The sequence below is a fragment of the Comamonas sp. A23 genome, assembly GCF_004522605.1.
GTDB lineage: Bacteria > Pseudomonadota > Gammaproteobacteria > Burkholderiales > Burkholderiaceae_C > Comamonas > Comamonas thiooxydans.
Map to the genome: position 1 here is coordinate 1 of NZ_RSDT01000004.1, position 114,807 is coordinate 114,807.

Consider the following 114,807-nt stretch of genomic DNA (forward strand, 5'->3'; position numbering starts at 1 on the left):
CGGCAGCGGCAGCAGCCACGGCGGTCTGCACATCGGATGCTCCGCCCTGGGCGTACGCGCCGATCAGATCGGACAGATCGCTGGGATTGGTGTTGGGGGAATAACTGTCAGCAGCCGTCCACTGGCCATTGATGAGATTGTCGTAGCGGGACATGGAGTTCTCCGTAAGAAAAAGAGGAACGCGAAGCAAGCGTCGTGCAAATCAGGGCGCGGCCCAGGCCAGAGACGCCGAGCAAGGGCCTGGCCGGCCGCGCCGCCCCGTAGCGATGGCGTCGTCCCCCTGGGGGGAAGGCGCGCAGCGCCGCAGGGGGGAGGCATTACCTCACCATGCAGGGGCGCTTGTTGTCGAACTTCCAGCCGGGGATCAGGTGCTGCATGGCAATGGCGTCGTCACGCGCGCCCAGGCCGTGCTCCAGATACAGGGCATTGGCGCGCTTGAGCGCCTCGCGGTCCACGGTCACACCCAGGCCGGGGGTCTTGGGCACCTCCACAAAACCGCCCTTGATCTGCAGGGGTTGCTGCGTGAGGTACTGGCCGTCCTGCCAGATCCAGTGTGTATCGATGGCCGTGACCTTACCGGGCACCGCGGCGGCCACATGGGTGAACATGGCCAGCGAGATGTCGAAATGGTTGTTGGAGTGCGAGCCCCAGGTCAGGTCCCAGTCGCGGCAGGTCTGGCCCACGCGCACCGAGCCGGCCATGGTCCAGAAATGGGGGTCGGCCAGCGGGATGTCCACGGACTGCAGCGACAGGGCATGCACCATCTGGCGCCAGTCGGTGGCGACCATGTTGGTGGCCGTTGGCAGGCCGGTGGCGCGGCGAAATTCAGCCATGACCTCGCGGCCCGAGAAACCGCCTTCGGCGCCGCAGGGGTCTTCGGCATAGGCCAGCACGCCGCGCATATCGCGCATCAGGCGGATGGCGTCCTTGAGCAGCCAGCCGCCGTTGGGGTCCAGGGTGACGCGTGCCTCGGGGAAACGCTTGGCCAGCGCGGTCACGGCTTCGACTTCCTGCTCGCCGGCCAGCACGCCGCCCTTGAGCTTGAAGTCGTTGAAGCCGTAGCGTGCGTAGGCCGCTTCGGCCTGGCGCACGATGGCCTCGGGCGTCATGGCCGTCATGTGGCGCACCTGGGTCCAGTCGTCCGTGCCCAGCTTGTCTTCGCCGGGCTTGACGTAGTCCAGGCCGGTCTTGTCGCTGGGGCCCACGAAGAACAGGTAGCCCAGCATTTCCACGCGATCGCGCTGCTGGCCTTCGCCCAGCAGTGCGGCCACGGGCACGCCCAGGTGCTGGCCCAGCAGGTCCAGCAGGGCGGATTCGATGGCCGTGACCGCGTGCACGCCGATGCGCAGGTCAAAGGTCTGCAAGCCGCGGCCGCCGGTGTCGCGGCCTTCCAGGGATTTCTGCAGCTCTTGCAGCAGCTGCAGGTGCTGGCCGATGGAGCGGCCGATCAACGCCTGCTTGCTGTCCTCCAGCGCCTGGCGAATGCCTTCGCCGCCCGGCACCTCGCCCACCCCGGTACGGCCCGCGCTGTCGTGCACCAGCACGATGTTGCGCGTGAAGTAGGGCGCATGCGCGCCGCTGAGGTTCATGAGCATGCCGTCGCGGCCGGCGACGGGAATGACTTCGATGGCGGTGATGGTCGGGGTAGTGGACATGGGAAGACTCTTCAACAGACTCGGAGGGAAAGGGACATCACTGCGCGGCGGACCAAGGCACCTCGGCCGCTGGGCGGCCCGTGGCGATGAACTGCTGCAGATTCAGCAGCACCAGGTCGGCCATGGCACGGCGGGTTTCGTGGGTGCCGCTGGCGATATGGGGTGCCAGCACCACGTTGTCCAGGGCCAGCAGGGCCGGCAGGGGGCGGGGCTCGTCCTCGAATACGTCGAGGCCCGCACCGGCGATGCGCTTGTTCTCCAGGGCATCGGCCAGGGCGACCTCGTCGACCACGCTGCCGCGGGCCACGTTGACCAGGAAGCCCTGCGGGCCCAGCGCGGCCAGCACTTCGGCATTCACCAGGTGGCGCGTGCCTTCACCGCCGGCGGCGGTGATGACCAGGATGTCGGCCCAGCGCGCCAGCTCCAGCAGCGAGGGCAGGTACTGGTAGGACGAGCCTTCGACGGGGCGGCGGTTGTGGTAGGCCACTTCCATGTCGAAGCCCGAGGCGCGGCGCGCCACGGTGCTGCCGATGCGGCCCATGCCGAAGATGCCCAGACGCTTGCCGCTGGCGCGGGTGCGGATGCCAAAGCGGCCCCGGCTCCAGTCGCCGCGGCGCACGAAACGGTCGGATTCGCTGAGGCCGCGTGTAGCGTCCAGCAGCAGGGCAAAGGCCAGGTCGGCCACACAGTCGTCGAGCACGCCGGGCGTGTAGCCCACACGCGCGCCGCGGCGCAGCAGGGCATCCTTGTCCAGGGCATCGAAGCCCACGCCGAAGCTGCTCACGAACTTGAGCTTTGGCAGAGCGTCGACCACATGGGCGGGCAGGCCCATGGCGGCCGAGGTGACCAGGTATTCGAACTGCGCTCCATGCTCGGCCAGGAAACGGTCGGGATCGGCTTCCTGAGAAAGGATATGTACGTCATAGGCCTGAGCCAGTTCGGCGTCGAGTTGGGCCAGTGGCATCTGGCCGTATTGAAGAACGCGTGGTCGGATGGTCGCCATGCCTTGAAATCCTTGGAACTTGCGGGGACTGAAAGCCCCGGTGAAAAGGGCCTGCGTGGTGGCTGGCCTGCGGGAAACGGCCTGGGGGCCGTCCCGTTGTTTCTAGCTCAATCTGCGGTGATCTTGCGGGTATGGATCAGTTGCTTCCAGCGCTCGTTCTCCTGTGCCTGAAAGCGCGTGAATTCTTCGGGCGTGTTGCCCACGATTTCCAGCCCTTGTTCCACAAAGCGCTTGCGGATGTCGGGCTGCTGAACGGCGGCAATCGCGGCCTTGGACAATCTGGCCTTCACATCGACCGGCAGGCCCTTGGGAGCGGCCATGCCTTGCCACGAATAGACCTCGGCCCCCTTGACGCCGGACTCGGCCAGTGTGGGCACATCGGGCAGCACGGGCGAACGCTGGGTTCCGGTCACGGCAATGGCGCGCAGCTTGCCGCTACGCAGATGGGACAGCACGGCGTTGACGTTCTGGAACGAGAAATCCACCTGACCACCCAGCAGATCGGTGATGGCCGGTGCTCCGCCCTTGTAAGGCACATGCACGGCTTCGGTACCCGTTTGCTGCCAGAACAGCTCGGCCGACAAGTGGTCCGAGGAACCATTGCCGGAGCTGGCAAAACTGATCTTGCCGGGATTGGCCTTGAGCGCGGCGATCACCTCGCTCACGCTGCGGGCCTTTTGCGTCGGGCTGGCGACAAGCACATTGGGCGCCTGCACGGGAATGGTGATGTAGTCGAAATCCTTGCCGGCGTCATAGGGCACGTTCTTCACCATATGAGGGGTCACCACGAAAGGGCCCAGCGAAGCCACCAGCAGGGTGTAGCCATCGGCCGCGGCGCGCTTGACGGCTCCCGCACCGATGGTGCCCGTGGCTCCAGGACGGTTTTCCACGACAAAGGGCTTGCCCAGTTGCTCGCCCATGCTCAGGGCTAGGGCACGCGCCACGGTGTCGGTGGAGCCACCGGCCGGGAAGGGCACGATGATGTTGACGGGCTTGTCGGGAAAGCTGCTGGCCGCCTGGGCGGCCAGGGCCAGGGTGGCACCCAGCGTGATCAGTATTTTTTTCATGCCTTGTCTCCTGAAGACGCAGGGCCCGGTTCTTGGCCTGGCCCCTGCATCGGGTCTTATTGCGGGCCGAGCTTGTCGATCAGGACCTTGAGTTCTTCCATCTCGGCAGGCTTGAGGTCGGTCAGGGGAGCGCGCACGGGACCGGCATCGTGGCCGACCAGCTTGGCGCCGGCCTTGATGATGCTCACGCCATAGCCTTCGACACGGTTGCGGATCTTCAGGTAGGGCATGAAGAATTCCTTGAGCAGCTTGTGCTGTGTGGCCTGGTCATCGCTGCGCACGGCCTCGTAGAACTGCATCGCCGTCCTGGGGATGAAATTGAAGACGGCAGAGGAGTAGACGGGCGTACCCAGAGCCTTGTAGGCGGCCGCATAGACCTCGGCCGTGGGCAGTCCGCCCAGATAGGCGAAGCGATCACCCATCTTCATGAAGATGGAGGACATGGTCTCGATATTGCCCAGGCCGTCCTTGAAGCCCACCAGGTTGGGGCAGCGCTCGGCCAGGATGGCCAGGGATTCGGGCGTGAAACGCGAACGGTCGCGGTTGTAGACGATGACGCCGAACTTCACGCTCTTGCAGACCTGCTCCACATGGGCGATCAGGCCTTCCTGGCCGGCTTCGGTCAGGTAATGAGGCATCAGCAGAATACCGTGGGCGCCCAATCGTTCGGCCTCCTGGGCATGGGCGATGGCGTTGCGGGTGGGGCCGCCGGCGCCGGCGATGATGGGCACCTTGCCGCGGCAGGTATCCACGGCGGTCTTGATGATCTGGCCGTATTCCTCGCCATACAGCGAGAAGTATTCGCCCGTGCCACCGGCAGCGAACAGGGCACTGGCGCCGTAGGGAGCCAGCCATTCAAGGCGCGCGGCATAGCCCCTGGCATTGAAGTTGCCCTGGGCATCGAAGTCCGTCACGGGGAAGGACAGCAGGCCGGAACTCATCACGTCTTTGAGGTCTTGGGGTGTCATGGTAATCCTTGAAAAGAGGAGAGCAAAAAAAGATCTGGCAGCTCAGTCCAGCTGCAGTTGGGCGGCTTGCACCACGGCGCGCCAGCGCGCGCGCTCGGCGTTGAAGAATTTGTCGGTTTCGGCGGGCGTCATCGTGACGACCTCGGCACCCTGGCCGGTCAGTCGGGAGCGGACCTCGGTGGAGCGGATGGCAGCGAGCAGCACCTGGTTCACACGCTGCACCACGGCTTCAGGCGTCTTGGCGGGCAGCACCACGCCCTGCCAGGTGCCCGAGGCAAAACCCTGTGCGCCCTGCTCCGCCAGCGTCGGCACATCGGCGATCAGCGGCATGCGGGTGTTCTTGGAAATGCCCAGCAGCTTGAGCTTGCCGCTTTGCACATGCGGATAGGTGGCCAGCATGCCGTTCATCAGCACCTGGGTCTGGCCTGCCACCGTGTCCTGGACCGACTGCACACCGCCCTTGTAGGGCACGTACACCCATTTGGCGCCAGTGATGCGGGCCAGCTCCACGCCAGCGAGATGGGGGGCACTGCCCGATGCGGTGACGGCAAAGTTCAGGTCCTGCTTCTTGGACAGCTCCACCAGCTCCTTGAGATTGCTGGCCTGGACGGAGGGATGCACCACCAGCATATGGGGCGAATAGGCCAGCATGGCTGCACCGCGCAGCGCCTTGGAAGGATCGAAGCTGAGCTTGGTATAGATGGAGGGAGAGATGGCCAGCGCGCCGAGATCGCAGAGCAGCCAGGTATAGCCGTCGGCCGGTGCCCGGGCGACGAACTCAGCGCCCAGATTGCCATTGGCGCCGGGCTTGTTGTCGATCACCACGGTCTGCTTGAGCTCCTGGGAGATCAGCTGCCCGATGGAGCGCGCAATGATGTCGGAGCTGCCGCCGGGCGGATAGGGAACGACCAGACGGATGGGCTTGCTGGGCCAGGCATCGGCAGCCAGCAATGTGGACGACAGCAAACCGCCGGCCGCCAGGGCCAGTAGAGAGCGCAGAAAGTGCGTGCGTCGGACCATGGTGAAATGTCTCCCTGTTGTGGTCAGTCATCATACAACTAGGTTTTTTTGAACACCAAGAGATTTTTTCTAAGGGTAAGCACGGGTCGCTGCCGTCTACCAGGCTTTGGTCTTCGTCATTTTCATCCAAGAAATATGCGTCAAACTCAATCCCTAAGATCGTTTTAAGCTATAAATTTGGAAGCGTTTCCAAGTACTCGGCTCAGCGGCGCACTGCGGTCGCTACATGCCGCGGGCGGTCCGCCGCGCTTTGCTGCGGAGTGCCTCTTCCATCTGGCGCCCGCCCAGGCCAGGGTTTCGGAATCAGGACTCTGCGCTCAGACTCAGGCGCTGGGCCAGGCGCAAACGCTCCCGCGAATTGGTCAGATGGATGCGCATGGCGGCGCGTGCCGAATCGGCATCCTGGCGCACGATGGCGGCATAGATCTCCTCGTGCTCGCGGTTCACCCGGCGCAGATAGTCGGGATCGCGTGCCGGCGTATGCATGGAGGCGATGCGATTGCGCGGAATCAGCAGCGTTCCGAAATGCTGCAGGATGTCCTGGAAATACCGGTTGCCTGTGGCCTGCGCGATGCTCAGGTGAAAGGCCAGATCATGCTCGACGGTGTCGTGCCCCAGGGCGAAATGATGCTCGAACTCCTGCAGAGCCTCGCTCATGACCTTCAGATGGACTTCGCTTCGGCGCTGGGCAGCCAGACCCGCAGCCTCGGTCTCCAGACTGATGCGCAGCTCCAGCACGGCCAGCACATCGACGGACTCGCTGAGCTCGCGCGCGCTGAGCATGGGGCTTGCGCTCTGACGCGCGGGCAGCACAAACGTGCCTATGCCATGGCGGGTTTCGACCAGCCCCGCAGCCTGTAATTTGGACAAGGCTTCGCGCACCACGGTGCGGCTGACGTCATAGCTGCGCACGAGTTCGGACTCGGTGGGCAGCTTGTCCCCCTCATGCAGCAGGCCCTGGCGGATCTTGTGCTCGAACTCCTCGGACAACAGATTCGCCAGACTGCGGCTGCCCTTGCTGGTTTTGCTGCGCAGCGTGTACCCCTCCGTCAGCGGCAAAGACGGGCTTGATTGGGGTAATTCCGATGTCTGAGTACTCATGAGCCTGATGATAATGGCTTTCAGTTGTACGACAACATACCACAAAGACTCTCTATTTCAACTTCGGCCCGCAGCTCCTGCGCCGCATCAGTCATCTCAAGATGAGCACTTCTCACCAGATCCGCCACATCCGCATCACGCCGATTGCCTTCCGTGATCCGCCGCTGCTCAACGCCGCCGGCATTCACGAGCCCTGGGCACTGCGCTCCATCATCGAGATCGAGACCGCCTCCGGTCTGGTCGGCATCAACGAGAGCTATGGCGACCAACCCATGCTGGATGCCCTGGCCAAGGCCGCACCGGCCCTGGTCGGGCTCTCGCCCTGGGCCCTCAATGAAATGGAGGCCCGTGTCGCCGCCCTGGTCACTCCGCCCAAGCTCACGGCCTCGGAATTTCTGGGTCAGCAGGTCTCGCTGGCTCCTGGCACCCATGTCTCCAAGACCGTGGCCAAGGTGGTCAGCGCCTTCGAGGTCGCCATGCTGGACCTGCAGGGCCAGATGGCCCAGGCCCCCATCGTCGACCTGCTGGGCGGAGCCGCACGCGACCGCGTGCCCTACTCGGCCTATCTGTTCTACAAATACGCCGAGCATGTGGGCCAGCCCTATGCACCCGACGCCTGGGGCGAAGCCCTAACGCCGGCCCAGCTCGTGGCCCAGGCCCGGCGCATGATCGACCAATACGGTTTCCAGAGCATCAAGCTCAAGGCCGGCACGCTGCCGCCCGAGCAGGAAGCTGCCGGCATCCTGGCGCTGGCCGAGGCTTTCCCCGGAACACCGCTGCGCATCGACCCGAATGGCAACTGGACCGTGGAAACCAGCCTGAAGATCGTTCAGCAGTTGCGCGGCGTGCTCGAGTACTACGAGGACCCGGCCCCGGGCTTGGACGGCATGGCCGCCGTGGCACGCGAGTGCGATGTGCCCCTGGCCACGAATATGGTAGTGACGGACTTTGCCGAGTTCCGCCGCAACGCCGACATGGGCTGCCCCGTGAAGATCGTACTCAGCGATCACCATTACTGGGGCGGCCTGCGCGCCACACAGCGCCTGTCCACGCTGTGCCGCACCTTCGACCTGGGCCTGTCCATGCACAGCAACTCCCATCTGGGCGTGAGTCTGGTGGCCATGACGCATCTGTGCGCCAGCGTGCCCCTGCTGACCTATGCCTGCGACACCCACTATCCGTGGCAGGACGAGGAAGTCGTCGAAGGCGGCCGCCTGCAGTTCGAGCAGGGCAGCCTGCGCGTGCCCACCACGCCCGGCCTGGGCGTGAGCCTGGACCGCGAGGCCCTGGCCCGGCTACACGACAACTATCTGCATTGCGGCATCCGCAACCGCGACGACCTGGGGCAGATGCGCAAGTACGACCCCGCGTTCACCGGCCACCAGCCGCGCTTCTGAACCCGCTTCCACGCCATTCCAACGACAAACCCTTCCCGGAGACAAGCACCATGCAACGCCGCACACTCATCCAACAATCCCTCGCCAGCGCCCTGCTGCTGGGCACGGCCCTGGCCGCCATGCCCGCCGCCGCGCAGGGCAACTGGCCCACGGGCAAGCCCATCACCTATCTGGTGCCGTTCCCCCCCGGCGGCAATACCGACACCCTGGCGCGCGTGATTGCGCAGCCGCTGAGCAAGGCCCTGGGCACGCCCGTGGTCATAGAGAACAAGGGCGGCGCCGGCGGCAGCGTGGGCTCGGCCCTGGCGGCACGCGCCCCGGCCGACGGCTACACCATCCTGGGCGGCACCATCAGCTCGCACGCCATCAATGTCAGCCTGTACTCCAAGCTGGACTATGACCCCGTCAAGTCCTTCACGCCCGTCGCCATGCTCGGCTCCGGCCCTCTGGTGCTGGTAGTGCCTGCCTCCAGCCCCTACAAGACTCTGGCTGACGTGCTGGCCGGCAGCAAGGCCAAGGCCTCGTCGGGCGGCCTGACCTCGGCCTCTCCAGGCAACGGGACCTCCAACCACATGGCGCTGGAACTGCTGGCCTACCAGACCGGCGTGAAGTTCACCCATGTGCCCTACAAGGGCAGCGGTCCCGCCGTGCAGGATGTCATGGGCGGACAGGTGGACATGATGTTCGACACTGCCCTGGTCGTCGGCCCGCACATCCAGTCCGGCAAGCTGCGCCCCATCGCCGTGAGCAGCTCCAAGCGCCTGGAATCGCTGCCCGATGTACCGACGATCGCCGAAGCCGGCGAGAAGGGTTTCGACATGGGCTCCTGGCAGGCCGTTTTCGCCCCTGCGGGCACGCCCAAGCCCATCGTGGACCGCCTGCATGCCGAAATCCTGAAGATCGTCGCCACCCCCGAAGTCCAGGCCCGCCTCAAGAACTTCGGCATGCTGCCGTCGAACATGAGCACCGTCGAGCTGGCCGACTACCAGAAGGCCGAGGTGAGCAAGTGGGCCAAGGTGATCAAGTCTGCAGGAATAAAGGCTGAATGACCCCCTGAGGCGCTTCGCGCCTTCCCCCTTCTCGCTTCGCGGAGGGGGACAACGCCTTCGCCGCGAGGCGGCTCTTGCTCGGCGTTCCTGAGTTGGGACGTGAAGTTTGCGAGGGCTGCCCTCCGATTGCGACAGGCACCTAGGAAATTGAGACATTGCCATGAGTACCCCACTACCGCTTTCCATCACCATGCACGCGGCCGACAACGTGGCCATCGTGGCCAATGACGGCGGCCTGCCTGCGGGCACCGTGCTGCCGTCCGGCCTCACGCTGCTCGACAAGGTGCCGCAGGCGCACAAGGTGGCGCTGGTGGACATTCCCGAGGGCGGCGAGGTGCGCCGCTACAACGTGATCATCGGCTATGCGCTCAAGCCCATTGCCGCCGGCAGCTGGGTGCACGAGCGCTTGCTACAGATGCCCGAGGCACGCTCGCTTGAGGGCCTGCCCATCGCCACCGTCAAGCCGCCCGTGCTGGAGCCGCTGACAGGCTATAGCTTCGAGGGCTACCGCAATGCGGACGGCACGGTAGGCACGCGCAACATCCTGGCCATCACCACCACGGTGCAATGCGTGGCCGGGGTGCTCGACTTTGCCGTGCGCCGCATCAAGTCCGAGCTGCTGCCCCAATACCCCCATGTCGACGACGTGGTGGGCCTGGAGCACAGCTATGGCTGCGGCGTGGCCATCGACGCCGTGGGCGCCGAGATCCCGCAGCGCACGCTGCGCAATATCAGCCGCAACCCGAACTTCGGCGGTGAGGTCATGGTGGTCAGCCTGGGCTGCGAAAAGCTGCAGCCCGAGCGCCTGCTGCCGCCGGGCAGCTTTCCCATCGTCGACGAGCGCGAACCAGCACTCGATGTGGTCTGTCTGCAGGACGAGGCCCATGTGGGCTTTATGTCCATGATCGACTCCATCATGCGCCAGGCCGAGCAGCATCTGCGCCGCCTCGACGCCCGCCGCCGCGAAACTGTACCCGCCAGCGCCCTGGTGGTAGGCGTGCAATGCGGGGGCAGCGACGCCTTCAGCGGCGTCACGGCCAACCCGGCCGTGGGCTTTTGCACCGACCTGCTGGTGCGCGCGGGCGCCACCGTGATGTTCAGCGAGGTGACCGAGGTACGCGACGGCATCGACCAGCTCACCTCGCGCGCCGCAAGCCCCGAGGTGGCCGAAGCCATGATCGAGGAAATGGCCTGGTACGACGCCTATCTCGACAAGGGCCGCGTGGACCGCAGCGCCAACACCACGCCGGGCAATAAAAAAGGCGGATTGTCGAACATCGTCGAGAAGGCCATGGGCTCCATCGTCAAGAGCGGCACGGCCCCCATCACCGGCGTGCTGTCGCCGGGCCAGCGGCTGGCCGATCGCGACATCAGCCAGGGTCTGGTCTATGCTGCCACGCCGGCCAGCGACTTCATCTGCGGCACGCTGCAACTGGCGGCGGGAATGAACCTGCATGTCTTCACCACGGGCCGCGGCACGCCTTACGGTCTGGCACAGGTGCCGGTGATCAAGGTGGCCACGCGCAGCGATCTGGCGCGACGCTGGCACGATCTGATGGATATCAACGCCGGACGCATTGCCGACGGCGAGGCCACGATCGAAGACATAGGCTGGGAAATGTTCAGGCTGATGCTCGATGTCGCCAGCGGTCGCAAAAAGACCTGGGCCGAACATTGGCAGTTGCATAACGCGCTGGTGCTGTTCAACCCGGCCCCGGTGACCTGAAGCCGTACAGCGCCCTCACCTCTGAAACGCCTACAAATCCAGAGCGCTTTGCGAAGCCGCCATCCGGGTTGCAGACAGCATCACCAGAAACGCTGCCATGGCAGCGTTTCTGGTTTGGGCATGCGCCCTCAGGCCTGCATGGAGCCCGTCTTCAAATAGCGCTGATGCCAGGCATAAGCCTGGTCGAGCAAATGTGGCGTGTGCTTGCCCGGTGCATCGCGCAGCGCGCGCTCCAGGTACTCGCTCATCGCCGCCTTGTAATCGGGATGCACGCATTTCTCGATGATCAGACGCGCGCGCTGCACCGGAGCCAGGCCGCGCAGATCGGCCAGGCCCTGCTCGGTCACGATGACCTGCACGTCGTGCTCGGTGTGATCGACATGGGAGACCATGGGCACGATGCAGCTGATCTTGCCGTCCTTGGCCGTGGATGGCGTCATGAAGATGGACAGATAGGCGTTGCGTGCAAAGTCGCCGCTGCCGCCAATGCCGTTCATGATGGACGAGCCCATGACATGCGTGCTGTTGACGTTGCCGTACATATCGGCCTCGATCAGCGCGTTCATCGAAATCAAACCCATGCGGCGGATCAACTCCGGGTGGTTCGATATCTCCTGCGGGCGCAGCATAATGCGCTGGCGGTAATAGTCGATGTTGACCAGAAAGCGCTCCATGGCCGCCGGACTCAGCGCCAGCGAGGTGGTCGATGCGGTATCTAGCTTGCCCGACTCCAGCATGTCCAGCATGCCGTCCTGCAGAACCTCGGTATAAGCATTCAGGTGGTCGAACGGGCCCTTGTTCAACCCCGCCAGCACGGCGTTGGCGATATTGCCAACGCCCGACTGCAGAGGCAGCAACTCTGGCGGCAAGCGGCCCGCCTTCACCTCGTGCTGCAAAAAGTCGATGATGTTCTCGGCAATGCGCATGGAGCCTTCATCGGGTGCCGTGAATGCCGCCAGCCTGTCGCGCTGGGCAGTGGGCACCACGGCAATCACCTTGCTCGGATCGCAATGCAGATAGGGCTCGCCGATGCGGTCGAACGGATGCTCCATGGGTATGGGCTTGCGCTTTGGCGGCACGGCCGCGCCGTAGTAGATATCGTGCATGCCTTCGAGTTCGGCGGGCTGTGCGCTGTTGACCTCGAGAATGATCTTGTCGGCCTGCTCCAGCCAGGTCTTGTTGTTGCCCACCGAGGTCGACGGAATCAGGCGACCGTCTGGCAAGACTCCCGCAACCTCGATCACCGCCACGTCAAGATGACCAAGGAAGCCGAACCACACATGCTGCGCCACATGGGACAGATGGATGTCCACATACTGCATGCGGCCCTCGTTGATCTCCTTGCGCACTGTTGGGTCCGACTGATAGGGCAGACGGCGTTCAATGCCATGTACCTTGGCCAGTGCGCCATCGAGTTCGGGCGAGGTCGAAGCCCCCGTCCACAGACTGATGCGGAAGTTTCCGCCGTTGGCGTTGCGCTCTTCAATGCGGCGTGCCAGTGCCTGGGGCACAGCCTTGGGTGCACCTGCGGGTGTGAAGCCGCTCATGCCCAGCGTCATGCCGGATTGAATCAGGCCGGCGGCCTGGTCCGCCGTCATGATGCGCTCGCGCAAGACAGGGCAAAGCACGCGATCTGCAGGAGAAGCGGTGGAAAAGGAAGTCTGCATGTAATGTGTCTCGTCTTGCCAGCCTTCTTGAAGAGGGATGGTATTTTTTTGTAGTTCAATGGTTGCACTTTGACTGGTGCAAACCCGGATTGAACTACGACACACAGAGAGTCGCCAAGCGTAGTTGACTAGAGAAAACCCCGATGCGCTTTCTTTAAAGAAGCCGCCGAAGTTGGATTCATAACTCAAAAAAGTGAGCATTCATCGCTCAACGGATAAAGGATGAAAACTTGAAACCGCTGAAATCGACCACCATGGCAGAGTTGCCAGAATGCAGGCGGAAATTACAAAATATTTGCCTGTACTCACTGCCAGCAGACATAGGCTGACAAAACCACCATGGTTCAGCAACCAGAATTCGACACATGGCTTTTGATACCTCCGGCTGGCAGCACAAGCTGCGACGCCTCGCCCACCCCCTGCAACCGCTGATCGACTCCGTACAGCTCTGGCTGCAGGCCGACGGTCTGCGCATGAGTGCCGCCATGTCGTTTTACGGCATGCTGAGCCTAGCGCCGCTGTTGCTGGCCGTCGTGGGGCTGCTGGGCTGGTGGCTGGATCGCAGCTATGTGGAAAGCACCTTGATCAGCCAGATACAAAGCGTGGTCGGGGAGCGCGCGGCACAGCTCGTCAAGAGCGCTCTGGCCAGCGCCCAGAATGCCAATCAGGGCTCGCTAGCGTCCGTACTCGGTCTGGTGATGATGCTCTCGGGCGCCACCGGTGTATTTGTGGAGCTGCAGGCTTCGCTGGACAAGCTCTGGTCCATGGGCGAAGAGTCTCGCCCGCAGGAAAACAAGCCCTGGTGGAGCATGGCCATCTCACGTCTGTGGGGATTGAGCTATGTCGTGGGCCTGGGCTTTTTGCTGCTGGTGTCCATGGTGCTTTCGACCGCCATCCAGATGATCACCAAATGGGCCAATGACGAGTTGCAGCTTGTGCCGCTGGGCCCGCTGATGGGACTGATCAACGAGGGCCTGTCCTTCTGCATTGCGGTGCTGCTGTTCTGGGGTCTGATGCGCATGGGTACCGGCATCAAACCCGTCACCAGATACCTGCTGCTGGGCTCGCTGACGGGAGCAGCCCTGTTCACCATCGGCAAACAGGCCCTGGCCTGGTATCTGTCCACCGCCGCCGTGGTATCGGCCTATGGCGCAGCCGGCTCGCTGGTGGTCGTGCTGATGTGGTTTTATTTCACCTCGGCCATCCTGCTGTTCTCGGCCGCCACGGCCAAGGCCTGCAGCAAATCCAAGGTCCAGTTGGGCATCCCGTTTGTCTCGCGCAAGCCGTCCAGCACCACACCCATGGATGTGCAGCGTCTTCCCGAAAATGCAGGGGAGAACATATGAAGCCGCCGAGATCGACTGCCATACCTGGGCTCGCAACCATCTGCGTCATGTCGACAATGTAAAAAGGCCTGCTGATGCAGGCCTTTTGCTCGGGGCGAGGTGGAATCACTTTTCCACAAATGCACGCTCAATGACGAAGTCGCCGGGCGTGGTGGTGTTGCCTTCCTTGAAGCCTCGCTTTTCCAGCAGTTCCTTGAGCTCGGACAGCATGGCGGGGCTGCCGCAGAGCATGACGCGATCGGTCTCGGGATTCAGATCGGGCAGACCCAGGTTTTGCGGGAAGGTGCCGTTGTTGATCTGGGCCGAGATACGGCCCTGGTTGCGGAAGGGCTCGCGTGTCACCGTGGGGTAGTAGTGCAGCTTGCCCTTGACGATATCGCCGAGGAATTCATGCTCGGGCAATTCCTTCTCGAACAGCTCCTGATAGGCCAGCTCCTGCACCTGACGCACGCCATGCACCACGACCACGTTGTCGAAACGCTCATAGGTCTCGGGGTCTCGCGCCACAGCCAGCCAGGGAGCCAGGCCGGTGCCCGTGCCGATCAGATACAGATTCTTGCCGGGCAGCAGATAGTCGATCAGCAGCGTGCCTGTGGGCTTCTTGCCCACGATGATGGTGTCACCCACCTGGATGTTCTGCAGCTTGGAAGTCAGAGGGCCTTCGGGAACCTTGATGGACAGGAACTCCAGATGCTCTTCGTAATTGGGGCTGGCGATGGAGTAGGCGCGCAGCAGGTTCTTGCCATCCACCTTCAGGCCGATCATGGTGAAGTGGCCGTTGGAAAAGCGCAGCGATGTGTCGCGGGTGGTGGTGAAGGAGAAAAGACGGTCGGTCCAGTGGTGGACGGACAGCACGCGTTCTTCAAGAAAAGCACTCATGATTCGTCTGAAATAAAAACTCTAAGCAGAAAACCTGCGCGGCAAATGCTGGGCGGTGGCGGGGCACTGCAGGTCAGAGCTGCTAGCGCGTTGGCTGCCGGTTGCCAAGCGGGACAAGACCTATATTGTCCGGCAATTGCACAGAAACGGGTGAATCACACATGAATGTCTTGAGATCGAATAGTGATAAGCAGAATGAAGCTGTCCGATACCGCGGTATCGACGAAAAACTGCCCCGCCGTTCTTGACTCAGGGAAAACGCTGCTCTAGGATCATTCCCCACGCGCTTTGAACAAGCGCTTTATTTGTCTATATAAATGCTCAAATTGAGCATTAGTGATTGCGGCGACCCTGTGTCTCAGGCCATGGTCGCCCATCTAGCACCAAGGAGAATGACAATGCAGCTGCGCTGGTCCCTGCCCCTGCTGACACTGGCCGCCCTGCCCGCCTGGGCACAGGGCGTGATCAAGATTGGCGAAATCAACAGCTACAAGGCTCAACCCGCGTTTCTGGAGCCCTACAAAAAGGGAATGGAACTGGCGGTTGAACAGGTCAATGCCGCAGGCGGCATTGCCGGCAAGAAGCTGCAGCTCATCGTGCGCGACGACAACGCCACGCCGGGCGATGCCGTGCGTGCCGCCGAAGAGCTCTACACGCGCGAAAAGATCGATGTGCTCACGGGCAGTTTTCTCTCGCATGTGGGCCTGGCACTGACCGATTACGCCAAGCAGAAAAAGCGCTTCTTCCTCGCCTCCGAGCCGCTGACCGACAAGATCGTCTGGGCCGACGGCAATCACTACACCTACCGTCTGCGCGGCTCCACCTATATGCAGACCGCCATGCTGGTGGAGGAAGCGCTCAAGCTCAAGAAGAAGCGCTGGGCCATCGTCTACCCCAACTACGAATACGGCCAGTCCGCGGTTGCCACCTTCAAGACGCTGATGAAGGCCAAGCAGCCCGATATCGAGTTTGTGGCCGAGCAGGCACCTGCGCTGGGCAAGATCGACGCCGGCTCCGTCGTGCAGGCGCTTGCTGACGCCAAGCCCGATGCCATCTTCAACGTGCTGTTCGCCACCGACCTGGGCAAATTCGTGCGCGAAGGCAATACACGCGGCCTGTTCAAGGGCCGTGAAGTCGTGGGTCTGCTGACGGCAGAACCCGAATACCTGGATCCGCTCAAGAAGGAAGCGCCTGTCGGCTGGACCGTGACCGGCTACCCCTGGTATTCCATCAACACCCCCGAGCACGCTGCCTTCCTCAAGGCCTATCAGGCCAAGTTCAAGGACTACCCGCGTCTGGGCACCATCGTGGGCTACAACGCCATCCAGTCGATTGCTGCGGGCCTGCGCAAGACCAAGGGCGACCCCGACACCGAGAAACTGATTGCGGCCTTCAAGGGCCTGGAAGTCGCCACACCTTTCGGCCCCATCACCTACCGGGCACAGGACAACCAGTCCACCATGGGCGCCTATATCGGCAAAACCGCCTATGACGAAAAGCTGGGGCGCGGCGTGCTGGTCAACTACCACTATGCCGACGGCAAGAACTACCAGCCCACGGACGAGGAAGTGAAGAAGCTGCGCCCCGTGACAGCGAACTGATTTCGCTTCGGCGAAAATACCAGGCCACCTGCACTGCAGCAGGTGGCTTTTTCATCTCTGAACACACTATGTCGAGCTTCAGGAGCTACGCAGCATGAGTGCATCCGGCCTGCTGGCCCAGTTGCTCAACGGACTGGCCAGCGCATCGTCGCTGTTTCTGGTTTCGGTCGGGCTGTCGCTGATCTTCGGTGTCACCCGCACCATCAACTTCGCCCATGGCTCGTTCTATATGCTGGGTGCCTTCATCGCCTACAGCAGCGTGGACCTGCTCTCGCCCCATATCGGCTTCTGGCCCGCGCTGCTGCTGGCTCCGCTGGCCTGCGGCGCACTCGGGGCGCTGACCGAGACACTGCTTCTGCGTCGCATCTACAAGGCGCCAGAGCTGTTTCAGCTGCTGGCCACGTTTGCGCTGGTACTGGTCATCAAGGATGCTGCGCTGTGGCTGTGGGGCCCCGAGGAACTGTTCGGCCCGCGTGCCACAGGGCTTGAAGGCTCGGTGGAGATTCTGGGCCGCCAGTTCCCCACTTACGATCTTTTCTTGATAGCGGTCGGTCCCTGCGTCCTCCTGGGCCTGACGCTTTTGTTGACCAGGACCCGCTTTGGCACCCTGGTGCGTGCCGCCACGCAGGACCGCGAAATGGTGGGCGCCCTGGGCGTCAACCAGGCCTGGCTGTTCACCGCCGTCTTCGCACTGGGTACGCTGCTGGCAGGCCTGGGCGGAGCGCTGCAGCTGCCGCGCGAGCCCGCGAGCCTCGAGATGGACATGCTCACCATTGGCGCCGCGTTTGTGGTGGTCGTGGTCGGCGGTATGGGCAGCATACCGGGCGCCTTCATTGCCGCGTTGCTGGTGGCAGAGCTCAAAGCCGTCTGCATCTGGCTGGGCGTGCAGGAGATTGCGGGCTTCGAGCTATCGTTCTCCAAGCTCACGCTGGTGGTGGAGTTCCTGGTCATGGCCGTGGTGCTGATCTGGCGGCCCTGGGGCCTGCTGGGCAAGCCACAGGCGCTGGCTCGCAACGCGGGCGAGCCTGAACAACCTCTGCGCCGCTCGGGGCGCGGCGCAACGGCCGCCTGGCTGGGTTTGCTGAGCGCGCTGGTGCTGCTGCCGCTGACGACGGGTGTCGCCGAAGGCGGCAGCTATGCCACCGTGCTGCTGGCCGATATCTTTGTCGCCGCGCTGTTTGCGAGCAGTCTGCACTTCATACTCGGGCCTGGCGGCATGCACTCCTTCGGTCACGCGGCCTACTTTGGCCTGGGTGCCTACGGTGCGGCACTGCTGGTGCGTACGCTGGATCTGCCCATGGAAGCGGCGCTGCTGCTCGGCCCCCTGGCCGCCGCTGCGGGCGCCCTGCTCTATGGCTGGTTCTGCGTGCGGCTGTCGGGCGTCTATCTGACCATGCTGACGCTGGCGTTTGCGCAGATCAGCTGGGCCATCGTCTTTCAGTGGGATGACTTCACGGGCGGCAGCAACGGCCTGACCGGCGTCTGGCCCCCCGACTGGGCATCGCAGGGCCCGGCGTTCTACTGGCTGGCTCTGGGCATCTGCGCGCTTGGCATCTATCTGCTGCGCCGCCTGCTGTTTTCTCCTCTGGGCTATGCGCTGCGCGCATCGCGCGACTCGGCTCTGCGGGCCGATGCCATCGGCATCGACGTGCGCCGCATTCAGTGGACGGCATTCGTGATCGCCGGGCTGTTTGCCGGTCTGGCCGGAGCGCTGTTTGCCTTCAGCAAGGGCGGCGTTGCGCCCGACACCATGTCTGTCACCAAGTCGGTGGATGCACTGGTCATGGTGCTGCTGGGCGGCGTGCAGACACTGGCCGGCCCCGTGGTGGGCGCGGCCGCCTTTACCTGGCTGCACGACACCGTGGCACGCAACACCGAATACTGGCGCGCGCTGATGGGGGCGACCATGCTGATTCTGGTGCTGCTGGCACCGCAGGGCATTGCAGGCTATGCACAACTGCTGTGGTCGCGCACATGTGGCAAGGTATGCGGCAAGGACAAAGCAGGAGCCAGGACATGAACCTGCTGCAAGTACAGAACCTCAGCAAGGCCTTTGGCGGCGTGAAGGCCGTGCAGCAGGTCTCATTCAGCCTGCAGGCAGGCGAGCTGCTGGCCCTGATCGGCCCCAACGGCGCCGGCAAGAGCACCACCTTCAATATGGTCGGCGGCCAGCTGCCGCCCGACAGCGGCCAGGTGCTGCTTAACGGCCGTTCCATCACCGGCCTGCCGCCGCGCGCCATCTGGCGCAAGGGCGTGGGACGCACCTTCCAGATTGCACAGACTTTTGCCTCGCTCAGCGTGGTGGAAAACGTGCAGATGGCCTTGCTGTCGGCCGATCGCAGGATCTTCAGTTGGTGGCCGCGTGCCGCCAGCCACCGGCGTGCGGACGCCCTGGCCCTGCTGGAACAGGTGGGCATGGCGGCTCAGGCCGATCGCCCCTGCAGCGCTCTGGCCTATGGCGATGTGAAGCGAGTGGAGCTGGCCATGGCGCTGGCCCATGATCCGCTGCTGCTGCTCATGGACGAACCCACGGCCGGCATGGCCCCGGGCGAGCGTGTGGCCCTGATGCAGCTGACGCGCCAGCTGGCGCAGCAGCGCCGCATGGGCGTGCTGTTTACCGAACACAGCATGGACGTGGTTTTCGGTCAGGCCGACCGTGTGGCCGTGCTGGTGCGCGGCCAGCTGCTGGCCGAAGGTAGGCCGCAAGCCATTCGCGACGACGCGCGCGTACAGCAGGCCTACCTCGGTACCGGCCTCGTTCTTGAAAAACAGCAATGAATCAAATGCATAGCAACCAGCGCTTGATGGATAAGGGCAAGAGCCCCAAATTGCTTGAAGTTCAGAACCTCGATGCCTGGTATGGCGCGGCCCATATCCTGCATCAGGTATCACTGGCCGTGGGACGCGGCGAGGTCGTGGCGCTGATGGGTCGCAATGGCGCTGGCAAGTCCACCACGCTCAAAAGCATTGCCGCCCTGGTTCCGCGCCGCGAGGGCAGCATTCGCTTCATGGGAGAGGCGATAGAGAAAAAAGCCTCGCACCAGATCGCGCAGCGCGGCCTGGGCTATGTGCCCGAGGATCGCCGCATCTTCACCGAGCTGACGGTGCTGGAGAACCTCGAGGTCGGCAAGCAAAAGCCTCGCCTCTGGCCCGACGGCCAGGCCGTGCCGCACTGGACGCCCGAAAAGCTTTTTGCGCTGTTCCCCAACCTGGGCGAGATGCCCGAGCGCCTTGGCGGGCGCATGAGCGGTGGCGAGCAGCAGATGCTGAGCGTGGCCCGCACGCTGATGGGCCAGCCCTGTCTGGTGCTGCTGGACGAGCCCTCCGAGGGGGTTGCTCCGCTGATCGTCGAGCAGATGGCGCGCACGATTCTGGAGCTGAAGGCACAGGGCATAGGCATCTTGCTCAGCGAGCAGAACCTGCCGTTTGCCGAAGTCGTGGCCGACCGGGCCTATGTGCTGGAAAAAGGCCAGATCGTGCACGCGGCCAGCATGGCCGAGCTGGCGAGCGACAAGGCGGCACGCCAGCAATATCTGGGCGTCTGAAACCCTGGTCTAGCGTAACGACAGCAAGGGCGTCAGCGGGCGCAAACGGGATGAGCGCAGCAGCTTGCCGGGCAGCAGGTAGCTCCCCCCGAAAATCGGCAGTTCCACTTCGGTGAAAACCACCTCTAGATCCACGCCGCTTTGCAGCCAGGCCTGCCAGACCAGCGTGGTGCAATAGACGCCCTGGCCCGAACCCTGCAGCTGAAACGGCTTACCCTGCTGCGCCATGGCCCAGGCCACGGCCCGCTCACGCGTGCCGGGGTCTGCCGTGACCTGATACAGGCGAAAGGCCTGAGCGCGCTGAACGCCCAGGAAAAAGTCCAGCGAATCCAGCACCACGGCATCGGGCTGGCCCTCGCGTTCGGACGGCGTGGCATGCAGCACCTGCCAGTGACCGGGCCGGCCCACCAGCATGCCCACATGGCTGAAGTCACCACCGTCCACGGCCTGCACCAGTTGGCTGACGTTCTCCGTACCCTGGCGAAAGATCAGATCACCCGGCGCAGCCTGCGGCGGCAGCTGCGGCGTTGCAAAAGCCAGGCCAGCACAGCAGGCCGACAGCGCCATCACAGCGGCCATTGCCAGCCGCCGAGAAATCACAGCTGCACTTTCCAGACGCCCTGTTCCTGGAACAGATTGATGCGCTCGCGGCGGGTGCTGCCATCACGATAGCTGACCAGCACCCTGAGCTTGATGACCTGCTCCTCCTCGGAAACTATTCTTTCCACCACTTCCACCTTGGCCAGACCGCCCTTGGCGTCGATCATTCCCTTGGCGCCAGCCAGCATGCGGCGCAGCTTGTGCTCAAAACTCGCCAGCTGATTCCTGGAAATATTGCGTGCCGAGATCAGGGCAATGCAGGTGTCGAAATCGCCAGCCGCCATCAGCGCGTAAAAGCGCTGGATCAGCGCATCCTGGCTTTGTTCGGGGGTAGTCGTGGCACAGGCCGACAGCCCCAGAGCCAGGGGCAGCGAAAAGGAGAAATGCAGACAGCAGCGGCGGGAAAGGGAGACAGAAGCAGACACGGACCGGGTACAGCAAAAGCAAAGAAGGCCGCAGTGTAGTCGCCACAACGGCCCTGCTCTTGCGTGCAGTCAGTGCACCGGCCTATTCGACCACCACTGGGCTGAACTCCGGTGGCGCGCCGAAGTAGGCACGCGGCGACGCAGGCTGCGCGCCATCGATGTCCTGCACGCCATACTCGCTGGCCAGCTCGGCCGTATAGAACACGCCGCCGGAGCGCTGCTCCAGACAGTCGGCATCGCCATGCAAGGCCAGTACCACCCGACCTATGAATTGCGGCGTTTCGGCGCTGTCGAAGCTGTCGCCGTACTTGTCGGGCTCGGCCGCGCAGACGCGTTCGGAGCGCTCGGTCCTGACCAGTCCGGGCCAGAGCGAAACCACACTCACGCCGGCAGGCCTGAAATCGTTGGCCATGTCGAAGCTCATCTTGTCCGTGCCGGCCTTGCCCGCGCCATAAGCCGGCCCATGCATATAGCAGCGGCTGCCTGCCGACGAGATATTGACCACCAGGCCGCGCGCCGCGATCAGCAGGCCGGCCGCGCAATGACTGGCCACGTAGGTGGAACGCAGACCCACATCGAGCAGCCCTGTCATCTCCAGCGGCTTTTGCCAGAAGGGGCCGGGAACGGTCAGCGCATCGGGAATCGCAATCGCACAATTGACCAGAATGTCGAGCCGGCCATGCTCGCGGCGCACACGCTCGAACAGCGCCGCCACCTGGACATCATCGCCATGGTCACAGGCCACGGCAATGCCGTGGCCGCCGGCTGCCGTCACATCGGCAGCTGTTCTGCCTACCGTGCCGGGCAGCGGCGAGTCGCCCTCCTTCACGCTGCGCCCCGTCACATAGACGGTTGCACCCGACGCACCCAGCGCCAGCGCCACACCCCGGCCCACGCCACGGCTGGCCCCCGTCACCACACATATCAAAGCCTGGTTCATGCTCTTTCCTTTGTGTCTTGAAGCAGCATGAATCTGGAGCAAACTGCGGCGCCCGGCAACGTCTGATAAGACTATGCCTTGCGATGCATGCGCTGCTGTGCCCGGGCGTGACGAGCCAACGTCTGCTGTGCCATGTGGAGCACCGGCGCATCGACCATGCGGCCGTCCAGCACGCAGACACCGCCGCCAGCCTCGGACAGCGCTTGGCACAGGCGCTGCGCATGGGCCACGGCTGCGGGGTCGGGGTCGAAGACGGCGTGCAGGGGCTGCACCTGGGCCGGGTGAATGCACAGCTTGCCGCCAAAGCCCATGCGCCTGGCGCGCGCCGCGTCCAATGCCAGTCGTTCGGGGTTGCTCGTTTCCACGGTCACGCCGTCCACGACCGCGCCAATGCCGGCGCGGCGCGAGGCCAGGACCAGGGCCATGCGCATGGGCAGCAGCTCTTCCTCCTCCAGCCCGCAGGCCATGCCTGCATCGACCTGGAAGTCCAGATGGCCGAAGGCCAGCCGCACCACCTGAGGACCCGCGGCCAGGGTAGCCGCAGCGTCCAGTCCGGCCACGCTCTCGATCAGGGGCAGCAAGGCCGCCTGTGCCCCCGCAGCCCGGGCCACCGCATGCAGGGTCTGGGCACGCTCGGCCTTGGAGACCACGACGCCGGCCACGCCCATCTCCACCAGCTGCGTCAGCGCGCGCAGGTCCTCGGCATGCCAGGGTGTGCCTTCGGCGTTGATGCGCACCAGCAGGCGTGCGCGCTGCGTGCCTTCCAGCGCTTCCACGGCCTGGGCCAGCGCCTGGCGCGCGCCCTCCTTGTCGGCCGGTGCCACGGCATCCTCCCAGTCGGCGATCACCATGTCGGCACCGCTGTCCATGGCCTTTCCAAGGCGTTCGGGTCGCGTGGCAGGAACGAAAAGAAAGGAGGTGGCCTGTCGCGCCAGATCGTGCATGCGTATGTCCTTGAAGAATGGCTTATTCGGCTGAAACGCCGGCGGCCTTGATGACCTTGTTCCAACGCACCACTTCGGCCTGCAGATGGGTGCGCAGGCCTTCGGGCGTGGCCTTCTCAGGCGAGACCAGGTCGGAGCTGAGTTCGGCGATGCGCTTTCTGACGTTCTCGTCCTTGATGGCCACGTTCAGTGCCTTGTTGATGGCCATGACCACCTCCTTGGGCGTGCCCTTGGGCGCATACATGCCATGCCAGACCTTGACATCAAAGCCCTTGAGGCCTTGCTCGTCCAGCGTCGGAATGCTGGGCAGGGACGACAGACGTTGAGGCGTGGTCACGCCGAAGACCTTGGCGCGCTGACCGTCCTTGATCACGGGCACGGTCTGGGTGGTCTGGTCGCACAGCAGGTCCACCTGGCCGCCCATGAGGTCGTTCATGGCAGGGCCCGCGCCCTTGTAGGGAACGGTGGTGAGCTTGACGCCCGCCTGGTGCATGAACAGCATGCCGCACAACTGGGACACGGCACCGATACCGGCATTGGCCAGCGAGACCTTGTCCTGGTTCTTCCTCACGTAGTCCAGCAGCTCGGCGAAGTTGCTGGCCGGGAAGTCCTTGCGCGACAACAGGGTCATGGGCACATCCAGCACCTGGCCGATGTACTCGAAGTCCTTGAGCGGGTCATAGGGCAGCTTCTTGTACAGCGCGGGTGCCGTGGCCATGCCCATGTGGTGGATGAGGATGGTGTAGCCGTCCGCCTTGGCCTTGGCCACGCGGGCCGGTGCAATGGTGCCGCCCGCGCCCACGGTGTTTTCCACCAGCACGCTCTGGCCCAGCACCTGCCCCATGGGGATGGCCAGCAGGCGCGCCACCACGTCGGTAGGTCCGCCCGCACTGTAGGGAACGACAAGGACAACCGGCTTCTCCGGCCAGGAACTGGCTTGGGCGCCGGCGCATGCCGCCAGCGCGCAGGCGGCGGCCGCTGCGTGAACAAGGCGGCGGCGGAAAGGGTTTGTGCTTTGCATGGTTTGTCTCCTGTGCACTTTGGTGGAAGCGGGAGGCGCTCTGTGACGGCGCCTTTCCCGTGGATCCGCCGGCCTGGACCGGCGGGAAAACTCAGTCCAGCAGGCGCCGCACGCGCGGCCATTGCGCGACCTGCCACTGCCTTGCCACCGCTGCCTGGGCATGCTCGGCGGGCACATGGCCGCCGTAGGCGATCAGCCGCAGCGCCTTGGCCGTGATTTCCTCGCGCGACAGCGTGTTGCCGGGGTCGCCCTTGGGTTCGTCGACACGGCCCTTGAGCAAACGGCCATCGGTGGTCTGCACGCTGACCTTGCCTATCCAGCGTCGGGGATAGGCAGCGTCGACCTCGGCATCAAGCTCCATGCTCACCTTGTCGCGCAGCGCCACGGTTTCCTGTGCCAGATAGTCGCGGTCGAACTCCGTCAGACCCGCATGGCCGTGACGCGCCGCCAGCGCCAGCACGGTACCCATGGAAAACTTGCTCTGGTGCACGGTGCTCGGCCTGACCACGGGGCCGAGCACATCGATGGCGCCCTGATGCACATGACAGGTGACCTGGGCCAGGTCGGCGGGGGTCAGGTCATGGTCCTGCATGACCTGCAGCAGCGCATCGGCGGCCGGGTGGGTGTGGCGGCATGAGGCATGCCATTTGAACGAGGTCTCGGCCGTGGCCCAGCGTGTGCCCAGCCCGTCGCTGAGCCGTGCCGGGTCGGCATCCGTGGACATGCCTGCCGCCAGTCCCTGCGGCCCCGTGAAGATGTCCTGTGCGCCCGTGAAACCGTCCTGCGCCAGATAGGCCGACATCAGGCCCGCGGCGGCAGCATGCGCCGTGTGCAGCTGCTTGCTGTCGGCGCCTGTGCGCAGAAACTCCCACAGCCCCGCCGACTGCGTGCCGGCCGAGCCGAAGGCATGCTGCATCTGCTCGGGCGTCAGCTTGAGCAGACGGCCCACGGCGGCAGCCGCCGCCAGCGTGCCTGCCGTGGCCGTAGTGTGGAAGATGCGGTAGTGGCTGCGGCCCAGAAACTCGCCCACCCGGATGCCGACCTCATAGCCGGCCACACAGGCCTGCATAAGCTCGACGCCGCTGGCACCAAGGCTCTGCGCCACCGCCAGCGCGGGTGGGAAGACCACGGCCGCAGGGTGGAACACCGAGCCGTTGTGCACATCGTCCTGCTCGGCCACATGCGAGGCAGCGGCGTTGGCCTGGGCCGCCATCAGAGGTGAACTGGTGGCGGCACTGCCCAGTATCTCGCAGGGGCCCGCGGCCGGGCCCTGGGACAGCGCGAAGCGCGTGATGCTCTGCACGGGGCGCGCGTTCTGGCCTGCGAGAGCGGAGCCGAACCAGTCCACCCACAGATCCTCGGCGCGGCGCTGCACCTGCAGCGGGACATCCTCCCAGCACAGCATGGCCGCGAACCGGGCCAGCGGATGAATGCTCACTTGGGTCCCGTTCTTCATGGAATCACTCCCGCGCATACGCTGCGCACAGCTTTCACAGAGTTGCTTCTTCGGCGTACAGGGCACGGATGCGCTCGGCCGACCAGCCCAGCTCGGCCAGGATGGCCTCGCTGTGCTCGCCTACGGACGGCACAGCCTCCATGCGGTAGTCAAAGGCGCTGTTGGCACCGGGCGGCAGCAGTGCCTGCACCGGCCCGGCCGGCGTTCCCACGCTGCACCAGCGCTGACGCGCGGCCAGCTGCGGATGGGCCCACAAGCCGGCCATGTCGTTGACTCGCGCATTGGCAATGCCGGCCGCGTCCAGCCGCTGCACGACCTGGGCCGCATTCAGCGCGTTGAACACATCCAGAATCAGCGCTCGCAGCTCTTCGCGGTTGGCGTTGCGCTGCGCATTGCTGTCAAAGCGCGCATCGCTGGCCAGTGCCGGCTGCAGCAGCACCTGCTCGCAAAAAAGCTTCCATTCGCGCTCGTTCTGCAGGCCCAGCATCACCGTGCCGCCGTCGCCAGCCTCGAAGGGGCCATAGGGGTAGATGCTGGCATGCGATGCGCCCGTGCGCGGCGGCGGCGGCGCGCCCTCCCAGGCGTAGTACATGGGGTAACCCATCCACTCGCCCAGCGCCTCCAGCATGGAGACATCGATATGGCTCCCCTCACCCGTGCGGCCGCGCAGCAGCAGGGCCGACAGGATGTTGGTGTAGGCGTACATGCCGGCCGCGATGTCGGCCACCGAGATACCGGCCTTGGACGGCACCTCGGGCGTACCCGTGACCGATAGAAACCCCGCCTCGCTCTGGATCAGCAGGTCGTAGGCCTTCTTGTCGCGGTAGGGACCGTCGGCGCCATAGCCGCTGATGTCGCAGACGATGAGCTTGGGGTTATGGACTTTCAGCACCTCCCAGGACAGACCCATGCGCGCGGCAGCGCCGGGTGCCAGGTTCTGCACCAGCACGTCAGCGCCTTCGAGCAGTTGCATCAGCGCCTCGAGTGCGTCGGGTCGCTTGAGATCGAGCGCCAGGCTTTGCTTGCTGCGGTTGATCCAGGTGAAGTGCGAGGACTGGCCGTTGACGCGCTGGTCGTAGCCGCGCGCGAAATCGCCGCTTCCCGGACGTTCCACCTTGAACACGCGCGCCCCCAGATCGGCGAGCTGGCGGGTGCAGAAAGGCGCAGCCACCGCATGTTCCAGCGAGACCACGGTAATGCCGTCGAGGGGTCGAAGACTATGCTTTTTCATCTTGGAAATCCATTGCACTTTGGCGAAACTCACGACCCGAACAACTGACGCGCTTAAAGCCAGGGACAGCAAGCAAGGGCCTGGGCCGGCCGCGCCGCCCCGCAGCGAGGCTGTCGTCCCCCTTTCAGGGGGAAGGCGCGCAGCGCCTCAGGGGGTGTCGCACATCAAAACGAACGTGGCAGACCCAGCAGGTGCTCGGCCACATAGGAATAGATCAGGTTGGTGGAGATCGGCGCCACCTGATAGAGGCGGGTTTCGCGGAACTTGCGCTCCACGTCGTACTCGCAGGCAAAGCCGAAGCCACCGTGGAACTGGATGCAGGCATTGGCGGCCTCCCAGCTGGCCTTGGCCGCAAGATACTTGGCCATATTGGCCTGAGCGCCCATGGACTCTCGCGCGTCGAACAGTTCGCAGGCCTTCCAGCGCATGAGATTGGCGGCCTCGACCTCGATGAAGGCATCGGCGATCGGGAACTGCACGCCCTGGTTCTGGCCTATGGGACGGCCGAACACCTGGCGGTCCTTCACGTAGTTCGTCACACGGTCCAGGAACCAGTAGCCGTCGCCTATGCACTCGGCCGCAATCAGCGTGCGCTCGGCGTTCAGGCCGTCGAGGATGTACTTGAAACCCTTGCCTTCCTCGCCAATCAGGTTCTCCTCGGGAATTTCCAGATCCTCGAAGAACAGCTCGTTGGTCTCGTGGTTGACCATATTGAGGATGGGGCGCACGGTCATGCCCTTCTTCTCGGCCTCGCGCAGATCGACCATGAAGATGGACATGCCCTCGCTTTTCTTCTTCACTTCTGCCAGCGGTGTGGTGCGCGCCAGCAGGATCATGAAGTCGCTGTGCTGGATGCGGCTGATCCAGACCTTCTGGCCGTTGATCACATAGCGCCCGTCCTTCTTCACAGCGCTGGTCTTGATCTTGGTGGTGTCCGTGCCCGTGGTGGGCTCTGTGACACCCATGGACTGCAGCCGCCATTCGCCCGAGGCGATGCGCGGCAGGTATTTCTCCTTCTGCGCCTGCGAGCCATGGCGCAGCAGCGTGCCCATGTTGTACATCTGGCCGTGGCAGGCGCCCGAGTTGCCTCCGCAGCGGTTGATCTCCTCCATGATGACGCTGGCCTCGGTCAGGCCCAGGCCGCTGCCGCCGTACTCCTGCGGAATCAGCGCGGCCAGCCAGCCTGCGTTCGTGAGCGCGTTGACAAAGGCTTCGGGGTAGACGCGCTGCTCGTCGATCTTGCGGAAATACTCGTCGGGAAACTCCGCACACAGCGCACGGATGGCATCGCGGATCTCATGGTGGTTGTTGGAGCTGGTGTGTTCGATCATTTCAAGCCTTCTGGCGACAAACGCTTGTCCAGCAAGCGCTATCAGCTATGGGTTTCACTCTTCAAGCCACGGTGGCCGTGGCCTGCATGGTCAGAAGCCCTTCGTGGTCCTGTGCCCACAGTTCGATGGTCCTGCCGTCCTCGCGCGGCTTGCCGTGCACGCTGAAAGGGTGCAGGTCGAAGGTCGGTCGCAAGGCCTTGAAGTCGAACGCAACCACCCTGGCGCCGGGCAGCTGGCGGCGCAGCAGATCGAGCAGCAGCGTGGCAATCAGCGGACCATGCACGATCAGGCCCGGGTAGCCCTCGACCTGGGTCACGTACTGACGGTCGTAGTGGATGCGGTGGCCGTTGAAGGTCAGCGCCGAGTAGCGAAACAGCAAGATGTCGTCGGGCACGATGGTGCGCGACCAGGCAGCCTGGCCCGCGAGCGGCGGCTGCTGCGGTGGCGGCACCGGATCGCCGGGCCTTGCAGCGGCCCGGTAGACGATGTCGTGCTCTTCGACCAGCGCCAGGCCGTCGTGATTCAAGAACTGGTGCTCCACCAGCACGAACAGCAGCTCGCCCGAGCGTCCGGTCTTGTGCTGCACGCTGCGGATGGTGGAGATGCGCTGCACCTCCTGCCCCAGGCGCAGCGGATTGTCTGCTTCCCAGCGCAGCCGCCCGCCCGCCCACATGCGGCGCGGCAGCGGCACGGGCGGCAGGAAGCCGCCGCGCCGGGGATGCCCGTCGGGGCCGATCTCGCTCTGGCGCGCATGCGGCAGGAAATACAGCCAGTGCCATAGCGGCGCCACCGGCGTGCCGGGTGCGGGAGCCGGGTCGTCCCGGTCCAACGTGGCCGACAGCGCCCGCAGGGGAGCCGCGGTGATGAGGTCGAGCGCGGTTTCGCTTTTGCTCTGCCAGGTTTGAAGATGCGCCAGCTTGGCGTCATCGATGGTTGCAGGTTGCGGTTCTGTCATGGCTGCCATGGTCGAGGCAGCGCCGCCGGCAGGCAAGCCGTGTTTTTGAAAGCATGTCTTCAGCGCTGCCTAAGGGCGTGACAACCCGTGGTGCGCGACAGCGGCTTTCACGCTGACGAAGTCCGCCCTCGGGATTGGCAAATGGCGTGCGCGCCGATTTACCGGCATGCTGGGCTCATCTCTCACGACAACAGCAAAGGACGACAAGCCATGGCCCAGAAGATGATGCAAGACAAGGTCGTAGTGGTGACCGGCGCCGGAGGCGGCATCGGTCGAGACATTGCCTTGGCCATGGCGGCGTCGGGAGCCAGAGTGGTGGTCAACGACATCGGCACGTCCACCACCGGCGAAGGCACCGACGCCGGTCCGGCGCAGAAAGTGGTCGACGAAATCAAGGCCGCAGGCGGCCAGGCAGTTGCCAGTACCGACAGCGTCTCTGAAGCGGCCAGTGCCAGCCGCATTGTGCAATGCGCGGTGGACAGCTTTGGCAGCATCGATGGCGTCGTCAACAACGCCGGCATTCTGCGCGACCGTTTCTTCCACAAGATGAGCCTGGAGGAGTGGGACGCCGTCATCAAGGTTCATCTCTACGGCAGCTACTTCATGAGCCGCGCCGCCGCCAACCACTTCAAGGAACAGGAAAGCGGCGCACTGGTCCACATGACTTCCACCTCCGGCCTGATCGGCAACCTGGGCCAGGCCAACTACAGCGCTGCCAAGCTGGGCCTGACCGCCCTGTCCAAATCCATTGCGTTGGACATGGCCAAGTTCAATGTGCGCTCCAACTGCATCGCGCCCTTTGCCTGGAGCCGCATGATCGGCTCCATTCCCACCGATACCCCAGAACAGCAGGCACGTGTGGCCAAGATTCAGCAGATGACGCCCAACAAGATCGCACCGCTGGCGGTCTATCTGCTGTCCGATCAGGCCAGGGACGTAAATGCCCAGGTCTTTGCCGTGCGCAACAACGAGCTGTTTCTGATGAGCCAGCCACGTCCGCTGCGCTCGGTGCATCGCAGCGAAGGCTGGACACCCGAGTTCATTGCCGAGCACGGCATGCCCGCGCTCAAGGCCTCGTTTGTACCCATGGATCGCTCGGCCGACGTGTTCAGCTGGGATCCTGTCTAGAAAAGCACCCCCTGAGCGGCTGCGCCGCCTCCCCCTCTCTCGCTTCGCGGGAGGGGGACGGCGCCCTCGCCGCGAGGCGGCTCTTGCTCGGCGCCCCTGGGTTGGGGTGCGCCGGTTTTGAAGGCTGTTGGTATTGCGCCAGCGCAATCAATTACCGAGATGACCCGTTCCATGACCATTCGCTACGACCACCTGAAACAGCGCCCCTTCGAGCCCGTGCGCCAGCACTATGGCGAGCGCGACACCATGCTCTATGCATTGAGCCTGGGCCTGGGCAGCGATCCGCTGTGCGCCGATGCCCTGCCCTTTTTCTACGAAGGGGCGCCGGGCGGGCTGCGCGCCCTGCCCTCGCAGGCCGTGGTGCTGGGCTACCCGGGTTTCTGGGCACGCGAGGCCGATACCGGCATCGACTGGGTGAAGCTGCTGCATGGCGAGCAGCGCATGCGGCTGCACCGCCCCCTGCCGGCCAGCGCCGACGTGGTAGGCCACAACCGCATCACGCACCTGACGGACAAGGGCGAAGGCAAGGGTGCCATCATGGTCACCGAGCGACGCCTGGAGACCACCGGCGGCGAGCTTCTGGCCACCGTGCAGCAGGTCAGCTTTCTGCGCGGCGATGGCGGCTACAGCCTGCTGGACGGCGGCCAGCCCAGCGACGCGCCCCTGGCGCCGCTGCGCCCCACGCCGGAGGACCGCGCCCCCGACTTCACCGACAACCAGGCCATACGCCCCGAGGCCGCGCTGCTGTACCGCCTGATGGGCGACTACAACCCCCTGCATGCCGACCCGACCTTGGCACGCAAGGCCGGCTTCGAGCGGCCCATCCTGCATGGCCTGGCCAGCTACGGCCTGGTGGCCCATGCCGTGCTGCGCCAATGCGGCGACCGCAACCCCGCGCGCCTGAAGGCGCTGGATGTGCGCTTCACCTCGCCCGTCTATCCCGGCGAAACCCTGGTCACCGAAATCTGGCGTGTGTCTGGTAGCCAGACGCATTATCAGTTGCGTGCCAAGGTGCAGGAACGCGACAAGCTGGTGCTCAGCCATGGTTTTGCGGAGCTGACGTGATACCCCTTAGGCGCGTTGAGCCTTCCCCGCATCGCGGCGCTCGCAGGCAGGGGATGCGGGGCGCCCCTTGTACGCAGCTCTGACCTAGGCCACGCCGGCTCTGGGCTTTGCACCACCGGTTTGCCTCCCTCTGCCAAGAAGATGTGTGAGGAACTGCCCAGCCTGCACATTCCGTTCTTTCCTCTCTTTGACTGGTACCAACCATGAACACTCCTGCCGTATTGACCGCCGTAGAAAACGGTGTGGGAACCATTAGCCTCAACCGCCCCGAAGCGCGCAACGCCCTGAGCCTGGAAATGCGCGACGGTCTGGCCCGGGCCGTGGTCCAGATGCGCGACGACGCCAATGTGCACACCGTGATTCTCACCGGCGCCGGCGGTGCCTTCTGCTCTGGCGGCGACATCGGTCTGATGATGAACAGCCGGCAAGACGGCGTGGCTCACCGCGAGCGCATGCGAGCCTTGCACCAATGGTTTGCCGAGCTGGTGAACATGGAAAAGCCGGTGATTGCCGCCGTTGATGGCGCGGCCTTTGGTGCCGGACTGAGCCTGGCCCTGGCTGCCGACTTTGTGCTTGCCACACGCCGCTCCAAGTTCTGCGCTGTCTTCGGTCGCATCGGCCTGGTGCCTGACCTGGGCGCCATGCAGCTGCTGCCACGCATCGTGGGTCTGCAAAAGGCCAAGGAGCTGGTGTTCACCGCACGCACCGTGACTGCGGACGAGGCCAAGGCTCTGGGCATGGTCTACGACATCGTCGAAGACGCCGCAGCATTGCAGCTGGCCGCCCGGCAACTGGCCGCCCGTTTTGCCGACGCATCGACGACGGCCATCGGCATGGCCAAGAACATCATGAACCAGGCCTTCGAGCTGAACGCCCATACCATGGCAGAGCTGGAAGCCAGTGCACAAGCCATTTGCCGCGGCTCCGACTACCACCTGGACGCAGTGCGCCGCTTCAAGGACAAGCAAGCACTGCGCTTTGACTGGGATCGCAAGGAATGAGCACGATTGCTGCGCGACTGCAGGCCTTGCTGCGTCCCGGCGACACCTTGTGGTGGGGTCAGGCCACGGCCGAACCGCTGACCTTGACCCGCACCTTGGTGCAGCACCGTCATGCGCTGGCGCAAGGTGGTCGGTTGCAGGTGTTTGTGGGCCTGGGCCTGTCGGACACCCTGCAGCCCGCACATGCAGATGTGCTGGATTTTCTGGGCTATGCCGCCAGCGGCCCCCACCGCGCGCTGGCCCAGGCCGGCGTGCTGGACATCATTCCCTCGCACTACTCGCAGCTGCCGCCATTGATTGCACAAGGCCATATTCCGGCCGATGTGGTGTTGCTTCAGGTCTCGCCGCCCGATGCACAGGGCCGCCACAGCCTGGGGCAGGTGCGCGAATACCTGCCCGCAGCCATGGAGCGCGCCCGTGTCATCGTGGGTGAAGTCCACCGCGATGTACCGTGGACCGCAGGTGGCCCCTATCTGCAAGCTGGCGACTTCGATCTGCTCATCGATTCCGACGCCGACTTGCTCGACATGGCCCGCACGGAGCCGGGCACCGTAGAACAGGCGATTGCAGCCCATATTGCGGGTCTGGTTGAGGATGGAAGCTGCCTGCAGCTCGGCGTGGGCAATCTGCCCGAAGCCGTGCTGACCGCACTGCACCGGCACAAGGACCTGGGCCTGCACAGCGGCGCCATCGGCGACGGGGTGGTCGCCCTGGCCGAAGCCGGCGTACTGACCCACGCGCGCAAGAGCGTAGATCCCGGCATCGGCACCGCAGGCGTTCTGATGGGCGGGGCAGGTCTGCGCCGATGGGCCCATTGCAACCCACAGCTGCAGATGCGCGACACCGCTTACACCCACCACCCTGAAGTCCTGGCAGCCATGGACAAGCTGGTGACCATCAATTCCGCCATTGAAGTGGATCTGACCGGTCAGATCAATGCCGAGGTGGCTGGCGGCATCTATATGGGCGCCGTCGGCGGCGCCGTGGACTTTCTGCGCGGTGCTGCCCGTAGCAAAGGCGGTCTGCCGATTCTGGCCCTGCCCTCCACCGCCAAGATACACAGCCGCATCGTGCCCCGGCTTGGCGGACCGGTAAGCACGCCGCGCGCCGATGCCGGACTGATCGTCACCGAGCACGGCGTGGCCGACCTGCGCGGTCAACCGCTGTCCCGGCGCGTGCGCCGCCTGATCGACATTGCCGCACCGCAACACCGAGAACATCTGGAACAGCAGGCCCATGGTCTGCTGCGCCAGTGCGGAGCAGCTTTCCCTTGCTGAGCCGCTTTCCCATCACCATCACAAGGAGCCTCCACCATGCGCCGCGCCGCCATTGTTTCCCCGCTTCGCACCCCCGTCGGTACTTTCGGAGGCAGCCTGCGCCCCGTTCCCGTGGAGGAGCTGGCTGCCACCACGGTGCGCGCCGTGGTAGAGCGCAGCGGCATAGACCCCGCCCGCATCGATGATGTGGTGTTCGCCCAGTCGTATGCCAGCAGCGAGACCCCTTGCGTGGGCCGCTGGGCCGCCTTGCAGGCCGGCCTGCCGGTGGAGGTGCCGGGCATGCAGCTGGACCGCCGCTGCGGCGGTGGCCTGCAGGCCGTTGCAACGGCAGCCATGATGGTGCAAAGCGGCGCGGCTGACGTGGTGATTGCCGGTGGCGTGGAGAGCATGAGCAACATCGAGTACTACAGCCCCGACATGCGCTGGGGCGCGCGCTCGGGCAATGTGCGCATGTACGACCGCCTGGATCGCGGCCGTGAGCGCTCGCAGCCCGTGGAGCGCTTTGGCAAGATCTCGGGAATGATTGAGACGGCCGAGAACCTGGCCCGCGACTACGGCATCAGCCGCGATGCGGCCGACGCCTTTGCCATGCGCAGCCACCAGCGTGCCGCCGATGCCTGGGCCGCTGGTCGCTTTCACCACGAAGTCGTTCCCGTGAGCGTGCCCCAGCGCAAGGGCGAGCCTCTGCTCTTCAGCCAGGACGAGGGCTTTCGCGCCGCCACCACCATGGACAGCCTGGCCAGGCTACGCGTGCTGATGCCGGGCGGCACGGTGACAGCGGGCAACGCCAGCCAGCAAAACGATGCCTCGGCTGCCTGCCTTATCGTGGCCGAGGACAAGCTGGCCGAACTGGGCCTGACGCCCATGGCCGCCCTGGTGGGATGGGCGGCAGCGGGCTGCGAGCCTTCGCACATGGGCATAGGCCCGGTTGCGGCCGTTAAGAAGCTGCTGGCACGCCTGCACCTCACGCTGGACGATATGGATCTGGTGGAACTCAATGAGGCCTTTGCCTGCCAGGTGCTGGCCGTGCTCAAAGGCTGGGAGTGGCATGACCAGGCGGCCATCGAGCACAAGCTGAACGTGAATGGCTCCGGCATCTCGCTGGGCCACCCCATTGGCGCCACCGGCGTGCGCATTCTGGCCACGCTGCTGCACGAACTTGAACGACGCAAAGGCCGCTATGGCCTGGAGACCATGTGCATCGGTGGTGGCCAGGGCATTGCCGCCGTTTTCGAGCGTTACTGAACACCGTCTCCTCGGTTGTGCTTGCCACCGGCAGTCTTGGCCGGTGGCTTTTTTGCGTGGCTGTGCAGGGATGGCTCAGGGTTACTACCCCATAAAAACGCGCAAAGCCCGGGTTTGCAAAATGCAGATTCCCGTAGGCAACAGGCTCGCCCACCATGGCGTCTTGTCGGTAAACCAGGCCCGATATGCATGGCCTTCATGCATACCCACAACGGCCCCATCACCAGGAGACAAGACATGCACACCTGCACACGTCGCAACGTTCTACTGTCCGCGTTGGCGCTGAGCGCTGCCACCACGGCCATGGCCCAGATTGGTGCCAGCAGCGCCCCTGTTCGCCTGCTGGTCGGCTACTCGGCCGGCGGCCCTGTGGACCAGGGCGCCCGCCTGTTTGCACAAGCACTTTCCAAGGAACTGGGCAGCCCGGTCACCGTGGAGAACAAGACCGGCGCCAATGCCACGCTGGCGGGCAGCGAAGTGATGCGCGCCAAGCCCGACGGCAAGACCCTCTGGTTTGCCGCCAGTCCCACCATCACCATCAGCCCCAATGTGATGAAGCAGATGCAGTTCGATCCGGCCAAGGACCTGAGCGCACTGGCCCCCGTGCTGAGCTACTACAACGTGCTGGTGATCAACAACAACGAGCCCTACAGAAACGCAGCCGAGCTGGTCAGCTACGCCAAGGCGCATCCCCAGAAACTCAGCTATGGCTCGGCAGGCATCGGCGGCTCCAACCATCTCGGCGCCCTGCTGTTCGCCACGCGCAGCGGCATCGAGATGAATCATGTGCCCTACAAAGGCAATGCCCCGGCCATGAACGATGTGATCGGCGGCCAGATCAGCATGATGATGGACATCATCAGCACCGCCAGCACCTTTATACACAGCCATAAGGTGCGGGCCGTGGCGGTGACCTCGCCCAGGCGCAACCCCTCTCTGCCCGATGTACCGACCTTTGCCGAATCCGGCATCGAGGGCCTCAAGGGCTTTGACGTGGGCGGCTGGTATGGAGTCTACGGACCCAAGGGCATGTCGCCGGAGCTGGTGCAGCAGATGAACAAAGCCATCAATGCCGCACTGGGCCAGCCCGAGCTGAAAAAGCGCTACGCAGAACTGGGCTATGACGAATGGACCGGCTCTGCCCAGACGCTGGCCGACCGCGCCGCCAAGGAGCGCGCCATGTGGGCCACCGTGACCCATGGCATCGAGATCAACTGACCATGACTGCACGCATCCACCATTTGCTGGAACGCAGCCTGGAGCAGGGAGCCGATGCCCCTTTCATCCTGCTGCCCGATCGCAGCCTCAGTTTTGGAGACATCTCCCGCCTGGCCGATCAAGCCGAGAAGGAGTTGCGCAGCCTGCAGGTACGCCCCGGCGACCGCGTGATGGTCGTGGCCGAGAACTGCCCCGAACACGCAGCGCTGATCTTTGCATGCAGCCGCATAGGTGCCTGGTCTTGCGGCGTCAACGCGCGCATGGCGCCGACCGAAATCGATGCCTTCGCCGAACGTGCCGATGCGCGCACCGTGTACTTCACGGCCAGCGCTTCCGCCAGCGCACAAGCACATGCCCGGCGCTACCAGGCCCTGCCCAGCTGTCTGCCAGGCATGGCCTACAGCCCGATCAGGGCGGACAGCCTCAGCGAAACCGGGCCGCTGCAATCCGAGGTGGCAGGCCTGATCTTCACTTCTGGTACCACGGGCCAGCCCAAGGGAGTGATGCTGGGCCATGATGCGCTGTGCCATTTTGCGCAGCAGTCTGCGGCCTCGCGTGCGCTGTCGCCGGCTGACCGCTGCTATGCCTTCGTACCCATGACGCACATCTTTGGCCTGGCCACCGTCATGCTCACGGCCTTGCATGCGCGGGCCCAGCTGGTAATGCGCCCCCAGTTCGACCCGGCCGATCTGCTGGATGCACTCGAATACCATGGAGTCTCGCAACTGCAAGGTCCGCCCGCACTGTTCTCTCGTCTGTTGGCCTACCTGCAGGAGCAAGGCATAGATCAGGTCAAGGCTCCGGCGCTGCGCTTTGTCTATACCGGTGCCGGCCCTCTCGACATGGCGCTCAAGGAACGTGTGGAAAACCTCTTCGGTCAGGCCCTGCACCACGGCTACGGCCTGTCGGAATACGCGGGCTCGGTCCACATCACCCGCATGCGCGAGTGGCGCAAGGACACCAGCGCTGGCTATGCCGTGGCCGAGGCCGAAGTACAGGTGACCGACCCAGCCACCGGCCAGGCCCTGCCCTGCGGAGAGCGCGGAGAGCTGTGGGTGCGCGGCCGCGGTCTGATGCCCGGCTATTTCCGCGACCCGCAAGCCACTGCGGCAGCCATGCGCCCCGGAGGCTGGTATGCCAGCGGCGACCTGGGCGAGCTGAGTTCAGACGGCGCTCTGTGGGTAGTGGGCCGCCTGAAGGAAATGATCATTCGCTCCGGCTTCAACGTCTATCCCGCAGAGGTCGAGACCGCACTCAATGCACATCCCAGCATCGAGCGCTCGGCCGTGGTGGGACGCAGGGAGGCCGATGGCAACGAACAGGTGATTGCCTTCGTGGAACTGCGCCCCGGTTCCCAGCTGGATATCCCGGCCCTGCAAGCCCATTTGCGCGAACGCCTTGCGCCCTACAAGCGCCCATCCCGCATCGAGACGGTGGCAGCGCTGCCTACCAACCCCAACGGAAAAATCGTCAAGCGCCTGCTGCATGCCCAGGCCGAGTCCCTTCCCATGTGAGGCCCGGGCCTCCGCCAAGATCCAGTGAGACATCCTCCATGCCATCACACGTCGTTTCCCTGAACCGCCGCCATCTGCTCGCAGCGGCCTTGCTCAGTTCCCTGGGCAATGCCTCCTGGTCCCAGGCCAGCCACTGGCCAGTCAAGGCCGTGAAATTCACCGTGCCTTTTCCTCCCGGCGGCCCAGTAGACACCACGGCGCGCATCTTCACGCAAAAGCTGGCCACGATGTGGAACCAGGCCGCCATCATCGACAACCGCGCCGGCGCGGGCGGCGTGGTCGGTGCCGCGGCTGCAGCCAAGGATCCCGCCGATGGCTACAACTTCTTTGTCGGCTCCATCCACCATGCAGTGAATCCCTGGCTGATGGGCAAGCTGTCCTATGACATCGAAAAGGACTTTGTCCCCGTCAGCTTTGCCGCGCTGTTCCCGGTCTTTCTGGTAGCCCATCCCTCCGTGCCGGCAAACAATGTCAAAGAGCTGATAGCCCTGTCCCAAAAAGGCACGGTGCTCAGCTATGGCTCCTCCGGCAATGGCGGCGGCACCCACCTGGCCGGCGAACTCTTCAACATGGAAGCCGGCACCCAGCTGCAGCACATTCCCTACAAGGGCAGTGCACCGGCCATGACCGACTTGCTGGGCGGGCAGATCCAGCTGATGTTTGCCGATGCCCCCTCGGCCCTGCAACACATCAGGACAGGCCGTATCAAGGTACTGGGCGTGGCCAGCAAGAAGCGCTCGGACATGCTGCCCCAGGTTCCGACGATTGCCGAATCCGGCGGTCTGCCGAACTATGAAGCCTATTCATGGGCAGCGCTGTTTGCACCAGCCAAGACGCCGGAGGCAGTGCTGGCCAAGCTGAACGCCGACTTCAACCTTGCCTTGAGCGATCCTGCCGTCAGGACCCGTCTGCTGGAGGCCGGCGCCGAAGGCGATCCTGGCACGCCCGAAGAGATGCGCCTGCGTCTGAAAGGCGAGCTTCGGAAGTGGCAGAAGGTGATACAGACCGCAGGCATCAAGGCCGGCTGATCTTCTGTCTCACCGCGCAGCCATGGTTCCGGGGAAAAACAGCATGCCTGAGGCGCTTCTGTCGCTTGCGCGCCATGCCCGGTCGCAGTTCCGCGGCACTCCCGGATGCGGTGCCATATTCCGTGAAGACGGTGTTTCAGATTCACGAATTGAGACCGGGGCGCGATGCAGGCATGCTGACCTCAAAACAAGGAAACCCGGAGCTTCACCCATGCACTTAAGCGCGCAGACCCATTACCAGGCCGAACTGGATGCCGGCCGATTCGCCATCCAGCAATGCACGGCCTGCCAGCAGCATGTGTTCACCCCTCGTGAGCTGTGCCCGCACTGCGGCGCCAGCCCGCTGCGCTGGGTACGCCCCAGCGGCCAGGGCACGGTCTACTCCACCACCACCATCGCCCGCAAAGCCGAAGCTGGCGGTGACTACAACGTGGCGCTGATCGATCTGGATGAAGACGTGCGCATGATGAGCCGCATCGAAGGCATTGCACCCGAGCGCGTGCAGATCGGCATGCGGGTCACTGCCCAGACTATCCAGCACAACGGCAAGGGACTGGTCATATTCCACCCCTCCGTCAATGCACCAGGAGAGGTCGCATGAGCGTTTCTCTGCCTTCATCCAGCCTGGATGCCGCAGCCGTGAATCGTGCCCTGCGCGGCAAGGTTGCCATTGCGGGCGCTGCCACCTATGGCTGCGGCGAAGCCCCCGGCATGGACGATATGACGCTGCTGGTACGTGCTGCCCACGCGGCCGTGGCCGATGCCGGCCTGACCATGCAGGACATCGACGGCCTTGCCACCTGCAGCGTCACCGCCAGCATGTGGGCCATGCCGGTGATCGAACATCTGGGCATCAATCCCAGCTACATCGACGGCACCATGCTGGGCGGCAGCAGCTTCGTGGCCCATTTGCTGCCCGCCATGCGCGCGCTGGAAGCCGGCCAGTGCAAAGCCGTGCTGATCTGCTACGGCAGCGCCCAGCGCTCCGGTTCCGCGGGCCGCAAGGACATCGTGGCCGCGCGCCGCACCATGGACCCTCAGCCTTATGAACACCCTTACGAGCCGCTGCTGCCGGCCTCGGCCTATGCGCTGGCTGCCCAGCGCCATATGCACCAGTACGGCACCACGCGCGAGCAGCTGGCCGAGGTGGCGGTAGCAGCCCGTGCCTGGGCCCAGCTCAACCCCGAAGCCTTTATGCGCGACCCGCTCACCATCGACGATGTGCTGAAGGCGCGCATGGTCTCCAGTCCCCTGGGCGTGCGCGACTGCTGTCTGGTCACCGACGGTGCCGGTGCCATCGTGCTCACCCGCGCAGACCGTGCCAGGGATCTGCCACAGCCCCCCGTCTACATCCTGGGCAATGCCACGGCCTGCTGGAACCGCCAGATCTCCTGCATGCCCGATCTGACCGTGACCTCGGCCACCCAATCCGGCCGGCAGGCCTTTGCCATGGCGGGGCTGACGCCAGCCGACATGGACATGGCCCAGCTGTATGACGCTTTCACCATCAACACCATCCTGTTCCTCGAAGACCTGGGCTTTTGCCGCAAGGGCGAGGGCGGTTCCTTTGTGCAAGGCGGCGCCATCGCCCCCGGCGGCCGTCTCGCGGTGAACACCAATGGCGGCGGCCTGTCCTGCGTCCACCCGGGCATGTATGGCGTGTTCCTGCTGATCGAGGCCGTGCGCCAGCTGCGCGGTCAGGCCGGCCTGCGGCAGCTGGCACGCCACCGCACGGCCGTGGTCCATGGCAATGGCGGCACGCTGTCCAGCCAGGCCACGGCGGTTCTGGGAACCTCGCAGGCACTCTAAGCCCAGGCCGCTACGCGTCATCCCTGGCAAGGCACCCACTTTTCGGTGCAGGCCAGCCTCCGCGCGAAGCTGCACCGGCTTTTTCCTCACGGACAGCAGCTGCTGAGTGGTTCTTGAAGAAGCTATCCAACAGGCAAGACATAGCCATACGAGACAAGGAATAAATTACATGATTCGCGATCCCGAAACCCTTGAAGCCCTGCTCGACAGCGTGCGCCGCTTTGTGCGCGAGCGTCTGGTGCCTGCCGAGAACGAAGTGGCGGACACCGACGAGATCCCCGCCACCATCGTGCAGGAGATGCGTGATCTGGGCCTCTTCGGTCTGACCATTCCAGAGCGCTTCGGGGGGCTGGAGCTGACCATGGAAGAAGAGGTCCGCGTGCTGCTGGAGCTGTGCCAGACTGCACCGGCATTTCGTTCCGTCATCGGCACCACCGTCGGCATTGGCTCACAAGGCATTTTGATGGATGGCACGCCCGAGCAGCAGGCACAGTGGCTGCCCAGGCTTGCCACCGGCGAGGTAATTGCTTCGTTCGCGCTGACCGAGCCCGAGGCCGGCTCTGACGCGGCATCGCTGCGCACCACGGCGGTCAAGAACGGCGACCACTACATCGTCAACGGCACCAAGCGCTTCATCACCAATGCGCCGCACGCGGGCATGTTCACGCTGATGGCCCGCACCAACCCCGAGGACAAGGGCGCGGGTGGTGTGTCCTCCTTCATCGTCGACGCCAGGTCTGCGGGGATCAGCTTCGGCAAATACGACAGGAAAATGGGCCAACGCGGCGCCCACACCTGCGACGTGATCTTTGACAACGTCAAGGTGCCGGCCGCCAATCTGATCGGCCTGCAGGAAGGCAAGGGTTTCAAGACTGCCATGAAGGTGCTTGAAAAAGGCCGCATCCACATTGCCGCCGTGGCCGTGGGCTGCGCAAAGCGCATTCTGCACGATGCCTTGCAGTACGCGCTGGAGCGCAAGCAGTTCGGCCAGGCGATCTGTGACTTTCAGCTGGTGCAGGCCATGCTGGCCGACAGCCAGGCCGAGCTGTACGCGGCTGAATGCATGACGATCGATGCAGCCCGCCGCCGTGACGACGGCAGCAATGTGTCGACCGAGGCCTCCTGCGCCAAGATGTTCGCCACCGAGATGTGCGGCCGCGTGGCCGACCGCGCGGTGCAGATCCTAGGCGGATCGGGCTATATGTCGGAATACGGCATCGAACGCTTCTACCGCGATGTGCGCCTGTTCCGGCTGTACGAAGGCACGACGCAGATCCAGCAGATCATCATTGCCCGCAACATGGTGCGCGAAGCGCGGGCCAACGCATGAGCGTCATCACCCCGCCGACAACAAGGCCTGTGGCATCCGGCCATGAGCGCAGCGCTTTCATGCGCCTGCTGGGTGCCTGCCAGGTGGCCGATGCGCCCCCCGGCATGGTGCAGATACGACTGCCCGAGTTGCGAGAGGAGCTGCTCAACCAGCTGCCTGCCGCTCATGGCGGCGTGCTGATGAGCCTACTGGATTCTGTGATGTCGCGCGCCGCCAGCGCGCTGCCCCAGGCGCCGTCGCAGACCGCCGTGACGGTGGAGATGAGCAGCCGCTTTCACCGTCCCGGTCGCGGCGGTTTGCTGGCCGAGGGCTGGGTAGTGCAAGCCAGCCGCAGCCTGTGCAGCTGCGCCGCCAGGATCACCGACGCACAAGGAACGCTGGTGGCTACCGCCCAGGGCACGTTCAAGTACTGGAAGGCCCCCACCAGACTGGAAAATTGAGCAGCTTCCGCTCATGGAGTCACGTTTTTAGGATTGAATCACCTTGAAATCGATACTTTACGTACGCAATGCGCTCTCGTTTTAGAAAGTGCTTGCGCTCCTAAAGCAGCTTGCCGGTATCGGACGTTCCCGCGGCATCGATCACCAGCAGCTGCACCAGCTCCTTGGCAAAACTGGGCAACGCATCCAGGCTGCGCATGCAGATCTGCATATCGCGTAGCGACCAGGCATCCGACAGCGGCACGATGGCGATGTTCATGACCGCCGCATGGCGGCTGGCCGCCGACTCCGGCAGCACGCCTACGCCCACGCCGGACTCGATCATGCGGCAAGCCGTCTCGAAGTTGCCGACCTGGATGCGCTGCTTGATGGGCTTGTGCAGATGGTCCGAGGCCTGACGCAGAAAAGCATGGATGGCGCTGGACTCGTGCAGGCCCACATAGTCCAGATCCAGCGTGTCGGAAAACGCCAGCTGCATCTCCCCATCCAGCGCATGCCCCTTGGGCACCACCAACACCAGCCTGTCCTTGCGATAGGGCAGGGTTTCCAGGTTCTCTGTACGCACCAGACCGGCCACGATGCCGATGTCGGTCTGCCCTTCGGTCACGGCGCGCACGATGTCGTGGGACAGGCGCTCGCGCAGATCCACATTCACATCCGGATTGCGGCCCAGAAACTCGCGCAATACCGGCGGCAGGAATTCGCTCAGCGAGGTGGTGTTGGCATACACGCGCAGATGGCCCTTGATGCCACGCACATACTCCTGCATGTCACCACGCAGATGCTCGATCTGGCTGAGCACCATGCGCGCATGGGTCACAAACGCCTGGCCGGGCGGCGTCAGGGTCACGCCCTGGCTGGTGCGATAGAGCAGCTTGGTGCCGATGCTGTCTTCCAGATTCTTGATGCGCGTGCTGGCAGCCGGCAGCGAAATGCACGAGAGCTCGGCGCCACGAGTCATGCTGTTGGCCTCCGCGATATGGGTCATCAAGCGCAGGTCTACGAGGTCAAAGTGCATGGACATGGCCCATTGTAAGAACGCCGCCAGCTGGCTGACTGTCGCGTATTGGCGCGACCGGCCCGGATAAACCCGGCTTTCAGAAATGCGAAGCACGCAACAGACCAGCCTGCCTACGATGGCTGCCAGCCCTCTATCCGAACCCGATCTCTTCATGACCGCTGCAGCTGCTTCTTCCACCACTGCCCGCACAGGTGCCCTGAGCCATCTGCGCGTGCTCGATCTCTCACGCGTGCTCGCAGGCCCCTGGTGCACACAGAATCTGGCCGATATGGGCGCCGACGTGATCAAGATCGAAAAGCCCGGCGAGGGCGATGACACCCGCCACTGGGGCCCGCCCTTTTTTGCAGATGCACAGGGCGACGCCTCTGCACACGCCTGCTACTTCGCGGCCTGCAACCGCAACAAGCGCTCGGTCACGGTCGACATGGCAACCCCGGAAGGCCAGGCCATCATCCGCGAGCTGGCCAAGGACAGCGACATCGTTGTCGAGAACTTCAAGACCGGCGGCCTGCAGCGCTACGGCCTGGACTACGCCAGCCTCGCGGCCCTCAATCCTCGTTTGATCTACTGCTCCGTCACCGGCTTCGGCCATACCGGGCCCTATGCGCCGCGCGCAGGCTATGACCTGCTGATCCAGGCCATGAGCGGCCTGATGAGCATCACCGGCCGTGCGGACAGCGAACCCGGCAGCGGCCCCTTGCGCGTGGGTGTGGCCGTGATCGATCTGTTCACCGGCATGTATGCCACCAGCGCCATTCTGAGCGCGCTGGAAGCACGGCACCACACGGGCCGAGGCCAGCATATCGATATGGCGCTGCTGGACGTGGCCATGGCAGTGCTGGCCAACCAAGGCACAGGTTTCCTGAACACCGGCAGCATTCCGGGCCGCCAGGGCAACACCCACCCCAGCGTGGTTCCTTATCAGGACTTCCCCACGGCTGACGGCAATATGCTGCTGGCGATAGGCAACGACGGCCAGTTCGCACGCTTTTGTGAAGCGGCCGGCGTAGCCTGGCACCAGGACGCACGCTTCACCACGAACGCGGGCCGGGTCATTCACCGGGTGCAGGTGGTGGACATGATGTCCGAGCTGACCCGCAGCCGCAGCACGGCCGACTGGATCGCGTTGCTGGAAGCCCGAGCCGTGCCCTGCGGCCCCATCAACAACATCCGTCAGGCCTTTGAAGACCCCCATGTGCAGGCACGTGGCTTGCGCATCACGCAGCAGCGCTACCCGGATGGACAGCTACCAGAGGGCGAGTGCATCAACCAGGTGACCACCACGGCCAGCCCTCTACGCCTGTCCGACACGCCGGCCACGCTGCGTTATGCGCCTCCAGCCCTGGGCCAGCACACCGAGGAGGTGTTGCGTGAAAGACTGCAGCTCGACGCTGCACAACTGCAGGCGCTTCGCGACAAACAAGTGCTCTAGCTTCGGAAGGCCGCTTCATGCCTTGTTGGGCGGCTCTCTCCAGATTCGGACTAGGCCGAATTCGCCGCATCCAGCTCCTGCGCCAGCGTGCGCACGAGTTCGGCCGCTGGCATGGCGCGAGCCAGCGGTGCGCCCTGGCCGGCCCAGTGTGCGGCATAGTCGCTGCTGCCCTGCGCGCTGGCGGCCTGGTGCAGCGCCTTGCCTGCGTCATACACCATGGGATAGGCGGGCAGTGCTCCCGCATAGTCTCGTCCCAGCTGGTGCAGACGGTTGAACATGCCGCGCGCAGGACGGCCGGAAATGGCGGCGGTGATGGCCGTGTGCTGCGCGCTGTCGCCTTGCAGCTCGGCGCGGTAGGCCTGGCTGGCTGCGGATTCGGGGCAGAGGATGAAGGCCGTTCCCATCTGCACGGCACAGGCTCCCAACTGCAAAGCGGCAGCGATGCCGGCACCGTCCATGATGCCGCCTGCGGCGACCACGGGCAGACGGGACTCGCGCGCCAGCAGCCGCACCAGCGCCAAAGTCCCCATCAGTCTGTCCTGCTCGGGCACGAAAGCGCCGCGATGGCCGCCCGCCTCCATGCCCTGGGCCACGATCACATCCACCCCGGCCTGCTCGATCTGGCGCGCCTCGTCGAGGCTGGTGGCGCAGGCCAGCGTGGTGATGCCGGCGGCGCACAAGGCATCGACAAAGCCCTGCTCCGGCAGGCCGAAATGAAAGCTCACCACGGCAGGGCGCAGCTCCAGCAGCATGGCCTGCAACCGCTCATTGCCCAGCGCTGACTCGTAGATGCAGCGCAGGCTGGGCGGCGCGGACGCGCCGTAGCGCTCGAACTCCGGCGCCAGGTAGCGCAGCCACTGTGCTTCGCGCTCCGCATCTGCTACCGGCGCACGGTGACAAAAGAGGTTGACGTTGAAGGGGCGATCGGTCAGCGCACGCGTCTGTTCGATGTGCTGGCGCGCCTGCTCAAGGCCGTAGGCGCCTATGCCGATCGAGCCCAGGGCGTATGCATTGCTCACGGCAGCCGCCAGCTGCGGGGTCGAGGTCCCGGCCATCGGGGCCTGAATGATGGGATGCTGCAGACCCAGGCCTGTCATCCACAAAGGTAGTTTGCTCATCGCACGTCTCCTGGTTGTCACTTCTCGATCCTGATCATTGCGCTGTGCGGGCCAGGCGGCTAGAGGCCACCAGCAGCGCCCCCAGGCCCAGCGCCGCGCAGCCCAGCACGAACAGCTGGCGATAGCTGCCGCTGCTGGCGTAAACAAATGCCATCAGATAGCCGGAGCTGGCCTGCAGCAGCGCAAATGCCGCCGTGGCGTAGCCCCACATTTTCTTGTGCTGGCCGGGGCCGATCAGCTGCATCAGATAGCCCGAGGTGATGGCAGCCATGCCCGGTGACAGCGCCCCCACCACAAAGCCCGACAGCGCATGGCCACCGAAACCGGCCCAGGCCAGCGGCAGGCCGATGGCCACGGCCTTGAGGGCATAGGCGCCCGTGGTCGTACCCCACCAGCCCCAGCGCGTGGCACAGTAGGCCGCACACAGCGGCCCGACCATCGCGCCAAGCCCGAAGAATGCCCATTGCGTCGAGGCATAGGCGCCGCCCAGCTGCAGCTCGCGATCCAGGTAGTCCACCCAGAACACGGTGTGCGGCACAAAGCCGAAGGCGTCGCAGGCATAGGCGACCAGCACCAGAATCACCGCCAGGCTCCACGGCGTTGTGCTTGAGGCTGCGACCGCCGTGGGCTGGATCGCCACCGGTGCATGCAGCGGGATCTGGCGCGCAGCATGCCGGCCGCTGTAAAGCGCCAGCGCAGACAGCGCCGTCAACGCCCACCATACGGCACTCAGGCTGCTGCGCGCAAACATGGGCACCAGCGTGGCGGCCAGCAAGGCGCCCACGCCAATGCCGCAGAACATCAGCGGGCCCAGCGTGGCACGGCGCTGCGGCGCTGCTGCAGCCATGGCCACCGACGGGCCCAGCACCATCAGCGCGGCACCGGCAATACCCGAGACCAGCCGCCAGACAAAGAACAGAGCCATGGGCTGGGGCAGGCTGCAGCCTGCAAAGCTCAGCATCACGGCCACCCAGCAGATCACCAGCACGCGCAGCGCGCCCATGCGCTCGGCCAGCGGCGCGGCGACCAGGGCGCCGATCAGATAGCCGAGCAGATTGGCGGCGCCCAGATAAGCCACCTGCTCGCCGCTGAACCAGCCCGCATGCACCATCTGCGGCATCAGCGCGGTATAGGCGAAACGGGCCAGGCCGACGCCGCTCAGGGTGGCCATGAAGCCGGTCAACAGCAGGGGAAGTTCTTTGCGTTCGATCACAGCTCGGGTTATGGAGGGGAAATTGGCATCAAGCCTAAACGCTGCGACTCGATCATGTCCAATGATTCAAAATGATGACTTGCATCTCAATTCGAGATATTGGAGCCGCATATGCAACTCAAATCCCTGCGCATGTTCGAAGCCGTCTGCGAAAGCGGCAGCTTTGGTGCCGCAGCCCAGCTTCTGCACACCGTGCAATCCAATGTCACGGCCCATATCAAAAAGCTCGAGGACGAAGCAGGCGTGCAGCTGCTGATGCGGGCCAACCCGGTCTTTCCCACTCCGGCCGGACGTACGCTGCTGGAATCTGCGCGGCAGATGCTGCAGTCGCATGACCAGGTGCTGGCCATGCTGCAAGCCCGGCAGTTTGCCGCCGGCCAGGTCAAGGGCGCCTTGCGCATAGGCTCGATGGAAACCACGGCCGCACTGCGTCTGCCGCCACTGCTGGCCGAGTTGCGCAGGCAGCATCCGGGTATCGACCTGGAGCTGGACGCCCAGCCCAGCGCCGCATTGCTGATGGAGCTGGCGGCTGGTCGCATCGACTGTGCCTTCATCAACGGTGCCGCACCACAAAACGAGCTGCAATCCTGGCCGGTATTTCGTGAAGAGCTGGTGCTGGTCAGCGGACAGCCGCTGACGCGCTTCCCCACCGCCGCAGAGTTCAGCAGCTCCGTGTTTCTGGCCTTTCGCCAGGGCTGCAGCTACCGCCAGCGGATCGAGCTGCTGATGGCCTCCATGGGGGTGACGGCGGTACGCATCATGGAGCTGGGCATGCTGGACACCATCCTCGGCTGCGTGGCTGCCGGCATGGGCTATGCGCTGCTGTCGCGCTCTCTGGTCGAAGCCCAGCAGCAGCGCTTTGGCGTGCACTGGATGACTCTGCCCGGCAGGAGCGGACAGGAGCTGGCCTTTGTCGACACCTGTTTTGTGACCGCTGCCATACAAGGCTGGTCGCCGGCACTGCATGCATTTGCGCAGGTACTGGGTGTCAATCCGCAGGCCACACGGGCACAGCCCGTGGCGCTGGCTCTTGCCGCCTGAGAGCGGCAGGACATCACGGCTGCATCAGCGCTCGGCGGTATTGCAATGCCTCGGCCAGATGGGTTTGCGTGATGGAATCCGAGTCCGCCAGATCGGCAATGGTTCGCGCCACCTTCAACGCCCGGTGCGTGCCGCGCGCCGACCAGCCAAGGCGAGCTGCAGCCTTGTGCGCAAAGGTCAGCGCCTCGGGCGCCAGCTGCAGATGCGTGTCGAGCTGTGCCCCCTGCAACTGATGATTGGGCAGGCCCTGACGCTGCAAGGCCTTGTCCCTGGCCGCGCTCACGCGTTGCTGCACGGCAGCGCTGCTCTCGCCTTCGGGCGCTGCAAGCAACTCCTCGGGCGACAGCGCCGCCACCTCCACATGCAGATCGATACGGTCCAGCAAGGGCCCGCTGATGCGCGCCTGATAACGTGCCACCTGATCGGGGGAGCAGCGGCAGGCTCTCAGGCGCGAGCCCCAGTAGCCGCAGGGGCAGGGGTTCATGGCTGCCACCAGCTGGAAACGGGCCGGAAACTCCGCCCTCTGCACAGCCCGCACGATGGTGATGCGCCCGGACTCCAGCGGCTCGCGCAGGGCCTCCAGGGCGCTGCGCGCGAACTCGGGCAGCTCATCCAGGAAAAGCGCCCCGCAATGGGCATATGAAATCTCGCCGGGCCGGGGCGGAGAGCCGCCGCCGACCAACGCGATGGAACTGGCCGTGTGATGAGGAGCGGCAAATGGCCGCTGGCGCCACAGCTGCGGCGTGAAACGACCGCTGAGGCTGGCAATGGCGGCGGCTTCGAGCGCTTCCTCATCGGTCATGCCCGGCAGCAAACCCGCAAAGCGCTGGGCCAGCATGGATTTCCCCGAGCCCGGAGGGCCGACCATCAGCACACCATGTGCGCCGGCAGCTGCAATTTCAAGCGCGCGCTTGGCCTGCATCTGGCCGCGCACCTCGCGCAGATCCAGCGACGGCAAAGAAGCTTCAGCAGGTCTGGAGTGCACCCGCTGCCAGCCCTCCACGCCATCGCCATGCTCCGACAGGGTGCAGTCATGCGCGATGAACTGCCTGACCACATCCAGCAGATGCGCGGCGCCGAAGACTTCGATGGCCGGCACAAAGGCGGCCTCCAGCGCACTGTCTGGCGGCAGCACCAGCCGCACACGCTGTTGCTGACGCTGCAGGGCCAGCGCAGTAGCCAGGGCGCCGCGTACCGGGCGCAGGGCACCGGTCAGCGACAGCTCTCCTGCAAACTCATAATCGGCGAGCCGCCGTGCATCGATCTGCCCGCTGGCCGCCAGAATGCCCAGCGCTATCGGCAGATCAAAGCGGCCTGAGTCCTTGGGCAGATCCGCCGGAGCCAGATTGACCGTGATGCGCTGGTTGTTCGGGAACTCCAGCCCCGCATTGACGATGGCCGCGCGCACGCGCTCGCGAGCCTCCTTGACCTCCACATCCGCCAGACCCACCAGGGTGAACGAAGGCAGTCCGTTGGCCAGATGGACCTCCACCGTGACAGCCGGTGCCTGCAAGCCCAGCAGTGCACGACTTTGAACCAGTGCCAGACCCATCACGCTCCTCCCCTTCAAGCCCGACTGTAGGGCCTAGCGTATGCGCCAGCGGCTCAAACAGGCAATAGGGGTGTGCACAGGCCGTCAGCCGGCGTCGTCGTCACGGGCCGGCTGTTTGCCCGCGGCCCGGCCACGGCGGCGCTCGGCCTTGGGAAAGCTGCCCTGCTCCTGCATGAGCGCCGCCCGATTGCGCACGCGCTCGAACACCTGGGACAGCACCTCAAGCTCGGCATCGCTGACGTCGCCGAGCAGCTCCTGGTTGATCGCCTGTATCTGCGGAAACAGCTTGGTGTGCAGCGCCAGCCCGGCGTCGGTCAGCTGCACCATGGCCTGGCGCCCGTCGCCGGCCATGCCCTGCTTGTGCAGCAGCCCCTTGGCAATCAGCGTGGAGATGGTGCGCGAGGTGCGCGTGCGATCGAGCTGCGCCAGCTCCGCGAGCCGGGACGGCTGCATGGCACCCTTGGTGGCCAGCAGGCCGATCATGCGCCACTCGCGCCGGGTGATGCCGAAGCCGCCCTCGCACAGGCGCACCACCATGGTTCCGGCCGAACTCATCAGGCGGGCCAGATGGTAGAGGAACAGATCGTCCAGCTCGGACGGCTGCCGCCAGGGGTGGCGCTGCGCCTTGGTCATGGGTCTTTGTGGGTTTTCTCTAGGAATGATGGATTAGATCCATTATCGAGTCACTGCTTACAGTGGCTCCAAAGAAAACGACAGGAGACACCATGCCTTGCACCCGTATCGCCCGCCGCACTCTGGCCGGGCTGGCGGCCGCCGCGCTTCTGACGGCATCCCATGCTGCCGACAACTGGCCCGCCAAGCCCATACGCATCATCGTTCCCACGCCGCCAGCCGGCCCTTCCGACATCGCCGTGCGCCCGCTCGCGGCGGCCGTGCAAAAGGTGCTAGGTCAAGCCGTGATCGTGGAAAACCGGGCCGGTGCCAACGGCAATATCGGTGCTGCCGAGGTCGCCCGAGCCCCGGCCGACGGCTACACCTGGCTGTGGGCCATGGACCCGGTGCTCACCGTCAACAAGCATATCTACAAGAACATCGGCTACTCCAGCGATGCCATCGTGGTGCTCAACGCCGCCGCCAGGTTCTCGCAGACCCTGATCTGCAACCCCGGCCTCGGCTTCAAGTCCGTCAAGGACATGCTGGAGGCCGCCAAGTCGCGCGAGCTGACCTATGCCACCGGCGGCGCGGGCTCGCCCGGCCATCTGGTCATGGAGTCGCTGCTGTCCAGCACCGGCGTGAAAATGGTGCATGTGCCCTACAAGGGGCCGGCACCGGCCATGCAGGACCTCATGGGCGGCCAGGTGAATTGCGGCTTCCTGGCAGCACCCACGGTGCTGCCCCAGATCCAGAGCGGCCGGGTCACCGCCCTGGCCACCTCGGGCCGCACGCGCTCGCCGCTGCTGCCGACATTGCCCACGATTGCCGAGTCGGGCTACCCCGATTTCGACGGCACTTACTGGCTCCTGCTGGCGGCTCCCAAGGGCGTTCCTGCCGAGATCCAGAAGCGCTTTCTCGCAGCCATGGATGCCGCCATCCGCTCGCCGCAGCAGCAGGAGCGGGTCAAGGCCGTGGATATCGAGATGGTGGGCAGCAGCCCCGAGCAGGCCCAGGCCAGGGTGCGCGAGATCTCCGACAAATGGGAGGCGCTGACCCGCAAGATCAATCTGAAACCCGATTGATGCCCCAAGCCCGGGCGCCGGCCATCTGAGCATTTCAGGCCGGTGCCGGAGCCCACCTACACTGCCCGGTTTCCAATCATTAATGGTGTGAATTCGCGAGCCGGTACCAGCGCGGACCACAGACCAGGAGAGACATGACGATGCAAAGAAGAATCTTCGGCAAGCTCGCCGCGGGGCTCAGCCTGAGCGCAGGCTTGCTGGGCGGCGGCGCGCTGCAGGCCCAGGAGAGCCATGCCCTGTTTCCCAACAAGACACCGCTGCGCATGGTGGTCGGCTATCCGCCTGGCGGTGCCACCGACCGCGTGGCACGCATCGTGGCCGACCGGCTGCAGGCCCGCCTTGGCAGCCCGGTGATCGTGGAAAACAAGCCCGGCGCGGGCGGCCGCCTGTCGGCCCAGTACGTGAAGAACGCGCCCGCATCTCAGCCCGCCGTGCTGCTGGCCAATCCCGCCGTGATGGTGGTGGCGCCGCTGGTGTTCCCGGACTCCGGCTACGAGCCGGAAAAGGACTTCCGCCCCATCAGCGAGGTGAACCGCTACGAGTTCGGCCTGGCCGTGGCCAGCGCCGTGCCCGTGAAGGAGCTGCCGCACCTGCTGGCCTGGCTCAAGGCCAATCCGCAGCAGGCCAATTTCGGCGTGCCGGCCACGGGCAGCCTGCCGCACTTTTTTGCGCTGATGCTGGGCGAGACCGCCAAGGTGCCCGTCGAGGTCGTGGGCTACAAGGGCTCGGGCCCGCTGCTCACCGACCTGATGGGCGGGCAGGTCCCCATCGCCGTGGACACTCTAGACACCCAGATCGCCCAGCACGAAGCGGGCAAGCTGCGCGTGCTGGCCACCTCGGGCGAGCGCCGCAGCACCATGGCACCCGGCATTCCCACGCTCAAGGAGCTGGGCGTGAACCTGGTCGGCACGGGCTGGAACACCTTGTTCGCGCCGCAAAGCATGGCGCCGGCCACGGTGCAGCGCCTGTCGCAGCTGGTGCAGGAGGTGATGAAGGAAGCCGACACGCAGCACAAGTTCGCCGCCTCCAACCTGGTGCCCGTGGTCAGCAGCGCGCAGGACACGGAAAAAATGCTCAAGGCCTACCGCGCGCAATGGGCGCCGGTGGTTCAGCGCTCGGGCTTCAAGCCCTGATATTTGAGGAGCATCTATCGCTTGCTACCAAATATTTCCAGCATCAAATCCATCCAGAATTCTTGCATAACAAGCGATAGAAGCTCCTGTTTTTGAATGTTCCACGCCCTCTCATGACCGACTCCCGCCCCAATCTGATCTTCATCCTGGCCGATGACCTCGGCTATGCCGACCTGGGCTGCACCGGTGCGCGCGATGCGCACAACAACGCCACCGACGTCTCGCCACGCCTGGACGCCATGGCCGCCCAGGGCCTGCGCTTCACGCGCGGCTACTCCAACTCCTCGGTGTGCTCGCCCACGCGCTTTGCGCTGGCCACGGGCCGCTGGCAGTACCGCCTGCGCGGTGCGGCCGAGGAACCCATCGCCAGCGTGCATGGCGACAAGGTGCTGGGCCTGCCGCCCGATCACCCCACGGTGGCCTCGCTGCTGCGCGATGCCGGCTACGCCACGGCCCTGGTCGGCAAATGGCACCTGGGCTACCCCCCGCATTTCGGCCCGCGCCTGTCGGGCTACGAGGAGTTCTACGGCTTTCATGCCGGCGGCGCCGACTACTTCGCCCACTGCGACCCGCGCGGGCGCCCCGACTTCTGGATCAACGAGGAGCCGCACACCGAAGACGGCTACCTCACCGATCTGCTGAGCCGCCGCGCGGTGGACTTCGTCAAGCGCCAGAGCGCCGAGCAGCCCTTCTACCTCTCGCTGCACTACAGCGCCCCGCACTGGCCCTGGCTGACGCGCGAGGACCGCGCCGAATCCGAGCGCCTGCAAGGCATGGGCAAGCATATCGACGGCGGCTCCATCGATACCTACCAGCGCATGATCCATCACATGGACGAAGGCATAGGCTGGCTGCTGGATGCGCTGGAGGAAAAAGGCATGAGCGAGAACACGCTCATCGTCTTCACCAGCGACAACGGCGGCGAACGCTTCTCCAATACCTGGCCCTTCGTGGGCCAGAAGATGGACCTGCTCGAAGGCGGCATCCGCGTGCCTTTGCTGGCACGCTGGCCGGCGCGCATGACGGCCGGTGCCGTCTGCGACACGCCCAGCCTGACCATGGACTGGTCGGCCACCTTCCTGGCCGCCGCCGGCGTAGCCGCACATGCCGACTATCCACTGGACGGCATCAGCCTGCTGCCCCTGATGCAGGATCAAAGCTGGATGCCCGAGCGCGACCTGGCCTGGCGCATGAAGCACCGCGAGCAAAAGGCCTTGATACGCGGCGACTGGAAATATCTGCAGATCGAGGGCATCGAATACCTGTTCCACATCGGCAACGACCCGCGCGAGCGCGCCAATCTGCGTGATCGTGAGCCCCAGAAACTGGCCGAGCTGCGCAGCGCCTGGGAGCGCTGGAATCAGGAGCTGCCGCCGATTCCGCAGGAAGCCAAGGTCTCGCTGGTGTTCACCAAGGCAGACCTGCCCCAAGCCAGCTTCTGAATTGCGGCCGCCCCCCAAGCCCATCGCCCAGCCGATGGGCTTTTTCTTTGCCTGCGCCCAGATAAAGAGCATGTGCTCACTTTCAAATCCCCTGATTGGTGCAAAAAGCCGGGGAAAAGCAGAGCCATGGCGGTGCACAGCAAAAACGCACCATCTTGGTGCAATGGATTCCAGCTAGCGCCCAGGTGGCGAAAGTTGCGCTCAGCGATTGTGAAAATTCGTAGCTTTTTGTACTGGCAGCTATGGCCCGCTGCCTGTTCTGGGGCTTTGGACAGCGAACCGTGCCGCAGCCGCCGCAGAGACTGGCACGGTCTGTGCTTTGAGAGTTCATCCGAGATTTTTGCCACGAAATTTTCAAACCGGAGGAACCCTGAATGCCTAGTCCCGCTGCAAGCCGTTTCAAGACTTTCGCCAAGACTGCCGCCCTGGCCTGCGCCGTTGTCGCCCCCATGTGGGCCCATGCCCAGCTCTCCGCCAACGTTGCCCTGACCACCAACTACAAGTTCCGTGGCCAGGATCAGGACGCCAGCCGCACCAGGGCCGTCAAGCCTGCGCTGCAAGGCGGTTTTGACTACACGTTCGGCGACAGCGGCTTCTACGTCGGCAACTGGAACTCCTCCGTGGACTGGCTGCCCGGCAACTCGCTGGAAACCGACTTCTACGGCGGCTACAAGTTCAAGGCCGCCGATGTGGACTGGGACGTGGGCATGCTGACCTATGTGTACTCGGGCAATGCCAACGGCAACACCACCGAGATCTACGGCTCCGGCACCTACGGCCCGTTCACGGCCAAGTATTCGCACACGGTGTCCAAGGACTACTTCGGCTGGGCCGGCGCCAAGGCGGGCTCGGGTCTCAAGGGCCGCAACACCGGTTATCTGCAGTTCTCCTACAGCCAGGAAGTGATGCCCAAGGTGACACTGAAAGCATCAGTTGGTTACACCCATTTCTCCAGCGACATCAAGGACCTGGGCGTTCCCAACTATGTGGACTACAGCGTCGGTGGTGCCTATGACCTGGGCGACGGCTTCTCTGCAGGTGCAGCGGTGACCGGCGCCAACAAGAAGGCCTACTTCGGCGATGTGAACAAGGCGCGTCTGATTCTGACGCTCTCCAAGACTTTCTAATTTTTCAGGAGCCCGTCATGAAAATGGTGATCGCCATCATCAAACCCTTCAAGCTCGACGAAGTGCGTGAAGCTCTTTCCCAAATCGGTGTTCAAGGCATCACCGTGACCGAAGTCAAGGGCTTTGGCCGTCAGAAGGGCCACACCGAGCTGTACCGCGGTGCCGAGTATGTGGTGGACTTTCTGCCCAAGCTGAAGATCGAGGCCGCGATTGCCGACGATCTGGTCGATGCCGCCATCGACGCCATCGAGGGCGCAGCCCGTACCGGCAAGATCGGCGACGGCAAGATTTTTGTGCAGGCGCTGGAGCAGTCGATCCGTATCCGTACAGGAGAAACCGGCGACGCGGCCCTGTAAAGGCCCAGTCTCTCTGGAACCGTTTTGAGAAAGATTGCCATGATCAAGAAACTATTGAGCGCAGGCCTGGGACTGGGCCTGCTGGCTGCCGGCGCCACCGGCTTTGCCCAGGAAGCTGCAACGGCTGCCGCCGCCGCAGCGCCTATGGCCGAAGCAGCGGCCGAGGCCGTGCCCACCCTGAGCGCCGGCGACACCGCCTGGATGCTGACCTCGACCATGCTGGTGATCCTGATGGTCATCCCCGGCCTGGCGCTGTTCTACGGCGGCTTGGTGCGCAGCAAGAACATGCTGTCCGTGCTGGCCCAGGTCTTCGTGATCTTTTCGCTGATCACCGTGCTGTGGGCCATCTACGGCTACTCGCTGGCCTTTGGTGGCGAGGGCAAGTTCTTCGCAGGCTTCGACAAGCTGTTCCTCATGGGCATCACGCCTGACACGCTGTCGTCCATGCTCAAGACCATCCCCGAATATGTGTTCGTGGCCTTCCAGTCCACCTTCGCCGCCATTACTGTGGCGCTGATCGTGGGAGCGTTTGCCGAGCGCATCAAGTTCGCGGCCGTGATCGTGTTCTCCGTGCTGTGGTTCACCTTCAGCTACATCCCCATGGCCCACATGGTGTGGGGCGGCGGTCTGCTGGGTGCAGACGGCGCGCTGGACTTCGCGGGCGGCACCGTGGTGCACATCAACGCCGCCGTGGCCGGTCTGGTGGGTGCCTACATGCTGGGCAAGCGCATCGGCTTCGGCAAGGAAGCCCTGCCCCCTCACAGCCTGACGCTGACCATGGTGGGCGCTTCGCTGCTGTGGGTGGGCTGGTTCGGCTTCAACGCCGGCTCTGCCGGTGCCGCCAATGGCGCTGCCGGCCTGGCCTTCATCAACACCATCCTCGCGACCGGCGCTGCCGCCATCTCCTGGATCGTGGCCGAAGCGCTGCTGCGCGGCAAGGCCTCCATGCTGGGCGCTGCCTCAGGTGCCGTGGCCGGTCTGGTGACCATCACCCCCGCCGCCGGTTTTGTCGGCCCCATGGGCTCCATCGTCATGGGCATCATCGCCGGCCCTCTGTGCTTCTGGGGCGTGTCTGGCCTCAAGCACCTGCTCAAGGTTGACGATGTCTGCGACGTGTTCGGCGTCCACGGTGTCGGCGGTATCCTGGGTGCCATCCTGACCGGCGTGTTCTGCGCCAAGGGCCTGGGCGGTATCGAACCCGAGGGCTACAACATGGCCCATCAGCTGTGGGTGCAGGTCGAGAGCGTGCTGGTGACCATCGTCTGGTCCGGCGTGGTCTCCTACGTGGCCTACAAGATTGCCGATCTGACCGTGGGTCTGCGTGTCTCGGAAGAGTCCGAACGCCAGGGCCTGGACATCACATCCCATGGTGAGGTGGCCTACACCCGTTAAGCGGCAGGCTCTTCGCAAGTTCAGTTTCATTACGTTGCCCCGCAGTGCGAACTGCGGGGCTTTTTTATTCACGCCTGCTTTTCAAAAAAATCAAAGACCAGGCCTTCCTGCCCAAGGGGCGCCCCGGCTACCATGCAGGCCATGGATTCAGCCACCAGCCAAATCAATCAGCTCGGCGAGCGCATTCGCGCCGCTGCCAGTGACAAGACCCCGCTGCGCATCTGCGGCGGCGGCAGCAAGGACTTCTACGGCCTGCGTCTGCAGGGCGAGCCGCTGTCCACGCGCGCGCTCAGCGGTATCGTCAGCTACGAGCCCAGCGAGCTGGTGGTGACCGTTCGCGCCGGCACGCCGCTGGCCGAGCTGGAGGCAACATTGGCCAGCCAGGGCCAGTGCCTGGCCTTCGAGCCGCCGCACTTCGGCACCGCCAGCACCGTGGGCGGCATGGTCGCCGCTGGCCTGTCGGGCCCGTCGCGTGCCAGCGTTGGCGCAGTACGCGACTTCGTGCTGGGCCTGGAGATGATCAACGGCCAGGGCGAGCTGCTGCGCTACGGCGGCCAGGTCATGAAGAATGTGGCCGGCTATGACGTCTCGCGCCTGATGACGGGCAGCTGGGGCACGCTGGGCCTGATCACCGAGATCAGCCTCAAGGTCCTGCCCGTGGCTCCGGCCGAGGCCACTCTGCGCTTTGATAGCTGCAGCCAGGCGCAGGCGCTGGACTGGCTCAATCACTGGGGCGGCCAGCCTCTGCCGCTCAATGCCAGCAACTGGCTGGAAGAAGACGGCAAGGGCACGCTGTATCTGCGCCTGCGCGGCGCCCGCGCCGCCGTTCAGGCCGCCACGCTGCGCCTGGGTGGCGAGCGGCTGGACAGCGACGCCGTCGCCGCCGACTGGAGCGCAAGCCGCGATCTGAACCTGCCCTGGTTCCAACAGCGCGCTGCCGATCATTGCCTGTGGCGTCTGTCCACTCCTGCGACCGCAGCGCCGCTGCCATTGCCGCAAGGCGCGGCAGGCCCGTTCATCGACTGGCATGGCGCTCAGCGCTGGGTGCAGGCCCCGCGTTCGGCCGCCGCAGCCTTGCAGCAACTCGCGCAGGCAGCCGGCGGATCCGCTTCTCTTTTCAGAGCCGAGGACGCCAGCCAGACAAGCGCCAACAGCGATCTCGATGTGCATGCACAGGCCAGCCCGGCAGGCCGCACATCGGCACAGCTGCATGCCCGGCTCAAGCAGGCCTTCGACCCCGCCGGCATTCTCAATGTGGGCCGTCTCTCGGCGCATTGGTAAGAACAAGGACAGCACCCCATGCAAACCAATCTCGCGCCCGAATACCGTGCCACGCCAGAAGGCCAGGAAGCCGAAGCCATCTTGCGCAAATGCGTGCATTGCGGCTTTTGCACCGCCACCTGCCCCACCTATCAGACCCTGGGCGACGAGCTGGACGGCCCGCGCGGCCGCATCTATCTGATCAAGCAGGTGCTGGAAGGGCAAACACCCACGCGGGCCACACAGCTGCACCTGGACCGCTGCCTGACCTGCCGCAACTGCGAATCCACCTGCCCCAGCGGCGTGCAGTACGGCCACCTGGTCGATATCGGCCGCAAGATCGTCGATGAACAGGTCGAACGCCCGACGGGCGAGAAGCTGCAGCGCTGGCTGCTCAAGGAGGGCATGAATTCCCCGCTGTTCGCACCTGCGCTGAAGCTGGGCCGCGCCGTGAAAGGCCTGCTGCCCGAGTCCCTGGGCGAAAAAATTCCGGCCACCCAGGAGGCCGGAGCCTGGCCCTCACGGGAACATGCGCGCAAGGTGCTGCTGCTGGCAGGCTGCGTGCAGCCGGCCATGATGCCGCGCATCAACTACGCCACGGCCCGCGTGCTGGATGCCGTAGGAGTGCAGACCGTGATTGCCGACAAGGCCGGCTGCTGCGGCGCGGTGAAATTCCACCTCAACGACCAGGACGGCGGCAAGGCCCAGATGCGCGCCAATATCGATGCCTGGTGGCCGCTGGTGGAGCGCGGCGAGGTCGAGGCGATTGTGATGAACGCCTCGGGCTGTGGCGTCACCGTCAAGGAGTACGGCCATCTGCTGCGGCTGGAGCCGCAATACGCAGACAGGGCCGCGCGCATCAGCGCCCTGACCCGCGACCTCAGCGAACTGCTGCCCGACATGCTGCCCGAGCTGGTGGACAAGCTCAAGGACCGCATCACGGTGCCCCGGGCTCCCGTGGCCTACCACCCGCCCTGCACGCTGCAGCATGGACAGAAACTGCGCGGCGGCGTGGAAGCGGGCCTGCGCGAGCTGGGGTTCGATCTGCGCGTGGCGCGCACCGAATCCCATCTGTGCTGCGGCTCTGCAGGTACCTACTCGGTGCTGCAGCCTGAAATCTCGCACCAGCTGCGCGACCGCAAGATCGCCGCACTGGACGAGCCGTTCGCCCCAGAAAAGCCCGCGGCGATTCTCTCGGCCAATATGGGCTGCATCGTCCATCTGCAAAACGGCACCGAGGTCCCGGTCATGCATTGGGTGGAGCTGCTGGATCAGGCCCTGGCCGCCGGCTGACACCCCCGCATGCCACTGCAGTTTGCAATGCTGGCATGATTGGGGGTTTTGTTTTCCCAGGCCCACGGGCTTTGCCATGACTGAAATCGTGTCTGAATCACAAGAGCAGAAAGCCTCGCAAGCGGCGTCGCAGCACAGCGTGCAGGACTCGCAGCCCGGCTCACGCTCGCGCCGAGGCGGCCGTGGCCGCCAGAACCCGGCTCCCGCAGCCAAAGCCGCCCCGCAGGCCGCACGTCCGCAACACCCCTTGCTGGAGCAGCTGGCACAGTGGCACCCGGCCCTGTTCGGCGAACAGCTACTGCCCTTCAAGCGCGGCATTTTTGAAGACCTGCTGGCCGCCCACCCGGAGCTGGACAAGGATGCACTCAAGAGCGCGCTGCAGCAGCACACCCGCTCCGGTCGCTATCTGGCGGCCATGGCCAGCGGTCAGCAGCGCCATGACCTGAGCGGTCAGCCCGTGGAAGCCACTCTGCCCGAGCATGTTCACCACGCGCTGATCGAAGTCTTCCGCCGCCGCCAGCAGCGCACGCAGGAAGACCTGACGCCCAAGCTGCGCAACCGCATCGTCATCGCCTACGAAGCCTCCGGTCTCACGCGCGAGGAATACGCCGAGCGCGTGCAGGGCCGTGACGAAAAGACCAACGCCCTGGTGGTAGATGCCCTGGCCGAGGCCGATGCCCGCGCCGCCAAGGACGAGGCGCTGCTGCGCTCCTTCCAGCTCAGCGGCCAGACTTCGGAGCAGGAGTTCGCCGAGATGTACGGCATGAATCCGCGTCAGGTCGTACAGCAGCTGGAACGCGCGCGTCGCCGTCAGCAGAATATTCAGTAAAAATAGCTGCTGGCGCCCATCAGACTGGCACCAGCAGCTATTGATTTTGAATAGATCAGGCCGCGCCGTAGCCCATGACTGCCTTGGTTTCGAGGAAATCGCGGAAACCGTGCTCGCCCCATTCACGGCCATTGCCTGACTGCTTGTAGCCGCCGAACGGCGCATTGAAGTCAGGCCCCGCGCCGTTGAGGTGGACCATGCCTGTGCGCAGGCGTGCGGCCACGCGGCGCGCACGCTCCAGGCTGCCCGATTGCACATAGCCCGAAAGGCCGTACACCGTGTCGTTGGCCATGCGGATGGCGTCTTCCTCGTCATCGTAGGGAATCATCACCAGCACGGGACCGAAGATTTCCTCGCGCGCAATGCTCATGTCATTGCTCACGTCGGCAAACACCGTGGGTTTGACAAAGTAGCCCTGGACCAGCCCTTCGGGGCGGCCTGTGCCGCCCGCCACCAGGGTCGCCCCCTCTTCAATGCCCTTGCGGATCAGGGCCTGGATCTTGCCCCATTGCGCCTCGCTGACCACGGGGCCCATGTGCATGCCCTCGGCCAGCGCATCGGCCACGGTCGCTGCGCCGGCGACGCTACGGGCGATCTCCACGGCCTGCCCATGCAGGGCGCGCGGCACAAACATGCGCGTGGGTGCGTTGCAGCTCTGGCCCGAATTCATCAGCACCGCCTGCACGCCCTGGGTCACGGCCTTCTGCAGGTTGGCGTCATCCAGCACAATGTTGGCAGACTTGCCGCCCAGTTCCTGGGCCACACGCTTGACGCTGTCGGCTGCGGCCTTGGCCACGGCAATGCCCGCGCGCGTGGAGCCCGTGAAGGTCATCATGTCTATGCCGGGGTGGGAGGACATGGCCTCGCCCACACCGGGGCCGTCGCCGTTGACGAGGTTGAAGACGCCGGCCGGCACGCCCGCCTCGTGCAGCACCTCGGCCACGAGCAGGGCGTTGAGCGGGGCGACCTCCGAGGGCTTGAGCACCATGGTGCAGCCGGCGGCCAGGGCCGGGGCGACCTTGCACATGATCTGGTTGATGGGCCAGTTCCAGGGCGTGATCATGCCGACCACGCCCACGGGCTCATGCACGACGGCCGTGCTGCCCTGCACATGTTCGAAGGCGAAGTTCTTGAGGACCTCGATGGTGGAGCTCAGATGGGCCACGCCCATGGCGGCCTGTGCCGCCTTGGACAGCCACAGCGGCGCCCCCATCTCCTGCGAGATGGTCTGCACAAAGTCGCCGTAGCGGCTCTGGTAGACCTCCAGCACCTTGGCCAGCAGGGCCAGGCGCTCTTCGCGGCTGGTGCGCGAGTAGCTCTCGAACGCGCGACGCGCGGCGGCCACAGCCTTGTCCACATCGGCGGCCGATCCCATGCTGATGCGGGCAATGGCTTGCTCGTTGGAGGGATTGATGACCTCCAGGCTGCGCGGGCTGACCGGATTCACCCATTGGCCGTCGATATAGAACTGCAGATGGTCTTGCATGAGGCTATTTCCTTGGTGTCGAGTCAAAAGAAGAGGTTTGCGATCCGGGGCCGCCGGTGCGTGGCTCGGGCGCACCGGTGGTCCAGCGTGGTGAAGTGCAGGCTTCAGGGCTTGGGCCGGATGGCGTCCGCCGTGCCCTGGATGAAGGCCTTTATGGACTCCACGTCATCGCCCGACAGCTTGCCCGTGAAGTCCGGCATACCGCGCGCCATGGCCGGGCCCTTGAAGACGAAGCTGGGCAGGTTCTCGATATAGCTCGCGTCCATATAGCCCAGGTTGGGAATGTTGCCGCCGCGGTCCACGCCAGGCACGCCATGACAGAACACGCAGTTGGCCACGTACAGCATGGTGCCGGCCTCGACCTTGGCGGGGTCGTATTTCACGCCCTGCAGCAACTGGCCTGTGCGCTGGGCCACGAATTCCGGCATCCTGGCCTTGCCGCCCACGACGAAGGTATAGACCGTGCCCGGGCCCTGGCGCTCGGTGGCGCGCGCAGCCAGGCCGTAGACACCGCCCCAGCCCACGGCCACCGAGACATACTGCTTGCCGTCCACCATATAGGTGCTGGGCGCGGCCACCACACCGGTACCCGTGGGCGTTTCCCACAGCTTTTCGCCACTGGTCGCGTTGTAGGCCACAAGGCGGCCATCGGCCGTGCCTTGGAACACCACATTGCCCGCCGTGGTCAGCGTGCCGCCGTTCCAGGGCGAGACATGTTCCACACTCCAGGCAGCCTTTTGCGCAACCGGGTCCCAGGCCAGCAGGCGGCCAAAAGGCTTGCTCTTGGGCGGCTCGGCATTGAAGAACTTGGCCGTGTTCCAGCCCGTGCCCGACTGGGGCTTGCCCGGTCCGGCCTGGTTGAACTCCCACTTCTTGTCGTCCATCAGATTGACGGGCACGTTCTGCGCAGGCAGATACACCAGGCCAGTCTGGGGGTTGAAGGACATGGGGTGCCAGTTGTGCGCGCCATAAGGGCCGGGAACCGCGTCATGGGGCTTGCTGCCGTCGCGTGCCGCGGCAATGTTCATGGGCTTGCCGTTCTTGTCGTAGCCGCTGGCCCAGTTCACAGGCACGAAGTTCTTGGCCGAAATGAACTTGCCGTTGGTGCGGTCGAGCACGAAGAAGAAACCGTTCTTGGGCGCATGCAATATGACCTTGCGCGGCTTGCCGGCGATCTTGATGTCGGCCAGGATCATGGGCTGGGTGGAGGTGTAGTCCCAGTTGTCGCCCGGCGTTTCCTGGTAGTGCCACTTGTATTTGCCGGTGTCGGGATCCAGAGCCACGATGGAAGCCAGATACAGGTTGTCGCCGCCCTTGGGGCTGCGCACCTTGTGCGACCAGGGCGAGCCGTTGCCCGTGCCCACGTACATGGTGTTGAGCTCGGCATCGAAGGTCATGCTGTCCCACATGGTGCCGCCGCCGCCGGCCTCCCACCATTTGCCGCTGGGATCCCAGGTCCTGGCGGCGCGTTTCATGGATTCGTCCTCAAAGGGTTTGGACGGATCGCCGGGCACGCTGAACCAGCGCCATTTCTGCTCGCCGGTCTCGGCGTCATAGGCCGTGATGTAGCCGCGCACGCCATATTCGGCGCCGCCGTTGCCGATGATGACCTTGCCCTTGAACACGCGCGGCGCACCCGTGATGGTCAGCGACCCCTTTTGCCCCTCGAAGGTATTTTTCTGCCAGACCTCCTTGCCGGTGGCGGCATCGAGCGCGATCAGGCGGCCGTCCCAGGCACCCACAAAGACCTTGCCCTTCCACAGCGCCACGCCACGGTTGACGACGTCGCAGCACCCCTTGAAGCCGGTGCTGCGGTCGACCTGCGGGTCATAGGTCCAGATCCTGTTGCCGGTACGGGTGTCGATGGCGTGCACAACGCTCCACGAGGCACTGACGTACATGATGCCGTCCACGACCACAGGCGTGGCCTCCACGCCGCGCGTGGATTCGAGGTTGTACGACCAGGCCAGGCCCAGGTCCTTGACGTTGGTGGCATTGATCTGATCGAGGCGGCTGTAGCGGGTCTCGGCATAGTCCACGCCGATGGTGGGCCAGTCGGGCGTCTTGGCGGCATTGGCGCTGATGAAAGCGCCATCGACTCGCTGCACGGCGGCCGCGGCCTGCGCCGCAGGGTCGGCTTGCGCGAGGGCCGCTGCGCTGCCCAGGCAGGCGGCCAGCATCCAGGCCATGCGGCCGGGCCGTCCATGAGAGTTGTCGATCAGCCGTTTCATCGAGGTCTCCTGTTGTGATTGCTATGCCGCAAAGCATGGTGTATCGCCTGTTTTTCTTCATGATCGGGATTTCCCCAGGCTAGAACTGTTCCATTGCGGAACACATTGACCGCTCCTGCGGACAGCCTGGACATGACATGAACGTTGATGAGCCACGCGCGATGGACGCGCTACAGCAGTGCTTCTCGAGCACCGGGGCGGAGCGGGCCTTGCAGGCTCGCCGCCAGTTCTTCGAGGCCGGCATACGCCCCTCGGGCCTGGTCAGCGAGGCGGTCATCCAGTCCTGGCTGCGCAGCCAGCGCCAGCACTGCAATGGACGGCGGCTGGCTCTGGCTCCGGTCAGCCCCAGCCGGCTGCATGCCACGCAGGAGCGCTGCCGCGGCCTGCTGCAGGCATTGCAGCACGAGTTGCCGACCCTGGAGCAGGCGTTAGCGGGCACCGGCACGCGCGTGATGCTGACGGACGACAAGGGCATCGTGCTCCATGTCTCCCCGGCATCCATGCGGCCCCGTGACGAGCGGGTCGGCCTGAATATGTCCGAGCAGGCCATGGGCACGAACGCACCGGGCATCGTCGCCGCCACCGGCCAGGCCTGCACCGTCACCAACGGCGAGCACTATTTCGACGAGCTGCACGCCTTCCGCTGCGCAGCAGCACCCATACGCGACGTGCACGGCCGCCTGGCCGGGGTGCTCAATCTGATGGTGGAGGAGCAGCATTTCAGCTTCGATGCCGGTCCCGTGGTCGGCATGTACGCCACGACCATCGAAAACACCTTGCTGCAGGCTCAGTCGCACGAGCATCTGGTGCTGCGCTTTCAAGTGACGCCAGCCCTGCTGCACACGCCGCTGCAGGCGCTGATGGGCGTGGCTGCCGATGGCCGCGTCGCCTGGATGAACGGCACCGCAGCCCAGCTCATCGGCCAGCCCTTGGATACAGCGTGCAGCGCGCAGGAACTGCTGGGCCATGATCTATCGCGCCTGCTGCAACTGAGCGGCCAGCCCAGCCCCGCGCCGCTGCGCCTGGCCAGCGGCCTGGGCGTCTGGATGCAGGCGCATCTGCAAACCTCGCATGGCCTTGGCTCGCACCTGGACGCCTGCAGCGCGGAAGACCTGGCCTGCCCTGCAACCACCGAAGCAACGCCCGTCGCCGAGGCGCAGCCTCTAGCGACGCTGCGCGAGCACAGCGCGCAGCTGATCAGGGAGACGCTGGACCAGCATGGCGGCAATGTCTCCCAGGCAGCGCGCGCCCTGGGCATCTCGCGCGGCACGCTGTACCGCCGCCTGCGCGGCGGTCGGGACTAGGGTTTCTGAGCCCATTCCCGACCCATGGTGCAAGACTCTTTTGCGTTCGCCCAGGGTTCCGCCCCGCCCCGCTCGGCCCCACAATCCTCGCCGCGCTGCACCGGCCTGCAGCCAAGGAGCGTGTATGTGGTTGGGTTTGTCGCTGTTTTATGTGGGTGCGGTGCTGTTTCTCAACGGCCTGTGGATGCTGGGCAAGATTGCCGACAAGGAAATCTGGGTCATCAATATCTTCACCGGGGTGGTGTCGCTATGCATCGGCCTGGCCAGCATCTTCGGCCCGGCGGCCGACGCGGCATCGGTCAAGAGCGGCGCTCTGACCCTGCTGTTCGCCTTCACCTATCTCTGGGTGGCTTTCAATCGCTTCAGCGGTGCCGACGGCCGCGGTCTGGGCTGGTTCAGCCTGTTCGTGGCGATCACCGCTGTTCCCGTCGCCCTCGATACGCTGACCAGCGCCAGTTCGGGGCTGGACTGGTGGATGGGCGTCAACTGGGCCGCCTGGGCCGTACTCTGGGCCTTGTTCTTTGCTCTGCTGGCCCTCAGGAAAAGCATTGAACGCCCCACGGGCTGGCTGTGCATTGCCCAGGGCGTGCTCACGGGCTGGGTACCCGGATACCTGATCCTGGCGGGGAAGCTGATGTGACCCCCTGAGGCGCTGTGCGCCTGGGCGGCCCCGCCTTCCCCCTCTCTCTTCGGGAGGGGGACTACACCTTCGGTGCGGGGCGGCGCGGCCGGCCCAGGCCCTTCCTCGGTGTCCTTGATGTGGTTTGGGCTATTTTTTCGGGGCTCGGCCCAAGGTGGCCAGCAAGGCTGCTCCCATGATGAGCGCACCGCCGGCCAGCGTGCGTGCGCTGAGCTGCTCGTGGGCGATGAGCACCGAGGAGATGCTGGCAAACACCACTTCCGACAGCATGACCACCGAGGTCACGCCCGAGGGCAGACGCGCTGCGCCAAATTGCAGAGCCCAGTTACCAAACATCAAAACCACGGCCAAGCCAAGTGCGAGAAAGGCCCAACCGCCATCAAAAGCAGGAAAGCCCGGCACCATGCCAGCGCTGCTGGCGCTCAAGGCGGTCAGCAGGCCCATGCTCATGCAGCCGGCAAACATGGCCAGCATGCGGGCCTGGGCCGGAATGCCTTGAAAGCGGCGCAGCAACACATTGGTCAGTGCAAACATGAAGCCGCCGAACACGGCCAGCGCATCGGCCAGGGTGAGACCGGCAAACAACCCGGAGAGCGAGGCATCGGCGGGCAGCAACACCAGCACCACACCGCCAAAGGCCAGCAACAGGCGCAGCAGCGCCATGGGCGTGGGCTTTTCGCCCAGCAGCTTCCAGGCCAGCAGCACCGCCCAGGCCGGCATGAGATAGAACAGAAGGATGACGCGCACCACGTCGCCCACGGTCACGGCCCAGTTGAAGGCCACGTTGTTCAGGCCCGAACTGGCAGCCAGCAGCAGGAGCACCGGGTATTGCCAGGCCTGCCTGAGGCTGGCCGGGCGCAGTATCAGCAGACCGGCCAGCACCAGTGCATACATCGCTGCCGTGGCCCACAGCGGATGCAGTCCGGCCTCATGCATGAGACGAAACGGCCACCATGACAAGCCCCAGATCAGGGCATTGAGCAGCAGCGCAAATACAGGCAGTGGACTATGCATAAAAAAGGCTTCTAACGTTTGCTCTGCAAGCGTTAGAAGCTATTGATCGTGTAGTGAATGCAGCTTGTCGGCGCCAGCTGCAGAGCTTCAATGGCAGTCGCGGCGGGCGACTTCCAGCAGCTTTTCAACCTCTGCCGGGTGCCTTCTGCAATTATTCCAGTGCCAGATGCCGATCAGCACCATGCTAGCGGCAACCAGCAGACCGAATACCGTGATCGCACCAAAGGCAGTCAGCCCCATCTTGGTGGACAGGCTGTAGAAGCCGCCCATGGCCAGAATGGCCAGTTGCTCGTTGAAGTTCTGCACCGCAATCGAGCGGCCCGCGCCCATGAGATTATGGCCGCGATGCTGCAGCAGCGCATTCATGGGAACGACCAGAAAACCGCCCAAACCACCAAGCAGAATGAGGAAGGGCACGGCCACCCAGAGATTGTCGATAAAGATCATGCAGACCACGAGCAGGCCCATGAGCACGCCCAGGGGGATCACACGCGTGGCGTTGTCCAGGCGCATGCGCATGGATGCCAGCACCGCACCGACGGCCGTACCGATTGCCACCACCCCCACCAGGGCCGAGGCCTGGGTGGTGCTGTAACCCAGAGCCGCAGCTCCCCAGGCCAGCACGATATAGCGCAAATTGCCCGAAGCCCCCCAGAACAGCGTGGTGGTGGACAGCGAAATCTGGCCCAGCTTGTCGGCCCACAGGCGCTTGCTGCACTGCCAGAAGTCGGGCAGCAGGCCCAGCAGATTGGCAACCAGGCTCTTGTTCGGGTCTTCGCGCAGCGGGCGCATGGCCACGCCCGTCAGCGGAATATGCAGATTGAACCAGGCCGCAACGACGTAGATCAGGATCAGCAGGGCAATTGCGGCCTCGGCAGGGGTGTCCACGCCGGTATTGAAATACGGGAAGTCAAAGCCCAGCAGATGCTGGGAAACGGTCGGCCCCACCAGTTGGCCGCCCACCAGCACGCCCAGAATGATGGAGGTGATGGTCAGCCCCTCGATCCAGCCATTGGCCTTGACCAGTTGAGAGGCCGGCAGCAGCTCGGTCAGGATGCCGTACTTGGCCGGCGAATAGGCGGCCGCGCCCAGCCCGATGACGGCGTAGGCGATCAAGGGATGATGGCCGAAGAGCATCATCAGACAGCCCATCACCTTGATGGCATTGCTGATGAACATGACCCTGCCCTTGGGCAAGGCGTCCGCAAAGGCTCCGACAAAGGGGGCCAGGACCACATAGAACAGGGCGAACATGGGCACCAGGGCAGCACGTTGCCACTCGGGGGCACCATTGGCACGCAACAGCTCTACAGCGGTCACAAACAAGGCGTTGTCTGCCAGCGAGCTGAAAAACTGCGCTGACATGATGGTGTAGAAACCGCGCTTCATGAATTAGCTGTAACTGGCACCGGACGGACCGATGCCAAGGAAATAATAGACCCCGTGGCAAGTGACTGGCGGTTATATCACGCAGGCTCCAGCTGACAGTGCCAGAATCCCACTGGTCTGATTGAGAAAAACCATGCCTCGTCCCATTACTGCCACCATCCATCCTGAAGCCGTTCGCCACAACCTGGAGCGGGTACGGCAAGCCGTCCCTGATGCCAAATTGTGGTCCGTGATCAAAGCCAACGCTTATGGCCACGGTATCGAAAACGTGTTTGAGGGTCTGCGAGCGACGGACGGTTTTGCCATGCTGGACCTCGATGAGGCCCAGCGCGTGCGCAATCTGGGATGGCGCGGCCCCATCCTGCTGCTCGAAGGCGTGTTCGAGTTGCGCGACCTGGAAATCTGCTCGCGTCTGGGCATCTGGCATGCAGTGCACTGCGACGAGCAGATCGACTGGCTGGCCGCCCACAAGACCCAGGTCGGCCACCGAGTTTTCCTCAAGATGAACAGCGGGATGAACCGGCTGGGCTTTACACCCGAGCGTTTTCGTGCGGCTTATGCGCGGCTGAACGCTCTGCCCCAGGTCGACGAGATCTCGTTCATGACCCACTTCAGCGATGCCGATGTGGAGCATGGCCTGGATCACCAGCTCAGGGTCTTTCACGAAACCACGCTGGACCTGCCCGGCGAGCGCAGCGTCAGCAACAGCGCTGCCACCTTGCTGCATGGTGATGAAAACAATGTGCGCTGCGACTGGGTGCGGCCCGGCATCGTGCTCTACGGCAGCTCGCCCGACTTTCCCACCCATGATGCGGCTCACTGGGGTCTTGAGCCGACCATGACGCTGTCGTCAAAAATCATCGGCACGCAGGAGCTGCATGCCGGCGACACCGTGGGCTACGGCTCGCGTTTTCAATGCGACGGACCGCTGCGCCTGGGCGTGGTGGCCTGCGGCTATGCGGACGGCTATCCGCGCGTCTGCCCCACGGGTACGCCCGTGCTGGTGGACGGTGTGCGCACCCGCACGCTGGGCCGCGTCAGCATGGACATGATGGCTGTGGACCTGAGCCCCGTTCCCAAGGCCAGGCTGGGCAGCGAAGTCACGCTCTGGGGTCGCGCCAGCAATGGTGCCGTACTGCCCATCGACGAGGTCGCCGCTGCTGCCGGCACGCTGGGCTACGAGCTGATGTGTGCCGTGGCTCCCCGCGTCCCCAAGCAGGTGGAGGGTGCGGGCAAGTAGACCGGCCTGCTCCCGACGCGATGCAGGCAGGCAGGCAGGACCGCGCATCAGAGTCCGGAATGCGGCGCCAGGAACGACCTCATCGGACCAGCGACGACTTCGGCCGCAGCGCTCACGCACCGGCAGCTAAACAGCGTGGCGGCTTGGTGCGCTGTCCTGGCACAGGCTGGCGACTCTGGCAACGATGTCGTCAATCTGTGCCTCGTCGCAGATCAGCGGCGGCAACAGCCGGATCGTGCGCTCACGGGTCACGGTAATCAGCAATCGCTGTTCGGCCAGCGCGCGGCCGACCAGCTCCTGGCAGTTCCGGTTCAACTCGATCCCAGCCATCAGGCCCAGGCCTCGGATGGCCTGCACACCCGGGTGTCCTCCCAGAGCCCGCCGCAGCCCGGCCAGCAGGCGCTCGCCCAGCTGTGCTGCCCGCTGCGCAATGCCGTCTCTTTCCATGATGTCGAGCACGGCACAGGCCACGCGGCATGCCAGCGGATTGCCACCGAAGGTGGAGCCGTGCTGGCCGGGACAGAACAGGTTCGCGGCGGAGCCACGCGCCAGACAGGCGCCAATGGGAACACCGTTGCCCAGTGCTTTGGCGAGGGTCATCACATCGGGCGTGATACCGGCGTGCCGGTGCGCGAACCAGGCCCCCGTACGGCCCAGGCCGGTCTGGATCTCGTCGAGCATCAGCAGCCAGCCCTGGCTGTCGCAGAGCTCGCGCAGAGCGCGCAGGTAGCCGGGACTGGCGACACGGATGCCGCCTTCGCCCTGTACGGGCTCGACCAGCACGGCGACGATACCTGGTACTTCCTGGGCCGCACGGCGCACTGCATCGATGTCGTCATAGGGCACGCGCACAAAGCCCGGCATCTGCGGCTCGAAGCCCTGTTGCTTGGCCGCGTTGCCCGTGGCGGCGAGTGTCGCCAGCGTGCGGCCATGAAAAGCGTTCTCCATCACGAGAATTTGCGGCTCGGCCACCTGCTTGCGATGCCCGTGCAAGCGGGCGAGCTTGAGAGCCGTCTCATTGGCCTCGGCACCCGAATTGCAGAAGAACACCTTTTCCATGTCGGCGAGCGCGCACAAGCGCTCGCCAAGCTGCTCCTGCCAGTCGATACGGAACACGTTGGAGGTATGCAGCAGCGTCGCGGCTTGCTCGGCCATGACGGCGGCGATCTCCGGATGGGCATGGCCCAGGCTGGTGACCGCCACGCCGGCGATGGCGTCCAGGTATTCCACCCCCTGCTCGTCCCAGAGGCTGGCGCCGCGACCGCGCACAAAAGAAACAGGTTGGCGGGCGTATGCCCTCATCAAATGGGAGTCGGTTTGTGGCATGCAATGCTCCGGTGGGATGTAAAAGAAAACTGGCGGACATCAGCCAGCTCAAGAGAACTCTGCAGCAGGCCAATGCCCGGTCTCAGCGGCAAAAATCGCGCATTGCGCTTGCCGGGCATGGCGCAGCACCCGCAGGACCTGGCGGCAGATTGGCCGGCTTGCTACGGCCGCAACGCACAGCGCGGGCACAAGCCACCTGCGATTGCGCCTATGCCATATCAATCGGTAACGGATTCCGGCGTCTGCGGATCAGAGCGCGTTGGCCAGTAATAGCTATCGGGTAACGGACGCGCGCCGAAGATGGCCTGCCCCACGCGCACCACGGTAGCGCCCTCCTCGATGGCGATCTCGAAATCGCCGGACATCCCCATCGACAGCGCATCCAGCTCCATGCCCGCAGGCGCGCTTTGCTGCAGCTGATCGCGCAGCTCGCGCAGGAGAATGAAACACCGACGCACCCGTTCGGCTTCGGCGGAAAACAGCGCCAGCGTCATCAGACCACGCACGCGCAACGCGGAAAACACGGGCAGTTGTTGGATGAAACCCGGCACATCCTCGGGATTCAAGCCATATTTGCTGGCCTCGCCCGAGGTATTGACCTGCACGAACACGTCCAGCGACCGCCCTTGGCCCTGCAGATGCCTGTCCAGCGCCTCTGCCACGCGCAGGCTGTCCAAGGCCTGGAACTCGCTGGCAAAACGTGCCACCAGCCTGGCCTTGTTGGTCTGCAGGTGGCCGATGACCGACCAGCGCAGATCGGCCAGGTCCTGCATGGACTCCCATTTCCCAAACGCTTCCTGTACCTTGTTCTCGCCCAACAGGCGGCAGCCCGCTGCATAGGCCAGACGCAGGCTGGCTTGCGGCTTGGTCTTGCTGACGGGCAGCAAGCGCACGCTGGCTGGATCACGCCCCGCGCGCTGGCAGGCCGCTGCAATGCGCTCCTGCACGGTGGCGAGGTTGCGGCGAAAGTCCTCTACCGTGCCGGCCTCGGGGTACAGGCCATGTTGATCGTGACGGGTCGGGGTTTCTGAAGTCATGGGCATCACCTCATCCTTTTTCCATGGCGGCTATCGCGCCCGACTGTGCGCTCAACGGCAGCCGGCCGTTGAGGACCGCATAGGCGAGCAGCCCTATGACCAGTCCCCAGAAGGCGCCGCCAATACCCAGCAACGTGATGTTGGCGGCAGCAGCCAGGAAGGTGATCAACGCGGCCTCGCGCACCTTGGCATCCGCCAGGGCCGTGGCCAGGCTGGCGCCAATGGTGCCCAGCAGGGCGAGGCCTGCCAGCGTGGTGATGAAGGTGGCAGGAAAAGCCATGAAGACCGCCGCCAGCGTGACCCCGAACACGCCGACCAGGATGTAGCACATGCCTGCAGCAACGCCGGCAATCCAGCGCCTGGAGGGATCTTCATGCGCCTGCGGGCCCGTAGCGATTGCAGCCGTTATCGCGGCGATGTTGAACGCATGCGAACCAAACGGAGCCATGAGCAGCGAGCCCAGGCCCGTGATCGTGACGATGGGATTGGCGCTGGTCTTGAAGCCATCGTTGCGTAGCACCAGCATGCCGGGCATGTACTGGCCGGTCAGCGTAATGAGAAACAGCGGCAGCGCGACGCTGAGCAGGGCATTGAGCGAGAACTCCGGCCTGGTGAACACTGGGGCAGCAAGCTGCAACTCCAGCCCGGACAGATCGACCCGATTCTGCGACAGCAAAAAGACCAGCCCCAGCACCAGGATGCCGACGACGGCATAGCGTGCCGAAATCCGTTTGAGCACCACATAGGTCGCGATCAGCAGGCCCGCCAGCATGGGATCGACGCTCATGCCACCAAACGCCTTGATACCGAATTGCAGCAGGATGCCCGCGAGCAGTCCGGCCGCAATGCCGGCAGGAATAAGCCGGATGACGCGCTCGAAATATCCCGACAGTCCCAGCACCACGAAAGCCAGCGCGGAGAGCAGGTAGGCCCCCACTGCTTCGGCATAGGGCGTGCTCGCCAGGGCAGTCACCAGGAATGCCGCAGCAGGTGTGGACCAGGCCGTGATGATGGGCTCGCGCGTCACCCAACTGAGCAGCAGACCTGTCAGCCCTACGCCAATCGAGATCGACCATACCCAGGAGGCCGTCAGCTCGGGGCCGAGGCCCGCCACCTTGGCCGCCTGGAACACAAGGATGAAGGTACCGCCGTAGTTGACGATGACCGAGATCAGGCCTGCCACGACGGGATGTGTGAGATCGTTCCAGCGAAGAGACGAAGGCGAGTGGGTGGTTGACATGGTCTTGCAAGGGCTCCCGGAAAAGTGTTTGACCCCATGGGGTAGCAGATTTATAGAATCGAAATGGCCTGATACTCCCGGCCACTTTTTTGCAGGAATACAGACCATTTGTTCAAGCACGCCCAACTCGAATCCGTCAAAGCCTGGATCGGCGACCCCGCTCATGGCGCCTTGCCGCTGCATGTCCGCATCCAACGGGCCATACGGCAGCTGATCCTCGATGGCGCGCTGGACGTGGGCCGGCGCCTGCCGGCATCGCGAGCCCTGGCCCAATCCTTGGGTGTCTCGCGCGATACGGTGGAGGCCGCCTATGGCCAGTTGCATGCCGAAGGCTTTATCGAACGACGCACGGGCAGCGGCAGCTTTGTGTCCGAGCAGGTGCAACGCCTTCCGGGGCGCGGCCTGATGCAAAGTCCTTTGGCGCGCGTTCCCGCCCTGCGTTTGAGCCAACGCGGCGCAGCCATGTTCGCGGGCGGTGGCCTGCGTGACTTCCTCGCGCCACGCGCTTTTGCGCCCGGTGTGCCTGAGACACGCAACTTCCCGCTTCAGACCTGGGAGCGCCTTCAGCGGCAGGTGCTCAAGGAGCACGGCACCCGGGCTCTGCTGCACAGTCCACCGCAGGGCACCGAGGCTTTGCGCCAGGCCATTGCCGCCTATGTCAACCTGGAGCGCGGCGCGCGCGCCACGCCCGAGCGCGTGCTGGTGCTGACCAGTTCGCAACAGGCTCTGACCCTGTGCGCCAATGTACTGCTCGATGCCGGTGATCGCATCTTCATCGAAGACCCTGTGTATCACGGCGCACGCAAAGCCTTCGATGCGGCGGGGCTGGAATGTGTGCCCGTGCCGCTGGACGGCGACGGCATGCGGGTGGACTTACTGCAGACCCTACCCGCTGCCAGGGCGGTGTTCCTGACTCCATCCCACCAGTTCCCGACGGGCACCACGCTGGCTCTGGATCGCCGGCTGGCCGCCATAGCCTGGGCGCAGCAGGAGCAGGCCTGGATCATCGAAGATGACTACGACAGCGAATTTCACTACGCCGGCAAGCCCATGGCCTGCGTACAGGGGCTGGATCAGCACGAGCGCACGATCTATGTCGGCACCTTCACCAAATCGATGTTCCCTGGGCTACGCATAGGCTATATGGTGTTGCCGGCTTCGCTGGTCGCCCCCATGACGGTGGCGCGAACCTTGCTGGATGGACACAGCGCAGCGATTGCGCAATTGACGCTGGCGCGGTTCATCGAAGGCGGGCACCTGGGAGCGCATGTGCGTACCATGCGCGCCGTCTACGCCGAGCGACGCGATGTGCTGGCGCGGCTGGTGCGCGAGCATCTGGGCGACTTCCTCGAGCCACGGGTGCCGGCGGGAGGCATGCAGATGCCGTGCACCCTGTTGCACGACATTGCTGAACGCGCCGCCGTGGATGGTGCGCGCAGGGCGGGCATAGACCTACTCGGCTTGACGCAGCTGCATGCATCGAGCCCGCAACAGACGGGTTTTCTCATGGGATTTGCCGCTCACGCACCGCATGAACTGGAAGTCGCCGCGAGGAAGCTGGCGCAGGTGCTGCAGGCGCTACGCCACTGACAGCGACCGGCGCGCCAGCGCAAAACGGCCAGGCCTCAGCCGGCAAGCTCCTGCAGCGCCGCCAGCAATTGCTTCACATCGGCCTCGGTATGCAGCGCCGACAAGGCGATACGCAGCCGAGCCGTGCCCACGGGCACGGTGGGAGGGCGAATCGCGGGCACCCACAGGCCATGGCGGCGCAGCCCCTCCATAAGGCCGAGCGCAGCGTCGTTGCCGCCCACCACCAGTGCCTGCACGGCCGTGTCCGATGGCAAAAGCCGCCAGCCCTTGCCCTGCAACAAGGGCTGCAGACCCGCGCGCAGCTGGGCAATACGAGCCTGCAGCTGCTCGCGCAAAGCGCTCTGCTCCTCAATCAGCTGCAGACTGGTTTGCAATGCACGCGCCAGCATCGCAGGGGCGGCCGTCGCAAAGGTGTAGCTGCGCGTTTTCTGCAGCAGCCACTCGATCAGCAACTCATGACCTGCCACAAAGGCGCCCGAGACGCCGGCCGCCTTGCTCAGCGTGGCCATGTAAAGCACACGCGGCGAGGCCTTGACCCCCGTCAGCCCCGCAGCCGCGAGGCTGCCACGGCCTTGCGGGCCGAGCACGCCGAAGCCGTGGGCATCGTCGAGCAGCAGCAACGCGTCGTAGCGCTCGCACAGTGCCAGCAGCCCCTCGATATCTGCCACATTGCCATCCATGCTGAAGACGGCATCGCTCACCACCAGCTTGCGCTGCACCGGGCAAGCAGCCAGCAGCTGCTCCAATGCAGCCAGATCGCCATGCTCGAAACGGTGGATCTGGCCACGCGACAGGCGACAGCCGTCGATCAGGCTGGCGTGGTTCAGAGCGTCAGAGAAAATGGCATCGCCCGCCCCCACCAGGGCCGGAATGATGCTGGCGTTGGTGGCAAACCCGGCATAGAAGTAAAGCGCACGGGGCAGCTGCACAAAGCGGGCCAGTTCCTCCTCCAGCGCGGCATTGGCCGAGCTATGGCCGTTGACCATGGGAGAGCCGCCCGAGCCCACACCGAAATCCTGCGCACCGGCGCAGGCCGCCTCAATCATGGCCGGGTGCTGTGCCAGCCCCAGATAGTCGTTGCTGCAGAACTGCAGCATGGGCTGCCCGTCGACCAGAATGCGCGCGCCTTGCAGGGGCGCCACGGTACGGCGGGTACGGCGCAGCGCGGCGGCGTCCAGGGCTGCCAGCTGCCGTGGAATGTCCTGCAGCCAGAAATTGGAAGATGCTGTCATTGCCATTCCTTGGGTAAGGAGAAACTGGTCAGGCGAGGATCGGGAGTGGCCTGCCACGGAATATCGGCCAGCAGCGGCGCGCCAAGCCGTCCCAGCTGGTTGCGCAGCCAGTCCATGTTTTCCTCGGGCACCAGCATCTGCGGCTCCACACGGCTGGCCACCCAGCCCGCCAGCGGCAAGCCTGCTGCGCGAATCGCCTCGGCGGTCAGCACCGCATGGTTCAGGCAACCGAGCTTGAGGCCCACCACCAGCACCACCGGCAACTGCAGCGCCACGGCCAGATCGGCAATGCACAGAGTCTCGGACAGCGGCACGCGCCAGCCACCCGCCCCCTCGACCACCACGGCATCGGCCTGCGCGGCCAGCTGCCGGTAGGCGTCGAGAATCGGCGTCAGCGTCACCTCCACGCCCGCGCGCCGGGCCGCGATATGCGGCGACATGGGGTCTGGCAGCAGCACGGGGTTGTCCAGCACTGCCGGCACGGCCAGCGTGGAGGCAGCGCGCAAGGCCACCGTGTCTTCGTTGACCCAGCCGCCCTGCCCGTCGGGATCGGCGCCTGCAGCCACGGCTTTCATGCCCACCACGCGCGGATGATGGGCTGCCAGTGCGTGCAGCAGTGCGCAGCAGACCAGGGTCTTGCCCACACCGGTATCGGTGCCCGTGACGAAACAGCCGATCATGCGTTTCCCTTCTGCGCGGCAAGCTCCGCTTCCTGCTGCAAGGTGGTGTTCAGCGCGGCCAGCGCGGCCTGACCCAGGTGGGTGATATCGGCATCGTCCAGCACATAGGGCGGCATGCAGTACAGCGTGCGCCCAATGGGGCGCAGCAGCAGACCGAGATCCAGCGCCGCCTGGTGATAGAGCTGTGCAAAGTCCGGCAGGGAGGTATCGATGTCCCAGGCCCAGATCATTCCCTGCTGGCGCGGGTTGCTGACACGGGGGTGAGCATTCAGCCCGGCGAATGCTGCACTGATTTTCAGGGCCAGCTGCCGATTGGCAGCCAGCTGGTCCAACTGCTCGAACAGCTCCAGCGTGGCCACGGCAGCGCGGCAGGCCAGGGGGTTTCCGGTATAGGAATGCGAGTGCAGAAAGCCGCGCACAGCATCGTCGTCATAAAAAGCGGCATAGACCTCATCGGTCGTCAGCACGGCAGACAAGGGCAGCGTGCCGCCGGTCAAACCCTTGGACAGACAGATGAAGTCCGGCCTGATGCCGGCCTGCTGGTGGGCAAACAGGCTGCCGGTACGGCCAAAGCCCACGGCGATCTCATCCACCACCAGATGCACGGAATAGCGATCGCACAGCGCCCGGGCAAGGCGCAGGTATTCGGCGTCATGCATGGCCATGCCGGCTGCGCACTGCACCAGCGGCTCCAGAATCAAGGCTGCAGTCTCCTGGTGATGCGCTTGCAGCCAGGCCTCCAGGCCCTCTGCTGCGCGGCGCGCCACATCGGCAGCGGATTCGCCGGGTCTGGCCTGGCGTGCATCGGGGCTGGGCACGGTGGCCGACAGACGCACCAGAGGGCCGTAGGCGTCGCGGAACAGCGCAATATCGGTGACCGACAGCGCGCCTACCGTCTCGCCGTGGTAGCCGCCGGCCAGGCCCACGAAGCGGTGCTTGGCAGAATGCCCCTGGTTGCGCCAGTAATGGGCACTCATCTTCAGCGCGATCTCGGTGGCCGAAGCGCCGTCACTGCCGTAGAACGCATGACCGAGGCCGGTCAGGCCGGCCAGGCGCTCGGACAGCTCGACCACGGGGGCATGGGTGAAGCCGGCCAGCATCACATGATCGAGCTTGCGCATCTGCTCGGTCAGCGCCGCCCGGATATGCGGATGCGAGTGACCGAACAGATTGACCCACCAGGAACTGATGCCGTCCAGATAACGGCGGCCCTCGGTGTCCACCAGCCAGGGCCCGGTGGCGTGGTCAATGGCAATCGGCGGCGCGGCTTCGTGCCGCTTCATCTGGGTGCAGGGATGCCAGACATGGCGCACGCTGCGGCTGGCAAGACTGTGTTCCATCAAAAACTCCTGAGGCGAATCACCCGCCTTGTCAAAACGCAGGCGCAGCGCGGCCTGGCCCGCACCAGAGGCAGGGCCATGCAATTTGCAATGAGAAAGCCCCGGCGCGATGGCCGGGGAAGAATCAGGGATCAGCTCGCGGCCGATGCCCCCAGGCCCTTGAGCCCCAGCTTGCGCATCAAGGTGGTATCGGCCTCCACATCGGGATTGCCGGTCACCAGCAGCTTGTCGCCGTAGAAGATGGAATTGGCTCCCGCCATGAAGCACAGGGTCTGCACGGCCTCGCCCAGTTGCTGGCGGCCCGCCGACAGGCGCACGCGGGCCTTGGGCATGGTGATGCGCGCCACGGCGATCACACGGACAAAGTCCAGCGGATCCACCGGCTCGCTGTCGGCCAGCGGCGTGCCGGGCACGGGCACCAGGCTGTTGATGGGCACGGACTCGGGATAGGGCTCCATGTTCGCGAGCTGGGCAATCAGGCCGGCACGGTGGACCTCGGTCTCGCCCATGCCGATGATGCCGCCGCAGCAGACGCTGATGCCCGCATCGCGCACGGCAGCCAGCGTGTCCAGCCTGTCCTGGTACTGGCGCGTGCTGACCACATCCTTGTAGTACTCGGGCGCGGTGTCGAGGTTGTGGTTGTAATAGTCGAGACCCGCATCGCGCAGCGATGCCGCCTGATGGGGCTGCAGCATGCCCAGCGTGGCGCAGGTCTGCATGCCCAGCCCCTTCACGGCACCGATCAGCTCGTTCATCTTCTCGATGTCGCGGTCCTTGGGCGCGCGCCAGGCAGCGCCCATGCAAAAGCGGGTGGCTCCGGCATCCTGGGCCGCCTTGGCGGCGCGGGTGACTTCCTCCACGCTCATCAGCTTCTCGGCCTTCACGCCCGTATCGAACTCGGCCGACTGCGGGCAATAGCCGCAATTCTCGGGGCAGCCGCCGGTCTTGACGGACAGCAGGGTCGCCAGCTCGATCTCGCCTGCAGGCCAGTTCTCACGGTGCACGCTCTGAGCACGGTGCAACAAGTCCAGAAAAGGCAGGTCCAGCAAGGACTGCACTGCCTCCACGGGCCAGCGCTGCGCTTCGGAGGCCGCGGCGGGCTTGGCCGGCGCATGCCAGTGCATGGTCTGGCTGCCGCAGGCGGCGGCTTGCTGCGCGTCGGCGGCGCGCACTGGGTTGTCTTGCTCGGGCACGGAATAGGACATCGCGGTCTCTCCTCAATCGGGGGAATGCCGCGCATTTTGGGCAAAAAAATCAAGGATTTACAGAGCCAGCATGCAAATAGTTGCCAGCCAAAGAGTTGCAGCAAGAAGCGCTATTTTTGAGCGCCATTTCAATGCATTTGACAGATTTTCAGCACTCATTAGAAACAGCCAGCCATAACTTCTGCCAAATTGAGCTCTTGTGCACTCAATTAAATGGAATACACCAGATTCAGACCTTGGATTTCAACGAGGAAGAGCGTAGATATCGGCAAAAAACATGGTTTTTGGCGATTTTTACCCGGACAAGGCCTGGATCAGGGCCAGAAACAGTGCTGTACCGCCCGTGCAAAGGCGCACAAACACCCCAAACTGGCGGATTTAATTCCCTCAACTCTTGTTGGACATTCGCACCGGGCGCAAAAAAGCCGCAGCAAGGCTGCGGCTGTGGGGCTGGAGGCCTGGGCTTAGAAGGCGTGAGCCATGCCCACGCCGAACGAAGTTCCCGAGTCCGCGCCGTACTCGTAGCTCTTGCGCCCCAGGCTGGCATAGAGCGTGGTGCGCTTGGACAGCGCGTAGTCGGCGCCCAGGGAGTAGAAATGATTGGTCTGCTCCTGCATGCGCTGGCGTCCATAACCGGCCTTCAGCGTGGTCTGTCCCATCTGATAGGTGGCGCCCAACGTCACGGCCTTGGCCGAGAGTGCCGTCTGTGCCACGCGCGAATAGTCCCAGGCGGCCATCACGGCGGCTGCGCCAAAGCGGTATTTGCCAGCCACGAAAGTGTCCTTGTCACCGCTGCCGTTGCGCTCGAAGGCCAGCATCCCGCTCAGGCTGTCCGAGTCGTAGTTGAGAGAGGCCGAATAACCGCGCCCTTCGCGGCGCAAGGTCAGCGGTACCTCGGTGCGCTCCGGCGAGGCACTCAGATGCAGGGTGAAGCCGGCCACCGTGGGCGAGTCGTAGAAGATGCCATTGGCCATGCGCCCATACTCGGCGGTGCCGTTGTTGCTGTAGCGGTCGGTAGGCGTGAGGTAGTGCCACTGATACCAGGCCGGCGAGGAAATGCGGTTGAAATTGGCCCAGGGGTCGAACTTCCAGTCCTGCGACCACATGGCCGACAGGGCGCGGCCCAGGCGCAAGTGGCCAAAGCCGCCCTGCAAGCCCACCGTGGACTCGTCGTGCCAGAACGGCTTGCGGCCCTGATCCTCCAGGCGCCCGGTATCGATATCGAAACGTGCGCTCAGGCGGAAGGTGGCCTTGAGGCCACCGCCCAGGTCCTCCCAGCCGGCAATCGCAAGATTGCTGCGCTGAATCGTGCCGGCCTGCGCCGTGCCATCAAAGCCGCGATAAATGCCGCCGTCGATCAGACCGCCAATGCTGACGCTGGACGACTGGGCCGCCGCAGGCAGCACGGCAGACAAAAGAGTGAAACATGTGGAACAAGCAATGCCAGTACGCAAGCGCATGCCGGTGGTTCTCCTTGAATTGTGAAGTCACTGCCCCCCGCAGCCAGCTCTTGGCACAGCAGAAGACAGAGAAGGTCGAAGACCTGTGAGATGAGGTGATGACAGGCAGTCAGGCCCTGCCTGATGCACTGAAGACAGCCGGAACATGGCTGGCAGCCTGGCTGCCAATTCCGACCCGAGAAGCCTGCTCAAAAAGCAGGCAACGGGAAGCATTATGAAAGTGCGGCCCGCGCAGAGTCCAGCCCTGCGTCAGCTTGGTTCAGCCGCTGCGCGCCACGCCGGAGGCTGCCCAGATGCGATTCATCTCGCTGCAAAACGGCTGGGCGCAGGGTGCCAGGCCCTGGTACTGGCAGCCTTCGGTCATGCACAGATGCGAACGGTGCTCGCCGCTGCGGCGCGGCACAGGCAGGGCATTGGCGGCCTGGGCCGCGGCCATCATCAGCCAGGGATCGGACTTGTTCTGCAGCAGTTGCTGCACTTCCTGCGCCAGCGCCGGTGCGGGCAGGTTCAGGGGCAGACCGGCCATCTGTGCCGGCGTCGCCTGAGCAGTGCTCGCCGTGACGGGCTGCAGCTCCAGCCACAGCAATGCGCTGGTGGCAAGTGTGCTGGTCGCCGCGGGCGACTGCGGCTGCACCACCAGAGCCAGAGGACCGCGGCTCAAGACACCCGGATCCGCCATGGGCAGACGCAGGGCCGCCCCCGGCCCCTGGACTGTCGGGATGCTTGCCGCGCCCACAGCCTGCGCCCAGGCGGCGGGCACCTGCAATGTCAGGGAAAAGCTGCGCTCGCCTTGCGGCGTGACCAGCGTGCCTTGTTGCACCAGCCAGTTCTGCAGCTGGGGCAGACGCGGTGCGGCAGCGCCACCTGCAGGTGCTGCCGCCATGCCCTGCTGTGCCTGCTCCAGCGCCACGGCCGCCGTGGGCGACAGGGCCGCGGCCGTCTGCAAAGCCGAGCTGGGCGGCTGCGCGCCAGACACCGCGGCCTGCGCCAAGGCCTGCATCAGCGCAACCGATCCCTGCTGGCCGGCCAGCAGCTGCAAGGGCTGTGCCTGTCCCTGCAGGCTGACCTGAACCTGCGCGAGCAGGCTTTGCACAAACTGCTGCACGGCCGCTGGCAGGCCCTGACTGGGCCAGCTTGCCGCAGGCACACCGGGTTGGGCTTGCACCTGCAGTGCCAGCTGCGCAATCAGATGCTCAAAGGCCTGGAGCTTGAGGTTCTGCAAGGTTTGCGGCGACCACTGCACCATGCTGGTCGCCGGGGGCGTCGCCTGAGCGGCGGGCAGCTGCTGGGCTGCGGGAAGATCCGAGACAGCGGCTGCTGCCACATTGCCGACCTGCACAGCCGCCTGGCCCGTGGGCACGGGCAGTACGGGGGCAACAGGTTGCAGTGGTGCAGTCATGCGGTCGACGGTGGCAGGGTATCAAAGCCGGAATCAGGCCATTGTGCCCGCCCCTGCGAATAAGCATCGGAAAAAGATGCTGCCAATGCTTGTGGCTCAAGCACCAGGGCTGCCCGGATCGTGCCGGGCCGCATGGTTCACGCCGGCGATCCGATGCGCGGATCAGGGGCGAACCATTCCAGGCGGAATCAGGCCTCGGCCGGGTAGAACAGCTTGCGCGTGGCCGTGGCCTGCACGGCCTTGGCAATGGCACCGATATGGTCGGGCGTGGTGCCGCAGCAGCCGCCCACGATATTGACCAGACCTTCGGCCGCGAACTCGTGCACCAGACGGCTGGTGATCTCGGGCGTTTCGTCAAAACCGGTGTCGCTCATGGGGTTGGGCAGGCCGGCATTGGGATAGCAGCTGATGAAGGTGTCGGGAGCCGCCTTGGCCAGTTCCTGCACATAGGGACGCATCAGCGTGGCGCCCAGGGCGCAGTTCAGCCCCACGGACAGCGGGTTGCTGTGGCGCACGCTGTGCCAGAAGGCCGTCACGGTCTGTCCGCTCAGAATCCGGCCCGAGGCATCGGTCACCGTGCCGCTGATCATGATGGGCAGGCGCTCGCCGGTCTGCTCGAAGGCCTCGTCCACGGCAAACAGCGCGGCCTTGGCGTTGAGGGTGTCGAAAATGGTTTCGACCAGGATCACGTCGGCGCCGCCTTCAATCAGCGCCAACGTCTGCTCCAGATAGGCCTGGCGCAGCTGCTCGAAAGTGATGTTGCGCGCGGCAGGGTCGTTCACATCGGGGCTGATGGAGGCCGTCTTGGGCGTGGGGCCCAGGGCGCCGGCCACATAGCGCTTGTGATCGGGCGTGCTGTACTTGTCACAGGCCGCACGCGCCAGCTGGGCGCTCTTGAGGTTCATCTCATAGGCCAGGTCGGCCATGTGATAGTCCTCCTGCGCAATCGTGGTCGCGCCAAAGGTATTGGTCTCGATCAGATCGGCGCCGGCAGCCAGGTATTTCTCATGGATGTCGCGAATCACGTCGGGACGGGTCAGCGACAGCAGTTCGTTGTTGCCCTTGACGTCATGGGCGAAGTCCTTGAAGCGCTCGCCCGCACCGTCGGCACCGGCATAGCCCTCGCCGCGATACTGAGCCTCGCCCAGCTTGAAACGCTGAATCATGGTGCCCATGGCGCCGTCAAGAATGACGAGGCGCTTGGCAAGCGTTGCGGGCAGCTCCTGGGCTCGGGTGTAGGCGGGGGTGGGGTGCGACTGGCTCATAGAACGCCATTGTAGGAAAGCTGGCCGGCTTTGCCGGGCAGCCGGGCATTGCCCTGTCGCCAGCGCCTATTCCGATGGCTGGCCTGCCGGGTAGCGAGCCTTGGCCATGCGGAACGTCAGATTCCAGCGCTCATTGTCAAGCAGCGGGTGCTGGCCCTCCCTGAGCGGAGCGACGCCATGGAACACCAGGCGTGAGGGCCCGCCCCAGACCAGCACATCGCCATGGGTGAGCGCAAGGCGCCGGGTGGGGCTCTGGCGCGTCAGCCCGCCCCAGAGGAAACGGCAAGGCAAGCCCAGCGAGACCGAGACTATGGGCGCAGCAAAGTCATGCTCGTCCTGGTCGCGGTGCAAGCCCATGCGCGCGCCCGGCTGATAGCGGTTGATCAGGCAGGCATCGGGTGCAAACCCCGGATAGCCGGCCAGCGCCGCCGCCCTGGCGGCCTGCTCGCCCAGAAAAGCCGGTATGGCAGGCCAGGGCTTGCCGGTCTGCGGATCGACGGCGCTGTAGCGATAGCCCTGCAGATCCGAAATCCAGCCCCAGCCGCCGGCGTTGGTGATCGCCACCGACATGAACTTGCCGCCGGGCACCTGCATGGTGCGAAATGCGGCCCGCGTCTGCAAGGCTGTCACCTCGGCCACCCAGCGCTGCTCCTCGGCTGCCGCAAAGCCGCGCAGCAGCACGGCACCGTCATCAATGATTTCGGCGGGCAGGGAGTCGGCAGGAAACAGCGAAAGCGTCATTGCAACGCCATCATAGGCCTGGCCGGCGACTGGCCCTCCCAGCCGCCAGCCAGCGCCTGGTACAGCGCCACGGCGGCACGCAGGCCGCGCGCGCGGCTGTCGGCCGCCGCGTCCTGGGCCGCGTAGAGGTCGCGCTGCGCGTCCAGCACCTCGTACAGGCCCACGCTACCCAGGCGGTAGCGGCGCTGCGCGAGCTGCTCGGCCCGTGCTCGCTGCTCGGCGGCCTGGGCCAGATGGGCGTCCTCGCTGCGGGTGCGCGTGAGAAGCACCAGGGCGTTCTCGGTGTCCTCCAGCGCCAGCAGCACGCTTTGCTGGTACTGGGCCAGCGCGACCTGGGCGCCCGCTTCGCTGGCAGCGATGCGCGCGCGTACGCGGCCCACGTCGAGGAAAGACCAGTCCACGCCCAGGAACACGCTGCGGCTGACGCTGCCGGCCTCGAACAGCGCGCCCGTGCTGAGAGCGGAGCTGCCCAGCAGACCGCCCAGCGACAGGCGCGGGAACAGCTCGGCCGTAGTCACGCCCACCCGCGCCGTGGCCGCATGCAGACGCGCCTCGGCGGCGGCTACATCGGGGCGACGACGCAACAGCTCGGCGGGCGTGCCGGGAGCGATGGTCTCTGGCAACTGAGGCAACGCGGTGGGCGCGTTCAGCGCCGCGATCAGTGCCTCGGGCACCTGGCCGGTGAGCACGGCCAGCCGATGCTGTGCCACGGCAATCCGGGCTTGCAGCACGGGAATGCGCGAGCGCGTGGTCTCCAGCTGCGCCTGGGCGCGCGCCAGGTCGAAATCGGTGCCGCTGCCATGCGCCAGCCGCAGCTGAACCAGGCGCAGCGTGTCCTGCTGATTGGCGGCATTGGCCTCGGCCAGCTGCAGGCGCTGCTGCCAGCCGCGCAGGTCGGCGTAGCTGGCCGCGACCTGGGCCGCAATGGCGACCTGCAGCGCAGCCATATCGGCGGCACTCGCACGCAGCTCAGCGCTGCCGGCTTCGATGTTGCGGCGCACGCGACCGAACAGATCCAGCTCCCAGGTCGCATTGATTCCGGCGCTGTAGCTGCGTTGGCTGCGCGACCCGCCCATGGCTTGGCTTTCGCTGCGTCTTTGCTGCAGCGCCTGGCCCGACAGGGTAAGCGTCGGGAACTGATCAAGACGGCTTTCGCGCAGCAGGGCCTGGGCCGCATCGAGCCGCGCCAGCGCAGCGCGCAGATCCTGGTTGGCCCGCAGGGCCTGCTCGACCAGCTGCGTGAGTTGCGCATCCTGGAACTGGCGCCAGAACGCGGCATCCGAACCGGCCTCGGGCGATGCCTGCTTCAGGACTGCAGACGGCTCGGCCCGCGCAAACTGCGCGCCGGCCTGAGGCAGCTCGGGCGTGCGGAAATCGGGGCCGACGGCGCAGCCTGCCAGCAGGGTCGCAAGGCCCGCCACGGCATATGCCAGAGCATGCCGGCGCAGAGGTTGGGGGATCTCAGACATGGCGGCCCTCCAGGGATGCGGGTGCAACAGTTGAAGCGGGTTGGACAGGCGTGCGGGTCGCCAGCGACCGGCCCGACAGGCGGCGCAGCGTGACGTAGAACACCGGCGTGAGGAAGAGGCCGAACAGGGTCACGCCCAGCATTCCCGAGAACACCGTCACACCCGTGGCCGCCCGCACCTCGCTGCCTGCGCCGCCGCCGATCAGCAAGGGCACGGCGCCCGCGATGAAGGCGATGGAGGTCATGACGATGGGGCGCAACCGCAGGCGGCAGGCCTGCAGCGCGGCATCGACTGTTGGCGAGCCGCGCATCTCCAGCTCTCGTGCGAACTCCACGATCAAAATCGCGTTCTTGCAGGCCAGGCCCATCAGCACCACCAGGCCCACCTGCACGAAGACGTTGTTGTCGCCCCCGGCCAGCCACACGCCGAACAGCGCCGCGCAGATACAGACGGGCACGATCAGGATCACGGCCAGCGGCAGGGTCCAGCTTTCGTAGAGCGCGGCCAGCACCAGGAAGACCAGCATCACGGCGATCACGAAGACCACGGCCGCGGCATGGCTCTGCTCGACCTGCTGGTAGCTCAGATCCGTCCAGGCCAGCTCGATGCCGCGCGGCAGCGTGCGCTGCGCGATCTCCTGCAGCTTGGTCAGCACCTCGGCCGAGGACAGCAGGCGCGGATCGGAGTCGCCGATCAGGTCGGCGGCCGGAAAGCCGTTGTAGCGCAGCACCGGATCGGGTCCGTAGCTGGGCACCACGGTGACCATGGAGCCTATGGGCACCATCTCGCCGCGCGCGTTGCGCGTGCGCAACTGGGCAATGTCCTCCACGGCCTGACGGTAGTCGGCATCGGCCTGTAGCATCACGCGCCAGACGCGGCCGAAGGCATTGAAGTCATTGACGTAGACCGAGCCCAGATAGGCCTGCAGGGTCTGGAACAGATCGGTCAGCGCCACGCCCTGGGCCTTGGCCTTGATGCGGTCCACCTTCACTTCCAGCTGCGGAATGTTGGACTGGTAGCTGCTGACCGGGTAGGTCATGCCCGGCGTCTTGGCAATCTCGGCCTGAAAGGCCTCAAGCGCCTGCTGCAGCGCTGCATAGCCCAGGCCTGCGCGGTCCTGCAGGAACAGCGAATAGCCCGATCCGTTGCCCAGGCCCTGGATGGGCGGCGGCATCAGCGCATAGGCGAAGCCGCCCTCGATCTGCGCGAACTTGGCACCCAGTTCGGCATTGATGGCCTCGGCGCTGCGTGTGCGCTCGCCGAAGGGCTTGAGCATGATGTAGGAGCTGGTCAGATTGGGCGTGGTCGTGGACTGCAGCGCATTGAAGCCCGCGAAGGCCGCGACCATGTCCACGCCATCCACGCTTTTGGCCGTCTCCACCATCTGGCGCGTGACCGCATCGGTGCGGTTCAGCGACGCGCCTTCGGGCAGCTTGGCGCCGGCAAACAGGTAGAGCTTGTCCTGCATGGGAATGAAACCGCCGGGCACGGCATGGAACAGCACGGCGGTGCCGGCCAGCAGCGCCGCATAGACTGCGAACACCAGGCCGCGTCGGCGCAGCGAGCGGCCCACCGAGTTCTGGTAGCCGTGGGCGCTGCGATCGAAGAAGCGGTTGAAGGGCCGGAAGAGCCAGCCCAGGCCCTTGTCGATGACGCGCGCCAGCGCATCGCGCGGTGCGCCGTGCGGCTGCAGCAGCTTGGCCGCCAGAGCCGGCGACAGGGTCAGCGAGTTGATGGCCGATATCACCGTGGAGATGGCGATGGTCACCGCGAACTGCTGATAGAACTGGCCCGTGACGCCGCTTAGAAAAGCCATGGGCACAAAAACCGCGCACAGCACCAGTGCGATGGCGATGATGGGCCCGGAGACCTCCTTCATGGCCAGATGGGCCGCCTCCTGCGGGCTGTGGCCCTGTTCGATGTAGCGCTCCACGTTCTCGACCACGACGATGGCGTCGTCCACCACGATACCGATCGCCAGCACCAGGCCGAACAGCGTCAGCGTGTTAATGGAATAGCCCAGCAGATACAGGCCCGCGAAAGTGCCGATGATGGACACGGGTACGGCCAGCAGCGGAATGATGGAGGCGCGCCAGGTCTGCAGAAAGACGATGACCACCAACACCACGAGGATCACGGCCTCGATCAGCGTGTTCTGCACGGCCTTGATCGAGTCGCGCACAAAGACCGTGGGGTCCCAGACGGACTCGAAGGCCACGCCTTCGGGCAGGTCCTTGGAGAGCCGGTCCATGGCCGCGTAGACCTGCTCGGCCACGCCCAGCGCATTCGCGCCCGGCGACAGGAAGATGCCCACGGCCGCCATGTTCTTGGTGTCGCTCCACGAACGCAGCGTGTAGTCGCTGGCGCCCAGCTCGATGCGCGCCACGTCGGCCAGACGCACGACCTGGCCGCCTTCGCCGCTCTTGAGCACGATGTCGCCGAACTCCTCGGCCGTCTTCAGCCGCCCGCGCACATTGATGGACAGCAGCTTGTCGGACTTCTGCGCACTGGGCTCGGCGCCCAGCTGGCCGGCCGAGACCTGGATGTTCTGCTCGCGGATGGCGGCGATCACCTCGCCGGCCGTGAGCTGGCGTGCCGCCACCTTGTGCGGGTCCAGCCAGACGCGCATCGCATAGTCGCCCGCGCCATAGATGCCCACGTCGCCCACGCCGGGAATGCGCGCCAGCACATCCTTGATCTTGAGCGTGACATGGTTGCGCAGGTACAGCGCATCATGCTTGCCATCCTTGGAGACCAGGCCCACGTACATCAGCGGCGTGGACGCCTGCTTCTGCGTGGTCACGCCGAACTGCCGCACCTCCTCGGGCAGCCGGCTCTGGGCCTGGCTGACACGGTTCTGCACGCGCACGGCGGCGGTGTCGGGGTCGATTTCGGGGCGGAAGGTGGCGACCACCTGCAGGCTGCCGTCCGAAGCCGCGACCGACTTCATGTACATCAGGCCTTCGACCCCGTTGATGGCTTCCTCCAGCGGCACGGCCACCGACTCTGCGACCTCCTTGGGATTGGCTCCCGGATAGGTGGCGCGCACCACCACGCTGGGCGGCACGACCTCGGGGTACTCGCCCACTGGCAGCTGCGGAATGGCCACCAGACCGACGGCGAACATGATGATGGAGAGCACGACCGCGAAGATGGGCCGGTCTATGAAGAATTTGGAGAAGTCCATGGCACTCCCCCTTACTGCGCAGCGGCGGGCACGGGCTGCGCGGTAGCTGATGCCACCGGCCTGGGATTGACGGGCATGCCGGGGTAGTAGATGCGCTGCACGCCGCCCACCACCAGCCGGTCACCCGCAGCCAGGCCTTTTTCTACCAGGCGCCGGCCATCGACCATGCGACCCAGCGTAAGGTCGCGGCGCTCGGCCAGATTGCCTGCGCCCACCACATAGACGTACTTGCGGTCCTGGTCGGTGAGCACGGCCTTGTCGTCGATCAGCAGCGCCTGGGTCTCGGCCTCCTGCCGGTCCGGGCCGCTTTGCATCTGCACGCGTGCGAACAGGCCTGGCGTCAGCATCCGGTCTGGGTTGGCCAGGCGCGCGCGCAAACGCATGGTGCCCGTGCCCGACTGGAGCTGGTTGTCGCTGAAGTCCAGCGTGCCCGCATGGGGAAAGCCGCTGTCGCCGACCAGGGCGACGCGCACCGCGCGGCCCTGGCCGCTCAGGCCGGCCAGACCTGCCTTCTGGTAGCGCAGAAAGCTGTGCTCGTCGGCATCGAAATACGCATACACCGGGTCCTGCGAGACCAGGGTGGTCAGCACGCTCTGGTCGGCCTGGGCCATATTGCCCACGGTGAGCAGGGCGCGGCTGGCACGGCCCGTGATGGGCGCACGCACCTCGGTGAAGTCGAGCTGCAGCCGTGCGGTGGCCAGCTCGGCCTCGGCCGCACGCACCTGGGCCGTGGCCTGGGCCAGCGTTGCGGCCCGCGTGTCGGCCTCCTCGCGCGAGACCGCATTCTCGGCCACCAGCTGGCGCGCGCGCTGGTCCTGCGTCTGCGCCAGCCCGGCAGCGGCACGCGCGCGTTCGAGCTGGGCCTGGGCGCTGGCCAGGGCCGCACGATAGGGCCGCTGGTCGATCACGAACAGCAGCTGGCCCTTCTTCACCTCTTGGCCTTCGACGAAGGCGATGCGCTCGATATAGCCCGACACGCGCGAGCGCAGCTGCACCGACTCCACGGCCTCGATGCGGCCATTGAACTCGTCCCAGGGGCGTATGGCCTGCAAGGCAACCTCGACTACCTGCACCTCGGGCGCGGGCGGCGGGCCGTTGCCGGCATGGGCATCGCCCGCGCCGGGACGGTCGCAGCCCGAAAGCAGGACCAGCGCCGCGAGGCCGCTGGCCAGCAGCAAGGGCCGCAGCGGCGGCGTGGAATGGACTGACATATGGACTCTCCCAGAATGAATGCGCCCGCCCTGCTGGCGGCAGCAGGCCTGACGGAACGGCCACCTCTGCCTACAAGACGCAGGAGCAGCCAGGCTTGTGACAAGCATTGGCAGGTGGCTGAGAGAGATTCAATAAAGATAGCTGCTGCCGCAATTCACCAAATGACTTCAGGCACAAAACCATCTGAAGTCGTTTTTCATCAAGCGAATACAGCTACGGATATCAGAAGAACTCCGGCCAGCACTTGGGCCGCTGATTGCGGCTCCACCGGCTATCGATCACAATGGCGGCATTCTTCAAGTTCAAGTGAACTTTAAGTCAAGCTCCGGAGAAAGACATCATGAAAACTGAGGATGATCCGCTGATGAGCATCAGCGACTTCGCGCAGCGCAGCGGCGTCAACGCATCGGCGCTGCGCTTCTACGAGTCGCTGGGTCTGATCGAATCGGTGCGCAGCCCCGGCGGCAGGCGGCGCTACCACCGCTCGGGCCTGCGGCGCATTGCCTACATCGTGTTTGCGCAGCGTGTGGGCTTCACGCTGGAGGAGATCGCCGCGCAGCTGGCACGGCTGCCGACGCGGCACGTGCCTACAGGCGGCGACTGGCAGAAGATGTCGCGCATCTGGCAGCAGCGGCTGGACGAGCGCATCACCGAGCTGCAGCGCCTGCGCGACAGCCTCAACCAGTGCATAGGCTGCGGCTGTCTGTCGCTCAAGGCCTGCAGCATGTACAACCCCGGCGACCAATGCCAGCGCGGCGGCCCAGGGCCCCGCCGCTGGCTAGGCGACGAGCTGCAGGCCGAGGGCCACTAGCCTGGGCTCAGCGGCCGCTGGCTTGGGCGAAGGCCAGCACGGCCTGCAGCAGACGCTGCATGGTGGGCTGGATACGGGCCGCGACCTCGGGCAGGTAGTCAAAAGGCATCTGCTCCTGCATATAGCTGGACTGCGTCATCTCCAGCTGCACGGCGTGAAAGCCCTGCTCCGGCTGACCATAGTTGCGCGTGATGAAGCCACCCTTGAAGCGACCGTTGAGCACGCTGGTGTGGCCCGGTGCCTGCCGTGCAATGTCCAGCAGTTGCTGGGCCAGCGCCGGCGCGCAGCTCTTGCCGTCGGCGGTGCCCAGGTTCAGGTCGGGCAGCTTGCCCTCGAAAAAGCGCGGCAGCACCGAGCGGATGCTGTGCGCATCCCACAGCATGGCCACGCCGTGCTGGCTCTTGATGCGATCGAGCTCGGAGCGCAGCTGCGCATGATAGGGCTGCCAGTAGAGTTCGCGGCGGCGCGCGACTTCCGCCTCGTCGGGCTCCAGGTCCTTGCTGGCATACAGGGGCTTGCTGTCGAAGCCGTCAACCGGACACAGCCCGGTCACGCTCTGGCCCGGATAGAGGCTGGCACCATCGGGCGGACGGTTCAGATCGATGACATAGCGCGAATGCGTGGCAACCAGAATGGATGCGCCCAGCGCCTTGGCGAAGTCGTAGAGCTGCGGCATATGCCAGTCGGTGTCGTGGACTTCGCGCCCTTCGGGCGTGAGCCTGGCCGCAATGTCGGCCGGTACATGGGTGCCGGTATGCGGCATGGAAATCAGCAGCGGTGCCGTACCCTGGTGGAAGACAAAGGGGGCGATGGCTTGGCTCATGGAGCGTCTCTCTTCTGTCAAAAATCTGAATGCAGCCGCCCTCAGGCGCCTTGCAGCAATGCCCTGCGGGCCAGGACAAAGCCCTGTTGCGCGACCTCGTGCAGCGCATGGCGGCCTGCCTGCACGCGCTGCTGGCCGCGAACCCAGACATCGGCTATGGCCGAGGTGCGATGGCTTGCAAACACATGGGCTGCATGGCCGCTGTCGGCTGGCAGGCCGTTGAGGGCCACATGCCGGGCATCGAGCACCACGAAGTCGGCCTGCTGGCCCACGGCCAGACCGGAAATGGCGCGGCCGGATGCCTGGGCACCGCCGGCCACCGCCTGCAAGGTCATGGAGGTCGCCACCTGGGGCTGGGCACCGCCGCCGAGCACATTGCGCTGGCGCAGGTTCAGGCGCTGGCTGTATTCGAGCATCAGCAGCTCTTCGGCCGCGTTGACCGTGGCGTGGCTGTCCGAGCCAATGCCCCAGCGGCCGCCATGCCTGAGCCACGCCGGCATATCGAAAATCCCATCACCAAGATTGGCTTCGGTGGTGGGACAGATGCCGACCACGGCAGCGCTGCGCGCCGCGCCCGCATATTCCTCGGGCGTCATATGCGTGGCATGAACCAGGCACCAACGCGCATCGACGGGCGCATGCTCGAGCAGCCATTGCACGGGGCGCTGGCCACTCCAGGCCAGGCAGTCGTCCACCTCCTGGGTCTGTTCGGCGATATGGATGTGCACCGGCGCCTTGGGCAGCATGGCGTGCAGGCCTGCGAGCGCGGTCTTGAGGCTGTCCGGCGGCACGGCGCGCAGCGAATGCGGAGCCAGGCCCAGGGCTGCCTGCTGCACCCTGGTCACGGGCTCCAGCTGCTGCAGCAAGGAGAGCATGTTGTCCGTGCTGCGAATGAAGCGGGCCTGATCCTCGCGAGGCGGCAGCCCCCCGAAGCCGCTGGTCTGATAGAGCACGGGCAGCAAGGTCATGCCGATGCCGGTCTTCTGCGCCGCACGCAGCAGTGCCAGGGACAGGCTGGCATCGTTGGCATAGGGCTTGCCGCCTACATCATGGTGCACATAGTGGAACTCGCAGACCGAGGTGTAACCTGCCTCCAGCATCTCCAGGTACAGCCAGGTCGCAATCGCTTCCAGCGCCTCGGGTGTCATGCGGTTGGCAAAGCCGTACATCAGCTTGCGCCAGCTCCAGAAGCTGTCCTGCGCCTGGCCACGGAACTCGGTCAGACCGCCGAACGCACGCTGGAAGGCATGCGAGTGCAGATTGGGCATGCCTGGGATCACCGGGCCGGCGGCGCGGATGGCGGTATCGACCTCGCCGGCCTCGCCGCTTTGCGGATCCACATCGGTGAGCACCTCGGCCAGACGCCCGCCCTCATCCCAGCTGAGCAGGACATTGCGCGCCCATCCCGTGGGCAGTAAGGCGTCTTCGGCAAAAAGTGTGCCGCTGGAGGAGGAAGAGTGCATGATCATTTCGAAATGCCTGAAGGAGAGGAAACCAAACGCTGGCCACGGGCCGCAAGCGCCAGCGCAGCCACAGCCAGCAAGGCCAGCGCAGCGCTGACCTGGATGGCCTGGGTGTAGCCGCCAGTCTGGTCGAACACCCAGCCGGACGCGCTGGCGCCGACGACTGCCGCCAGCCCCACGCTGATGTAAAGAATGCCCAAAATGGCACCCAGCCGCAAGGTGCCGAACCACTGGGCGGCAAGGACGGGAAACAGGGCGATGCAGCCGCCATGCGCCGCGCCGAACAGCAGGGCAAACACGGCAAGCGCGGCCCAGCCATGGGCCTGCCACCACAGCAAGTGCAGCAGGGCCAGAAAAATGCTCAGACCCATAAGCAGACGCAGAGCTCCCAGCCTGTCGCCGAGACCGCCCAGCAGCGGCCGGCCCAGCACATTGCCAGCGCCTATCAGGGCGATCAGCCACTGGCTTGAAACGGCATCGATATCCAGGCCCTGGGCCATGGGAGCGATATGCACCAGGGCCGCAAACAGGCTCACCGAAGCCAGGAAAATGGCGAGGAAAAACCAGCCGAAGCTGCTGCTGCGCACGGCCTGGGACAGCTCCATGCCCTGCGCCTGGGCTGCAGCCTGGGCAGGGTGAGGATCGCCGTCGCAGCTCAGACCCAGCTGCGATGGCTGGCCGACCATGGACAGCGCGGCCGGCAGTCCCAGCAGCAAGATGGCCAGCGCAAACCACTGCATGGTGATCTGCCAGCTCTGCAACTCCAGCAGCCAGCCCGCAAACAGCGGCGCGGCGAAGGTGCCGACGCCGGTGCCGGCCGAGGCCAGGCCGGAGGCACGGCTGCGCAGCCGTATGAACCAGCGCTGCACGGCCACCAGGGCCGGTACGTAGATCAGGCCCACACCACCGCCCACGAACAGGCCGAAAACCACGAACAGCTGCGCCAGCGAGCGGGTCTGGCTGGCCAGCGCAAAGCCTGTGGTCAGCAGCAAGACCCCCGCACCGGTCACGCGGCGCAGGCCTATGCGGTCGGCCAGGGGGCCGGCAACAGCGCCCATGCAGTAATACAGCAAAGCTGTCACGGCAAACAGCGAGCCCACCGAGAAACGGCCCGCATCGAACTGCGTCTGGATGCTCTTGAAAAAAGCGCCAAAGGAATAAGCTGCACCGAAGGCCAGGGCGAGCAGGCCATGGGCCGCCGCCACAATCGTCCAGCCCCGGAACGGCTTCATGGCTCAGGCCTCGAGTGCGGCCAGCAAGGCCTGTACAAAACGCGCGTTGTCGCCTTCGGTGCCTATGGACACGCGCAGGAAATGCTCGAAGCCCGGCTCCTTCCAGGGTTTGACGATCACGCCCTGCCTGAGCAGCGCTTCGGTCACCGGGCCATTGGGACGGCCCAGGTCGAGAAACAGGAAGTTGGCTACCGAGGGCGCAATGCGCAGGCCTTGTAGCGGCCGGCCCGGCCCTGCCAGCGCCAGCAGCTGTCTGCGCAGATCTTCGCGCAGCGCCACCGTGGTCGCCACACCGCTGCGCATGTGCGCGGGATCGTTCCAGGCGGCCAGCGCTGCGCGCTGGGCCGCCATGTTCACGTTGAAGGGCGAGCGCACCTTGTCCATCAGGCCCACCAGCTCGGCGCTGTCGGCCATGCCGTAGCCCACGCGCAGACCGGCCAGGCCCCAGGCCTTGGAGAAGGTGCGCAGCACGATCCAGGGCCCGACACGCGCCTCCAGCATGGCCAGCACATCGGGGTAGTCATCGTCATGCAGCGCGTATTCGTAATAGGCCTCATCCACCACCAGCACGGTGTTGGCGGGCGTGGCCTCCAGCACCTGCGCAAACTGCGCCGCATCCATCATGCAGCCCACGGGGTTGGACGGGTTGGGCAGGAAGGCGATCTTGGGGGCCTTGGCCACGGCAGCGCACCAGGCGCCCAGATCGAAGCCCAGCTCCTCGTTGAGGTCGAGGAGCTCGACCTCCGCGCCCATCATCTTCGGATAGATTTCGTGCAGGCCGAACACGGGACGCTGGGTCACCACCAGATCGCCGGGAGCGAGAAAGACCTCGCAGAGAATCTTGATCAGGTCTTCCGAGCCGTCGCCGAAGACCAGACGCCCGGCGGGCAGCCCGGTGCGCTCGGCAATGGCTTCGCGCAAGGCCGTGCAGTTGGCATCGGGATAGTTACCCACATCGTTGGCCACCTCGGCAATCGCCCGGCGCACCGAGGCGCTGGCACCGAAGGGATTTTCATTGCTGGCCAGTCGCGCGATATCGGTCACGCCATAGCGCGCCCGCACCGCTTCGTTGGACAGGCCGGCGTTGTACGCGGGCAGCGGGCGCACCTGGGCCCGGGCCAGCGAGGCCACCAGGGAATTCGTCATAGATCAAACACCTTTCCGGGATTCATCAGGCCCAGGGGATCGAGGGCCAGCTTGATGGCCCGCATCGCCGCCAGCTCTGCGGGCGTGCGGCTGTTGCTCAGATAAGGCTTTTTGTGCAGACCTATGCCGTGCTCCGCGGAGACGCTGCCCTGCATCTCGCCCACGATGCGGTAGAGAAGCTCCTCCACCTGCTCGCATTCGCCGTTGACGGTCTTGCCATCCACCGAGACATGGAGATTGCCGTCGCCCACATGGCCGAAGTAAAGCGCCTGGTGCGCAGGCCAGCGCGCGGCAAAAGCCTGCATGCAGGCTTCGGCAAAGCGGCCGATGTCGGCCTGGGGCAGGCTCACGTCGAAGTTGATCGCGGGATGCATATTGTTGTTGAGCTCGGCCGGTGCCTCGCGCAGCTTCCACAGCTGCTGCACCTGGGCGACCGACTGGGCCACGATGGCATCGAGCACCTCGCCGGCCTCCATGGCTTCCTCAAGCACCTGCTGCAGATCGCCCTGCAGCTGCGCCTCGTCCTTGCCATCCACATTGATCAGGGCCAGCAAGGGGTAGCGCTGCTCAAAAGGCGCAGCGAGCTTGAGCCAGGCCATGGAGGCCTGCACAAAGCTGTCCCACATCAGCTCGTAGGCCGCGACGCTGTTGCCGAAGCGCGACTGCATGCGCTTGAGCACGGCCAGCGCCGAGTCGAAATCGGGCATGGCCACCAGCGTCGTGGCCGTGGCCTGGGGCGCGGGGCGCAGGCGCAGCAGCACGCGCGTGATGATGCCCAGCGTGCCTTCGGCACCGATGAAGAACTGCTTGAGGTCGTAGCCCGTGTTGTTCTTGATCATGGGGCGCAGCATGGGCAGCACCGTGCCGTCGGCCAGCACCACTTCCAGGCCCAGCACCTGCTCGCGCATCATGCCGTGCTGCAGCACGCCGTTGCCGCCTGCGTTGGTGGAGACGTTGCCGCCGATCTGGCAGCTGCCGCGAGCGCCGAGATCCACGCCGAACACCATGCCGACATCGACGGCCGCTTCCTGCACGGCTTGCAGGGTGACGCCGGCCTGCACCTGCATCAGCCCGGTCTTGGCATCGATGTCCTCGATGCGGTTCATGCGATCCAGCGACAGGGCCACTGCCCCCTCCATCGGAACCGCTGCACCGGCCAGCCCGGTCAGACCGCCCTGCGGCACTACCGCAATCCGGTGGGCGCTGCACAGACGCATGACCGCGCTGACTTCCTCCGTGGTCCGTGGGCGCACCAGCGCCAGCGGCTGCTGGGGGGGCGTGCCGCTCCAGTCGGTGCGGCTACGCTCGGGCGTGTCCGTGCCGCGCAGCGCGACATCGGCGCCCAGGGTGGAAATCAGTTCATTGAGAAATTGTTCGTGAGACATCAGCAACCTTTCGCGCTCCCCGCTTTCAGGCTTTGGCTTGCTGCGCAATCAGGCCCTGGCGCACCACCGTACAGTCAGGCTTGCTGCCGAACCAGTAGGCCAGTTCGGCAGCCTGCTTCACGGGCCAGAGCACGAAGTTGGCGGGACGGCCCACGGCAATCAGGCCTTGCTCGTCCTGCAGACCCAGAGCCTGCGCTGCATGTCGGGTGATGCCGGCCAGAGCCTCGGGAACCGTCAGACGGAACAGCGTGCAAGCCATATTGGCCATGAGCAGCAAGCTCAAGCACGGGGAGGTACCCGGATTGTGATCGGTAGCAACGGCCATGGGGACCTTGGCGGCCCTTAATTCCTCAATCGGCGGCACTTTGGTGTCGCGCAGCGTATAGAAGGCTCCGGGCAGCAGCACGGCCACGGTACCGGCCCTCTTCATCTCGTCAATGCCGTGTTCGGACAAGTGCTCGATATGGTCGCAGGACAGCGCGCCATAGCGGGCCGCGAGGGCTGCACCCTCCATATTCGACAGCTGCTCGGCATGCAGCTTGACGGGCAGACCCAATGCCTTGGCCGCCTGAAAGACCTGCTCGGTCTCGGCCAGCGAGAAGGCGATGCGCTCGCAGAACACGTCGACGGCATCGATCAGGCCTTCGGCGGCCAGCGCCGGCAGCATGACCTGACAGACCAGATCCGTGTATTCCTGGCTGCGGCCCGCGTACTCAGGCGGCAGCGCATGGGCCCCTAAAAAGGTGGTGCGCACGGTCACGGCACACAACTCGCCCAGGCGCCGTGCGGCGCGCAGCTGCTTGCGCTCGTGTTCCAGGGCCAGGCCGTAGCCCGACTTGATCTCTATGGCCGTCACGCCTTCGGCCAGCAACTGCTCGAGACGCGGCAGCGCCAGCGCCACCAGCTCGTCCTCCGACGCTTCGCGCGTGGCCCTGACGCTGGAGACGATGCCTCCGCCGGCCCTAGCCACTTCCTCGTAGCTGGCCCCGGCCAGGCGCATGGCGAACTCGTTGGCACGCTCGCCGCCATAGACCAGGTGGGTGTGGCAGTCGATCAGGCCCGGCGTGGCCAGGCGCCCTGCGCCATCATGCCGGGGCAGCGCCTGGTATTCGGCGGGCATGGCATCCTGCGGGCCCACCCAGACCATGCGGCCTTGTTGCACCACGATACAGGCCAGCGTGCCCTCGGGAATATCCGCCACTTCGGAGACATACAGCTCCGGCGCCAGACGCAGGTTGTACCAGCAGCCGTCGGCAGAGACTGCGAGATGGGAAATAACTTGCGTCATGGCGATGCTCCTAGTGTTCGATTACGGCAATTCAAACCATGAAACTACTGATTTCATAGCTTCATGCGCTTGCCACTCCTGATTTTTCATATCAATACGCATTGAAACGTCCAATTCAAAGGTGCAAGCTGCTCGTGTTTTAGCTGTGCGGCGTCAGGCTGACCAGGATCAGCCTGGCCTGCTCGTCCTGCGCCAGCAGCGGCTCGGCCTGGGGGCTGGTCCACCAGAGGCCTTGACCGGCTTGCAGTATCCGCCCGTCGGCGCATTTCCAGCCCCCCTCCAGCACCATACAAAGCCCTGCGGCGCTCAGCCCCGCCTCGGCCCGGCCGCCGAGCTGCTCCAGACTGGCCGACCACTGTCCGCGCCGGGTCATGACATTGAAGTCGCTGGACGGCCCGCCCAGCAGATCGCAATCCAGCGCCATATCGCCCGAAAAGGCGAATGGCTGCCAGCGCTCGGTCAATGCATGCTCGAGCCCGGCATGGGCGCTGTGCAGCCGTACCCCGTCGCCATCGAGCAGCATGATCTGGCGGTCTATGCCCGGAAATGCAGAAAACGGGCCGGCCTGGGCAATCGTGGCCACGCTCACGCGCCAGCCAAAGCTGTCCATGCCCGCACCCTGCGGCCAGCAGGCAATCTCGCGCGTGCTGCCGCCCCCGTTCTTCCACGGGCTGGGCGCAATCTGGTTCAGGTCAAAGCGTTGCATCGATCAAAAGCACAAAAAATTAAAACAAAACGCCGCGCTAGAACCGGCGTGCCCCAGCGCGGAAGTACCGAGCAGGGGCCGCAGCCGTCTGGCAAGCAATGATGCGTGTCAAGGCTTGTCCAGGAAGCCCAGCGCCGCCAGGCTCATGGCCTTCACGCCGGTCTTGATGGAAGGCTCCGGCAGCGGCGCGAACTGCGGCGAGTGGTTGAACACCAGCGGCTTGCCACCGGGGCGCTGCGAGGCGGCCACTTCCTGCGGGTCGGTGACGCCGACCAGGAAGAACATCGAGGGCACGCCCTCGGCGCCGTATTCGGCGAAGTCTTCGCTGGTGGTCAGCGGCGGCGTGCGCGTCACGTTGTCGGCCCCCAATGCGGCCTTCAGCACCGACTCGACCTTCGCCACGACGGCCGGGTTATTGACGGTGGCGGAGCTGGTGTCCGGCAGCGCGATATCGGGCTCCGGCGCGCCAGCCGCTGCGGCCGAGGCAAGCGCGACACGGCGCACGCCGTCGAGCAGTTGTGCCCGCACCGCCGGTGCGTAGCTGCGGATCGTTCCGCGCAGCACCACCCGGTCGGGGATGATGTTGCCCGAGCTGCCCGCCTGCATCGCGCCGATGGTGACGACGCCGAACTCCATCGGGTCCTTGTCACGGCTGACGACCGACTGCACGTCGACGATGAAGCGCGCGGCAATCATCACCGGATCGAGCGCCTTGTGTGGCGCCGAGCCGTGGCCGCCACGGCCCTTGAAGGTGATCTGCACCTCGTTGGCGGCCGAGGTCATCGGCCCCACCGCGTAGCTGACGGTGCCGATGGGGCGCGGATCGGTGTGCAGCGCCAGCGCCACGTCGGGCTTGGGAAAGCGGGTGAACAGGCCGTCGGCCAGCATGGCACGCGCACCGGCTCCGGTTTCTTCCGCGGGCTGGGCAACCAGCATAAGCGTGCCGCGCCACTGCGACTTCAGAGCCGACAGCGTGCGCGCCACGCCGACCCACGCCGCCATGTGAACGTCGTGGCCGCAGCTATGCGCCACGAAGGTCTCGCGGCCGTTCCAGGTGGTCTTGGCGCGGCTGGCATAGGGCAGGCCGGTCTTTTCCTCCATAGGCAGCGCGTCCATGTCGGTACGGACCATCACCGTGGGGCCCGTGCCGTTGCGCAGCAGGGCCACCACGCCGGTCTTGCCGACCTGCTCCGTCACCTCGAAACCTAGGCCGCGCAGTTCCTTCGCCAGCCGGGCGGCGGTTCGGGTCTCGGCAAAGCCCAGTTCGGGGTGGGCGTGCAGATCCTTGTACAGCGTATCCAGCTGCGGGTACATCTGGCCCAGCAGGCGATCGATCGCGGCGGGCTCCTGCGCGGCCGCCCAGCCGGGCACCAGCAGCGCCGCAGCCAGGGCAGCGCCGCGCAGCAATGCGGGAGCACGGAGGCTTCTCCGTTGAGTCATGTGCGCGGCGGCCATGGCGCTTACTTCACCATGGGCAGCTTCAGGCCCTGCTTGCGTGCGGTCTCGATGGCCAGCTCGTAGCCTGCGTCCGCATGGCGCATCACGCCCGAGCCGCAGTCGTTGACCAGCACGCGCGCCAGCCGCGCGGCAGCTTCATCGGTGCCGTCGGCCACGATGACCATGCCGGAGTGCTGCGAGTAGCCCATGCCCACGCCGCCGCCGTGGTGCAGACTGACCCAGGTGGCGCCGCCGGCAGTGTTGAGCAGGGCGTTGAGCAGCGGCCAGTCTGAGACGGCATCCGTGCCGTCCTTCATGGCTTCGGTCTCACGGTTGGGGCTGGCCACGGAGCCGGTATCCAGGTGGTCGCGGCCGATCACGATAGGCGCCTTGAGTTCGCCGTTCTTGACCATTTCATTGAAGGCCAGGGCCGCCTTGTGGCGCTCGCCCAGACCCAGCCAGCAGATACGTGCGGGCAGGCCCTGGAAGGCGATGCGCTCGCGCGCCATGTCCAGCCAGCGGTGGGTGTGCTTGTTCTCGGGGAACAGTTCCTTGATCTTGGCGTCGGTCTTGTAGATGTCCTCGGGGTCGCCCGACAGCGCCACCCAGCGGAACGGGCCCTTGCCCTCGCAGAACAGCGGACGGATGTAGGCGGGCACGAAGCCGGGGAAGTCGAAGGCGTTCTTCACACCCTCGTCGAAGGCCACCTGGCGGATGTTGTTGCCGTAGTCCACCGTGGGGATGCCCATGGCCTGGAAGTCCAGCATGGCCTGCACGTGCACGGCGCAGCCCTGGGCCGCGGCCTTGGTCAGCTTGGCGTGCTGGCTGGGGTCGGCAGCGGCTGCTTCCCACTGTGCCACGGTCCAGCCCACGGGCAGGTAGCCGTTGATCAGGTCGTGGGCCGAGGTCTGGTCGGTCACGATGTCGGGCTTGGGGCCGCCGGCCTTGGCGCGCTTGACCAGCTCGGGCAGGATTTCAGCGGCATTGCCCAGCAGCGCGATGGAAACCGCCTCACCCTTTTCGGTGTGATGCTTGATCAGGGCCAGCGCGTCGTCGACGTCCTTGGCCTGCTTGTCCACATAGCGGGTGCGCAGACGGAAGTCGATGCTGGACTGCTTGCATTCGATGTTCAGCGAGCAGGCGCCGGCCAGCGTGGCGGCCAGGGGCTGGGCGCCGCCCATGCCGCCCAGGCCGGCCGTGAGAATCCACTTGCCGGTCAGGTCGTTGTTGTAGTGCTGGCGACCGGCTTCGACAAAGGTCTCGAAAGTGCCCTGCACGATGCCCTGGCTGCCGATGTAAATCCAGCTGCCGGCCGTCATCTGGCCGTACATGAACAGGCCCTTGCGGTCCAGCTCGTTGAACTTCTCCCAGGTGGCCCACTTGGGCACCAGGTTGGAGTTGGCGATCAGCACGCGGGGCGCGCCCGGATGGGTCTTGAACACGCCCACAGGCTTGCCCGACTGGACCAGCAGGGACTCGTCCTCATTGAGTTCCTTGAGGGAAGCCAGGATCTGGTCGTAGCACTCCCAGTTGCGGGCGGCGCGGCCGATGCCGCCGTAGACCACCAGGGCTTGCGGGTTCTCGGCGACCTCGGGGTCGAGGTTGTTCTGGATCATGCGGTAGGCCGCTTCGGTCAGCCAGTTCTTGCAGCTGAGCTGGTTGCCGCGAGGGGCGCGGATGACGCGGGTGGGGTCGATGCGCGAATCGTTAGGGGTAGTCATGGCTGCTCCTTTGACAGTAATGGAGAGAATATGGAAAAGGCGTTACGGCTCGGCTCGGAAGCGGGTTGCCTCGGCGTAGAAGTCGGGCTCGACGGCTGGGGCCGGGCTGCACTTGGGATAGATCATGGCCGCAGGCACCTTCATGGACCGCTTGGCCAGTGGGTAGTACACCAGCGATGTCACCAGCAGGCTGACGATCCAGGAGATGTCGGCACCGCCCAGCATGGAGGCGAGCGGACCCTTGTACAGCGCCTGGTTCAGGAACGGGATCTGCACCAGGATGCCCAGCACATAGCAACCCAGCGCCATGAAGTTGTAGCTGCCATAACGGCCCTGGGGGTCGTATAGCGCGGGAATGTCGACCCGCTCCTTGGACACCAGGTAGTAGTCCACCAGATTCACCGCGCTCCATGGCACGAAGACGGCGAGCAACAGCAGCACGAAGTTCTTGAAGTTGTTCAGGAAGTCGGCGCTGGCCAGCAAGGCCACCACCAGCGACAGCAGCACGAAGCCGACGATGTAGGCGATGCGCGCGACGGGCGAGATCTGCGTCTTGTTGTTGAAGCCGCTGACCGTGGTCAGGATGGTCATGAAGCCGCCGTAGGCATTGAGGCAGTTCACCGTGAGCTTGCCCGAGACGATCACCAGGTAGATCACGATGGCGGCCGGGCCGGCCAGGTCACCGATGAAGCCGACCTGGTTCTTCAGGAACTGGCCCCCCAGCGCAGCGACCAGCACGCCCAGCGTCATGGCGATCTGCGCGCCGATCACGCTGCCCATGAAGGTGGTGGTGAAGGCCCGCGACGTAGGCGTGTTGGACGGCAGGTAGCGCGAGTAGTCGGCGACGTAGGGCGCGAAGGTCATCTGCCAGCCGGCCGACAGCGCGATGGTGAGCAGGAAGCTCGCCCAGGTGAAGGGCTTCTGGCCGAAGGCGCTGGCCACGTCGTACTGCATGCCCAGGCGCACGGCCAGGTAGGCAAAGCCCAGCAGCCCGATCACCGTGGCCACGCGGCCGAGCACGTGGATGAGGCGATAGCCCACCACGGCCACGATGGCGGTCAGCGTGCCGAAGATGATCATGCCGGTCTGCGGGGCCGAGAAATCGAACATGCGGTTGATGGCCTGGCCCGAGAGAACCGTGCCCGTGGCCGCGAAGCCCAGGTACATGAGGATCACCAGCAGCAGCGGCAGGGCCGCGCCCTTGACGCCGAACTGCACGCGGCTGGAAATCATCTGGGGCAGGCCCAGGCGCGGGCCCTGGGCCGAGTGCAGGGCCATGACGATGCCGCCGAGGATGTTGCCGATCAGCAGACCGATGATTGCCGTCATGGCCTCCGCGCCGAACACGATGGCCAGCGCTCCGTCGACAATGGCCGTGATCTGGCAATTGGCTCCGAACCAGAGGGTGAACTGGCTGGAGGGCGAGCCGTGGCGCTCGCTCTCCGGAACCATGTCTATGGTTCTGGTCTCGATGGCGCCAGAGGAACCCAGCGTTGCTGTATCAATACTCATGAATTGCTCCGTCAATCCCTCTGGATGTCTCTTATATGTCCGAACAACTTTCATTTATTTTCGCCAAGTTGTATAGACGAATTTTGTGATTTACTCCCACCCACGTCAATCATCTAGACAGCTTTTCTGATCCACACAAACCCTATGTCGCGAACCGATACCACCGCCGCCGTACCTGCGTTCCAGCGCATCAAAGACCATGTGCTGCAGCAGATTCAAAGTGGCGTATGGCAGGAAGGCCAGGCCATTCCCAGCGAGGCCGCCCTGGTCAAGCAGTTCAATGTGGCGCGCATGACCGTCAACCGCGCGCTGCGCGAGCTCAGCGACGAAAAGACACTGACGCGCGTCCAGGGCTCGGGCACTTTCGTGGCCCAGCAGAAGTACCAGGCCACCCTGGTCGAGCTGCGCAATATCGCCGACGAAATTGGTGCACGCGGCCACCGGCATCGGGGGGAGCTGCAGCGGCTCGAGCGCTGCAAGGTCGATGCCGCCCTGCTGCGCCAGTTCGAGCTGAGCGCCGCCACCCATCTGTTTCACTCCGTGGTCGTGCACTTCGAGAACGATGTCCCCATCCAGGTCGAAGACCGCTATGTGAATCCGGCCGTGGCTCCCGACTATCTGAGCCAGGACTTTGCGAGCCAGACTCCCAATGCCTACCTGGTGCGCGTGGCTCCGCTGCAGGGCGTGAATTTCTCCATCGAAGCGAGCATGCCCACAGCCGAGGTAGCGGAGCTTTTGCGCATGGAGGTCACCGAACCCTGTCTGGTATTGCGCCGCAGAACCCGCTCCCAGGGCCAGGTGGCCTCGGTTTCGGCCCTGTGGCACCCGGCTTCGCGCTACCAGTTCGCGGGAAATTTCTGATCCCCCTGAGCGGCTGCGCCGCCTTCCCCCAAGGGGACGGCGCTCTCGCTGCGAGGCGGCGCGGCCGGCTGAGGCTCTTGCTCGGCCCCCCTGGCCTGGGGCACCGGCGATTTTTGCGGTGTGGGTTGTAGGCAGCAGTTTCAGCGCTCCGTGCTCGGCAGAATGCTCTGCAACACCTCGGGCCAGGCGGTTTCCAGCGCCCACAGACGCATGATTTCGATATCGGGGGCCAGATAGCGGTCCTTGTCCAGGTAAGGCACCTGGCTGCGGATCAGCGCGTACTGCTCCTCGATCAGCGGCGAGCTCTTGAGCCGGCGATCGAAGTCCATGCCCTGGACCGCGGCCATGGCCTCCACGCCCACGATCACGGCCGTGTTCCTGACCATGTCTGCCAGGCGACGCGCGCCATAGGTGGCCATGGAGACATGGTCTTCCTGGTTGGCCGAGGTGGGCAGGCTGGTCACGCTGCTGGGATGGGCCAGGCACTGGTTTTCCGCCGCCAGGGCAGCCGCCGTGACCTGGGCGATCATGAAGCCCGAGTTGACGCCGCTGTCCTCGATCAGAAAGGCCGGCAGGCGCGACAGTCCGGTGTCCAGCAGCAAGGCCATGCGACGCTCGGAGATGGCACCGATTTCAGCGATCGCCAGCGCCATGATGTCGGCGGCGAAAGCCACGGGTTCGGCATGAAAGTTACCGCCCGAAATCACGTCGCCGTTGTCGAACACCAGCGGATTGTCCGAGGCGGCATTGGCTTCGATGACCAGCACGCGCGCAGCATGGCTGAGATTGTCCAGGCAGGCGCCCATGACCTGCGGCACGCAGCGGATGGAATAGGGGTCCTGCACGCGCCCGCAATTGGGGTGCGAGGGGTCGATGGCGCTGCCGTCCAGCAGCGAGCGCACGGCAGCCGCCACGGCGATCTGTCCATGCTGGCCGCGTGCCGCGTGGATGCGCGCATCGAAGGGCTTGATGGAACCCTGTATGGCTTCCAGCGTCAGGCAACCGGCGACCAGTCCTGCGGCCAGCACGCTTTCGGCCTGGAACAGACCCGCCAGCGCCAGCGAGGTGGAGACCTGGGTTCCATTGAGCAGCGCCAGTCCTTCCTTGGGGCCGAGCACAAAGGGCTCCAGGCCGATATGCTGCATGGCCTCACGGCCGGAAACGAGCTTGCCGCCCACCTTGGCCTGCCCCTCGCCGATCAGCACGCAGGCCAGGTGCGACAGCGGCGCCAGATCGCCCGAAGCGCCCACCGAACCCTTGGAGGGAATCACGGGCAGGACATCGGCATTGGCCAGCGCCAGCAGCGCGTCCACCAGCGCCGTGCGGGCTCCCGAATGCCCGCGGGCCAGACTCACGGCCTTGGTGGCCAGCACCAGACGCACCACATGATCCGGCAGCGGCTCGCCCGTGCCCACGCTGTGCGAAAGCACCAGATTGCGCTGCAGCTCGGCCAGGCGCTCATGGGCAATCTTGGTCGAAGCCAGCTTGCCGAAACCGGTGTTGATGCCGTAGACCACCTGGTCTTCATCGACGATGTGCTGCACATGCGCCTCGGCCTTGCGCATGGCCGCATAGGCGGCCTGCGCCATGCTGAGCTGCACGCCGCCGTCCTGAATGCGGCGCAGCTGAGCCAGCGTGAGCTCGCCGGGATGCAGTTCCAGTTCGGAGTTCGAGAGCTCTTGGGTGGTGGTAGTGTTCATGGCTATACCTGTCTATACAGTCAAGAGAAACAAAAACGTACTGAGGGATTCAAGGGCCTGGCCGGGATCAGCCGCCGTGCACTGAATCGGTTCGGAAACGGCTACCGAGTCGGTAGCGCATGCCCGGATGCACGCAATGCACCCAGGTGATAGGGACGCCGCGCAGCCAGGTACGGCGCGTGAGCATCAGGCAAGGCTGGTCGAGAGCCATCTGCAACAGCCGGGCCTGCTCGGCCGTCGGCAAGATCGCATCGACCACATGCTCGATCTGGTCGTACTGCACATTGCGCACCAGATAGACCGAGGGTTGCACGGCAGAGAAATCCTGGTCCATGAAGTCGGGGACCAGACGGGGGTTCACATAGCGGTCTTCGATCTGAACCGGCAGCTCGTTTTCGAAGTGCACGCCATGCAGATGAAAGACCGAAGCGCCGACCGCGAGATCCAGCGCCGCAGCGACTTCGGGCGAGGCGGACTCGCGGCGCATATCGAGCAGCTCGAAGCGATGGTCATGCCCGCGCTGGGTGATCTCTTCACCGATATTGGCGATGCGCAGCAGGGTCGATTGCGGCTTTTCCTCGGCCACGAAGGAGCCGACACCCGCCACGCGCACGATCACGCCCTGCTCTGCCAGTTCGCGCAGCGCACGGTTCACCGTCATGCGCGCCACGCCGAACTCGTTGACCAGCTCCTGCTCGGAAGGCACGCGCGCACCGGCCGCCAGCGAACCGTCGCCGATCTTGCGCAGCACATGGTCCTTGACCTGCTGGTACAACGCGAGTGGCATCTGGGCTGCAGGAGCCGTTTTGCGCTGGGCAGGATCTCGGACATTCATGATGCAGGCCTCAGTGAGCAGCCGCAGCCAGTGACTCGGCGCGAATCTCTTCCGTCAACCGGGCCTTGAGCTCCATGAACTCGGGCGAGGTCTTGACGGTGTAGTGGCGCGGGTGCGGCAGATGGACCGGAATGTCTGCCTTGATGCGACCCGGACGCGCGCTGAACACGGCCACGCGATTGGCCATGAAGATGGCTTCATCGATATCGTGGGTCACGAACATCACCGTCTTGCGCTCGGCCTCCCAGATGCCCAGCAGCAATTCCTGCATCAGAACCCGGGTCTGGTTGTCCAGCGCACCGAAGGGCTCGTCCATGAGCAGGATCTTGGGGTCGTTGGCCAGCGCACGCGCGATCGCCGTGCGTTGCTGCATGCCTCCAGACAGCTGCTTGGGGTAGTGATTCTCGAACCCGCGCAAACCCACCTTGGCAATGAAATAGTCGCTACGCTCTTTCTGGGTGGCTTCGCTCGCGCCTTTCTCGCGCAGTCCGAAGCGGATGTTCTGCGCCACGGTCAGCCAGGGGAACAAGGTGTAGCTTTGAAACACCATGCCGCGGTCGGCGCCGGGCTCCTGCACCAGTTTCCCGTCCAACAGCACCTGCCCTGTCGTCGGAAAATCCAGGCCCGCAACAATGCGCAGCATTGTCGATTTGCCGCAGCCGGAGGGCCCGAGAATGGTCACGAAATCGTTCTCGCGGACCTCGAAATCCACCGGCAAAAGAGCCTGGGTGCTGACGCCTTTGTGGCTGGTGAAGGTGCGCGAAACGCCTTGAATGGACAGCTGGTTCATCACAGGGAACTCCATTCGAACATGCGACGGTTGACGGTTTTGAAGATGAAATCCGACACCAGACCGATGAGCCCGATGATGATGATGCCGAAGATGATCTGTCCGGTATTGAGCAGCGCCTGACTGTCGGTGATCATGTGTCCGATGCCCGAGGACGAGCCGATCAGCTCGGCAACGATCACATAGGTCCAGGCCCAGCCCAGAACCAGACGCAGGGTTTCCGCGATGCCAGGAGCGGCACCGGGAATCAGCACCCGCTTGACGATGCCGGTATTGCTGGCGCCCAGGGTGTAGGCGGCCTCCACCAGATCCTTGCGCGCACCACCCACGGTCACGGCCACCATGAGGGTGATCTGGAACACCGAGCCGATGAAGATGACCAGCAGCTTCTGGGCCTCGCCCACGCCGGCCCAGAGGATCAGCAGCGGAATGAATGCCGAGGCGGGCAGGTAGCGGCAGAACGAGACAAAGGGCTCGAAGAACGCCTCCACGGGCTTCCAGGCCCCCATGGCAATGCCCAGCGGCACGGCCACGATGCTGGCCAGGATGAAGCCGCCCATGACGCGCCATACGGTCATGCCGATGTCATGGTGAAAGTCGAACTCGGTGAACAGCAGAATGCCTTCGCGCAGCATCGTCAGCGGGCTGGCGAGAAAGGTCGGCGAGACCAGTCCGCCAAAGGTGACGGCCGACCAGATCAGCAGGAACAGCAGGAAGAAGCCCGTGCCCAGCAGCCATTTGGCCCTGGGGCTGACAGGCTCCAGAGGGGCCATATAGCGCCGGCGAGCCGGCCTCACGGAAGGCGATGCCACCTGAACCGATGCGGGTGATGCAGACTTGATAGAAGGTGATACCGCTTCCATGTGCAACCTCTTTGCGCTTACTTGATGAAGCTGGCGTCGTACATGACGCCGTAGTTCTCAGGAATGCTGCGAATCACGCCGGCTTCCTTGAGGATGGCGGCAGACTCCTTCATGAAAGGCAGCAGATCGCTGGCAAAGAACTTCTGGTTGGCCTCCTTGTCCGACCATTTCAGAAAGGCTGCCGACTTGCCGAACTGCTCGCCGCTTTGCTTGACGGCCGCGCCCATGATTTCGTAGCTCTTTTCCTTGTCGGAATTGATCATGGCGATGGCATCGAAGTAGGACTGGGTCAGCGCCTTGGCGGCTGCCGTGTTGGCCTTGAGCCACTTGGGATCGCAGCCCACGGTATCCATCACCATCGGGTAGTCGATCGTGGTGGCCAGAATCTTGCCGGCGCTGGGGTTGGCGCGGACCGTGGACAGGTAGGGCTCATAGGTCATGGCCGCATCGTTCTGCCCGGAGACAAAGGCCTGGGCCGCAGGCTGGGGCTCCAGCGACACGGTCTTGATGTCCTTCATGGTCATGCCGTTCTTGTTCAGCATCCAGGCCAGACCGAAGTAGGGAGCCGTGCCCGGCGCGCTGACGGCTACGGTCTTGCCTTTCAGATCGGCGAAGTTCTTGACGTCATTGCGCACGGCAATGCCATCTGCACCATAGGACTTGTCCATCTGGAAGATCTGCACGATGGGCACGCCATTGGTGTTCCAGGCCACATGCGTTTCCACGGTGGTGGCGGCACATTGCACGGCACCCGAGGCCAGCGCCAGATGCCGGTCCTTCTGGGGAATCATCTTGATTTCGACATTGAGGCCGTTCTTCTTGAAGATCCCGGCCTTGTCCGCAAGCGTCAATGGCGCGAAGCCTGTCCATCCCGACATGCCCAGGACGATCTTGGTCTCCTGAGCCGCTGCATGTTGTGCAGCAGACACTAGAACGGTTGCGGCTAATGCCAGTTGCCAGATTGGAACGCGACGTGTCGATTTCATGGGACTCTCCTCGGTCGATGCCAGAGCAGTTCGGTTGTTGATGCGGACTTCAAGCGTTGCACGACAGTGCAGGCAGCGAAGTTTGCGATTGCTGATTGAACATGTATATACAGGCTTACCCGAGCGTCATAGTTGCCGCATTTCCCAGCTGTATAGACATGAGTCAACAATCCACAAGAGCAAGCTATGTGCCAACTCGCTCGCCCGCAGACCGCCTCCGCCGGCTCCTGGGGACGCGCACCAAAACAGCACCCGCGTTGCGCTAGTCGGGTGCAATCACGCTTTTTGCCACGGTCAGAAATGGTGCAATCAGCGCCGAGGCATTGCTCCTGGGCACCGACAGCACCACGGCCTGCTTGGCGACGCGGCCCTTGATTCTTTTGCAGAGCAGCCGCTTGCCGTCGTGGGTTCGGTCGACCACCGGCCGCGTGGTCAGAACGCTGACGCCATGCCCGTTGGCGACCATGGAGCGGACAAGCTCTATCGACGCCAGTTCATAGTTCACCGTGGGAACCACGCCCGCTTCCCGAAACAGCGAGAGAAAGTATTCGCGGCTCTGCGGCAGGTTGATCAGCAGCAACGGCGACTGGGCCAGCTCCGCCAGGCTCACGCTGGGCGCCGCAGACAGGGCATGCCTGGCAGGCAGCAAGGCATAGGGCGGCAATGCGGCAACCGGGTGCATGGTCAGCAGAGGGCGAGCCAGGCCCAGGTCATATTGCAGTGCGGCATGGATCTCCCCGCGTTCCACTTGCCGCGTCAGTGAGGCGATGTCCCCTTCGACCAGCTCGATGTCGATTGAAGGGTGGCGCTTTTGCATCTGGGTGAGCAGCTGCGGAATCCACAGCGCGCCCAGCGTGCTCAGAAAGCCCAGCCTCAGCGTGCCGGAAACCGCCTGCTTGCGAGGCTCCTGAAGCAGTTGCGCTGCTTCGAGCAGGCTCAGGGCCTCCCGGCTTCTGGCCAGCCCTGCCGCGGTCAGGTCCAGTCCGACGGCATGTTTGCGCACAAACAGCTGCTCGCCCCATTGGGCTTCGAGGTCGGCAATCGCCTTGGAGATGGAGGGCTGTGAAACATTGATGGCCAGCGCCGCCCTGGCCGTGCTGCCGTGGCGTGCCGCAGCCACGAAGTACTCCAGCTGTCGCAAATTTATCTGAATCAATTTTTTGAATCCAGTTAATGGGAAATGAATATTTTCCATTGATTCATGTTTTGGGCAGCATGCAGACATCACTTCAGATCAACAGCGGGAATCCCATGCCTGAATCCACCGAAAAAACTGCTTCCCGTCCACTGGATGGCATCCGCATCCTGGACTTCACCCGGGTTCTGGCAGGCCCCATGTCCACGGCCTTGCTGGCCGATCTGGGCGCGGAGGTCGTGAAGGTGGAGCCGCCCCAGGGCGACGACTACCGCGCCATCGGCCCCATGAAGAACGGGCAAAGCGCCTTGTTCACGGTCATGAATCGCAACAAGCAAAGCCTGGTGCTGGACCTCAAGCATGCGGACGCGGTCGCCGTGGTGCATGAGCTGGCCCGGCAGGTCGACGTGGTGGTCGAGAACTTCAGGCCTGGTGTGGCCGAGCGCCTGGGCATCGGCCCCGAAACGCTGCGCGCCCTCAATCCCCGACTGGTGTATGTCAGCGTCTCGGGCTTCGGCCAGACCGGCCCGCTGGCCCACCGCCCGGCCTACGACATCATTGTTCAGGCCATGAGCGGCCTGATGGAGGCCACTGGCGAGCCTCAAGGCGCACCCACCCTGGTCGGCGAAGCGGTCAGCGATGTGGTTGCCGGCCTGTTTGCCTCCTGGGCGACATTGGCCGCCCTGCTGCAGGCGCAGAGAACCGGTACCGGCCAGCATGTCGATGTCGCCATGTTCGACACCACGCTGAGCTTTCTGGCGACATCGATGTCGCGCTACCTGTTCACCGGCCAGCCTGCGCGGCGTGTGGGCAATCGTCATCCACTCTCGGCGCCGTTCGGCGTCTACAGGGCACGTGACGGCCATTACGCCCTGGCCGTGCTCAACAAGAAGCTGTTCGACGCCACCGCTGCCGCGATGGACCTGCCCGAGCTGGCCAGCGATCCGCGTTTTGCCAGCGATGAAACCCGCTCGGCCAACGAGCCCGCATTGCGCGCCGCGCTGGAGGGCTGGAGCACGCAGCACGATGTGGCCGATGTGGTGGCGCGGCTCGAAGCCGCTGGCGTTCCCGCAGCCCCCATCTGGAACATAGAGCAGGCCCTGAACTCCGAGCAGATCCGCTCGCGTGGCCTGCTCTGCGAGGTCGAGGACGAACGCCTTCCGGGCCTTCAGCTGCCGACACAGCCCGTGCATTTCAACGGCGCTCTGCCCAATCGGGCGCAACGCGCACCGGCCCTGGGCGAGCACACGGAGCTGCTGCTGCAAAGCTGGCTCGGCCGCAGCACGGACGCCATTGCCGCCTTGCGCGAAGCAGGCGCTTTGGGTTGATTTTGATTGACAGAAAACAAGGAGAGACCGCCATGTCATTGATTCGTCTGGGCGCGACCGAAGAAGATCAGGCCGTTGCCGATGCCGTTGCACGCTTTGCCGAGGAAACCCTGGCCCCCGTGGCCCAGGCCATGGACGAGGAAGCCTTTTCCGCCACGCGCCATGTGCCCGGCCTGTCCGCGCTGGGCGTGATGGGCATGAATCTGCCGGAACGCTTTGGCGGGCCGGGCGTCACCCCCACCGCCATGCTGATGTCGCTGGTCGCCATCTCGCGCGCCTGTGCCGCGACCTCGTCCATGATCGGTGCCCACTACCTGGGCACGGATGCCGTTCTCATCGGCGGTGACGAGGCGCAGCGCGAGCAATGGCTGCCGCGCTGCGCCAGCGGGGAATGGCTGGCGGCCTTCGCGCTGACCGAGCCGCGTGGCGGCTCCCACCCTGCAGACATGCGTACCCGCGCCGTGCGCGACGGCGATGACTATCTGATCACGGGCGTCAAGCACTTCATCTCGAATGCGGCGGAGGCCCGCTTCATGGTGGTGTTCGCCAAGACCGATGCGGAGGCTGCGGCACGCGGGGTCAGCGCCTTCATCGTGCCGCGCGATCTGCCCGGCATACAGATTTCGTCGCCCGAGAAGCTCATGGGCATTCGCGGCGGCCATGCTTTTGAAGTTTCGCTGGACAGCGTGCGTGTCCCGGCGGCCAATCGCCTCGGCGCCGAGGGCAGCGGCTTCAAGACTGCTATGAAGGTGCTGGACAACAGCCGCCTGGACGTGGCTGCGACCTCTCTGGGCATTGCCGAGGCCGCACTCAAGGCGGCGGCCGACTGGGCCAACCAGCGTCTGGTGGGCGGCGAACCAATAGCCAACAAGCAGGGCATACAGTTCAAGCTCGCCGACATGAAGCTGCGCCTGGAAGCCGCCTGGGCGCTGACCATGCAGGCCCTGGCACTGCGCCAGCAGGGCCAGCCCTTCACCCAGCAGTCGGCCATGGCCAAGCTGTTCGCCTCGGAAATGGTGGGCTTCGTGACCGACGAGGCGCTGCAGATCCATGGCGGCTACGGCTATACCCGGGAAATGCCCCTGGAGCGCTATGTGCGCGACGCCCGCATCCTGCGCATCTACGAAGGATCTTCCGAGATTCAGCGCACCATCATTGCACGCTCCGTATTGAACGCTTAGAAGGCGCAGCGGCACCCGGCCGGATTTGCTGGTGTAATCCACTCCATGGACAAACACTCTTCCATGTCGCTGCACGGGAAAATTCTCACCGAGATTGAACAGAACATTCTCAGTGGCCGCTGGCCGCCCGGCTATCGCATCCCGTCGGAGATGGAGCTGACCGTCCATTACCAATGCTCGCGCATGACGGTGAGCAAGGTGCTCAACAAGCTGGCAGAAGCCGGTCTGCTGGTGCGCAAGCGCAAGGCGGGAAGCTTTGTGACGCGCCCGCAAACCAGCTCTGCCGTGCTGGAGATTCCCGATCTGCGCCAGGTGGTGCTGGGCATGGGCCAGGAGTATTCGAGCAGGCTGCTTGGCCGCACGCAGCGGCGCAGCACGCGCGAGGACATGGAGGCCATGCGCATGGCCCGGCCTGCCTCCATCGTCCATGTGCTGTGCCTGCACATGGCGGGATCGCGTCCGTTCTGCATCGAAGACCGCCTGATCAATCTCGAATCCGTGCCGGACGCCGAGCACGAGCCGTTCACCGAGCACAGTCCCAGCTCCTGGATGGTCAACCACGTGCCCTGGAGCTCGGCCGAACACCGCATTCGTGCCGAAGCGGCCAGCGAGGAAACCGCCGGCTTGCTGGAGATCAAGCCCGGCTTTCCCTGTCTGGTGATCGACCGCCGTACCTGGACCGGGCAGTTGCCCATCACCTTTGTGCGCCTGACCTATCCCGCCGATCTCTACGAGCTGGATGCGCATTTTTCGCCCTCCACCATAGGGCAGGCTGGCTGATTGCGCATAACCCGGCCTGGGCAGCGCGCCGGGTCGCGGCGCACAATAGGGCCAGTTCTGATGCTTGCACCAGAGGCCAAATCTGCCTCTTCCCCATATCCAGCAAGCGCTACCAGCTATCGATTCAAGAGTACCCGGTGTCTTCCGCGCAATCCATTCTGCAAGCCGTTTTTGGCTACGAGCAATTCCGTGGCCCCCAGCAGGCCATCGTCTCGCATGTCATCAACGGCGGCGATGCGCTGGTGCTCATGCCCACGGGCGGCGGCAAATCGCTGTGCTACCAGGTTCCGGCCATTGCGCGCCAGCAGCTCGGCCATGGCGTGACGATCGTGGTCTCGCCGCTGATCGCGCTCATGCACGACCAGGTCGGGGCGCTGCATGAGGCCGGCATCAGCGCCGCCTATCTGAACTCCACCCTGAGCTACGACGAGACGCAGGAGGTGGAGCTGCGCCTGCAAAGCGGTGACATCACCCTGCTCTACGCCGCGCCCGAGCGGCTGAACACGCCACGTTTTCTGGGTCTGCTCGACGATCTTCATGCCCAGGGCAAGCTGTCGCTGTTCGCCATCGACGAAGCGCATTGCGTGAGCCAGTGGGGGCACGACTTCCGCCCCGAATATCGCGCACTGAGCGTGCTGCACCAGCGCTATGCCGAGGTGCCGCGCATCGCGCTGACGGCCACGGCCGATGCGCTGACGCGCGCCGACATCATCGAGCGCCTGCAGCTGGAAGCGGCCCAGCATTTCATCAGCAGTTTCGACCGCCCGAACATCCGCTACAAGATCGCCGAGAAAAAGGACGTCAGCAACCAGCTGCTGCGCTTTATCGAACGCGAGCACGAGGGCGAGGCCGGCGTGGTCTATTGCCAGTCGCGCAAGCGTGTCGAGGAGCTGGCCCAAACCCTGGTGCAAAACGGCATCAATGCCCTGCCTTACCACGCCGGCCTGCCCCAGGAAATGCGCCAGAACCATCAGGACCGTTTTCTGCGCGAAGAAGGCGTGGTGATGTGCGCCACGATTGCCTTCGGCATGGGCATCAACAAGCCCGATGTGCGCTTTGTGGCCCATGTGGACATGCCCAAGAACATCGAGGGCTACTACCAGGAAACCGGCCGTGCGGGCCGCGACGGCCTGCCCGCCGATGCCTGGATGGCCTACGGTCTCAGCGACGTGGTCAACCAGCGCCGCATGATCGACGAAAGCCCGGCCGAGGAGCAGTTCAAGCAGGTGATGCGCGGCAAGCTCGATGC

At 64.9% G+C, this 114,807-nt stretch carries 97 protein-coding genes (1 of these 97 only partly in view); 41 read left to right on the forward strand and 56 right to left on the reverse strand.

Features of this window, described 5'->3' with window-relative positions; all coding sequences use genetic code 11:
• Positions 1-317 precede the first annotated feature (317 nt).
• The 6 genes from EIC84_RS11390 to EIC84_RS11415 form a co-directional block, all read right to left on the reverse strand.
• Positions 318-1,655, reverse strand: coding sequence for an enolase C-terminal domain-like protein (locus tag EIC84_RS11390; RefSeq protein ID WP_003070428.1), 1,338 nt, complete (start codon positions 1,653-1,655; stop codon positions 318-320).
• A 37-nt stretch (positions 1,656-1,692) separates the two neighbouring features.
• A complete protein-coding gene (locus EIC84_RS11395) occupies positions 1,693-2,658 on the reverse strand; it encodes a 2-hydroxyacid dehydrogenase (protein WP_003070429.1) in 966 nt (321 codons plus the stop codon).
• A 107-nt stretch (positions 2,659-2,765) separates the two neighbouring features.
• Positions 2,766-3,725, reverse strand: coding sequence for a tripartite tricarboxylate transporter substrate binding protein (locus tag EIC84_RS11400; protein WP_003070430.1), 960 nt, complete (start codon positions 3,723-3,725; stop codon positions 2,766-2,768).
• Positions 3,726-3,781: 56 nt separating this feature from the next.
• A complete protein-coding gene (gene kdgD, locus EIC84_RS11405; RefSeq protein ID WP_003070431.1) occupies positions 3,782-4,693 on the reverse strand; it encodes a 5-dehydro-4-deoxyglucarate dehydratase in 912 nt (303 codons plus the stop codon).
• 42 nt (positions 4,694-4,735) lie between these two features.
• Positions 4,736-5,713, reverse strand: a complete 978-nt coding sequence (locus EIC84_RS11410) for a tripartite tricarboxylate transporter substrate binding protein (protein ID WP_003070432.1) — start codon at positions 5,711-5,713, stop codon at positions 4,736-4,738.
• Positions 5,714-6,016: 303 nt separating this feature from the next.
• Entirely contained in the window at positions 6,017-6,814 is a 798-nt protein-coding gene (locus EIC84_RS11415; protein ID WP_034363367.1) for a FadR/GntR family transcriptional regulator, read from the reverse strand.
• A 101-nt stretch (positions 6,815-6,915) separates the two neighbouring features.
• Here EIC84_RS11415 and EIC84_RS11420 point away from each other — a divergent pair, with 101 nt between their 5' ends.
• From EIC84_RS11420 to garD, 3 genes are all read left to right on the forward strand, one after another.
• Positions 6,916-8,211, forward strand: coding sequence for a glucarate dehydratase family protein (locus EIC84_RS11420; RefSeq protein ID WP_003070434.1), 1,296 nt, complete (start codon positions 6,916-6,918; stop codon positions 8,209-8,211).
• Positions 8,212-8,261: 50 nt separating this feature from the next.
• Positions 8,262-9,260, forward strand: a complete 999-nt coding sequence (locus tag EIC84_RS11425) for a tripartite tricarboxylate transporter substrate binding protein (protein ID WP_003070435.1) — start codon at positions 8,262-8,264, stop codon at positions 9,258-9,260.
• A gap of 160 nt (positions 9,261-9,420) precedes the next feature.
• Positions 9,421-10,986, forward strand: coding sequence for a galactarate dehydratase (garD, locus tag EIC84_RS11430; protein ID WP_003070436.1), 1,566 nt, complete (start codon positions 9,421-9,423; stop codon positions 10,984-10,986).
• Positions 10,987-11,114: 128 nt separating this feature from the next.
• Here the strand turns inward: garD and EIC84_RS11435 are convergent, their stop codons facing one another.
• Positions 11,115-12,653: an acetyl-CoA hydrolase/transferase family protein gene (locus tag EIC84_RS11435; RefSeq protein ID WP_003070437.1), complete on the reverse strand. Its 1,539-nt coding sequence runs from the start codon at positions 12,651-12,653 to the stop codon at positions 11,115-11,117.
• Positions 12,654-13,018: 365 nt separating this feature from the next.
• Here EIC84_RS11435 and EIC84_RS11440 point away from each other — a divergent pair, with 365 nt between their 5' ends.
• Positions 13,019-13,999, forward strand: a complete 981-nt coding sequence (locus tag EIC84_RS11440; protein ID WP_003070438.1) for a YihY/virulence factor BrkB family protein — start codon at positions 13,019-13,021, stop codon at positions 13,997-13,999.
• Positions 14,000-14,104: 105 nt separating this feature from the next.
• Here EIC84_RS11440 and EIC84_RS11445 read toward each other — a convergent pair whose 3' ends face one another.
• Positions 14,105-14,878 carry a ferredoxin--NADP reductase gene (locus EIC84_RS11445; RefSeq protein ID WP_003059561.1) on the reverse strand — a complete coding sequence of 258 codons (774 nt, stop codon included), beginning with the start codon at positions 14,876-14,878 and terminating at the stop codon, positions 14,105-14,107.
• Between the two features lie 398 nt (positions 14,879-15,276).
• On the opposite strand from EIC84_RS11445, the gene EIC84_RS11450 reads away from it, so the two are divergent.
• The 4 genes from EIC84_RS11450 (at position 15,277) to EIC84_RS11465 (ending at position 20,024) form a co-directional block, all read left to right on the forward strand.
• A complete protein-coding gene (locus EIC84_RS11450; protein WP_003070439.1) occupies positions 15,277-16,479 on the forward strand; it encodes an ABC transporter substrate-binding protein in 1,203 nt (400 codons plus the stop codon).
• A gap of 94 nt (positions 16,480-16,573) precedes the next feature.
• Positions 16,574-18,499: an ABC transporter permease gene (locus EIC84_RS11455; protein ID WP_003070440.1), complete on the forward strand. Its 1,926-nt coding sequence runs from the start codon at positions 16,574-16,576 to the stop codon at positions 18,497-18,499.
• On the forward strand, positions 18,496-19,257 hold the full coding sequence (locus tag EIC84_RS11460; RefSeq protein ID WP_003070441.1) for an ABC transporter ATP-binding protein: 762 nt from the start codon (positions 18,496-18,498) through the stop codon (positions 19,255-19,257). The genes EIC84_RS11455 and EIC84_RS11460 overlap by 4 nt, the downstream gene beginning before the upstream one ends.
• Positions 19,254-20,024: an ABC transporter ATP-binding protein gene (locus EIC84_RS11465; RefSeq protein ID WP_003070442.1), complete on the forward strand. Its 771-nt coding sequence runs from the start codon at positions 19,254-19,256 to the stop codon at positions 20,022-20,024. The genes EIC84_RS11460 and EIC84_RS11465 overlap by 4 nt, the downstream gene beginning before the upstream one ends.
• Before the next feature lie 9 nt (positions 20,025-20,033).
• On the opposite strand, the gene EIC84_RS11470 is transcribed toward EIC84_RS11465, so the two are convergent.
• The 9 genes from EIC84_RS11470 to EIC84_RS11510 form a co-directional block, all read right to left on the reverse strand.
• Positions 20,034-20,603: a YiiX/YebB-like N1pC/P60 family cysteine hydrolase gene (locus tag EIC84_RS11470; RefSeq protein WP_231879762.1), complete on the reverse strand. Its 570-nt coding sequence runs from the start codon at positions 20,601-20,603 to the stop codon at positions 20,034-20,036.
• Positions 20,604-20,620: 17 nt separating this feature from the next.
• Positions 20,621-21,049 carry a DUF4878 domain-containing protein gene (locus tag EIC84_RS11475; protein WP_003070444.1) on the reverse strand — a complete coding sequence of 143 codons (429 nt, stop codon included), beginning with the start codon at positions 21,047-21,049 and terminating at the stop codon, positions 20,621-20,623.
• Positions 21,050-21,131: 82 nt separating this feature from the next.
• Entirely contained in the window at positions 21,132-21,989 is an 858-nt protein-coding gene (locus tag EIC84_RS11480) for an SDR family NAD(P)-dependent oxidoreductase (protein ID WP_003070445.1), read from the reverse strand.
• 71 nt (positions 21,990-22,060) lie between these two features.
• Entirely contained in the window at positions 22,061-22,933 is an 873-nt protein-coding gene (locus EIC84_RS11485) for a CoA ester lyase (RefSeq protein WP_003070446.1), read from the reverse strand.
• Between the two features lie 22 nt (positions 22,934-22,955).
• Positions 22,956-23,954 (reverse strand): tripartite tricarboxylate transporter substrate binding protein BugD, encoded by a 999-nt coding sequence (locus EIC84_RS11490; protein ID WP_003070447.1) that lies wholly within the window; start codon positions 23,952-23,954, stop codon positions 22,956-22,958.
• Positions 23,955-24,045: 91 nt separating this feature from the next.
• A complete protein-coding gene (locus EIC84_RS11495) occupies positions 24,046-25,410 on the reverse strand; it encodes an MmgE/PrpD family protein (protein ID WP_003070448.1) in 1,365 nt (454 codons plus the stop codon).
• 34 nt (positions 25,411-25,444) lie between these two features.
• On the reverse strand, positions 25,445-26,641 hold the full coding sequence (locus tag EIC84_RS11500) for a CaiB/BaiF CoA-transferase family protein (RefSeq protein WP_003070449.1): 1,197 nt from the start codon (positions 26,639-26,641) through the stop codon (positions 25,445-25,447).
• A gap of 164 nt (positions 26,642-26,805) precedes the next feature.
• The gene (locus EIC84_RS11505) at positions 26,806-27,972 is read right to left on the reverse strand and encodes an acyl-CoA dehydrogenase family protein (protein ID WP_003070450.1); all 1,167 of its coding nucleotides are present in this window, start codon (positions 27,970-27,972) and stop codon (positions 26,806-26,808) included.
• 61 nt (positions 27,973-28,033) lie between these two features.
• Positions 28,034-28,936: a MaoC family dehydratase N-terminal domain-containing protein gene (locus EIC84_RS11510; RefSeq protein ID WP_034363390.1), complete on the reverse strand. Its 903-nt coding sequence runs from the start codon at positions 28,934-28,936 to the stop codon at positions 28,034-28,036.
• A 201-nt stretch (positions 28,937-29,137) separates the two neighbouring features.
• Between EIC84_RS11510 and EIC84_RS11515 the strand changes: the two genes are divergently transcribed.
• From EIC84_RS11515 to EIC84_RS11570, 12 genes are all read left to right on the forward strand, one after another.
• Positions 29,138-30,055 (forward strand): SDR family NAD(P)-dependent oxidoreductase, encoded by a 918-nt coding sequence (locus tag EIC84_RS11515; protein WP_003070452.1) that lies wholly within the window; start codon positions 29,138-29,140, stop codon positions 30,053-30,055.
• Between the two features lie 171 nt (positions 30,056-30,226).
• Positions 30,227-31,120 (forward strand): MaoC/PaaZ C-terminal domain-containing protein, encoded by an 894-nt coding sequence (locus tag EIC84_RS11520; protein WP_034363375.1) that lies wholly within the window; start codon positions 30,227-30,229, stop codon positions 31,118-31,120.
• Between the two features lie 203 nt (positions 31,121-31,323).
• Complete coding sequence (locus EIC84_RS11525; RefSeq protein WP_034363378.1) at positions 31,324-32,121, forward strand: enoyl-CoA hydratase/isomerase family protein; 798 nt, start codon at positions 31,324-31,326, stop codon at positions 32,119-32,121.
• Positions 32,118-33,398 carry an acetyl-CoA hydrolase/transferase family protein gene (locus EIC84_RS11530; protein ID WP_003070455.1) on the forward strand — a complete coding sequence of 427 codons (1,281 nt, stop codon included), beginning with the start codon at positions 32,118-32,120 and terminating at the stop codon, positions 33,396-33,398. Before EIC84_RS11525 ends, EIC84_RS11530 begins: the two co-directional genes overlap by 4 nt.
• A gap of 36 nt (positions 33,399-33,434) precedes the next feature.
• The gene (locus EIC84_RS11535; RefSeq protein WP_003070456.1) at positions 33,435-34,643 is read left to right on the forward strand and encodes an acetyl-CoA C-acetyltransferase; all 1,209 of its coding nucleotides are present in this window, start codon (positions 33,435-33,437) and stop codon (positions 34,641-34,643) included.
• A gap of 237 nt (positions 34,644-34,880) precedes the next feature.
• Positions 34,881-35,861 (forward strand): tripartite tricarboxylate transporter substrate binding protein, encoded by a 981-nt coding sequence (locus EIC84_RS11540; protein WP_003070458.1) that lies wholly within the window; start codon positions 34,881-34,883, stop codon positions 35,859-35,861.
• Between the two features lie 2 nt (positions 35,862-35,863).
• Entirely contained in the window at positions 35,864-37,375 is a 1,512-nt protein-coding gene (locus tag EIC84_RS11545) for a class I adenylate-forming enzyme family protein (protein WP_003070460.1), read from the forward strand.
• 38 nt (positions 37,376-37,413) lie between these two features.
• Complete coding sequence (locus EIC84_RS11550) at positions 37,414-38,403, forward strand: tripartite tricarboxylate transporter substrate-binding protein (RefSeq protein ID WP_003070462.1); 990 nt, start codon at positions 37,414-37,416, stop codon at positions 38,401-38,403.
• Between the two features lie 211 nt (positions 38,404-38,614).
• Positions 38,615-39,004, forward strand: coding sequence for a Zn-ribbon domain-containing OB-fold protein (locus EIC84_RS11555; RefSeq protein WP_003070466.1), 390 nt, complete (start codon positions 38,615-38,617; stop codon positions 39,002-39,004).
• Positions 39,001-40,212, forward strand: coding sequence for a thiolase (locus tag EIC84_RS11560; RefSeq protein ID WP_003070468.1), 1,212 nt, complete (start codon positions 39,001-39,003; stop codon positions 40,210-40,212). Before EIC84_RS11555 ends, EIC84_RS11560 begins: the two co-directional genes overlap by 4 nt.
• Positions 40,213-40,381: 169 nt before the next feature.
• A complete protein-coding gene (locus EIC84_RS11565) occupies positions 40,382-41,542 on the forward strand; it encodes an acyl-CoA dehydrogenase family protein (protein ID WP_003070470.1) in 1,161 nt (386 codons plus the stop codon).
• Complete coding sequence (locus EIC84_RS11570; RefSeq protein ID WP_042437789.1) at positions 41,539-41,982, forward strand: PaaI family thioesterase; 444 nt, start codon at positions 41,539-41,541, stop codon at positions 41,980-41,982. Before EIC84_RS11565 ends, EIC84_RS11570 begins: the two co-directional genes overlap by 4 nt.
• A 100-nt stretch (positions 41,983-42,082) precedes the next feature.
• Here EIC84_RS11570 and EIC84_RS11575 read toward each other — a convergent pair whose 3' ends face one another.
• Positions 42,083-43,006, reverse strand: a complete 924-nt coding sequence (locus tag EIC84_RS11575; RefSeq protein ID WP_003070474.1) for a LysR substrate-binding domain-containing protein — start codon at positions 43,004-43,006, stop codon at positions 42,083-42,085.
• Positions 43,007-43,154: 148 nt separating this feature from the next.
• Between EIC84_RS11575 and EIC84_RS11580 the strand changes: the two genes are divergently transcribed.
• A complete protein-coding gene (locus tag EIC84_RS11580; RefSeq protein ID WP_034363392.1) occupies positions 43,155-44,435 on the forward strand; it encodes a CaiB/BaiF CoA-transferase family protein in 1,281 nt (426 codons plus the stop codon).
• Positions 44,436-44,485: 50 nt separating this feature from the next.
• On the opposite strand, the gene EIC84_RS11585 is transcribed toward EIC84_RS11580, so the two are convergent.
• Together EIC84_RS11585 and EIC84_RS11590 are read right to left on the reverse strand one after the other, a co-directional pair.
• Positions 44,486-45,553 carry a nitronate monooxygenase family protein gene (locus EIC84_RS11585; RefSeq protein ID WP_003070478.1) on the reverse strand — a complete coding sequence of 356 codons (1,068 nt, stop codon included), beginning with the start codon at positions 45,551-45,553 and terminating at the stop codon, positions 44,486-44,488.
• 34 nt (positions 45,554-45,587) lie between these two features.
• Positions 45,588-46,766, reverse strand: a complete 1,179-nt coding sequence (locus EIC84_RS11590) for a YbfB/YjiJ family MFS transporter (RefSeq protein ID WP_003070479.1) — start codon at positions 46,764-46,766, stop codon at positions 45,588-45,590.
• 111 nt (positions 46,767-46,877) lie between these two features.
• Between EIC84_RS11590 and EIC84_RS11595 the strand changes: the two genes are divergently transcribed.
• The gene (locus EIC84_RS11595; RefSeq protein ID WP_003070481.1) at positions 46,878-47,807 is read left to right on the forward strand and encodes a LysR substrate-binding domain-containing protein; all 930 of its coding nucleotides are present in this window, start codon (positions 46,878-46,880) and stop codon (positions 47,805-47,807) included.
• Positions 47,808-47,820: 13 nt separating this feature from the next.
• On the opposite strand, the gene EIC84_RS11600 is transcribed toward EIC84_RS11595, so the two are convergent.
• Both EIC84_RS11600 and EIC84_RS11605 read right to left on the reverse strand, forming a co-directional pair.
• Positions 47,821-49,359, reverse strand: a complete 1,539-nt coding sequence (locus EIC84_RS11600; RefSeq protein WP_003070482.1) for a YifB family Mg chelatase-like AAA ATPase — start codon at positions 49,357-49,359, stop codon at positions 47,821-47,823.
• Positions 49,360-49,443: 84 nt separating this feature from the next.
• The gene (locus EIC84_RS11605) at positions 49,444-49,992 is read right to left on the reverse strand and encodes a MarR family winged helix-turn-helix transcriptional regulator (protein WP_003070484.1); all 549 of its coding nucleotides are present in this window, start codon (positions 49,990-49,992) and stop codon (positions 49,444-49,446) included.
• Between the two features lie 92 nt (positions 49,993-50,084).
• Between EIC84_RS11605 and EIC84_RS11610 the strand changes: the two genes are divergently transcribed.
• The 9 genes from EIC84_RS11610 to EIC84_RS11650 all read left to right on the forward strand — a co-directional run bounded on the left by EIC84_RS11610 (position 50,085) and on the right by EIC84_RS11650 (position 59,888).
• Positions 50,085-51,056, forward strand: coding sequence for a tripartite tricarboxylate transporter substrate binding protein (locus EIC84_RS11610; protein WP_003070486.1), 972 nt, complete (start codon positions 50,085-50,087; stop codon positions 51,054-51,056).
• A 140-nt stretch (positions 51,057-51,196) separates the two neighbouring features.
• On the forward strand, positions 51,197-52,189 hold the full coding sequence (locus EIC84_RS11615) for a Bug family tripartite tricarboxylate transporter substrate binding protein (RefSeq protein ID WP_003070489.1): 993 nt from the start codon (positions 51,197-51,199) through the stop codon (positions 52,187-52,189).
• Positions 52,190-52,302: 113 nt separating this feature from the next.
• Entirely contained in the window at positions 52,303-53,631 is a 1,329-nt protein-coding gene (locus tag EIC84_RS11620; protein WP_003070492.1) for a sulfatase, read from the forward strand.
• Positions 53,632-54,005: 374 nt separating this feature from the next.
• On the forward strand, positions 54,006-54,758 hold the full coding sequence (locus EIC84_RS11625; RefSeq protein ID WP_003070494.1) for a TorF family putative porin: 753 nt from the start codon (positions 54,006-54,008) through the stop codon (positions 54,756-54,758).
• Between the two features lie 17 nt (positions 54,759-54,775).
• Positions 54,776-55,114 carry a P-II family nitrogen regulator gene (gene glnK, locus EIC84_RS11630; RefSeq protein ID WP_003059648.1) on the forward strand — a complete coding sequence of 113 codons (339 nt, stop codon included), beginning with the start codon at positions 54,776-54,778 and terminating at the stop codon, positions 55,112-55,114.
• 39 nt (positions 55,115-55,153) lie between these two features.
• Positions 55,154-56,506, forward strand: a complete 1,353-nt coding sequence (locus tag EIC84_RS11635; RefSeq protein ID WP_003070496.1) for an ammonium transporter — start codon at positions 55,154-55,156, stop codon at positions 56,504-56,506.
• 132 nt (positions 56,507-56,638) lie between these two features.
• Positions 56,639-57,787 carry a glycolate oxidase subunit GlcE gene (gene glcE / locus EIC84_RS11640; RefSeq protein WP_003070498.1) on the forward strand — a complete coding sequence of 383 codons (1,149 nt, stop codon included), beginning with the start codon at positions 56,639-56,641 and terminating at the stop codon, positions 57,785-57,787.
• A gap of 18 nt (positions 57,788-57,805) precedes the next feature.
• Positions 57,806-59,059 carry a glycolate oxidase subunit GlcF gene (glcF, locus tag EIC84_RS11645; protein WP_003070500.1) on the forward strand — a complete coding sequence of 418 codons (1,254 nt, stop codon included), beginning with the start codon at positions 57,806-57,808 and terminating at the stop codon, positions 59,057-59,059.
• Positions 59,060-59,135: 76 nt separating this feature from the next.
• On the forward strand, positions 59,136-59,888 hold the full coding sequence (locus EIC84_RS11650; RefSeq protein WP_003070502.1) for a ProQ/FinO family protein: 753 nt from the start codon (positions 59,136-59,138) through the stop codon (positions 59,886-59,888).
• 55 nt (positions 59,889-59,943) lie between these two features.
• Here EIC84_RS11650 and EIC84_RS11655 read toward each other — a convergent pair whose 3' ends face one another.
• Positions 59,944-61,374, reverse strand: a complete 1,431-nt coding sequence (locus EIC84_RS11655; RefSeq protein WP_003070504.1) for an aldehyde dehydrogenase family protein — start codon at positions 61,372-61,374, stop codon at positions 59,944-59,946.
• A 104-nt stretch (positions 61,375-61,478) separates the two neighbouring features.
• A complete protein-coding gene (locus EIC84_RS11660; RefSeq protein ID WP_003070505.1) occupies positions 61,479-63,605 on the reverse strand; it encodes a PQQ-dependent dehydrogenase, methanol/ethanol family in 2,127 nt (708 codons plus the stop codon).
• A 161-nt stretch (positions 63,606-63,766) separates the two neighbouring features.
• Here EIC84_RS11660 and EIC84_RS11665 point away from each other — a divergent pair, with 161 nt between their 5' ends.
• Positions 63,767-64,909, forward strand: a complete 1,143-nt coding sequence (locus tag EIC84_RS11665; RefSeq protein WP_003070507.1) for a helix-turn-helix domain-containing protein — start codon at positions 63,767-63,769, stop codon at positions 64,907-64,909.
• 124 nt (positions 64,910-65,033) lie between these two features.
• Entirely contained in the window at positions 65,034-65,549 is a 516-nt protein-coding gene (locus EIC84_RS11670; RefSeq protein ID WP_003070509.1) for an AmiS/UreI family transporter, read from the forward strand.
• Between the two features lie 129 nt (positions 65,550-65,678).
• Here EIC84_RS11670 and EIC84_RS11675 read toward each other — a convergent pair whose 3' ends face one another.
• Entirely contained in the window at positions 65,679-66,563 is an 885-nt protein-coding gene (locus EIC84_RS11675) for a DMT family transporter (RefSeq protein ID WP_003070512.1), read from the reverse strand.
• Between the two features lie 87 nt (positions 66,564-66,650).
• A complete protein-coding gene (gene lplT / locus EIC84_RS11680) occupies positions 66,651-67,952 on the reverse strand; it encodes a lysophospholipid transporter LplT (RefSeq protein WP_003070514.1) in 1,302 nt (433 codons plus the stop codon).
• A 133-nt stretch (positions 67,953-68,085) separates the two neighbouring features.
• Here lplT and alr point away from each other — a divergent pair, with 133 nt between their 5' ends.
• Complete coding sequence (alr, locus tag EIC84_RS11685; protein ID WP_003070517.1) at positions 68,086-69,192, forward strand: alanine racemase; 1,107 nt, start codon at positions 68,086-68,088, stop codon at positions 69,190-69,192.
• 126 nt (positions 69,193-69,318) lie between these two features.
• Here the strand turns inward: alr and EIC84_RS11690 are convergent, their stop codons facing one another.
• From EIC84_RS11690 to EIC84_RS11700, 3 genes are all read right to left on the reverse strand, one after another.
• On the reverse strand, positions 69,319-70,518 hold the full coding sequence (locus tag EIC84_RS11690; RefSeq protein ID WP_003070519.1) for an aspartate aminotransferase family protein: 1,200 nt from the start codon (positions 70,516-70,518) through the stop codon (positions 69,319-69,321).
• 218 nt (positions 70,519-70,736) lie between these two features.
• Positions 70,737-71,561, reverse strand: a complete 825-nt coding sequence (locus tag EIC84_RS11695) for a YggS family pyridoxal phosphate-dependent enzyme (protein WP_003070520.1) — start codon at positions 71,559-71,561, stop codon at positions 70,737-70,739.
• A 4-nt stretch (positions 71,562-71,565) separates the two neighbouring features.
• Positions 71,566-72,795: a benzoate/H(+) symporter BenE family transporter gene (locus tag EIC84_RS11700; RefSeq protein ID WP_034363383.1), complete on the reverse strand. Its 1,230-nt coding sequence runs from the start codon at positions 72,793-72,795 to the stop codon at positions 71,566-71,568.
• Between the two features lie 108 nt (positions 72,796-72,903).
• Between EIC84_RS11700 and EIC84_RS11705 the strand changes: the two genes are divergently transcribed.
• Complete coding sequence (locus EIC84_RS11705; protein WP_003070525.1) at positions 72,904-74,385, forward strand: PLP-dependent aminotransferase family protein; 1,482 nt, start codon at positions 72,904-72,906, stop codon at positions 74,383-74,385.
• 35 nt (positions 74,386-74,420) lie between these two features.
• Here EIC84_RS11705 and bioF read toward each other — a convergent pair whose 3' ends face one another.
• From bioF to EIC84_RS11760, 11 genes are all read right to left on the reverse strand, one after another.
• Positions 74,421-75,617: an 8-amino-7-oxononanoate synthase gene (bioF, locus tag EIC84_RS11710; protein ID WP_003070527.1), complete on the reverse strand. Its 1,197-nt coding sequence runs from the start codon at positions 75,615-75,617 to the stop codon at positions 74,421-74,423.
• Positions 75,614-76,297: a dethiobiotin synthase gene (gene bioD / locus EIC84_RS11715; protein ID WP_003070529.1), complete on the reverse strand. Its 684-nt coding sequence runs from the start codon at positions 76,295-76,297 to the stop codon at positions 75,614-75,616. The genes bioF and bioD overlap by 4 nt, the downstream gene beginning before the upstream one ends.
• Positions 76,294-77,637 (reverse strand): adenosylmethionine--8-amino-7-oxononanoate transaminase, encoded by a 1,344-nt coding sequence (gene bioA, locus EIC84_RS11720; RefSeq protein WP_034363395.1) that lies wholly within the window; start codon positions 77,635-77,637, stop codon positions 76,294-76,296. The genes bioD and bioA overlap by 4 nt, the downstream gene beginning before the upstream one ends.
• Before the next feature lie 131 nt (positions 77,638-77,768).
• Positions 77,769-78,761 (reverse strand): biotin synthase BioB, encoded by a 993-nt coding sequence (gene bioB / locus EIC84_RS11725; protein WP_046461199.1) that lies wholly within the window; start codon positions 78,759-78,761, stop codon positions 77,769-77,771.
• A gap of 545 nt (positions 78,762-79,306) precedes the next feature.
• A complete protein-coding gene (locus tag EIC84_RS11730; protein WP_003070535.1) occupies positions 79,307-80,302 on the reverse strand; it encodes a porin in 996 nt (331 codons plus the stop codon).
• A gap of 259 nt (positions 80,303-80,561) precedes the next feature.
• Positions 80,562-81,701, reverse strand: coding sequence for a hypothetical protein (locus tag EIC84_RS11735; RefSeq protein WP_003070537.1), 1,140 nt, complete (start codon positions 81,699-81,701; stop codon positions 80,562-80,564).
• 188 nt (positions 81,702-81,889) lie between these two features.
• Complete coding sequence (locus EIC84_RS11740) at positions 81,890-82,966, reverse strand: homocysteine S-methyltransferase family protein (protein WP_003070538.1); 1,077 nt, start codon at positions 82,964-82,966, stop codon at positions 81,890-81,892.
• A gap of 66 nt (positions 82,967-83,032) precedes the next feature.
• The gene (gene alkB, locus EIC84_RS11745; RefSeq protein WP_003070541.1) at positions 83,033-83,707 is read right to left on the reverse strand and encodes a DNA oxidative demethylase AlkB; all 675 of its coding nucleotides are present in this window, start codon (positions 83,705-83,707) and stop codon (positions 83,033-83,035) included.
• The gene (locus tag EIC84_RS11750; RefSeq protein ID WP_003070543.1) at positions 83,704-85,176 is read right to left on the reverse strand and encodes an efflux transporter outer membrane subunit; all 1,473 of its coding nucleotides are present in this window, start codon (positions 85,174-85,176) and stop codon (positions 83,704-83,706) included. The genes alkB and EIC84_RS11750 overlap by 4 nt, the downstream gene beginning before the upstream one ends.
• The gene (locus EIC84_RS11755) at positions 85,169-88,363 is read right to left on the reverse strand and encodes an efflux RND transporter permease subunit (RefSeq protein ID WP_003070545.1); all 3,195 of its coding nucleotides are present in this window, start codon (positions 88,361-88,363) and stop codon (positions 85,169-85,171) included. The genes EIC84_RS11750 and EIC84_RS11755 overlap by 8 nt, the downstream gene beginning before the upstream one ends.
• Positions 88,364-88,374: 11 nt before the next feature.
• Complete coding sequence (locus EIC84_RS11760) at positions 88,375-89,574, reverse strand: efflux RND transporter periplasmic adaptor subunit (protein WP_003070548.1); 1,200 nt, start codon at positions 89,572-89,574, stop codon at positions 88,375-88,377.
• 341 nt (positions 89,575-89,915) lie between these two features.
• Here EIC84_RS11760 and soxR point away from each other — a divergent pair, with 341 nt between their 5' ends.
• Positions 89,916-90,386: a redox-sensitive transcriptional activator SoxR gene (gene soxR / locus EIC84_RS11765; RefSeq protein ID WP_003070551.1), complete on the forward strand. Its 471-nt coding sequence runs from the start codon at positions 89,916-89,918 to the stop codon at positions 90,384-90,386.
• 7 nt (positions 90,387-90,393) lie between these two features.
• Here soxR and hutG read toward each other — a convergent pair whose 3' ends face one another.
• The 10 genes from hutG to EIC84_RS11815 form a co-directional block, all read right to left on the reverse strand.
• The gene (hutG, locus tag EIC84_RS11770) at positions 90,394-91,209 is read right to left on the reverse strand and encodes an N-formylglutamate deformylase (protein ID WP_003070554.1); all 816 of its coding nucleotides are present in this window, start codon (positions 91,207-91,209) and stop codon (positions 90,394-90,396) included.
• A 41-nt stretch (positions 91,210-91,250) separates the two neighbouring features.
• Positions 91,251-92,678, reverse strand: a complete 1,428-nt coding sequence (locus EIC84_RS11775; RefSeq protein ID WP_003070557.1) for a formimidoylglutamate deiminase — start codon at positions 92,676-92,678, stop codon at positions 91,251-91,253.
• On the reverse strand, positions 92,675-93,904 hold the full coding sequence (locus EIC84_RS11780; RefSeq protein ID WP_003070560.1) for an MFS transporter: 1,230 nt from the start codon (positions 93,902-93,904) through the stop codon (positions 92,675-92,677). Before EIC84_RS11780 ends, EIC84_RS11775 begins: the two co-directional genes overlap by 4 nt.
• Before the next feature lie 3 nt (positions 93,905-93,907).
• Positions 93,908-95,050, reverse strand: coding sequence for a histidinol-phosphate transaminase (locus tag EIC84_RS11785; RefSeq protein WP_003070563.1), 1,143 nt, complete (start codon positions 95,048-95,050; stop codon positions 93,908-93,910).
• Entirely contained in the window at positions 95,047-96,435 is a 1,389-nt protein-coding gene (locus EIC84_RS11790) for an FAD-binding oxidoreductase (RefSeq protein WP_034363399.1), read from the reverse strand. Before EIC84_RS11790 ends, EIC84_RS11785 begins: the two co-directional genes overlap by 4 nt.
• 25 nt (positions 96,436-96,460) lie before the next feature.
• Complete coding sequence (gene hutI / locus EIC84_RS11795; RefSeq protein WP_003070570.1) at positions 96,461-97,723, reverse strand: imidazolonepropionase; 1,263 nt, start codon at positions 97,721-97,723, stop codon at positions 96,461-96,463.
• Positions 97,724-97,862: 139 nt separating this feature from the next.
• Positions 97,863-98,429, reverse strand: coding sequence for a HutD family protein (locus EIC84_RS11800; RefSeq protein ID WP_003070573.1), 567 nt, complete (start codon positions 98,427-98,429; stop codon positions 97,863-97,865).
• 108 nt (positions 98,430-98,537) lie between these two features.
• Positions 98,538-99,884: an amidohydrolase gene (locus tag EIC84_RS11805; RefSeq protein ID WP_167598999.1), complete on the reverse strand. Its 1,347-nt coding sequence runs from the start codon at positions 99,882-99,884 to the stop codon at positions 98,538-98,540.
• 5 nt (positions 99,885-99,889) lie between these two features.
• The gene (hutU, locus tag EIC84_RS11810; RefSeq protein ID WP_003069512.1) at positions 99,890-101,587 is read right to left on the reverse strand and encodes a urocanate hydratase; all 1,698 of its coding nucleotides are present in this window, start codon (positions 101,585-101,587) and stop codon (positions 99,890-99,892) included.
• 42 nt (positions 101,588-101,629) lie between these two features.
• Positions 101,630-103,099, reverse strand: a complete 1,470-nt coding sequence (locus tag EIC84_RS11815; protein WP_045839262.1) for a cytosine permease — start codon at positions 103,097-103,099, stop codon at positions 101,630-101,632.
• A gap of 144 nt (positions 103,100-103,243) precedes the next feature.
• Here EIC84_RS11815 and hutC (EIC84_RS11820) point away from each other — a divergent pair, with 144 nt between their 5' ends.
• Positions 103,244-103,960: a histidine utilization repressor gene (gene hutC / locus EIC84_RS11820; RefSeq protein ID WP_003069516.1), complete on the forward strand. Its 717-nt coding sequence runs from the start codon at positions 103,244-103,246 to the stop codon at positions 103,958-103,960.
• A gap of 140 nt (positions 103,961-104,100) precedes the next feature.
• Here hutC (EIC84_RS11820) and hutH read toward each other — a convergent pair whose 3' ends face one another.
• The 6 genes from hutH to EIC84_RS11850 all read right to left on the reverse strand — a co-directional run bounded on the left by hutH (position 104,101) and on the right by EIC84_RS11850 (position 110,329).
• Positions 104,101-105,660 (reverse strand): histidine ammonia-lyase, encoded by a 1,560-nt coding sequence (gene hutH, locus EIC84_RS11825; RefSeq protein ID WP_003069517.1) that lies wholly within the window; start codon positions 105,658-105,660, stop codon positions 104,101-104,103.
• A 67-nt stretch (positions 105,661-105,727) separates the two neighbouring features.
• Positions 105,728-106,495: a histidine utilization repressor gene (hutC, locus tag EIC84_RS11830; protein ID WP_003069519.1), complete on the reverse strand. Its 768-nt coding sequence runs from the start codon at positions 106,493-106,495 to the stop codon at positions 105,728-105,730.
• A gap of 10 nt (positions 106,496-106,505) precedes the next feature.
• On the reverse strand, positions 106,506-107,285 hold the full coding sequence (locus EIC84_RS11835) for an ABC transporter ATP-binding protein (RefSeq protein WP_003069521.1): 780 nt from the start codon (positions 107,283-107,285) through the stop codon (positions 106,506-106,508).
• Positions 107,285-108,148, reverse strand: a complete 864-nt coding sequence (locus tag EIC84_RS11840) for an ABC transporter permease (protein WP_034363119.1) — start codon at positions 108,146-108,148, stop codon at positions 107,285-107,287. Before EIC84_RS11840 ends, EIC84_RS11835 begins: the two co-directional genes overlap by 1 nt.
• Positions 108,149-108,165: 17 nt before the next feature.
• Positions 108,166-109,134, reverse strand: coding sequence for an ABC transporter substrate-binding protein (locus EIC84_RS11845; protein WP_034363122.1), 969 nt, complete (start codon positions 109,132-109,134; stop codon positions 108,166-108,168).
• A gap of 262 nt (positions 109,135-109,396) precedes the next feature.
• Complete coding sequence (locus EIC84_RS11850) at positions 109,397-110,329, reverse strand: LysR substrate-binding domain-containing protein (protein WP_080554240.1); 933 nt, start codon at positions 110,327-110,329, stop codon at positions 109,397-109,399.
• On the opposite strand from EIC84_RS11850, the gene EIC84_RS11855 reads away from it, so the two are divergent.
• From EIC84_RS11855 to recQ, 4 genes are all read left to right on the forward strand, one after another.
• On the forward strand, positions 110,308-111,597 hold the full coding sequence (locus tag EIC84_RS11855) for a CaiB/BaiF CoA-transferase family protein (RefSeq protein WP_003069528.1): 1,290 nt from the start codon (positions 110,308-110,310) through the stop codon (positions 111,595-111,597). The genes EIC84_RS11850 and EIC84_RS11855 overlap by 22 nt on opposite strands.
• A gap of 32 nt (positions 111,598-111,629) precedes the next feature.
• Positions 111,630-112,778 (forward strand): acyl-CoA dehydrogenase family protein, encoded by a 1,149-nt coding sequence (locus EIC84_RS11860; protein WP_003069530.1) that lies wholly within the window; start codon positions 111,630-111,632, stop codon positions 112,776-112,778.
• 45 nt (positions 112,779-112,823) lie between these two features.
• Complete coding sequence (gene hutC, locus EIC84_RS11865) at positions 112,824-113,558, forward strand: histidine utilization repressor (RefSeq protein ID WP_223305653.1); 735 nt, start codon at positions 112,824-112,826, stop codon at positions 113,556-113,558.
• A gap of 137 nt (positions 113,559-113,695) precedes the next feature.
• Positions 113,696-114,807, forward strand: the 5' portion of a protein-coding gene (recQ, locus tag EIC84_RS11870) for a DNA helicase RecQ (protein ID WP_003069534.1). The gene runs 799 nt beyond the window's last position; the window shows 1,112 of its 1,911 coding nt (coding positions 1-1,112); its start codon is at positions 113,696-113,698; its stop codon lies beyond the right edge, outside the window.

What these genes read in the sequence shown, in the direction of transcription:
- EIC84_RS11390 (WP_003070428.1), bottom strand. Translation starts at nt 1,655, where the DNA reads ATGTCCACTACCCCGACCATCACCGCCATCGAAGTCATTCCCGTCGCC.
- EIC84_RS11395 (WP_003070429.1), bottom strand. Translation starts at nt 2,658, where the DNA reads ATGGCGACCATCCGACCACGCGTTCTTCAATACGGCCAGATGCCACTG.
- EIC84_RS11400 (WP_003070430.1), bottom strand. Translation starts at nt 3,725, where the DNA reads ATGAAAAAAATACTGATCACGCTGGGTGCCACCCTGGCCCTGGCCGCC.
- kdgD (WP_003070431.1), bottom strand. Translation starts at nt 4,693, where the DNA reads ATGACACCCCAAGACCTCAAAGACGTGATGAGTTCCGGCCTGCTGTCC.
- EIC84_RS11410 (WP_003070432.1), bottom strand. Translation starts at nt 5,713, where the DNA reads ATGGTCCGACGCACGCACTTTCTGCGCTCTCTACTGGCCCTGGCGGCC.
- EIC84_RS11415 (WP_034363367.1), bottom strand. Translation starts at nt 6,814, where the DNA reads ATGAGTACTCAGACATCGGAATTACCCCAATCAAGCCCGTCTTTGCCG.
- EIC84_RS11420 (WP_003070434.1), top strand. Translation starts at nt 6,916, where the DNA reads ATGAGCACTTCTCACCAGATCCGCCACATCCGCATCACGCCGATTGCC.
- EIC84_RS11425 (WP_003070435.1), top strand. Translation starts at nt 8,262, where the DNA reads ATGCAACGCCGCACACTCATCCAACAATCCCTCGCCAGCGCCCTGCTG.
- garD (WP_003070436.1), top strand. Translation starts at nt 9,421, where the DNA reads ATGAGTACCCCACTACCGCTTTCCATCACCATGCACGCGGCCGACAAC.
- EIC84_RS11435 (WP_003070437.1), bottom strand. Translation starts at nt 12,653, where the DNA reads ATGCAGACTTCCTTTTCCACCGCTTCTCCTGCAGATCGCGTGCTTTGC.
- EIC84_RS11440 (WP_003070438.1), top strand. Translation starts at nt 13,019, where the DNA reads ATGGCTTTTGATACCTCCGGCTGGCAGCACAAGCTGCGACGCCTCGCC.
- EIC84_RS11445 (WP_003059561.1), bottom strand. Translation starts at nt 14,878, where the DNA reads ATGAGTGCTTTTCTTGAAGAACGCGTGCTGTCCGTCCACCACTGGACC.
- EIC84_RS11450 (WP_003070439.1), top strand. Translation starts at nt 15,277, where the DNA reads ATGCAGCTGCGCTGGTCCCTGCCCCTGCTGACACTGGCCGCCCTGCCC.
- EIC84_RS11455 (WP_003070440.1), top strand. Translation starts at nt 16,574, where the DNA reads ATGAGTGCATCCGGCCTGCTGGCCCAGTTGCTCAACGGACTGGCCAGC.
- EIC84_RS11460 (WP_003070441.1), top strand. Translation starts at nt 18,496, where the DNA reads ATGAACCTGCTGCAAGTACAGAACCTCAGCAAGGCCTTTGGCGGCGTG.
- EIC84_RS11465 (WP_003070442.1), top strand. Translation starts at nt 19,254, where the DNA reads ATGAATCAAATGCATAGCAACCAGCGCTTGATGGATAAGGGCAAGAGC.
- EIC84_RS11470 (WP_231879762.1), bottom strand. Translation starts at nt 20,603, where the DNA reads ATGGCCGCTGTGATGGCGCTGTCGGCCTGCTGTGCTGGCCTGGCTTTT.
- EIC84_RS11480 (WP_003070445.1), bottom strand. Translation starts at nt 21,989, where the DNA reads ATGAACCAGGCTTTGATATGTGTGGTGACGGGGGCCAGCCGTGGCGTG.
- EIC84_RS11485 (WP_003070446.1), bottom strand. Translation starts at nt 22,933, where the DNA reads ATGCACGATCTGGCGCGACAGGCCACCTCCTTTCTTTTCGTTCCTGCC.
- EIC84_RS11490 (WP_003070447.1), bottom strand. Translation starts at nt 23,954, where the DNA reads ATGCAAAGCACAAACCCTTTCCGCCGCCGCCTTGTTCACGCAGCGGCC.
- EIC84_RS11495 (WP_003070448.1), bottom strand. Translation starts at nt 25,410, where the DNA reads ATGAAGAACGGGACCCAAGTGAGCATTCATCCGCTGGCCCGGTTCGCG.
- EIC84_RS11500 (WP_003070449.1), bottom strand. Translation starts at nt 26,641, where the DNA reads ATGAAAAAGCATAGTCTTCGACCCCTCGACGGCATTACCGTGGTCTCG.
- EIC84_RS11505 (WP_003070450.1), bottom strand. Translation starts at nt 27,972, where the DNA reads ATGATCGAACACACCAGCTCCAACAACCACCATGAGATCCGCGATGCC.
- EIC84_RS11510 (WP_034363390.1), bottom strand. Translation starts at nt 28,936, where the DNA reads ATGGCAGCCATGACAGAACCGCAACCTGCAACCATCGATGACGCCAAG.
- EIC84_RS11515 (WP_003070452.1), top strand. Translation starts at nt 29,138, where the DNA reads ATGGCCCAGAAGATGATGCAAGACAAGGTCGTAGTGGTGACCGGCGCC.
- EIC84_RS11520 (WP_034363375.1), top strand. Translation starts at nt 30,227, where the DNA reads ATGACCATTCGCTACGACCACCTGAAACAGCGCCCCTTCGAGCCCGTG.
- EIC84_RS11525 (WP_034363378.1), top strand. Translation starts at nt 31,324, where the DNA reads ATGAACACTCCTGCCGTATTGACCGCCGTAGAAAACGGTGTGGGAACC.
- EIC84_RS11530 (WP_003070455.1), top strand. Translation starts at nt 32,118, where the DNA reads ATGAGCACGATTGCTGCGCGACTGCAGGCCTTGCTGCGTCCCGGCGAC.
- EIC84_RS11535 (WP_003070456.1), top strand. Translation starts at nt 33,435, where the DNA reads ATGCGCCGCGCCGCCATTGTTTCCCCGCTTCGCACCCCCGTCGGTACT.
- EIC84_RS11540 (WP_003070458.1), top strand. Translation starts at nt 34,881, where the DNA reads ATGCACACCTGCACACGTCGCAACGTTCTACTGTCCGCGTTGGCGCTG.
- EIC84_RS11545 (WP_003070460.1), top strand. Translation starts at nt 35,864, where the DNA reads ATGACTGCACGCATCCACCATTTGCTGGAACGCAGCCTGGAGCAGGGA.
- EIC84_RS11550 (WP_003070462.1), top strand. Translation starts at nt 37,414, where the DNA reads ATGCCATCACACGTCGTTTCCCTGAACCGCCGCCATCTGCTCGCAGCG.
- EIC84_RS11555 (WP_003070466.1), top strand. Translation starts at nt 38,615, where the DNA reads ATGCACTTAAGCGCGCAGACCCATTACCAGGCCGAACTGGATGCCGGC.
- EIC84_RS11560 (WP_003070468.1), top strand. Translation starts at nt 39,001, where the DNA reads ATGAGCGTTTCTCTGCCTTCATCCAGCCTGGATGCCGCAGCCGTGAAT.
- EIC84_RS11565 (WP_003070470.1), top strand. Translation starts at nt 40,382, where the DNA reads ATGATTCGCGATCCCGAAACCCTTGAAGCCCTGCTCGACAGCGTGCGC.
- EIC84_RS11570 (WP_042437789.1), top strand. Translation starts at nt 41,539, where the DNA reads ATGAGCGTCATCACCCCGCCGACAACAAGGCCTGTGGCATCCGGCCAT.
- EIC84_RS11575 (WP_003070474.1), bottom strand. Translation starts at nt 43,006, where the DNA reads ATGTCCATGCACTTTGACCTCGTAGACCTGCGCTTGATGACCCATATC.
- EIC84_RS11580 (WP_034363392.1), top strand. Translation starts at nt 43,155, where the DNA reads ATGACCGCTGCAGCTGCTTCTTCCACCACTGCCCGCACAGGTGCCCTG.
- EIC84_RS11585 (WP_003070478.1), bottom strand. Translation starts at nt 45,553, where the DNA reads ATGAGCAAACTACCTTTGTGGATGACAGGCCTGGGTCTGCAGCATCCC.
- EIC84_RS11595 (WP_003070481.1), top strand. Translation starts at nt 46,878, where the DNA reads ATGCAACTCAAATCCCTGCGCATGTTCGAAGCCGTCTGCGAAAGCGGC.
- EIC84_RS11600 (WP_003070482.1), bottom strand. Translation starts at nt 49,359, where the DNA reads ATGGGTCTGGCACTGGTTCAAAGTCGTGCACTGCTGGGCTTGCAGGCA.
- EIC84_RS11605 (WP_003070484.1), bottom strand. Translation starts at nt 49,992, where the DNA reads ATGACCAAGGCGCAGCGCCACCCCTGGCGGCAGCCGTCCGAGCTGGAC.
- EIC84_RS11610 (WP_003070486.1), top strand. Translation starts at nt 50,085, where the DNA reads ATGCCTTGCACCCGTATCGCCCGCCGCACTCTGGCCGGGCTGGCGGCC.
- EIC84_RS11615 (WP_003070489.1), top strand. Translation starts at nt 51,197, where the DNA reads ATGCAAAGAAGAATCTTCGGCAAGCTCGCCGCGGGGCTCAGCCTGAGC.
- EIC84_RS11620 (WP_003070492.1), top strand. Translation starts at nt 52,303, where the DNA reads ATGACCGACTCCCGCCCCAATCTGATCTTCATCCTGGCCGATGACCTC.
- EIC84_RS11625 (WP_003070494.1), top strand. Translation starts at nt 54,006, where the DNA reads ATGCCTAGTCCCGCTGCAAGCCGTTTCAAGACTTTCGCCAAGACTGCC.
- glnK (WP_003059648.1), top strand. Translation starts at nt 54,776, where the DNA reads ATGAAAATGGTGATCGCCATCATCAAACCCTTCAAGCTCGACGAAGTG.
- EIC84_RS11635 (WP_003070496.1), top strand. Translation starts at nt 55,154, where the DNA reads ATGATCAAGAAACTATTGAGCGCAGGCCTGGGACTGGGCCTGCTGGCT.
- glcE (WP_003070498.1), top strand. Translation starts at nt 56,639, where the DNA reads ATGCAGGCCATGGATTCAGCCACCAGCCAAATCAATCAGCTCGGCGAG.
- glcF (WP_003070500.1), top strand. Translation starts at nt 57,806, where the DNA reads ATGCAAACCAATCTCGCGCCCGAATACCGTGCCACGCCAGAAGGCCAG.
- EIC84_RS11650 (WP_003070502.1), top strand. Translation starts at nt 59,136, where the DNA reads ATGACTGAAATCGTGTCTGAATCACAAGAGCAGAAAGCCTCGCAAGCG.
- EIC84_RS11655 (WP_003070504.1), bottom strand. Translation starts at nt 61,374, where the DNA reads ATGCAAGACCATCTGCAGTTCTATATCGACGGCCAATGGGTGAATCCG.
- EIC84_RS11660 (WP_003070505.1), bottom strand. Translation starts at nt 63,605, where the DNA reads ATGAAACGGCTGATCGACAACTCTCATGGACGGCCCGGCCGCATGGCC.
- EIC84_RS11665 (WP_003070507.1), top strand. Translation starts at nt 63,767, where the DNA reads ATGGACGCGCTACAGCAGTGCTTCTCGAGCACCGGGGCGGAGCGGGCC.
- EIC84_RS11670 (WP_003070509.1), top strand. Translation starts at nt 65,034, where the DNA reads ATGTGGTTGGGTTTGTCGCTGTTTTATGTGGGTGCGGTGCTGTTTCTC.
- EIC84_RS11675 (WP_003070512.1), bottom strand. Translation starts at nt 66,563, where the DNA reads ATGCATAGTCCACTGCCTGTATTTGCGCTGCTGCTCAATGCCCTGATC.
- lplT (WP_003070514.1), bottom strand. Translation starts at nt 67,952, where the DNA reads ATGAAGCGCGGTTTCTACACCATCATGTCAGCGCAGTTTTTCAGCTCG.
- alr (WP_003070517.1), top strand. Translation starts at nt 68,086, where the DNA reads ATGCCTCGTCCCATTACTGCCACCATCCATCCTGAAGCCGTTCGCCAC.
- EIC84_RS11690 (WP_003070519.1), bottom strand. Translation starts at nt 70,518, where the DNA reads ATGCCACAAACCGACTCCCATTTGATGAGGGCATACGCCCGCCAACCT.
- EIC84_RS11695 (WP_003070520.1), bottom strand. Translation starts at nt 71,561, where the DNA reads ATGCCCATGACTTCAGAAACCCCGACCCGTCACGATCAACATGGCCTG.
- EIC84_RS11700 (WP_034363383.1), bottom strand. Translation starts at nt 72,795, where the DNA reads ATGTCAACCACCCACTCGCCTTCGTCTCTTCGCTGGAACGATCTCACA.
- bioF (WP_003070527.1), bottom strand. Translation starts at nt 75,617, where the DNA reads ATGACAGCATCTTCCAATTTCTGGCTGCAGGACATTCCACGGCAGCTG.
- bioD (WP_003070529.1), bottom strand. Translation starts at nt 76,297, where the DNA reads ATGATCGGCTGTTTCGTCACGGGCACCGATACCGGTGTGGGCAAGACC.
- bioA (WP_034363395.1), bottom strand. Translation starts at nt 77,637, where the DNA reads ATGGAACACAGTCTTGCCAGCCGCAGCGTGCGCCATGTCTGGCATCCC.
- bioB (WP_046461199.1), bottom strand. Translation starts at nt 78,761, where the DNA reads ATGCACTGGCATGCGCCGGCCAAGCCCGCCGCGGCCTCCGAAGCGCAG.
- EIC84_RS11730 (WP_003070535.1), bottom strand. Translation starts at nt 80,302, where the DNA reads ATGCGCTTGCGTACTGGCATTGCTTGTTCCACATGTTTCACTCTTTTG.
- EIC84_RS11735 (WP_003070537.1), bottom strand. Translation starts at nt 81,701, where the DNA reads ATGACTGCACCACTGCAACCTGTTGCCCCCGTACTGCCCGTGCCCACG.
- EIC84_RS11740 (WP_003070538.1), bottom strand. Translation starts at nt 82,966, where the DNA reads ATGAGCCAGTCGCACCCCACCCCCGCCTACACCCGAGCCCAGGAGCTG.
- alkB (WP_003070541.1), bottom strand. Translation starts at nt 83,707, where the DNA reads ATGACGCTTTCGCTGTTTCCTGCCGACTCCCTGCCCGCCGAAATCATT.
- EIC84_RS11750 (WP_003070543.1), bottom strand. Translation starts at nt 85,176, where the DNA reads ATGTCTGAGATCCCCCAACCTCTGCGCCGGCATGCTCTGGCATATGCC.
- EIC84_RS11755 (WP_003070545.1), bottom strand. Translation starts at nt 88,363, where the DNA reads ATGGACTTCTCCAAATTCTTCATAGACCGGCCCATCTTCGCGGTCGTG.
- EIC84_RS11760 (WP_003070548.1), bottom strand. Translation starts at nt 89,574, where the DNA reads ATGTCAGTCCATTCCACGCCGCCGCTGCGGCCCTTGCTGCTGGCCAGC.
- soxR (WP_003070551.1), top strand. Translation starts at nt 89,916, where the DNA reads ATGAAAACTGAGGATGATCCGCTGATGAGCATCAGCGACTTCGCGCAG.
- hutG (WP_003070554.1), bottom strand. Translation starts at nt 91,209, where the DNA reads ATGAGCCAAGCCATCGCCCCCTTTGTCTTCCACCAGGGTACGGCACCG.
- EIC84_RS11775 (WP_003070557.1), bottom strand. Translation starts at nt 92,678, where the DNA reads ATGATCATGCACTCTTCCTCCTCCAGCGGCACACTTTTTGCCGAAGAC.
- EIC84_RS11780 (WP_003070560.1), bottom strand. Translation starts at nt 93,904, where the DNA reads ATGAAGCCGTTCCGGGGCTGGACGATTGTGGCGGCGGCCCATGGCCTG.
- EIC84_RS11785 (WP_003070563.1), bottom strand. Translation starts at nt 95,050, where the DNA reads ATGACGAATTCCCTGGTGGCCTCGCTGGCCCGGGCCCAGGTGCGCCCG.
- EIC84_RS11790 (WP_034363399.1), bottom strand. Translation starts at nt 96,435, where the DNA reads ATGTCTCACGAACAATTTCTCAATGAACTGATTTCCACCCTGGGCGCC.
- hutI (WP_003070570.1), bottom strand. Translation starts at nt 97,723, where the DNA reads ATGACGCAAGTTATTTCCCATCTCGCAGTCTCTGCCGACGGCTGCTGG.
- EIC84_RS11800 (WP_003070573.1), bottom strand. Translation starts at nt 98,429, where the DNA reads ATGCAACGCTTTGACCTGAACCAGATTGCGCCCAGCCCGTGGAAGAAC.
- EIC84_RS11805 (WP_167598999.1), bottom strand. Translation starts at nt 99,884, where the DNA reads ATGGCCGCCGCGCACATGACTCAACGGAGAAGCCTCCGTGCTCCCGCA.
- hutU (WP_003069512.1), bottom strand. Translation starts at nt 101,587, where the DNA reads ATGACTACCCCTAACGATTCGCGCATCGACCCCACCCGCGTCATCCGC.
- EIC84_RS11815 (WP_045839262.1), bottom strand. Translation starts at nt 103,099, where the DNA reads ATGAGTATTGATACAGCAACGCTGGGTTCCTCTGGCGCCATCGAGACC.
- hutC (WP_003069516.1), top strand. Translation starts at nt 103,244, where the DNA reads ATGTCGCGAACCGATACCACCGCCGCCGTACCTGCGTTCCAGCGCATC.
- hutH (WP_003069517.1), bottom strand. Translation starts at nt 105,660, where the DNA reads ATGAACACTACCACCACCCAAGAGCTCTCGAACTCCGAACTGGAACTG.
- hutC (WP_003069519.1), bottom strand. Translation starts at nt 106,495, where the DNA reads ATGAATGTCCGAGATCCTGCCCAGCGCAAAACGGCTCCTGCAGCCCAG.
- EIC84_RS11835 (WP_003069521.1), bottom strand. Translation starts at nt 107,285, where the DNA reads ATGAACCAGCTGTCCATTCAAGGCGTTTCGCGCACCTTCACCAGCCAC.
- EIC84_RS11840 (WP_034363119.1), bottom strand. Translation starts at nt 108,148, where the DNA reads ATGGAAGCGGTATCACCTTCTATCAAGTCTGCATCACCCGCATCGGTT.
- EIC84_RS11845 (WP_034363122.1), bottom strand. Translation starts at nt 109,134, where the DNA reads ATGAAATCGACACGTCGCGTTCCAATCTGGCAACTGGCATTAGCCGCA.
- EIC84_RS11855 (WP_003069528.1), top strand. Translation starts at nt 110,308, where the DNA reads ATGGGAAATGAATATTTTCCATTGATTCATGTTTTGGGCAGCATGCAG.
- EIC84_RS11850 (WP_080554240.1), bottom strand. Translation starts at nt 110,329, where the DNA reads ATGGAAAATATTCATTTCCCATTAACTGGATTCAAAAAATTGATTCAG.
- EIC84_RS11860 (WP_003069530.1), top strand. Translation starts at nt 111,630, where the DNA reads ATGTCATTGATTCGTCTGGGCGCGACCGAAGAAGATCAGGCCGTTGCC.
- hutC (WP_223305653.1), top strand. Translation starts at nt 112,824, where the DNA reads ATGGACAAACACTCTTCCATGTCGCTGCACGGGAAAATTCTCACCGAG.